General features: G+C 48.8%; 84 protein-coding genes and 1 tRNA gene. 18 read left to right on the forward strand and 67 right to left on the reverse strand.

Annotated elements, in window-relative coordinates; all coding sequences use genetic code 11:
- On the reverse strand, nt 1-891 hold an 891-nt coding region (locus ABD846_RS04920; RefSeq protein ID WP_344823261.1), incomplete at its 3' end, for a hypothetical protein.
- Nucleotides 892-2,430: 1,539 nt separating this feature from the next.
- Here ABD846_RS04920 and ABD846_RS04925 point away from each other — a divergent pair.
- Nucleotides 2,431-3,882, forward strand: coding sequence for an aminoacyl-histidine dipeptidase (locus ABD846_RS04925; RefSeq protein ID WP_344823264.1), 1,452 nt, complete (start codon nt 2,431-2,433; stop codon nt 3,880-3,882).
- 39 nt (nt 3,883-3,921) lie between these two features.
- Here the strand turns inward: ABD846_RS04925 and ABD846_RS04930 are convergent, their stop codons facing one another.
- From ABD846_RS04930 to ABD846_RS05035, 22 genes are all read right to left on the reverse strand, one after another.
- A complete protein-coding gene (locus ABD846_RS04930) occupies nt 3,922-5,382 on the reverse strand; it encodes a sigma 54-interacting transcriptional regulator (RefSeq protein WP_344823267.1) in 1,461 nt (486 codons plus the stop codon).
- A 19-nt stretch (nt 5,383-5,401) separates the two neighbouring features.
- Nucleotides 5,402-6,514, reverse strand: a complete 1,113-nt coding sequence (locus tag ABD846_RS04935; protein WP_344823270.1) for a vWA domain-containing protein — start codon at nt 6,512-6,514, stop codon at nt 5,402-5,404.
- A gap of 72 nt (nt 6,515-6,586) precedes the next feature.
- Nucleotides 6,587-7,432 carry a sulfite exporter TauE/SafE family protein gene (locus ABD846_RS04940; protein WP_344823273.1) on the reverse strand — a complete coding sequence of 282 codons (846 nt, stop codon included), beginning with the start codon at nt 7,430-7,432 and terminating at the stop codon, nt 6,587-6,589.
- Nucleotides 7,433-7,470: 38 nt separating this feature from the next.
- Complete coding sequence (locus tag ABD846_RS04945; RefSeq protein ID WP_344823276.1) at nt 7,471-7,674, reverse strand: hypothetical protein; 204 nt, start codon at nt 7,672-7,674, stop codon at nt 7,471-7,473.
- A gap of 73 nt (nt 7,675-7,747) precedes the next feature.
- Nucleotides 7,748-8,455: a sulfite exporter TauE/SafE family protein gene (locus ABD846_RS04950; protein WP_344823279.1), complete on the reverse strand. Its 708-nt coding sequence runs from the start codon at nt 8,453-8,455 to the stop codon at nt 7,748-7,750.
- Nucleotides 8,456-8,463: 8 nt separating this feature from the next.
- Complete coding sequence (locus tag ABD846_RS04955; protein ID WP_344823282.1) at nt 8,464-8,895, reverse strand: FixH family protein; 432 nt, start codon at nt 8,893-8,895, stop codon at nt 8,464-8,466.
- A 19-nt stretch (nt 8,896-8,914) separates the two neighbouring features.
- Nucleotides 8,915-10,312, reverse strand: coding sequence for a cytochrome c oxidase accessory protein CcoG (gene ccoG, locus ABD846_RS04960; RefSeq protein WP_344823285.1), 1,398 nt, complete (start codon nt 10,310-10,312; stop codon nt 8,915-8,917).
- A 24-nt stretch (nt 10,313-10,336) separates the two neighbouring features.
- Nucleotides 10,337-11,506, reverse strand: coding sequence for a cbb3-type cytochrome c oxidase N-terminal domain-containing protein (locus ABD846_RS04965; protein ID WP_344823288.1), 1,170 nt, complete (start codon nt 11,504-11,506; stop codon nt 10,337-10,339).
- Nucleotides 11,507-11,511: 5 nt separating this feature from the next.
- The gene (locus ABD846_RS04970; protein ID WP_344823291.1) at nt 11,512-11,679 is read right to left on the reverse strand and encodes a CcoQ/FixQ family Cbb3-type cytochrome c oxidase assembly chaperone; all 168 of its coding nucleotides are present in this window, start codon (nt 11,677-11,679) and stop codon (nt 11,512-11,514) included.
- Between the two features lie 6 nt (nt 11,680-11,685).
- Entirely contained in the window at nt 11,686-13,815 is a 2,130-nt protein-coding gene (gene ccoN / locus ABD846_RS04975; protein WP_344823294.1) for a cytochrome-c oxidase, cbb3-type subunit I, read from the reverse strand.
- A gap of 6 nt (nt 13,816-13,821) precedes the next feature.
- On the reverse strand, nt 13,822-13,995 hold the full coding sequence (gene ccoS / locus ABD846_RS04980) for a cbb3-type cytochrome oxidase assembly protein CcoS (RefSeq protein ID WP_344823297.1): 174 nt from the start codon (nt 13,993-13,995) through the stop codon (nt 13,822-13,824).
- Nucleotides 13,996-14,078: 83 nt separating this feature from the next.
- A complete protein-coding gene (locus tag ABD846_RS04985) occupies nt 14,079-16,505 on the reverse strand; it encodes a heavy metal translocating P-type ATPase (RefSeq protein WP_344823299.1) in 2,427 nt (808 codons plus the stop codon).
- 11 nt (nt 16,506-16,516) lie between these two features.
- A complete protein-coding gene (locus ABD846_RS04990) occupies nt 16,517-17,011 on the reverse strand; it encodes a hypothetical protein (protein ID WP_344823301.1) in 495 nt (164 codons plus the stop codon).
- Nucleotides 17,012-17,129: 118 nt separating this feature from the next.
- The gene (locus ABD846_RS04995) at nt 17,130-17,846 is read right to left on the reverse strand and encodes a Crp/Fnr family transcriptional regulator (protein WP_344823303.1); all 717 of its coding nucleotides are present in this window, start codon (nt 17,844-17,846) and stop codon (nt 17,130-17,132) included.
- A 137-nt stretch (nt 17,847-17,983) separates the two neighbouring features.
- Nucleotides 17,984-21,379: a transcription-repair coupling factor gene (gene mfd, locus ABD846_RS05000; protein WP_344823306.1), complete on the reverse strand. Its 3,396-nt coding sequence runs from the start codon at nt 21,377-21,379 to the stop codon at nt 17,984-17,986.
- A 77-nt stretch (nt 21,380-21,456) separates the two neighbouring features.
- Entirely contained in the window at nt 21,457-23,262 is a 1,806-nt protein-coding gene (locus ABD846_RS05005) for an ABC transporter ATP-binding protein (RefSeq protein ID WP_344823309.1), read from the reverse strand.
- 1 nt (nt 23,263) lies between these two features.
- Nucleotides 23,264-24,760, reverse strand: coding sequence for a cysteine--tRNA ligase (cysS, locus tag ABD846_RS05010; protein WP_344823312.1), 1,497 nt, complete (start codon nt 24,758-24,760; stop codon nt 23,264-23,266).
- A 34-nt stretch (nt 24,761-24,794) separates the two neighbouring features.
- Nucleotides 24,795-25,157, reverse strand: a complete 363-nt coding sequence (locus tag ABD846_RS05015; protein WP_344823314.1) for a nuclear transport factor 2 family protein — start codon at nt 25,155-25,157, stop codon at nt 24,795-24,797.
- Entirely contained in the window at nt 25,157-26,530 is a 1,374-nt protein-coding gene (locus ABD846_RS05020) for a M20/M25/M40 family metallo-hydrolase (RefSeq protein WP_344823317.1), read from the reverse strand. The genes ABD846_RS05015 and ABD846_RS05020 overlap by 1 nt, the downstream gene beginning before the upstream one ends.
- A 127-nt stretch (nt 26,531-26,657) precedes the next feature.
- Nucleotides 26,658-27,119 (reverse strand): pantetheine-phosphate adenylyltransferase, encoded by a 462-nt coding sequence (coaD, locus tag ABD846_RS05025; RefSeq protein WP_344823320.1) that lies wholly within the window; start codon nt 27,117-27,119, stop codon nt 26,658-26,660.
- A gap of 5 nt (nt 27,120-27,124) precedes the next feature.
- Nucleotides 27,125-27,670 carry an RsmD family RNA methyltransferase gene (locus ABD846_RS05030; RefSeq protein ID WP_344823322.1) on the reverse strand — a complete coding sequence of 182 codons (546 nt, stop codon included), beginning with the start codon at nt 27,668-27,670 and terminating at the stop codon, nt 27,125-27,127.
- Nucleotides 27,661-28,494, reverse strand: a complete 834-nt coding sequence (locus tag ABD846_RS05035; protein WP_344823325.1) for a DUF3822 family protein — start codon at nt 28,492-28,494, stop codon at nt 27,661-27,663. Before ABD846_RS05035 ends, ABD846_RS05030 begins: the two co-directional genes overlap by 10 nt.
- Nucleotides 28,495-28,686: 192 nt before the next feature.
- Between ABD846_RS05035 and truB the strand changes: the two genes are divergently transcribed.
- The 3 genes from truB to ABD846_RS05050 all read left to right on the forward strand — a co-directional run bounded on the left by truB (nt 28,687) and on the right by ABD846_RS05050 (nt 31,879).
- Complete coding sequence (gene truB, locus ABD846_RS05040; RefSeq protein ID WP_344823327.1) at nt 28,687-29,397, forward strand: tRNA pseudouridine(55) synthase TruB; 711 nt, start codon at nt 28,687-28,689, stop codon at nt 29,395-29,397.
- Between the two features lie 57 nt (nt 29,398-29,454).
- On the forward strand, nt 29,455-30,597 hold the full coding sequence (locus tag ABD846_RS05045) for an acyl-CoA dehydrogenase family protein (protein WP_344823330.1): 1,143 nt from the start codon (nt 29,455-29,457) through the stop codon (nt 30,595-30,597).
- A gap of 109 nt (nt 30,598-30,706) precedes the next feature.
- On the forward strand, nt 30,707-31,879 hold the full coding sequence (locus tag ABD846_RS05050) for a class I SAM-dependent rRNA methyltransferase (RefSeq protein ID WP_344823332.1): 1,173 nt from the start codon (nt 30,707-30,709) through the stop codon (nt 31,877-31,879).
- A gap of 75 nt (nt 31,880-31,954) precedes the next feature.
- On the opposite strand, the gene ABD846_RS05055 is transcribed toward ABD846_RS05050, so the two are convergent.
- Nucleotides 31,955-32,497, reverse strand: coding sequence for a hypothetical protein (locus tag ABD846_RS05055; protein WP_344823335.1), 543 nt, complete (start codon nt 32,495-32,497; stop codon nt 31,955-31,957).
- A gap of 266 nt (nt 32,498-32,763) precedes the next feature.
- Between ABD846_RS05055 and secA the strand changes: the two genes are divergently transcribed.
- Entirely contained in the window at nt 32,764-36,090 is a 3,327-nt protein-coding gene (secA, locus tag ABD846_RS05060) for a preprotein translocase subunit SecA (protein WP_344823337.1), read from the forward strand.
- 392 nt (nt 36,091-36,482) lie between these two features.
- Nucleotides 36,483-37,046, forward strand: coding sequence for a DUF4468 domain-containing protein (locus ABD846_RS05065; RefSeq protein ID WP_344823340.1), 564 nt, complete (start codon nt 36,483-36,485; stop codon nt 37,044-37,046).
- A 97-nt stretch (nt 37,047-37,143) separates the two neighbouring features.
- On the opposite strand, the gene ABD846_RS05070 is transcribed toward ABD846_RS05065, so the two are convergent.
- Nucleotides 37,144-38,910: a T9SS type A sorting domain-containing protein gene (locus tag ABD846_RS05070; RefSeq protein ID WP_344823342.1), complete on the reverse strand. Its 1,767-nt coding sequence runs from the start codon at nt 38,908-38,910 to the stop codon at nt 37,144-37,146.
- Between the two features lie 136 nt (nt 38,911-39,046).
- Nucleotides 39,047-39,805 (reverse strand): DUF72 domain-containing protein, encoded by a 759-nt coding sequence (locus ABD846_RS05075; protein WP_344823344.1) that lies wholly within the window; start codon nt 39,803-39,805, stop codon nt 39,047-39,049.
- A gap of 137 nt (nt 39,806-39,942) precedes the next feature.
- On the opposite strand from ABD846_RS05075, the gene ABD846_RS05080 reads away from it, so the two are divergent.
- A complete protein-coding gene (locus tag ABD846_RS05080; protein ID WP_344823347.1) occupies nt 39,943-41,058 on the forward strand; it encodes an ABC transporter permease in 1,116 nt (371 codons plus the stop codon).
- 4 nt (nt 41,059-41,062) lie between these two features.
- Here ABD846_RS05080 and ABD846_RS05085 read toward each other — a convergent pair whose 3' ends face one another.
- Nucleotides 41,063-41,509 carry an IPExxxVDY family protein gene (locus ABD846_RS05085; protein ID WP_344823349.1) on the reverse strand — a complete coding sequence of 149 codons (447 nt, stop codon included), beginning with the start codon at nt 41,507-41,509 and terminating at the stop codon, nt 41,063-41,065.
- Nucleotides 41,510-41,572: 63 nt separating this feature from the next.
- Here ABD846_RS05085 and ABD846_RS05090 point away from each other — a divergent pair, with 63 nt between their 5' ends.
- Together ABD846_RS05090 and ABD846_RS05095 are read left to right on the forward strand one after the other, a co-directional pair.
- Nucleotides 41,573-42,487, forward strand: a complete 915-nt coding sequence (locus tag ABD846_RS05090) for an SPFH domain-containing protein (protein ID WP_344823352.1) — start codon at nt 41,573-41,575, stop codon at nt 42,485-42,487.
- Nucleotides 42,488-42,556: 69 nt separating this feature from the next.
- Nucleotides 42,557-44,008 (forward strand): ArnT family glycosyltransferase, encoded by a 1,452-nt coding sequence (locus ABD846_RS05095; protein WP_344823355.1) that lies wholly within the window; start codon nt 42,557-42,559, stop codon nt 44,006-44,008.
- Here ABD846_RS05095 and ABD846_RS05100 read toward each other — a convergent pair.
- From ABD846_RS05100 to gap, 3 genes are all read right to left on the reverse strand, one after another.
- Nucleotides 43,989-44,957, reverse strand: coding sequence for a transglutaminase domain-containing protein (locus ABD846_RS05100; protein WP_344823357.1), 969 nt, complete (start codon nt 44,955-44,957; stop codon nt 43,989-43,991). The genes ABD846_RS05095 and ABD846_RS05100 overlap by 20 nt on opposite strands.
- A gap of 9 nt (nt 44,958-44,966) precedes the next feature.
- On the reverse strand, nt 44,967-46,538 hold the full coding sequence (locus ABD846_RS05105; protein ID WP_344823360.1) for a glycosyltransferase family 39 protein: 1,572 nt from the start codon (nt 46,536-46,538) through the stop codon (nt 44,967-44,969).
- Nucleotides 46,539-46,611: 73 nt separating this feature from the next.
- A complete protein-coding gene (gene gap / locus ABD846_RS05110; RefSeq protein WP_344823363.1) occupies nt 46,612-47,625 on the reverse strand; it encodes a type I glyceraldehyde-3-phosphate dehydrogenase in 1,014 nt (337 codons plus the stop codon).
- Nucleotides 47,626-47,790: 165 nt separating this feature from the next.
- Between gap and ABD846_RS05115 the strand changes: the two genes are divergently transcribed.
- From ABD846_RS05115 to ABD846_RS05145, 7 genes are all read left to right on the forward strand, one after another.
- A complete protein-coding gene (locus tag ABD846_RS05115) occupies nt 47,791-51,063 on the forward strand; it encodes a M1 family metallopeptidase (protein ID WP_344823366.1) in 3,273 nt (1,090 codons plus the stop codon).
- 148 nt (nt 51,064-51,211) lie between these two features.
- Complete coding sequence (locus ABD846_RS05120; protein WP_344823368.1) at nt 51,212-52,300, forward strand: DUF4856 domain-containing protein; 1,089 nt, start codon at nt 51,212-51,214, stop codon at nt 52,298-52,300.
- Nucleotides 52,301-52,413: 113 nt separating this feature from the next.
- Nucleotides 52,414-53,538: an imelysin family protein gene (locus ABD846_RS05125; RefSeq protein WP_344823370.1), complete on the forward strand. Its 1,125-nt coding sequence runs from the start codon at nt 52,414-52,416 to the stop codon at nt 53,536-53,538.
- Between the two features lie 10 nt (nt 53,539-53,548).
- A complete protein-coding gene (locus ABD846_RS05130; RefSeq protein WP_344823372.1) occupies nt 53,549-54,883 on the forward strand; it encodes an HTTM domain-containing protein in 1,335 nt (444 codons plus the stop codon).
- 23 nt (nt 54,884-54,906) lie between these two features.
- Nucleotides 54,907-57,309 (forward strand): TonB-dependent receptor domain-containing protein, encoded by a 2,403-nt coding sequence (locus ABD846_RS05135; RefSeq protein WP_344823375.1) that lies wholly within the window; start codon nt 54,907-54,909, stop codon nt 57,307-57,309.
- A 138-nt stretch (nt 57,310-57,447) separates the two neighbouring features.
- A complete protein-coding gene (locus ABD846_RS05140; protein ID WP_344823378.1) occupies nt 57,448-57,801 on the forward strand; it encodes a PadR family transcriptional regulator in 354 nt (117 codons plus the stop codon).
- Nucleotides 57,802-57,823: 22 nt separating this feature from the next.
- Nucleotides 57,824-59,731 carry a PspC domain-containing protein gene (locus tag ABD846_RS05145; protein ID WP_344823381.1) on the forward strand — a complete coding sequence of 636 codons (1,908 nt, stop codon included), beginning with the start codon at nt 57,824-57,826 and terminating at the stop codon, nt 59,729-59,731.
- Between the two features lie 117 nt (nt 59,732-59,848).
- Here the strand turns inward: ABD846_RS05145 and map are convergent, their stop codons facing one another.
- The 23 genes from map to rpsJ all read right to left on the reverse strand — a co-directional run bounded on the left by map (nt 59,849) and on the right by rpsJ (nt 72,262).
- Nucleotides 59,849-60,667, reverse strand: a complete 819-nt coding sequence (gene map / locus ABD846_RS05150) for a type I methionyl aminopeptidase (protein WP_344823384.1) — start codon at nt 60,665-60,667, stop codon at nt 59,849-59,851.
- Nucleotides 60,668-60,681: 14 nt separating this feature from the next.
- Complete coding sequence (gene secY / locus ABD846_RS05155) at nt 60,682-62,049, reverse strand: preprotein translocase subunit SecY (protein WP_344823387.1); 1,368 nt, start codon at nt 62,047-62,049, stop codon at nt 60,682-60,684.
- Between the two features lie 97 nt (nt 62,050-62,146).
- Complete coding sequence (gene rplO, locus ABD846_RS05160; protein ID WP_344823390.1) at nt 62,147-62,593, reverse strand: 50S ribosomal protein L15; 447 nt, start codon at nt 62,591-62,593, stop codon at nt 62,147-62,149.
- A gap of 61 nt (nt 62,594-62,654) precedes the next feature.
- Complete coding sequence (gene rpmD / locus ABD846_RS05165) at nt 62,655-62,837, reverse strand: 50S ribosomal protein L30 (RefSeq protein WP_344823392.1); 183 nt, start codon at nt 62,835-62,837, stop codon at nt 62,655-62,657.
- A gap of 41 nt (nt 62,838-62,878) precedes the next feature.
- The gene (gene rpsE / locus ABD846_RS05170; protein WP_344823394.1) at nt 62,879-63,397 is read right to left on the reverse strand and encodes a 30S ribosomal protein S5; all 519 of its coding nucleotides are present in this window, start codon (nt 63,395-63,397) and stop codon (nt 62,879-62,881) included.
- Between the two features lie 70 nt (nt 63,398-63,467).
- Nucleotides 63,468-63,827 carry a 50S ribosomal protein L18 gene (gene rplR, locus ABD846_RS05175; RefSeq protein WP_344823396.1) on the reverse strand — a complete coding sequence of 120 codons (360 nt, stop codon included), beginning with the start codon at nt 63,825-63,827 and terminating at the stop codon, nt 63,468-63,470.
- Between the two features lie 99 nt (nt 63,828-63,926).
- Nucleotides 63,927-64,478, reverse strand: coding sequence for a 50S ribosomal protein L6 (rplF, locus tag ABD846_RS05180; RefSeq protein WP_344823398.1), 552 nt, complete (start codon nt 64,476-64,478; stop codon nt 63,927-63,929).
- 87 nt (nt 64,479-64,565) lie between these two features.
- Complete coding sequence (gene rpsH, locus ABD846_RS05185) at nt 64,566-64,964, reverse strand: 30S ribosomal protein S8 (protein ID WP_344823400.1); 399 nt, start codon at nt 64,962-64,964, stop codon at nt 64,566-64,568.
- A gap of 88 nt (nt 64,965-65,052) precedes the next feature.
- Nucleotides 65,053-65,322: a 30S ribosomal protein S14 gene (gene rpsN, locus ABD846_RS05190; RefSeq protein WP_344823402.1), complete on the reverse strand. Its 270-nt coding sequence runs from the start codon at nt 65,320-65,322 to the stop codon at nt 65,053-65,055.
- 8 nt (nt 65,323-65,330) lie between these two features.
- Nucleotides 65,331-65,906, reverse strand: a complete 576-nt coding sequence (rplE, locus tag ABD846_RS05195) for a 50S ribosomal protein L5 (RefSeq protein WP_344823404.1) — start codon at nt 65,904-65,906, stop codon at nt 65,331-65,333.
- Nucleotides 65,906-66,244 (reverse strand): 50S ribosomal protein L24, encoded by a 339-nt coding sequence (gene rplX, locus ABD846_RS05200; protein ID WP_344823406.1) that lies wholly within the window; start codon nt 66,242-66,244, stop codon nt 65,906-65,908. The genes rplE and rplX overlap by 1 nt, the downstream gene beginning before the upstream one ends.
- Before the next feature lie 67 nt (nt 66,245-66,311).
- Complete coding sequence (gene rplN, locus ABD846_RS05205) at nt 66,312-66,680, reverse strand: 50S ribosomal protein L14 (RefSeq protein ID WP_344823409.1); 369 nt, start codon at nt 66,678-66,680, stop codon at nt 66,312-66,314.
- 12 nt (nt 66,681-66,692) lie between these two features.
- Entirely contained in the window at nt 66,693-66,959 is a 267-nt protein-coding gene (gene rpsQ, locus ABD846_RS05210) for a 30S ribosomal protein S17 (protein WP_344823412.1), read from the reverse strand.
- 20 nt (nt 66,960-66,979) lie between these two features.
- Nucleotides 66,980-67,186 (reverse strand): 50S ribosomal protein L29, encoded by a 207-nt coding sequence (rpmC, locus tag ABD846_RS05215; RefSeq protein ID WP_344823414.1) that lies wholly within the window; start codon nt 67,184-67,186, stop codon nt 66,980-66,982.
- 88 nt (nt 67,187-67,274) lie between these two features.
- Nucleotides 67,275-67,697 (reverse strand): 50S ribosomal protein L16, encoded by a 423-nt coding sequence (gene rplP / locus ABD846_RS05220; protein WP_344823417.1) that lies wholly within the window; start codon nt 67,695-67,697, stop codon nt 67,275-67,277.
- A 56-nt stretch (nt 67,698-67,753) separates the two neighbouring features.
- Nucleotides 67,754-68,539, reverse strand: coding sequence for a 30S ribosomal protein S3 (gene rpsC / locus ABD846_RS05225; protein WP_344823420.1), 786 nt, complete (start codon nt 68,537-68,539; stop codon nt 67,754-67,756).
- 30 nt (nt 68,540-68,569) lie between these two features.
- Entirely contained in the window at nt 68,570-68,929 is a 360-nt protein-coding gene (gene rplV, locus ABD846_RS05230) for a 50S ribosomal protein L22 (protein WP_344823424.1), read from the reverse strand.
- A gap of 83 nt (nt 68,930-69,012) precedes the next feature.
- Nucleotides 69,013-69,279 (reverse strand): 30S ribosomal protein S19, encoded by a 267-nt coding sequence (gene rpsS / locus ABD846_RS05235; RefSeq protein ID WP_344823427.1) that lies wholly within the window; start codon nt 69,277-69,279, stop codon nt 69,013-69,015.
- A 61-nt stretch (nt 69,280-69,340) separates the two neighbouring features.
- Entirely contained in the window at nt 69,341-70,171 is an 831-nt protein-coding gene (rplB, locus tag ABD846_RS05240) for a 50S ribosomal protein L2 (RefSeq protein ID WP_344823429.1), read from the reverse strand.
- Between the two features lie 51 nt (nt 70,172-70,222).
- Complete coding sequence (gene rplW, locus ABD846_RS05245) at nt 70,223-70,519, reverse strand: 50S ribosomal protein L23 (RefSeq protein ID WP_344823432.1); 297 nt, start codon at nt 70,517-70,519, stop codon at nt 70,223-70,225.
- A gap of 39 nt (nt 70,520-70,558) precedes the next feature.
- Entirely contained in the window at nt 70,559-71,200 is a 642-nt protein-coding gene (rplD, locus tag ABD846_RS05250; RefSeq protein WP_344823435.1) for a 50S ribosomal protein L4, read from the reverse strand.
- 12 nt (nt 71,201-71,212) lie between these two features.
- The gene (gene rplC, locus ABD846_RS05255; RefSeq protein WP_344823437.1) at nt 71,213-71,830 is read right to left on the reverse strand and encodes a 50S ribosomal protein L3; all 618 of its coding nucleotides are present in this window, start codon (nt 71,828-71,830) and stop codon (nt 71,213-71,215) included.
- 126 nt (nt 71,831-71,956) lie between these two features.
- Nucleotides 71,957-72,262 (reverse strand): 30S ribosomal protein S10, encoded by a 306-nt coding sequence (rpsJ, locus tag ABD846_RS05260; RefSeq protein ID WP_105039996.1) that lies wholly within the window; start codon nt 72,260-72,262, stop codon nt 71,957-71,959.
- 402 nt (nt 72,263-72,664) lie between these two features.
- On the opposite strand from rpsJ, the gene ABD846_RS05265 reads away from it, so the two are divergent.
- Both ABD846_RS05265 and ABD846_RS05270 read left to right on the forward strand, forming a co-directional pair.
- Nucleotides 72,665-74,056 carry a hypothetical protein gene (locus ABD846_RS05265; RefSeq protein ID WP_344823443.1) on the forward strand — a complete coding sequence of 464 codons (1,392 nt, stop codon included), beginning with the start codon at nt 72,665-72,667 and terminating at the stop codon, nt 74,054-74,056.
- 107 nt (nt 74,057-74,163) lie between these two features.
- Complete coding sequence (locus tag ABD846_RS05270; RefSeq protein WP_344823446.1) at nt 74,164-74,946, forward strand: DUF3667 domain-containing protein; 783 nt, start codon at nt 74,164-74,166, stop codon at nt 74,944-74,946.
- Here the strand turns inward: ABD846_RS05270 and ABD846_RS05275 are convergent.
- The 14 genes from ABD846_RS05275 to ABD846_RS05340 all read right to left on the reverse strand — a co-directional run.
- A complete protein-coding gene (locus tag ABD846_RS05275) occupies nt 74,941-75,741 on the reverse strand; it encodes a YoaK family protein (RefSeq protein ID WP_344823449.1) in 801 nt (266 codons plus the stop codon). The genes ABD846_RS05270 and ABD846_RS05275 overlap by 6 nt on opposite strands.
- 17 nt (nt 75,742-75,758) lie before the next feature.
- Complete coding sequence (locus tag ABD846_RS05280) at nt 75,759-76,226, reverse strand: lipocalin-like domain-containing protein (protein WP_344823451.1); 468 nt, start codon at nt 76,224-76,226, stop codon at nt 75,759-75,761.
- Nucleotides 76,227-76,237: 11 nt separating this feature from the next.
- The gene (locus tag ABD846_RS05285; protein WP_344823454.1) at nt 76,238-76,708 is read right to left on the reverse strand and encodes a hypothetical protein; all 471 of its coding nucleotides are present in this window, start codon (nt 76,706-76,708) and stop codon (nt 76,238-76,240) included.
- Nucleotides 76,709-76,798: 90 nt separating this feature from the next.
- Complete coding sequence (locus tag ABD846_RS05290; RefSeq protein ID WP_344823457.1) at nt 76,799-78,166, reverse strand: sensor histidine kinase; 1,368 nt, start codon at nt 78,164-78,166, stop codon at nt 76,799-76,801.
- Nucleotides 78,163-78,849 carry a response regulator transcription factor gene (locus ABD846_RS05295; protein ID WP_344823460.1) on the reverse strand — a complete coding sequence of 229 codons (687 nt, stop codon included), beginning with the start codon at nt 78,847-78,849 and terminating at the stop codon, nt 78,163-78,165. Before ABD846_RS05295 ends, ABD846_RS05290 begins: the two co-directional genes overlap by 4 nt.
- Nucleotides 78,850-78,963: 114 nt before the next feature.
- Nucleotides 78,964-79,049 (reverse strand) — tRNA-Leu (locus ABD846_RS05300).
- Nucleotides 79,050-79,115: 66 nt separating this feature from the next.
- Nucleotides 79,116-80,363: an FtsX-like permease family protein gene (locus ABD846_RS05305; RefSeq protein ID WP_344823464.1), complete on the reverse strand. Its 1,248-nt coding sequence runs from the start codon at nt 80,361-80,363 to the stop codon at nt 79,116-79,118.
- Nucleotides 80,364-80,371: 8 nt separating this feature from the next.
- The gene (gene rbfA / locus ABD846_RS05310; protein ID WP_344823466.1) at nt 80,372-80,752 is read right to left on the reverse strand and encodes a 30S ribosome-binding factor RbfA; all 381 of its coding nucleotides are present in this window, start codon (nt 80,750-80,752) and stop codon (nt 80,372-80,374) included.
- A 114-nt stretch (nt 80,753-80,866) separates the two neighbouring features.
- Nucleotides 80,867-81,571: a L,D-transpeptidase family protein gene (locus tag ABD846_RS05315; RefSeq protein ID WP_344823468.1), complete on the reverse strand. Its 705-nt coding sequence runs from the start codon at nt 81,569-81,571 to the stop codon at nt 80,867-80,869.
- A 196-nt stretch (nt 81,572-81,767) separates the two neighbouring features.
- Nucleotides 81,768-82,214 (reverse strand): 50S ribosomal protein L9, encoded by a 447-nt coding sequence (rplI, locus tag ABD846_RS05320; RefSeq protein ID WP_344823471.1) that lies wholly within the window; start codon nt 82,212-82,214, stop codon nt 81,768-81,770.
- A gap of 9 nt (nt 82,215-82,223) precedes the next feature.
- On the reverse strand, nt 82,224-82,490 hold the full coding sequence (rpsR, locus tag ABD846_RS05325; RefSeq protein WP_344823474.1) for a 30S ribosomal protein S18: 267 nt from the start codon (nt 82,488-82,490) through the stop codon (nt 82,224-82,226).
- Between the two features lie 30 nt (nt 82,491-82,520).
- Nucleotides 82,521-82,868 (reverse strand): 30S ribosomal protein S6, encoded by a 348-nt coding sequence (rpsF, locus tag ABD846_RS05330; RefSeq protein WP_344823476.1) that lies wholly within the window; start codon nt 82,866-82,868, stop codon nt 82,521-82,523.
- A 215-nt stretch (nt 82,869-83,083) separates the two neighbouring features.
- Nucleotides 83,084-86,638, reverse strand: coding sequence for a T9SS type A sorting domain-containing protein (locus tag ABD846_RS05335; protein WP_344823479.1), 3,555 nt, complete (start codon nt 86,636-86,638; stop codon nt 83,084-83,086).
- Between the two features lie 141 nt (nt 86,639-86,779).
- Nucleotides 86,780-87,250: T9SS type A sorting domain-containing protein (locus tag ABD846_RS05340; RefSeq protein WP_344823481.1), on the reverse strand; the 471-nt coding region annotated here is incomplete at its 5' end.

Raw genomic sequence — 87,250 nt, forward strand, 5'->3', positions numbered from 1 at the left:
GAACGGTGAAGCGGCTGTGCCGGAGCCTGCACGTGTGAGTCCTTTATTCGTGGTTGCGTTCAGTACCTCGTTGCCTACGGCTGCATCTGCACCTACAGGCTGCCAGGCACTGCCGTCCCAGTACACCGGTCCAACCGGTATGGCGGGCGGGCCTGCTATCGCTGCAGTGTTGAACACCATATCGCCCACATTCGTTCCCGCAGGACTGGTGCTGCTCGTAAGTGCGGTAGTGGTCAGGCCTGCGCTGCCCGGTGCCCATTTGGAGCCATCCCATACCATTGTCTGGTTGGTGGCGGTACCGTCCGTGAGTCCGAGCGTAAAGGGTGAAGCGGCTGTGCCGGAGCCCGCACGTGTGAGTCCTTTATTTGTAGTTGCGTTCAGCACCTCGTTCCCTACGGCTGCATCTGCTCCGACCGGCTGCCAGCTGCTGCCGTCCCAGAATACGGGGCCTGCAGGGATGGCGGGCGGGCCTGCCACTGCTGTAGTATTGAACACCATATCCCCGATACTGTTACCGGCCGGTGTGGTGCTGCTGCTCAATGCTGTATTTGCCAGGCTTACCTCCCCTTTGGAGATCAGGCGGATCCATTTCGTGCCGTCGTTGATATAGTAGCCCGGTATTACGGCGGTGCTGCCGCTGCCTGCCGTGGCGGTGTTGTACACAGCCATTCCCTGTACATGGGCGCTCAGCGGACTCGCGCTGTTCGTGGCGGTGAGCGCGATGCGCGGCAGCAGTAAACCCCTACGGTTGCTCTCCAGGTCCAGGATCGCATTCGCATTCGGAAGCGCTGACGAACTGATCGTTCCGTCTTTCATTTTACTCTGGGCATACACCCCGCTGCTGCAAAGCAGCAGCATACACGCGGATAACGCGTAGACTTGCTTGTTCATATTGTTGGTTTTTGTTTAATTGATTATTCGGAAATCGTTTGGGCCAGGGTCTGTTCGGCTATCGCTAAGCGCTCAGACAGGGGGAGGGCCAGCAGCTCCCGTAATTCATAGGGCATACGCATGTGTTTATGGTTGATGAAGGAATGAGTTGCAGGAAGCAATACAGCAGATCAGCGATCGGGCTGTAACCGCAGGGGGCAGTGCGCCGGAATGAGAGCGAGCAGAGAGACCGGGATATCCGGAAAAGGGGATGGGGCGCCTGCGGGAGATAGGAAAACCGCATGGAGGCGCATGAGGGCGTATTATGCCCGGGCATCGGAAATATACTTGCTTGCTTGATCATCGAACGCAATTGCGTTGGTACTGTATTCCCGGGCTTTAAAAGGTGCTTTCGCACATCTGAAACAATGCAGTTAAGTCAACTGATTTTTTATATGTTTTAAATGTTTAACCCGTCTGCCCGGAAACAGGTCGTGTAGTTCAAACTCCGTTCCGCGTGCCATCGTTTCACACACTCCTTTTGTAGTGTATGTTATTGTTTCAACCCATTTTACACCGGGTTGTACACTACAAAGGTTTGGATTGGGGTGGCTTCAATAACACCAAAACGTGGGCGGATGCTCAGTTCGGTGCGAATCCCTCCGGGGGAGGGGGAATACAGCGTGTGCGAGCAGCGTGAATGAACGATTGCTTCGACGCAGCTATACCGCGGAGCCTGCACGCGTCTCGCAATGACGCGAAAAGGTGGGCAATGCTCAACACGGAGCGAATCCCTCCCGATAGCTACACACAGGCTATATGCTCGTCGCAATGACACCATAACAAAAACAACCCACCCCTATCCCCTCCGGGGGAGGGGAAACCAGCGTGTGCGAGCAGCGTGAATGAAAGATTGCTTCGACGGCTATACCGCGGAGCCTGCGCGTGTCTCGCAATGACGCGAAAAGATGGGCAATGCTCAACACGGAGCGAATCCCTCCCGATAGCTACACACAGGCTATATGCTCGTCGCAATGACACCATAACAAAAACAACCCACCCCTATCCCCTCCGGGGGAGGGGAAACCAGCGTGTGCGAGCAGCGTGAATGAAAGATTGCTTCGACGGCTATACCGCGGAGCCTGCGCGTGTCTCGCAATGACGCGAAAAGATGGGCAATGCTCAACACGGAGCGAATCCCGTCCCGATAGCTATCGGGACGGGGAGGGGCCGGGGGTGGGTCTGTGAAAAATGAGGAGAATGGCGTTGCGAAAAAGATTGCTTCGACGCGCCTCAGTGAAGGGCTATACGCGTCTCGCAATGACGCGAAACGGGAAACCCACCCCTATCCCCTCCGAAGGAGGGGAAATACGCGTGTGCGAGCGGCGTGAATGAAAGATTGCTTCCTCGCTGCCTACACACAGGCTATATGCTCGTCGCAATGACGCGCAACGGGAAACCCACCCCTATCCCCTCCGGGGAGGGGAAACCAGCGTGTGCGAGTGCGGAATCGCATTGACGGGAATACGCTTACTTTTGCGTTTCAAAACATAAAAATCTATGAGCAGGGTTTTATCAGGTTTACAGCCAGTTGCATTATGGCAGCATTTCGAAGAACTGAATGCGGTGCCAAGGGCTTCCAAAAAAGAAGAAAGAGTGATCGCGTTCATCCGCAGCTTTGCAGAAGGACTCGGTCTGGATCATACTGTAGATAAGGTAGGAAATGTCATCGTACGCAAACCGGCAACTGCAGGCATGGAAGACCGGAAAACGGTTGTGCTGCAAAGCCATCTGGACATGGTACATCAGCAAAATGCCGGCACCAATTTCAATTTCGATACACAAGGCATTCAGATGTATGTGGACGGCGACTGGGTAAAAGCGAAGGGCACCACGCTCGGCGCTGATAATGGCATCGGTGTGGCCGCAATCATGAGCATCCTCGCAGCAACCGATATTCCGCACCCTCCCCTCGAAGCGCTGTTTACCATCGACGAGGAAACAGGGATGACCGGTGCACTCGGACTGGAAGGCGGACTGCTGAAAGGATCTATCCTCCTGAACCTCGATACGGAAGAAGATACGGAACTGACCATCGGCTGCGCAGGCGGACTGGACATTACGGCAAAAGCAACGTACACTGCTGTACCGGTATCCGGCTCCGATGCACTGCAGATCAGCGTAAAGGGCCTTACCGGCGGGCATTCCGGAGGTGATATTCATCTCGGTCGTGGTAATGCGAATAAAATCATGAATCGTGTGCTTTACGAAATGGCAAAGAGCAATGAACTTGAAATCGCATCGATTGACGGCGGAAGTCTGCGCAATGCGATTCCGAGAGAATCAGCTGCAGTGATCGTCTGTAAAGATGCAGCGGCATTTACCGAAGCGTTCAATTTAATCGCCGCACAGATCCGCAATGAATACCTGCACACCGATCCCGCTATCAGCATTACGGCAACGATGACAGAAAAGCCGGCATCTGTATTACCCGCAGACTTTGCACGGTTGCTGCTGCAAGGCATCTACGCATGCCCGAATGGCATTTACCGGATGAGCCCGGATATCCCGGGACTGGTGCAGAGCTCCAACAACGTGGCGCGCGTGCTCGTAAAAGACGGACAATGTTCGATCCAATGCCTTACGCGCAGTTCGGTAAACAGTGAGAAGCAGGATCTGGCAAACGCAATCTTTGCGGCTCTGGGCATCAGTGGCGCAAGCATTACCGCAGATAACGGCTATCCGGGATGGGAACCCCGGCCAGGCTCCGAAATCGTAAGCCTTATGAGTTCGTTGTATGAAGAACTGTTTGGCGGGAAAGCCCATGTAAATGCGGTTCACGCGGGACTCGAATGCGGTATCCTCGGCACGAATTATCCTGACATGCAGATGATCTCCTTCGGTCCCAATATTACCGGTGCGCATTCCCCGGACGAACGCGTGCAGATCAGCTCCGTTCAGAAATTCTGGAAATATTTTCTCGAGACACTGAAACGTATCCCGAAACAATAAAATAAAAAAGCGGCGGAATCAATTCCGCCGCTTCTCTTTTTAGAGACGCTTCATGTAATCTCCCAAAAGGTCTTTAAACTGGAAGCCTTCTGCAAAGCGACGCTTCGCTAGCTTCTTGTATTCCGTAAGTGCCCAGAGGATGAGCTCATACACAAAGTATTTATCCGTATCCGACACCTTGGGCTGGTACTTCTTCATCAGTTGCGCGAGCGGCCAAACATTATCCAGCTGCTCATGATAGTGCGCATCATCATCTTCATCCATCAGCTCCAGTTCATTCTCCGCAAACCAGTCGACCAGCTCCTGGTAAGGATTTTTGTCGCTGGCTTTTTCGAGCTTGGATATTTTGGGAAAGTATATTTCAAATATCGTTTTCACCGCGTCGCCAATCAGGTGTTCTGCTACAATAGCTGCGCCTTCCTGCTCTCCTTCATACACCAGTTCCACCTTACCGGTGATAGCCGGGATCACACCCATAAAATCGGACAGGCGAACCGTAGTGCGACCGGAACCGTTGCGCAGGCTCCGACGCTCTGCAGTGCTCACCAGATTCTCAAATGCCGAGATGCTCATACGGGCGCTCACGCCGCTCTTCGCATCAACAAACTCACTTTTGCGGGCTTCAAATCCGATCTGCTCGATCAGGTCTTTGGCGAGTGAAGGCACATAAACAGTTTCCAGTTGCTCATTGTTCAGACGTGCTTCCTGCTCGGTGATCTGGCGTGCCACCTGTACGGTTTCGGGATAGTGCGTGAGTATCTGCGATCCGATACGGTCTTTCAGCGGCGTAACGATACTTCCGCGATTCGTATAGTCTTCCGGGTTAGCAGTAAATACAAATTGGATATCCAGGTTCAGCCGCACCTTAAACCCGCGCATCTGTATATCCCCTTCCTGCAGGATATTGAATAACGCCACCTGTATACGGGCCTGCAGATCGGGTAGTTCATTGATCACAAAGATGCAGCGGTTTGCGCGGGGGATCATACCGAAATGCAGTACGCGGTCATCAGCATAAGACAATTTCAGGTGAGCGGCTTTGATCGGATCGATATCACCGATCAGGTCGGCAACGGTAACATCCGGCGTGGCCAGCTTTTCATAGAATCGTTCTGAGCAGTGCAGCCAGGTGATGGGAGTGTTATCGCCGTGCTCTGCCACAAGCTCCCGTGCATAGCGCGAAAGCGGATGGAACGGGTCGTCGTGGATCTCAGATCCGGACACATAAGGGATCCATTCATCCAGCAGTTGCACCATCATGCGAGCAAGCCTTGTTTTGGCCTGGCCACGCAAACCCAGCAGGTTGATATTATGCCGGGACAGGATGGCGCGCTCCAGTTCGGGAATTACCGTATTTTCAAACCCCCAGATGCCTTCAAAAGCGGAGCCCCCTTCGGCCATTTTCCGGCGCAGGTTGTCGCGCAGTTCTTCTTTGATCGGTTTCGTTTGGTAGCCCGCATTCCTGAGGGCTCCGAGTGTGGTTATATCCTGATAGTTCATTCGTGTAAAAAATATTTTTTTATTTGAGCCGCTTCTTGCGGTTCGTTTCGTAATCTTCAAAAATCATTTCGCCAAGCCCCTTCAGCCCTGTGTAGAACGCCTTGCCCTGGTTGGCTTCCGTAAAGCGTTCCACAAACTGTTGCAGGTAAGGGTCCTGCGCGATCATGAACGTAGTGATGGGAATATGCAGCTTTCTTGCCTGTCGGGCATGCAGGTAACATTGCTCCACGATATATTCATCCAGGCCAAAGCTGTTCTTGTAATAGGTACCGTCTCTTTCGCGCACGCAGCTGGGCTTTCCGTCGGTGATCATAAAGATCTGCTTGTTGGTATTGCGCTTCCGGCGCAGCAGATCCATTGCAAGCTGCAAACCGGCCACCGTATTGGTGTGGTAAGGCCCTACCTGCAGGTAAGGCAATTCTGCAATGGATACCGGCCAGGCATCGTCGCCAAAAACGAGTATGTCCAGCGTGTCCTTAGGGTAACGCGTGGTGATGAGTTCGGCCAATGCCATCGCAACTTTCTTCGCAGGTGTGATCCTGTCTTCACCGTATAGGATCATGCTGTGGCTGATATCGATCATGAGCACGGTGCTCATCTGAGCCTTATACTGCGCGTCTTCCACTACGAGATCGTCTTCAGTCAGACGGAATTCGTCAGATCCGTTATTGATCTGCGCATTCTTCAGGCTTTCTGTAAGCGAGATCCGGTCCAATGCATCGCCGAAACGGTATTCTCTGAGTTCGCCCGTCTGCTCTTCTCCGGAGCCTGTGTACTTCGTTTTATGATTACCGGAACCACTTTTTTTCAGGTTACCGAAAATCTGTTTCAGGGCCTGCTGGCGGATATTCCTTTCTGTCTTGGCGGTAATGCCCATACCATCGCTGCCATCCGGACGGATTTCCTCCCGGATATAGCCTTTGGCTTTCAGGTCTTCAATAAAATCGTCGATGGTATAATCTTCGGTTGTCAGCTGATATTCTTCGTCCAGCTCGCGCAGCCAGCTGATGGCCTCATCAAAATCCCCGGAAGTATGTGTAATGAGTTCCGTGAATATTTCAAACAGTTTGTCGAAGGGGCTGAGATCGGGAGGAAGATACTGCCCGAATACAAATCCTTTCCGGTGTTCCATTACCTAAAATTAGGCATCCCGCACGACCCTGCTTATCAGAAATCCCAATACTAACAATTCCTTTGCTTATGGCTACAAGGCGGCAATTGCTGAAAACAGGATGCGCACACCTACAAGTGCCAGACAAACAGCCAGCGCGCGGATGATTGCAGTGGTGGAAATACGGTGCGACAGGTAAGCGCCCAGCTGTGCCCCGGGCAATACACCGATGATAAAACCAATCACCATACGCAGTACCTCCGGATCATTGTAGTGCCCGTTTACAATATGCACCCCCACACTCACCGAAGACATGATCGCCAGTATAAAGTGAGAAGTGGCTGTGGCTACGTATACGGGAAACTGAAGCCATTGCACCATTGCGGGCACATGGATGATTCCTCCGCCAATACCCAGCAGCGGAGATATGAAGCCGACGAGCACGCTGATAATAATACCATGCAGCTGATTGTAAGTGTACGAATAGGTATGTCCCGATTTGTCGGTAATGGAACTATGCTTCCAGTTGCCGCCTGCTGCATGCTGCGGCAAAGCGTTCTGCGCAACATTTTTTTTGCGGTTTTTGACGAACAGGTACACTGACAATACCAGAAGCAGGGCTCCGAAAATCACCTGAAACCAATGCTTGGGTATATAATTGGTTATATACACGCCGAGAATGCTCCCCGGAATTGTGAACAGAGCAAACATCAGCCCCGCGCGGTAATCGATACGCTTACCCCGTGCATAGGCAAAGGTTCCTGAAACAGCATTTGCGGCGACCACTGCTATGGAGATTGCGGTAACCACTTCAGGATCAAGCGCAGGGAAAAAGATCAGCAGCAAAGGCACCAGCAGGAAACCGCCTCCGGCACCGATGAGGGTACCAATGCTGCCTATCAGAAAACCTATGAGTATCAGGGCGAGGAAATAAAGCATCAGCCAGTATTTGAGGTGCAAAGATGCACAATCCCGGCTTAATGACCCGGTTGTTGCGGAGGTTTTATTTCCGGAGCAGGCTGCGGCTCGGCAGGTACTTCAGGTTTGGATGCAGGCTCCTCTTTACGCGGCGCTTCTCTGATCTGTTCCTGTTCTTTCTGAACTTCTGTATTTTCCTTATGTCCGGGTTGCGGCACATCTTTAGAGGGAAGTGGCGGGAAACCTTTTTTTTCTTCTTGCATATAGGTGGCTTTTAATACAGATGAAGGTCGTATTAAATGATACACACAATAGTGAAAGCTATCTCAAAATGGATCAGCGAAGGCTTATTTTATGACACTCAACGCGGGGCAGCTCATGTGTAGCGGGACGGGCTTCATGTACGGAGTAACCGCGCCAGATGAGTATCACCGCCGTAAAAAACACGAAAACAGGAACGGCCTTACGCATTTTTAAACGCCAATGAACCGGAATGCTTTGCCCGAAAATCAGGAAACCCAGCATCAGCGGGAAGGTACCCAGTCCGAAAAAGAACATAAGCGCCGCGGCAGGCAGCGGAGCTCCGGTTGCGGTGGCCGCAGCAAGTCCGAGATATACCAGGCCGCAGGGGAGGAGTCCGTTCAGCATACCGGTGACGAAAAAAGAATACCAGTGCGGCTGTGCCTGGAAACGCTTCGCCAGTGCGCGCTGCACCAGCTCATAACCCGGGAAACGCACACCCGGAGCGATCTTTTGTGCCAGCCGCGGCAGCAGCAGACAAAGAAGGATCAGTACACCAAGCGCCAGGGAAAGGTATTTCTGGAAACCGAGCAGGAGCGCACCGCCGCCCAATAAGCCGGCAAAGGCTCCCAGTAATGCGTAAGTAGCGGCACGGCCGAGATTATACATAACGATCTGAGCAACCCGTTCGGCAAGTGTATCGCCCCGGAACGGAATCGACAAAGCCAGCGGACCGCACATGCCCACACAGTGGAAGCTGCCCGCAAGGCCGATACCCATTCCCGCTATGATCTGATACCACATATCGGATGCTATTCGCTTACAAAATATTTCTGTTCGAAAAAATAAGGCGTACCATTACTGTACCATTGCACACGTACAAGGTAGAGGCCCTCGTGGAGGCGCGCCTTGGAAAATGCATGGCTGAATGCACCCGAAGCAAGCGCTTCTTCACGATCCATACTTTTATCGGAAGGACGTATAAAAGCTATACTGCCGGAATCGGCAACAGCAGACTGCGGCAATTGCACATACACAGATCCGGTGCTGTCTTTCAGCTGTACCGACCCATTCAGCCGCGACAGGTTTGCAGCGGCATCGATCAGTTGCTGATGCACTAGTTCCTTTTTATAATATTGTTCATCCATCATTTCGTTGCTCTGTCTCATGGCAATGCTTACCATGAAGAATATTCCTCCCAGAAAAGCAAGCAAAACAATCAGAATGCGATATCCCCAATTCATAATACAGTTTGTTTAAAGGTTACATGAACGGCCCCAGGAAGGTCGTTTTTACAGTTTGTATTTTCCGGTCTCCCTGGTATACCCCGATCTTCAGCTTCGTGGTACGGCTGTGGATCTGATTTTTGTGCAGCACAATAAAAAATGTGATCAGGTTCACCTTCTCTTTCGAAGCTACGGTGGCCTTTGAGCTGATCATCTTCACTTCGGCATGCAGGTTCTCCACACGGAAGCTCAGCGGCACATCCTCCCGGGTCTTGTTCAGCACCTCGGCATTGTACAGGTTACTGAGCGAGTCGCCCGGCAACTCCTGGTACAACTGTCCTTTCACACGGGAGATGTGTGTGTCCACACTGTGGCTCTTCAGGATCAGGGTGGTGATGAGCGTGAGCAATAACAACAACACAGCCGAATATGCTTTGATACGCGTAGTGACCTTAAACGGCTTACGATGCCGGATCTGGTTCTCGGACGCATAGCGTATAAGGCCGGTTTCCCGGTTGATTTTCAGCATTACATTGTCGCAGGCATCAATGCATGCGGTACAGCCCGTGCATTCGATCTGGTCTCCGTTGCGGATATCGATACCCATAGGACAAACATGCACGCATTTATTGCAATCGATACAGTCGCCGACGGTTGTTCCGGATTTCGCCTTACCCCGCGGTTCGCCACGTACATAATCGTAGGCGATCTTCATCGTATCCTTATCCAGCAATACCGCCTGAAGACGTCCGTAAGGACACAGCGCAGTGCAGACAATTTCCCGTGCAAATGCAAATACAGAATAGAACAGCAGTGAAAAGAAAACAAGTCCGAACAACAGGATCAGGTGATCGGAAACCGGCTCCCGGATAATCTTCCAGAGATCGTCGACCCCGATGATGTACGCGAGAAAAGTGTGCGATATCCAGAAACTCAGGAACAGGAATACGATATGCTTGATCGTTTTGCGCACAACACGGTCTGTGGTCCAGGGTCCGGCATCGCGCTTCTGCTGCTGCGTGTAGGTTCCCTCGATCAGCCATTCCACTTTCCGGAACAGCATTTCGAGAAAAACGGTCTGCGGGCAAACCCACCCGCAAAAAAGGCGTCCCCAAACAGCCGTGAACAACGCAATAAAAATGATTGCGGAGATCATTGCCACAGCGAAGATGAAGAAATCCTGAGGCCAGAATATTTTCCCCAGCACCACAAATTTTCCTTTGGGGAAATTCAGCATCATCAGTGGTTCTCCGTTCACTTTGATGAAAGGCAACGTAAAGAACACGATGAAATAGAACCAGGAAAAGATATTCCGTAAGCGGTAAAATTTTCCGGACGGCTTTTCCGCAAATATCCAACGCCGCTTGCCGGTTTTGGTTACCGTGCTGATCTTATTCCGGAATTCAGCACTCTGATTATCATCTTCACTTTTCACCTGAAACTATATTAGTAAGTTGTATTATTTACCGGTAGCAGCACTGTCGGCAACAGCCGCTGCATCAGTTTTCGCGGGCGAAGCAGCTGCCTCATCATAAAGCTCACCCTGCGGCTCCTTAGGGTTCGGAGGATTCGTATTGCGCAGCGAATACACGAAACTGGCAAGCTGTGCGATCTGGTTCGGCGAGAAATCATCTTTCCAGGACTTCATACCTTTCTCCTGCCAGCCGTATTTGATTGTCTTAAAGATGTCTTTGACACCGCCGCCGTGCAGCCAGTATTTATCCGACAGATTGGGCCCTACTACTGCTCCCTGGCCTTTATCCCCGTGACAGGCCACACAGTTCGCGGTGAACAGCGCCTGTCCTGCCGCAATACCGTCTGCATCCAATACGGCAACGTTATTTTCGTCTACGTTATTGGCCTGCGTTTTCAGGAATGCTTCATGTTCCGCCTTTGCCTCAGCAACAGCTATAGTGTATTCTTCTATTTGCAGCGGAGCTGTCTCCGATACGTGATAGCGCCACAGGTAAACAATTGCAAATCCGATAGTGAGCACAAAGCCCGCAATAAACCAGGGAGGCGTAACATTATTCAGTTCACGGATACCATCGTAACTGTGCCCCGTATCGAGACCAGCTTCCTCTTCGATAGGTCTGAACCGGTTGATCTTCTCCCAGAAACGACCGAGCGTAAAAGAACGGGAACGGCTTTTTTTCTGAGAACGGCTGAATGCTTCCACCCCTGTGAAGAAACGGATCATACGGGTAAACTGCAATATCACCAGCACTTCCAGTGTTAGTACCGTGTACAATATCCAGCGCAGCATTTCGGAATCTTTGAATTCGGTCACTGCCGGAGCACCCGCATCGGCAACTTCCTGCGCCCAGGCAGAACCGCCGCTCAGCAACAGTAACAACAGCAGCACTGTCGCAGCACCTTTACCCGATTGTCTCGCAGACTCTTCTTTCCTCCGGTTGTGGTAATACAGCACAGAGGAGCGCAACGTATATCCGAGGACAAAGATGATCAGCAGGAGCAGTGCAGCGCAGCCCACCAGCACATCATTGATGCTCATGGTGAACTCACTTGCGGCAGCTGCGGAACCTGCGTCCGGTGCAGCCTGCGCTACGGAAATCATGAAAAGCGCTATGGTCGATAATATAAAACGTTTCGAAATTTGGTACATCATTGTTGCTATTTATTGTCTTCGAAAGGAAGGTTTTCGAGATGTTCGATTGATTTTTTGTCTTTACCCATTACCCAGAAAGTGACGAGCAGGAAGAACACTACAAAAGTGACCAGTGAAAAGATAGGATAGACGCTCACACCGGAGATCTTTTCCAAATAGTATGTGAATTTCATAGCTGTCTAATTTTGTGATACTGGTTTGGAAACGGCACGGGCATCTTTACCCAGTCGCTGCAGATAAGCGATCAGAGCGACGATCTGCTTGTCGGAAGGAATATTGATCTTCTGATCTTTCAATCCTGCCGCAATCTTTTCTGCCTGCTGTTTCAGATCCTGGTCGGCGATTGCTTCATAACCTTCGGGGTAAGGAACCCCGAGCTGACGCATTGCATGGATCTTGGAACGCGTGGATGCAACATCGATATTCTTCTCAAACAACCACGGATACTTCGGCATGATCGATCCGGGAGACATAGACTCCGGTTCGAGCATATGGTTGAAATGCCAGCTGTCGGGATATTTACCGCCGAGGCGCGCGAGGTCCGGACCGGTACGCTTGCTACCCCACTGGAACGGGTGGTCGTACACAAACTCTCCGGCTTTCGAATAGTCGCCGTAACGGGCAACTTCGTAACGGAAGGGGCGGATCATCTGCGAGTGGCAGTTGTAACAACCCTCGGAGATGTAGATATCGCGTCCCTGCAATTCCAGCGGTGTGTAAGGCTTCACACTGCTGATCGTAGGCACGTTGGTTTTCACCAGGAAGGTTGGCACCATTTCCACAAGCCCGCCGATACCTACAACAATCAAACTGAGTACCAGCAACAGGATGGGCTTTCTTTCGAAAAATGAGTGCCAATGAGCTTTGGCCGGAGCAACATATACTTTTTCAAGAGCAGGGGCTTCGGCTGTTTCTGTAGCCACAAAGCGTCCGGCTTTTGCTGTTTTAATAAGGTTGTATGCCATCAGGAACACACCGGCGAGATAGATCGTTCCGCCGATTGCACGCAGCACGTAGAAAGGAACAACAGTTTGCACCACATCGATGAACTGATACTGCAATTGTCCTTCAGGCGTGAAAGCTTTCATCATGAAGTACGAACGGAAAGCCGCCCAATACATAGGGATCGCGTACAGCACAATTCCGAGCGTACCCATCCAGAAGTGTGTGGATGCCAGTTTTTTCGAGTAGAGCTTTGTGTCGAATAATCTCGGGAACAACCAGTACATCATACCGAAAGTCATGAATCCGTTCCAGCCCAGCGCACCGATATGTACGTGTGCCACGGTCCAGTCGCTGTAATGCGAAATAGCATTTACGTTTTTCAGCGAAAGTGTAGGACCTTCAAAAGTGGCCATTCCGTAACAGGTCACTGCCACCACAAAGAATTTCAACACCGGATCTTCACGTACTTTATCCCAGGCGCCACGCAGTGTGAACAACCCGTTGAGCATACCGCCCCAGCTGGGCAGCAGCAGCATAATGGAGAAAGTGGTACCGAGCGACTGTGCCCATTCAGGCAAAGCAGTATAGAGCAGATGGTGCGGTCCGGCCCATATATACAGGAAGATCAGACTCCAGAAGTGCACAATACTGAGTTTGTAAGAGTATACAGGCCGGCCGGCTGCTTTGGGCAGAAAGTAATACATCAGCCCGAGGTAAGGAGTGGTCAGGAAGAAAGCCACCGCATTATGACCGTACCACCATTGCACCAGCGCATCCTGCACACCGGCATACCAGGAATAACTTTTCATAAAGCTTACCGGCAGCTCGAATGAATTGACGATATGCAGCATGGCTACTGTTACCCAGGATGCGATAAAGAACCATATGGCCACATACAGGTGACGTTCGCGGCGGGTAAGGATCGTACCAAACATATTGATCCCGAAAACCACCCATACCAGCGTGATCGCAATATCGATCGGCCATTCAAGTTCCGCATATTCTTTTGCCGTGGTATATCCCATAGCCAGCGTAAGCGCGGCAGCGAGGATGATCAGCTGCCAGCCCCAGAAATGTATTTTACTCAACAGGTTGCTCCACATCGGTGTCTTGAGCAGGCGCGGCATGGAGTAATAGACGGCTGTAAAGATGCCGTTACCCACAAATGCGAAGATCACCGCGTTGGTGTGGATAGGACGGATACGTCCGAAGGAAGTGAATTCAATGCCAAAATTCAGGACCGGGAAGGCCAACTGAAATGCTGCCAGCACCCCGACAAGCATACCCACGGCGCCCCAGAAAATGGTAGCCACCGCGAATAACTTCGGAATCCTGTTGTCGTACTGAAATTGTTGTATCTGCATAGGTAATTATTGTTTCTTATTCGTGCCGGTGGTATCCGGTTTGGAGTCATCGAACAGCATACGGTTGGCCGCTCCGAAATCATCTTCGTACTGACCCGTACGCAGGCCCCAGAGCAGCGCCACCAGAAAGCCTCCGGCGATCAGCATGCTGACGATTGCAATGGGAATGATGATGTACATGAGATTGATTGTTTGACAGTACAAAGATTGCAAATGCCTTATGCCTGTCCTATGTGCTGCATCAGCGCCGCACATGATTTATATCATAAAACTTTTTTGTGCAGTAAACGTGCCGCGAAAAAAGAGCTGCATCCATACGTGAGCAGTATGATGCTCAGCGAACTGGCAGGCATCAGCAGCGCTGCGACCAGCGGCGAAAGATCCCCGCGCAGTGCAAAATACAGGCCGATGATATTGTACAATATCGAAACGATGAAGCTTACATAAATGATCCGGCGACCCGCTCTGGCAAAGCGCAGGAATGCGTATAACAGACCGATGGAACCTGCTTTCATGATACCGTCGGACGCCGGTGTGAAATTGTTCACGTCCTCTGTAAGCGCGATACCCACATCACTTTTCTGTAATGCGCCCGCATCGTTGAGGCCATCGCCCACCATCAGTACTTTACCCGGGTGCTGCTCCTGAAGACGCTGTATATATTCGAGCTTTTGTTCCGGCGACTGGTGAAATAACAACTGATGACCCGGCCCCAGCAACTCCCGCAGAAAGTCAGCTTCGGAATCATTATCACCGCTCAGAACGGTCAGGTGATACCGCTTACTGAGCTGCGGTGCAATCTCCAGAAACCCTTTTCTGTAAGGAGAGCGGATCGTGAAATACCCGAACAACTGTGCTTCTTTGCGTACGTACACACGCGTGTATTCGCTTAACGTACCGAGCGTATCCGCGCCGGTAAACAAAGCCGATCCGACCTGATAATGCGCATCCTCTATCCAGGCTTCGATGCCTGCTCCCGGTACTTCCCGGAAAGAGCCGATAGCGATAGCCTGATCATCCAGTTGCAGATAACGGTGTATCGCTATACTTAAGGGATGATTCGATTGTCCGAGCAGACGGCTCACACATAGCTTCGTATGCTCATCCATCGCCACACCCGAATAACGTATATCCACTCCGTCTTTTCCTGTGAGCGTACCCGTTTTATCAAAAACAATATGCCGGATATCACCCAGGTCCTCTATTACATCCGGGTGACGCAGGTATAGCCCGTGAGCACTGAGTCCGCGCAGGACATTGCCGTTGGTGAATGTGGAGGAAAGTAATAATGCGCAGGGGCAGGCGACAATCAGGATGGTGGTGAGCGCATTCCACATAGTGCTCACACTTCCCGCATACGCCCAGTAAAGCGCGGCACCGAGCCCCAGCAACAATACAATTACCGTAAAATAACGGCTGAGCAGATGAATGAATGAATAACGTTGTTTCGGTTCTTTAAAGATCGCGTTGTTCCAGAGATTGGTAAGGTATCCCTGCGCCACCTCTTTCATTACCACCAGTTCGATCGCTTCACCGCACTGCCTTCCTCCCGCATATACCCAGCTTCCTTTTTCCACCCGTACGGGCAGACTTTCACCACTCACGAAACTATAGTCGATCAATGCATCGCCTTTCGACAGTAACGAATCTACCGGAACCAATTCCCCGTTCCGCACCTGGATCACATCTTCCACGCGCAGCTGTTCGATCTGCCGAGGCTTGAAAAGCCCGTTCTGCAGGACATTGACGGATATCGGAAAGAAGGATTTGAAATCCCTGTCGAACGAAAGGAACTGATATGTCTGATCCTGGAAGTAGCGGCCTACAAGCATGAAGAATACGATGCCGGACATACTGTCCAGGTAACCGCTTCCGTGCAGCCAGAAAATTTCATACAGGCTCCTCAAAAAAGTAATCGCAATTGCGGCGGCAATAGGCAGGTCGATATTCAGGAAACGGTTACGCAGCCCCTTCCATGCCGAAACAAAAAATTCGGTCGCACAATAGAAGAGCACCGGTAATGATAAACCGACAATGAGGTATTGGAACGTACGTCCGATTTCTTTTTCCAGATAGCTGCTGACCGAAAAATATTCCGGCAGGCTCATCATCATGATATTGGCAAAACAGAAACCGGCGATGGCAATTTTATAAAGCGTATGCTTCTTTACTTTTTTCTGCGCAGGATTCATATCCTGAAGACTGAAATGCGGCTCGTAGCCGATAGAAGCGAGCGTTTCCACCACCTGCCTTAAAGTGGTTTGCGAGCAATCGAACACCACAAAGGCCTCCTTTTTGGTAAAGTTTACCCGTACGCTGAGGATATGAGGATTGATCTGACTCGCATGCTCCAGCAGCCAGAGACAGCTGGAACAGTGTATCTGCGGCAGGTAAAAGGTGATGTTGGATTGTTTTCCGTCTGAAAAGGAGATCAGCTTGCGCAATACCTCTTCATCATCCAGGAACGCAAAGCGGTCGGCAACAAACGAATGGACGGCGCCTGCAGCCGGAGTACGGTTCAGGTCGTAATACGTACACAGATCATTCTTCGACAGAATATCATATACCGTTTTACAGCCGTGGCAGCAGAAGCACTTGTCTCCCGAATGCAGTGAGGTATCGCGGCATGCTTCTCCGCAGTGATAACACAATACTTTCTGACCTTCCTTGCTGCCAACGGACTGTTTCACGATATATCGGTTTATTGGTTTCCGGTTTCAAAAGATCTGAAGCAGGCGCATGTCTGCCGCCATTTGTCCATCATGCCGTTCCACTCCTGCCGGATGGGGGGCAGCAGTTGCTCGATACCGGAGCAAAGCCGGAACAGAGGATGGTCTACAGGCAGACTCAATCGTTCTGCTTCCTGCTCTATCTCAGATGCCATAGAGCAGATAAGCACTTCTTTGCGCTTCGTAAGTGTTTGCAGGTCGGCGATACTTATCTGATTACTGTCGGGATTCTTAGCACCGAACATCTTCAGGATCGAAGGGAATACAAGCTTCAGTTCGTAATTGCGTAAGGACTCGTACTCCCACTTCAGGCGCAGGAAGTCGTTGAATATGTCCGTCGCTTCGGTACAGACCGTGTTATTCCGCAGATACGTATCAACATCTGAAAACAGCTGATCTAACGGTTGGTACATCTCCTGCTTCATTCTTTCCGTAATCGCCGCAGCCGAAATGGAGTGCTCACACATAACTTGTATATTTTATACAAAAGTGGCACGATATCCGGACGCAGACTATGACCGCAGGAAAGCCGGAATATGATATTTATCATATTCTCCGGAGAACACAAGGCATAAAAAAACCTGCTTAATAAAGCAGGTTAGCCGTTTTTTCCAGTTTGGCAATATTGACAATCTTTATTTTTTTCCCGACCAGCTCGATGATCTTGTCCCCGTTGAACTCCGAGAGCAAACGGATGGCACTTTCAGTGGAAGTGCCGACAAAATCGGCTATTTCTTCCCGGCTGAGTTGGATGGCAAGTGTCTGTCCGTCTGCGTCAAAGCCGTAGGTAGCCTTAAAGAACAGAATCGCTTCAGCCATGCGCTCGCGGACGTTTTTCTGAGAAAGCGAAACAATATGCTGTTCTGCATGCTTCAGGTCTTCGCTGATCTTCTTGAAAATAGCAACGCAGAGTTCCTTTTGCTCCAGGGCCAGCTTCAGAAAATATTGCTTATCCACAATACAGACAGAGCAGTCTTCCAGTGCAACAGCACTGCAGTGATAACGGTCGCTGGACAGTAAAGCCCGGTACCCGAGTATATCTCCCCCTTTCACCAGGCGTAAAATCTGCTCCTTTCCGTCGGGACCGGTAGTGGACAATTTTATCTTACCGCTGTTTACACAGAAAAGCCCCATAGGCAACCCGTTCTCGGAAAAGATCAGCTGTCCCTTCTTATAGGTCGTGCAGGATTTATGCAGATTCAATTCGCTCAGATGATCACCTTGAATTACAGAGAATACAGAGTGCATCCGAGCATTGCAGGTAACGCAACTGTGTTCGTAATAAGCAGATGCATTTTTCATAAGCCGGGTATTTAAGGCGTGTTCCGCAAGGGCTACACATAGCAAAGTTAATCATTCCAAGCAAAACTACAATCGTCCTTACGTCGTCATTACAGACTAAAAAGCAAGCCGATCGACGATTTGTGCTCGCAATCAACCTATAGCATGCAGGTCAGAAATTCTTCAATCGCGCTCATAGACCGCATCTGGTCCACAATCAGCATAAAGTTCTTACCGACATTCTTCAGGCGGGCTTTATTGGTTCCTTTCTGGATGAAATCCATTATCCTGTTAAACGCCTCACTTTCAAAGTAGGCCGATTCCGGATCACTGATAAAATACAGTCGCATCTGCTCATTTTTCAGGATCAGTTTTTCAAATCCGAGCGCTTTTGCCTTCCTGCGGCAGCGGATCGCCGTCAGCAGCTCTTCGACGGGTGCCGGCAATGGCCCGAAACGATCCACGAGATTCAATGCATATCCGTTCAGCTCTTCGTCGTCCCGTACGTTATCCAGCTGCGCATAAATACTCAGACGTTCGGTGATATTTTCCACATAATTGTCCGGAATAAGGATTTCCAGATCGGTATCTATAGTACAGTCGCTGACAAAATCCTGCTTACGCTCCATTTCCGCAGCAAATACTTCTTTGAAATCCGTGCTTTTCAGTTCACGGATCGCCTCATCCAGTATCTTATGGTACATCTCGAAACCGATATCGGCGATAAATCCGCTCTGTTCTCCGCCCAGCATATTCCCGGCCCCGCGGATATCGAGATCGCGCATGGCAATCTGGAATCCGCTCCCCAGTTCAGAAAACTGCTCCAGCGTCTGAAGGCGTTTACGGCTGTCTCCGGGTAAGGTCGCCAACGGCGGCGCCAGCAGGTAACAGAAAGCTTTACGGTTGCTGCGTCCCACACGCCCCCGCAACTGATGGAGATCACTGAGCCCGAACTGATGTGCATTGTTGATGATAATCGTATTGGCATTGGAAATGTCTACGCCGCTCTCTACGATATTCGTACAGCAAAGCACATCGAATTTATGGCCGATAAAATCCATCAGTGCCTGCTCCAGCTTATCGCCCTCCATTTGTCCGTGTGCGACTACAATTTCCAGATCTGGGCAAAGGTCTTTCAGCCGCTTGGCCATTTCGGGAAGACTCTGAACACGGTTGTGTACGAAATACACCTGGCCACCACGTTCTGTTTCGTAATAGATCGCGTCGCGAATTGCATAGTCGTCAAATACCATGATCTCGGTCTGCACCGGCTGACGATTGGGCGGTGGTGTGTTGATGATGCTCAGGTCGCGTGCATTCATCAGCGAAAACTGCAGCGTACGCGGAATGGGCGTGGCCGTAAGCGTGAGTGTGTCCACATTCGCACGGCGTTCGCGGATCTTTTCCTTTGCGGCTACGCCGAATTTCTGCTCTTCATCAATGATGAGCAGACCCAGGTCTTTGAAATGAACGTCTTTCCCCAGGATCGCATGTGTACCGATCAGGATATCCACCTTGCCTTCCTCCACCTTACGCATGGTTTCCCTTTTTTCCTTTGCGGATTTGAACCGGTTGATAAAATCGACATTGCAGGGAAAGTCTTTCAGGCGCTCTTTAAAGGTCTGGTAGTGCTGAAATGCAAGAATGGTAGTGGGAACCAGTACGGCCACCTGTTTACTGTCGGCCACACTTTTGAATGCGGCCCGCACCGCTACTTCCGTCTTACCGAATCCTACATCCCCGCATACCAGCCGGTCCATCGGAGAAGGCGCTTCCATGTCGCGCTTCACATCTGCCGTCGCTTTTCCCTGGTCCGGTGTGTCCTCGTACATAAACGAAGCCTCGAGTTCCGTCTGCAGGTAACTGTCCGGGGTATGAGCGAAACCCTGCGAAGCCTTGCGGCGCGCGTAAAGCCGTATCAGGTCGGCGGCGATATCTTTTACCTGCCGTTTGGTTTTGTTTTTCAGCTTTTCCCAGGCATCACTGCCCAGCTTATGCACTTTAGGCGTGGTGCCTTCTTTACCGGTGTACTTGCTGATTTTATGCAGCGAGTTGATATTTACATACAGCACATCATTGTCTTTATAAATGATGCGCACGGCTTCCTGCATATTGCCGTTCACTTCTATCTTCTGCAAACCGCTATAGCGCCCCACTCCATGATCGATATGGGTTACATAGTCGCCGGGCTGCAATTCGCGGAGCGCTTTCAGCGTGATGGCTTTCCCTTTCGAGTAGGCCTGCTTCACTTTGTATTTGTGGTAGCGCTGGAATATCTGGTGATCCGTGTAGCAAAGCACTTTTTTCTCGTGGTCGATAAACCCCTTGCTGATGGCCCCGGGTATCGGCACAAACTGAATACCGGCGTCCAGGTCTTCAAAAATACTGTGCAGTCGCTCCAGCTGTTTGGGATTATCCGCGAAAATATAAGGCACATAAGCTGCCGTGGAACGCTTTTTCAGGTCACTGATGAGCATTTCAAATTGCCGGTTGAACGCCGGCTGCTCTTCTGTTGCAAATCCGAGAAACACAGGCTCCGCTCCTTCCGCACACAATATTTTCAGGCTATGGTTCCGCCATTCTATCAGGTGACGGTCAGACAGCTTTGTGATCCATTCATCCACATCTTCAAATTCCTCAATACGCAAAGGCCTGATCCATTCTTCCTCTTCGTCCACTGCCACCTGCACTTTGCTCAGCTTTTCAGGAAGACCTTCCGCCATCTTGCGCATTCTGCCGGCCGTAAACTGCAGGTCTTTGAACCAGAAAGCCGTATTTTCCGGGAGAAAATCCAGGAGCGATACTTTTTCGTTTGCCTCGAATTTGGTCTCTACATTGGGCAGAATGCTTACCTGCAGCAATTTCCGTTCGGACAATTGTGTTTCAGGATTAAAGATCCTGATACTGTCCACCTCATTGCCGAACAACTCTATCCGGTAAGGATGCTCGTTCCCGAAAGAATAAATATCGAGGATACCGCCCCTCATTGCGAAGCGACCAGGCTCATATGCGAAGTCTTCCCGGCGGAAACCCAGCGCCACCAATTGTTCCATCAGCTGATCCACCTTCAGGTTTTCTCCCACCTTGATGTGGATCATATTTCCCGACAGCGCCTTGGGGTTCACAACTTTTTCCAGCAATGCTTCCGGATAGGTGACAAATACACCTCCTTTGCGGGCATTAGAGAAACGGGTGAGTGCCTCTGTGCGCAGCATTACGTGACTGCTGTTGAGTTCGTGGTAGTCGCCTGTTTTCTTGAATGAATCCGGGAAATAACAGATATCGAGCGACTTGGTCAGTTGCTCCATATCATTATGGAAATAGGCGGCTTCTTCACGATCGTTGAGTACAAACACATGGTTTGCTCCGCCCCCGACAGCTTCGCCGGCAGCGGAACTCAGTTTCCATACTGCGGCGCCGATAAAGTTGACGGAAGAGCCATAAAGATGATCTAATTGTACGCGGATTTTGGGACTGGGCAATGAGATTGCGGCCGCTAACTGTTTTAAGCGGATATCATTTTCGTAGAGGCCCAGCAAAGCTTGCAGGTTCATCGCTGCAAAGATAAATGATCGTGCGCTGCGGCATAATACTATTTATCTGACCTGGTATTATAAAAACTTAAAATTGCTTATTTCAGCTCCTGCATTTCCACCAGGCGATGATACTGACCGCCTTTGGCAAGCAGTTCTGCATGTGTACCGCGCTCAATAATACGTCCCTGGTCCAGTACGATAATCTCGTCGGCATTGCGTACTGTGGAAAGGCGATGGGCAATCACCAGGCAGGTGCGGTTTTTCATCAGGGAGTTCAGCGCTTCCTGTACCATGCGTTCGCTTTCGGTATCCAGGGAAGAAGTGGCTTCGTCCAGTATCAGGATCGGCGGATTCTTCAACACTGCGCGTGCAATTGTGATCCGCTGGCGCTCGCCACCGCTGAGGCGGTTGCCGCGGTCGCCGACTTCCGTTTCATACTGCTGCGCTTTGCTTCGTATAAACTGGTCGGCACTGGCCACGCGTGCGGCTTCTTCCACACGTTGCATATCGGCTCCGCCTGTACCTAATGTGATATTGTTGTAGATCGTGTCGTTGAACAGGATCGGATCCTGGCTCACCACACCGATCAGCCGGCGCAGCTGGTCTATTTTATACTCTTTTACATTTACGCCGTCTATCATAATAGCCCCTGACGTCACGTCATGAAAACGGGGCACCAGATCGGCAAGCGTGGATTTACCCGCCCCGGAAGCACCCACCAGCGCGATGGTCTTCCCTTTCGGAATGATCAGGTTGATATCTTTCAGTATCTGACGGTCGCCGTAAGCGAAAGACACATGCTGCAACTCTATCTCATGAGCGAAAGTACTGATCGGACGCGCGTCCGGCAGTTCTTTGACAGTAGTTTCGGTTTGCAGTATTCCTTCTATACGTTCTAATGCGGCGCTGCCTTTTTTGAGATTGGAATACGCAGAGGATAAATTCTTGAACGGGTTGATGATCTGCGTAAACAGACCCAGGTACATGATAAACATCGGTCCTGTAAGCGCGCCTTCATGATTCAGCACCAGGCGGCCTCCCACCCAAAGGATCACGCTGATCACAATAATACCCATTACCTCGCTCAACGGCGAAGCCAGTTCACGGCGTGCCGAAATACGGTTACGCACCCGGAACAGATCATTGTTCATTTTAGTAAAGCGCAGTTGCTGGTGACGTTCGGCATTGAATGCCTTAACCACGCGCATTCCGGAAAGTGTCTCATCGATCACCGCCAGTATCTCGCTCAGGTATTGCTGCGATTCGTTGGATGATTTGCGCAGACTCCTGCTGACAAGCCCTATGATCAATCCCGCAACCGGCAGAAAAATAAAGATAAATAATGACAGGCTCGGAGAGAGTGCGATCATCGTCCCGAGAAACAGCAGGATGGTGAGCGGCTCACGGATGAGCACTTCCAGCACGCTGATCACGGACACCTCCACTTCATTGATATCATTGGTCATCTTCGACATCAGGTCGCCCTTGCGTTCGTCGGTAAAATAGCTGATCGGGAGGGACAGTATTTTAACGAACAGCTCATTGCGCAGCCGACGCAGAATCGCATTCCGTAACGGGGCTAAAATATATACTGAAAGATAGACGAACAGATTTTTGAGCAATACAAACGTAACGATCGCACAACAGATGAATGCCAGTGCACTGATGGCCCCTTTTTGTTCGATGAGGTCGTACACGAAATTGTTGATACGCTCCATTACATCGGGATCGGCAGCAGGGGCAGGACGTTCGCGTCCGAGGAACAGCACCTGCAGCACAGGCCCCAGCGATCCCATGGAAAACAACGAAAACACGACTGCAAGCAGACTGCAAATAAAGTATAATGCAATACTTCCTTTGTAATCGGCGAGGTAATGAAAGAGTCGTTTTACGTTGCGCATTTTATTCTATCGTATAGCTGACACTGCCGTCTTTTTCATCTTTGAGCTGCACACCCGCAGCAAGCAGCTGATTGCGGATCTGATCACTTACTGCAAAATCTTTGCGTTGCTTCGCATCTTTTCGGATATCTATGAGGATGCTCAGCACCTTATCCATTCGATCACCGCTTTGCTCTGCCTGAAGCGGCTGCAGTCCGAGAATGTCTTCCAGGTAATCGCGGAACGTTGTCTGCAGCAATGCGAAGGTATCTGCTGACAAGGCATTGGCTTTCAGCTGACCGCCTTTGATCCCGTTGATAGTAGCCGTCATCTCAAACAATGAAGCCAGCACTTTAGCCGTATTCAGATCGTCATTCATAAATGTGCCGCACTCTTCGCAGAACCTGCGGATCTGCCCATCCAGTTGGGTATCGCCCGCTTCGGCATTCCCCGGATGTTCCAGCTTTTTCAGCACTTCGTAAGATTCCCAGAGACGGCGTAATGCTTTTTCCGAAGCCTGCAGTGCTTCATTACTGAAGTCCAGCGTACTGCGGTAATGTGTCTGAAGGATATAAAAGCGTACCACCATCGGGTGATAGGCCTGCTCCAGCAAAGGATGGTTGCCACTGAACAATTCCGTCATTTTAATAACGTTGTTGTACGACTTACCCATCTTCTTGCCATTAATGGTGATCATATTGTTGTGCATCCAGTAGCGCGCAGGGGCATGACCATGAGCAATCGTGGACTGTGCTATCTCGCTCTCATGGTGCGGGAATTGCAGATCCATACCGCCGCCATGAATATCGAATTCCGAACCCAGGTATTTACTGCTCATAGCGGAGCACTCGATGTGCCATCCGGGAAAACCTTCTCCCCATGGACTTTTCCAGCGCATCAGATGCTCGGGGGGCGCATTTTTCCAAAGCGCGAAATCAACTCTATTGTTCTTTTCGTCCTGGCCATCCAGCTCCCGTGTCGTCTCCAGCAACTCATCGATCTTACGACCCGACAACTGACCATACGGATAGCCCTCCGCATATTTCTTTACATCGAAATACACCGATCCGTTCCGTTCATAAGCATATCCTTTCGCGATGATATCCTCGATCATACTGATCTGCTCGATCACATGGCCGGTGGCCGTGGGTTCGATACTGGGCGAAAGGTTGTTGAATAAACGCATGCCCCAGTGGAACAATTCGGTGTATTTGTGCACCAGTTCCATCGGCTCAAGCTTTTCCAGCACTGCTTTCCCGGAGATTTTGTCTTCCGCATCGCGACCTTCTTCCTCGAAGTGACCAGCATCGGTAATATTACGCACATAGCGAACCTTGTACCCGAGATGACGGAGATAGCGGTTCACCACGTCGAACGTAACGTATGGGCGTGCATGTCCGAGATGAGATTCGCCCGATACTGTTGGTCCGCAGACATATAATCCTACGTGACCGGGGGTGATCGGTGAGAACTCTTCTTTCTTCCTTGTAAGTGAATTGTAAATGTGCAAAGTGGACATGCGGGCAAAGATAAAATAATATTGTCACTGCAGCTTATCCGTGATAAACACGGGAAGCGACAATGCGACCGTTTTGTATTTCCAGCACCTCGGCCACCTTCATATCGGGCTCGCCGGGTACACTTCTGATATATTCCATAAAAATCCGATCCGTATCAGACGTAAAGGCTACCGGCTCGTAATGCAATTCCGGCAGGCGTTCGAACGCATCGGCCCACCAGCGGCGCAACGCGTCTTTGCCGGAGATAAGTCCCAGTGTTTCCGGCTGCCTTATTTTAAGCTTCGGACTGAAATGTTCCGCGGCATCGTCGTATAAAGCCAGCAGCCCTTCCAGATCCTGCCGGTTGAATGCTGCAAACCATTCGCGTGCAATACGTTCGTTTTGCGTTGTTTCCATTAATCGAGTATTTCGTACTGATCGGCGAGGTAAATAAATTGCGCCATCGCAGCTGCCCCCATCTTCAGTTCGCGGTGGTTCACGGTCTCAAAAACATCGTTATCGGTGTGGTGCACGTCAAAATAGCGTTGAGAATCCGGTATGAGTTCTCCGATAATGCTCCCGTTATTTTTAAGGAAACCGACATCCACTCCACCGCCTTCTTTTTCAAAATCGTAGATACCGTAGCGCTGCAGCAAAGGCGCAAAAGCCATGAAAGCCTGCTTTTGCTTTGCATTCCAGCTCAGTTCAAAACCACGCGGCGCAAAACCGCCGGCGTCGCTCTCCAGTGCCACAATATGATGTTCTTTGCGCACCCGGGCAGAATCGGCATAAGCCCTGCCGCCCTTGGCACCGTTCTCCTCATTCATGAACAACACCGCACGTATACTGTGTTTTGGCTTAATAGCCAGCGACTTGAACGTACGCAGCACTTCTATCGCCTGTACACAACCGGCGCCATCGTCGTGTGCGCCTTCGCCCACATCCCACGAATCCAGGTGACCGCCCACCACCATATAATCCTGCGGATGCACCGATCCGGTTATTTCGCCGATCACATTGTAAGACATGGCTGTTCCTTTCAAACCGCAATTGCTGCGCAGCATAGCAGCTGTGGTTCCTTTGCGGCATGCAGCTTCCAGCCTGTCGGCCGTTTTATTGCCGATGGCCACAAGCGGAAATACATTTTCTTTATCCGGATACATGGTACCTCCGGTATGCGGGAAATCGTCTGCTCCCGAGGATACGGAACGGATGATCACCCCCGCAATCTTCGTTTTGCCGATGACCTCCGGAGTTTGCCAGCGGTATTTAACGGCGTCGCCGTATGCATTGAACGTCTGGGGAAAGTCGTGCCGGAAATGATAATTGAAGAAAATAAATTTGCCTTCCAGTTCGGTCGGATTCAGCTTTTTGTACGCATCGAAGCTTTCTACCATTACTATTTCCGCCTTTTTTATTTTATCGTTTGTACCCTCACTGTTTCCGAGAGAAAGAACGGGAACATCCACATAAGGTTGATCCGGTGAAAAACGCAATGCAAGATGCTCTTCGCCGCGCACCCATTTAGGTACCTGCACGGGTTGCAGCCATACACGATCGCAGCCCGCCGCACGCAAAGCAGCTTCTCCCCAGGCCACCGCCTTCTCGGCTTCAGGGGATGCACTTATCCTGTGCCCGATCTGCTTGCACAGCGTGCGCAGGTCTTCATAACATTTACCCTGAGACAAAATATGAGCCGAGATCCGGCTCAGTACAGCAGAGTCGCCGGGAGCCGCGAAAACAACCGTGCTGAGCCAGATGGCACAGCAGGTCAGGACCATTCTTTTCATTCGCTAAAAGTAATAAAGAATCGAGAGAAAGTATATGTCAATAAACTCAGACAGGCACAGGCAATAACCAATACGTCTTGAAAAACCACAGCGGATGGCACGAACGCCTGCAGGAAAACTGCGGGTACTAATATTGCACTGCCTCGGGCAGGAACTGACGCGCATTACCGCCATTGCGGATCACATCGCGCACCAGCGTCGAAGAAATGGTTGCGTGCTGCGCAGAGGAGGTCAGGAAAATGGTCTCCAGCTCCGGAGCAAGACTGCGGTTCATATCGGCAATCGCACGCTCATACTCAAAATCGCTCACGTAGCGGATGCCACGCAGGATATACCGCGCATCGATCTCCTTACAAAAATCGACCGTAAGCCCTTTATACACCTGCACCGATACTTTAGGCTCTTTGATAAACACCTGCCGGATCCATTCCGCGCGCTGCTCCACAGAAAACATAGCCTGCTTGGAAGAATTGGAGCCAATACCGATCACCAGGCGATCGAACAGGTGCATGGCTCGCTCAATAATATCCACATGGCCAAGCGTGAGCGGATCAAAGGAACCCGGGAAAAGGCAGATGCGCTGGTTCATAGCAGCTATTCACTTAATGGTTTGAAAAAGGAAAATACGGTTGTACCATAGTTTTTCATCCGGAAAAAATTGGGATGCGTCTGGTAATCGTTCCGTGGTGTGTGCTCGAGCACAAAGATGCCACCGGGGCGAAGCAGACCGAACCGGAATACGTACAGCGGAAGGTCGTCTATCTGCTGCAATGCATAAGGTGGTCCCGCAAAAATAAAATCATATTGTGCACCGCAGCTCTCCATGAATCTGAACACATCGGATTTCACGGGGTGGATCTGATCAAGGCCCAGTTGTTTTACCGTGTTCCTGATGAACGCGAACATATTGGTATCTTTCTCGATAATCGTAAGATCCGATGCACCGCGTGATGCCAGTTCGTAGCTGATAGCACCGGTTCCGCCAAACAGATCCAGGGTCTTCAGAGATTCGAAATCGAGCATATGCTGAAGCATATTGAACAGGCCCTCTTTAGCAATATCTGTTGTAGGGCGTGTATAGGGCATTTTCGAGGGCGGACTGATACGGCGGCCACCCAGCTCACCTCCGATTATTCGCATGAATAGAGCTGTTGAAACAGGTGAACGGTGGAAGACCATTCGGGGGAAATAATATCTGATATACTCGCTTTGCGCATCGCCGTCGCCGGGAAGTACTGCTGTAGCTTTTTCAGCACCGGATGCTGATCAATGCTGGTGGCAGAAATAGCCACGGGATAATCTTCCAGTTCAATTCCATAAAAACGGCAGGCCGAGCCCAGCCGGTGTGCAATATCTTCCGGTGTCTGGTATTCAAAAGTCTGATGCCAGTGTAACGTATGTTTGTGGTGCAGCGTTGCAAACGCGCAGGTATCTGCAACCGTGCATTGCAACAGGTCTTCGGTGGACTGTCCGTTCCGCAGATGCGCCAGATTAAGCGGTAATACTCTGGGATCCTGCGTGTATTTACCGAAAACGGACAGAATGGCCTCCGGAAAACTGAAACAATTGAACCAGGATCCTTTTGCAATACTGCATACATTGATCTGCTCGTCGGCGCCTACATGGAAAGATGCCTGCAGCCAATGCTTTGCAGTATCGTCATCCCGGAATAAAGCACCGGGTATTACCATATTGTTCTGTGCGGCAACAAAAATTGTTTTGATCAGCGAAGGATCGGCCAGCAACAGGTCGTTCTTCAGTTCATGCTCAATAAATGCGGGATTCCAGGCTGCGCCGGACAGCTGACTGCTGTTGATCGCAAGCACTTCCCCTGAAGGATGATATCCGGCAGTAATAAAACTGTTGGGTGAAACCACAATCACTACCCTGAAAACCTGACTCAGCAGGTCTTCCCCTTTGTGGGCAACATATTGACGGCGTAAAATCTGATTACTGATATCCATATCCGTTTCTTCTAAAGTATTAACGCAGGGGCGCTTGCCTTACCGGGTGATCCGGTTTCACTTCCTGTACCGCAGCACAAAGATACGAACAGATAGCAGAAGCAACAATCTTCCCGCACATCATATTCCTGCCATTTACGGAAGCCGACTCAACTTATTGTCTTTTCTTTGCAGGATACTTACAGCATATTCATGAATACAATAATACCCGATCAACTGAAAGAAGGTGGTGTGATCCTGATTGATAAACCTTACCGCTGGACTTCGTTCGATGTGGTGCACAAGCTGCGCAAACCGGTTGGTGCAAAAAAAATAGGGCACGCCGGCACGCTGGATCCCCTCGCAACAGGATTGCTTATTTGCTGCAGCGGCGCCTACACAAAAAAGATCAACGAATACCAATCCTTACCGAAAGAATACACGGGAATCATCCACCTGGGCGCGGTAACTCCCACCTACGACCTGGAAAGTGAACCGGAACAGCAGCAGCCTTTCGCACATATTACCGGAGAACAACTGACCGAAGCCACGAAAAAATTCACGGGGCCGATCCTGCAGACTCCTCCGGCCCATTCGGCCATTAAAAAAGATGGTAAGCGCGCTTATGAGCTTGCGCGGGCGGGAAAAGAAGTAGACCTGAAGGCAAGACCTGTCACGATCAGCACGTTCGAGCTCACGAAAATTGAACTGCCGGAAGTGCATTTCCGCGTTACCTGCAGCACGGGAACCTACATCCGTTCGCTCGCGCACGATTTCGGACAGGAGCTGGGATGCGGGGCCTACCTGCAGGAACTGCGCCGTACCAAAATCGGGGATTATAAAGTGGAAGACGCATGGAGTATTACCGAATTCCTTGAATTACTCAGTAAAGCAAAAGAAGCTGAAGCGAAAAACGCAGACTAGTTTCAAAATATCTATATAAAACGTAATTTCGCAGCCACAAAAAGTCATTATCTCTTTATGAATTTTCAACTTACCGAAGAGCAATTAGCCGTGCAGGCAGCTGCCCGCGAATTTGCCAAAACAGAATTGCTGCCCGGCGTTATCGAGCGCGATGAGCATCAGAAATTCCCGGCCGAACAAATCAAGAAACTGGGTGAATTAGGCTTCTTAGGTATGATGGTTGATCCTAAATACGGCGGATCAGGCATGGATACTATTTCTTACGTACTTGCTATGGAAGAGATCTCCAAGATCGACGCTTCGGCTTCCGTATGTATGAGCGTAAACAATTCGCTTGTATGCTGGGGCCTGGAGACTTATGGCTCTGAAGAACAAAAACAAAAATACCTTACGGAACTCGCTTCCGGAAAAGCGATCGGCGCATTCTTGCTGAGCGAACCGGAAGCCGGATCTGACGCTACTTCTCAGCGCACTACAGCTGAAGATAAAGGAGATCATTACCTCGTGAACGGTACCAAAAACTGGATCACCAACGGTAACTCCGCGTCTTATTACCTCGTAATTGCACAAACAGATATTGAAAAAGGTCACCGCGGTATCAATGCGCTGATCATCCCTAAAGACACTCCCGGTGTAACCGTGGGTGCCAAGGAAAACAAAATGGGTATCCGCGGAAGCGATACGCATTCTATCATGTTCCAGGACGTAAAAGTTCCTAAAGAGAACCGCATCGGTGAAGACGGTTTCGGGTTCAAATTTGCAATGAAAACACTGGCCGGCGGCCGTATCGGTATCGCATCCCAGGCCTTGGGTATCGCCAGCGGTGCATATGAGCTTGCGCTGAAATATTCCAAAGAGCGTAAGGCTTTTGGTAAAGAGATCATGAACCACCAGGCTATTGCATTCAAGCTTGCGGATATGGCTACGGCTATCGAAGGCGCACGCCTGATGTGCCTGAAAGCTGCATGGCAGAAAGATATGCATGAAGATTTTGAGCAGGCAGCGGCAATGGCCAAACTGTACGCTTCAGAAATCGCACAATGGGTAACCAACGAGGCCGTGCAGATCCACGGTGGTTACGGATACGTGAAAGAATTCCACGTAGAGCGCCTGATGCGCGATGCGAAGATCACGCAGATCTATGAAGGCACTTCCGAAGTACAAAAAATCGTTATCAGCCGGAATGTGCTGAGAGCATAATCTGGTTTCTTTTTTTAAAAAGCCCGCTGCCATTCAGGCAGCGGGCTTTTTACTGTATGCAGGTGTTTGTTCCGGGTATGTCGGTGCATACCGTTACCTTTGCATCCTTATGGCAAAATTTTTTCTGCGAAAAAAGATCGGAGACCGCGTAATGAATGGTCATCCCTGGATTTTCGCCACCGAGCTTGGTGACAGCGAGGGCAGCTACGAACCCGGTGATATCGTGGAAGTATATTCTTCCAATGGCTCCTTTGTGGGAAAGGGTTACATCAATCCCGCATCCCAGATCCGCATCCGACTGCTTACCCGCGACAAACAGGAAGCAATCGACGAGCAGTTTTTTCATCGCCGTATAGCCGAAGCATGGGCTTACCGTCAGCAGATAGGCTACGTTGAAAATTGCCGACTGATATTTGGCGAAGCCGACAGCCTGCCTGCATTGGTCATTGACAAGTTCAACGATTATGTGGTCATCCAGACGCTGGCTCTGGGCATCGAACGCTGGAAAGGTGCTATTGTCAATGCCCTGAACAGTATCCTGAAACCCAAAGGCATTTATGAACGTAATGATGTACCGGTACGGGAACTGGAAGGCATGCAACAGATCAAGGGCTTTCTGAGCGAGCCTTTCGACACGGAGATCATCCTGAATGAAAACGGACTGAAATTCCATGTGGATATCGAAAACGGCCAGAAGACCGGCTATTTCCTGGACCAGCAGGACAACCGCCGCGCGATACAGCATATCTGCAAGGGAGCCGATGTGCTGGAAGCATTCTGTTATACGGGAACCTTCTCCTTACATGCCGCGCACTACGGTGCAAAAAGCGTGCTGGGACTTGATATCTCCGACTTTGCGATCGATACGGCACGCCGGAATGCTGTCCTGAACGGATATGAAGACATCTGCAAATTTGAATCGGTAAATGCTTTTGACGTCCTGAAAAGCTGGGGGAAAGAAGGCCGCAAATATGATGTGGTAATGCTGGACCCTCCTGCGTTTACGAAAAGCCGTGCAAATATCGATAAAGCGGTGACCGGCTATAAAGAAATCAACCTGAGGGGTATGAAGCTGACTAAGCCGGGAGGATTTCTCGTAACGGCTTCCTGCACCAACCTGGTTTCACCCGATATGTTCCTGAAAACCATTGATGCTGCGGCAAAAGATGCAAAGCGGAAAATTCGTCAGGTTACCTGGCAGACACAGGCATCAGACCATCCTATTTTATGGCATGTGCCGAATACACAGTACCTGAAATTCCTGATCGTCCAGGTATTATAAATACCGAAACGGCAGAAAAGAAAAAGGAGATTGGTCAACCAATCTCCTTTTATTATGAATACGAAAAAAACTTTCTTACAGTTGATTGTAGATCATAACGTCGCTACCACGGCTGATTCCGTAGTATTGGAATGTTTTATGACGGTATCCTTTCTTGAAGTATGCGTCGGTATCACCCTCTTCCGGGATAGTAACCCAGTCTTTGCGCTTAGAATTGAACCAACGGTAAACTGATACCTGGTTTGCACCACGACGTGTAGAAGCATAGTACTGCAGGTGTTTATCAGAGTAACCCATTTTCAGCATCTGATCATCGGTAAACTCGTCTTCACCGATAGAAGCGAAATCCTTTGTATTGGGATTGTACCAGCTATTTACAGCAATACGGTCAGCCGCTGGATTGCGGTACGCAAAAAACATCAGCGTTTTATCTTTATAATGCCAGTTCAGCAATTGGCCGTCCTGGTATTCGCCTTCGGCAACAGTTATATAGTTGGCATCAGTAGGATTGTACCAGCGGTAAACTTTTACAATTTCTTTAGACGCGTCTTGTGCTTTCACTTCTTGCGCAAATACCGAAGCCAAAACAGTAGAAAGGAGAATGAAAGTTTTTTTCATAATTGTTGTACGTTTTTCTAAAATCGGACTCAAAGTACATAAAAAATTTTTTGTCCCGCAATAGTTTGGCAATATTTTTTTTCCCTGCACCACAAGGGGTTGCATTTTTTGCAGGTAATAGGGCAATTTTTATTAGCTTTGGCATCTTTTTGCGCCTTCTTGGCAGACATTAACGTTTAGCACAATTTTTGACGCAAGGCAATATCTGGTGAAAGCCCTCAACACGATCGGAATAGCCACGTTTGCCCACAATAAATTATAACAGAATGATCGGATTTATCTCAAAACTATTTGGCGGAAGCAAGTCAGATAAAGATGTAAAAAAAGTACAACCCGTTGTAGAGGCCACCAATAAGGCTTTTGAAGAATTTAAAGGCCTGAGCAACGACCAGCTCAGAAATAAAACGAAGGAATTCCGGGCGGCCATACAGGAGCACCTGACTGATATAGATCGCCAGATAACCGAAAAAAAGCAGGAAGCGGAAGCTATTTCTCTCGAAGAAGTGCATGCCCGTGAAGCTGCCTATAACGAGATAGACAAACTGATCAAAAAACGCGATGAGCAGATCGAAGAGATACTGGAGCAGATCATGCCACAGGCTTTCGCTGTTATCAAAGAAACAGCCCGTCGCTTCAAAGAAAACCCGGAAGTAGCTGCTACGGCTACCGAACAGGATATACGTCTGGCCGAATCCCGTGACTATGTGCGCGTTGAAAACGGACAATCTTATTTCAAAAATAACTGGACTGCCGCCGGTGTTCCTGTCACCTGGAACATGGTACACTACGATGTACAGCTGATCGGTGGCGCGGTACTGCACCAGGGGAAGATAGCGGAGATGGCTACCGGTGAGGGTAAAACACTCGTATCCACACTACCCTCTTACCTCAATGCGCTGGCCGGCGAAGGTGTACATGTGGTTACCGTGAATGATTACCTGGCCCGTCGTGACCAGGAATGGAACGGCCCCGTATTCGAATGGCTGGGACTTACCGTCGATTGTATCGATAAACACCAGCCGAACTCCCCCGAGCGCCGCAATGCCTATCTCGCAGACATCACTTACGGAACCAATAACGAATTTGGCTTCGACTACCTGCGCGACAACATGGTGCATCATCCTGAAGAGAAAGTACAGCGCAAACACCATTTTGCAATGGTGGATGAGGTGGATAGCGTATTGATCGACGATGCGCGTACGCCATTGATCATATCCGGTCCGGTACCGCGCGGAGACGAACAGCAATTCCACCTGCTGAAACCACGTATCGAATACCTCGTGGAAATGCAGAAGCGTATTGTAAACCAGGCTATCACCGAGGCAAAAAAACTTATTGCAGAAGGCAAAACAGATAAAGAGACCGGCGGACTGCAGCTGATGCGTGCGTATCGTGGTCTGCCTAAGAGCAGCGCCCTGATCAAGTTTCTGAGTGAAGAAGGCAACAAACAGATCCTTCAGAAAGCGGAAAACCACTATATCTCCGAGCACAACAAAAACATGCCGAAGGTGGATGAAGAACTCTACTTTGCCATCGACGAAAAAAACAACAGTGTGGAGCTGACCAATAAAGGTCTGGCTACCATCACGCAAGGCGGGGAAGATCCCAACTTCTTCCTGCTGCCGGAAATATCAACCGAAATCGCTGCCATCGAAAACAGCGGTGCAAGTCCCGAGGAAAAACTGCAACGCAAAGATGCGTTGCTCCAGGATTACGCAATTAAAGCGGATCGCATCCACTCCCTGCAGCAACTGCTGAAAGCATATACCCTGTTCGATAAAGATGTGGAGTATGTGGTAATGGATGGCAAGGTGAAGATCGTGGATGAACAGACTGGACGTATCCTCGACGGACGCCGCTACAGCGACGGATTGCATCAGGCGATTGAGGCAAAAGAAAACGTAACCGTGGAAGCAGCGACACAAACATTCGCTACCATCACGCTGCAAAACTTCTTCCGTATGTACCACAAACTGTGTGGTATGACCGGTACCGCAGAAACGGAAGCTGGTGAATTCTGGAGCATCTATAAGCTGGATGTTGTTGCGATCCCTACCAATATCCCGATTGCACGTAAAGACCAGCAGGACCTGGTATACAAAACCAAACGCGAGAAATACAAGGCAGTTATCGATGAGGTGGAAAAACTTACCGCCGAAGGACGCCCCGTACTTGTGGGTACTACTTCAGTAGAGGTTTCCGAGTTACTGAGCCGTATGCTGCAGCAGAAGAAAATCAAACATAATGTACTGAATGCGAAGCAGCATGCGTCGGAAGCGCGCGTGGTCGCAGAAGCAGGTCTGCCCGGAGCGGTAACGATCGCCACCAACATGGCCGGTCGCGGTACCGATATCAAACTCGGTCCCGGCGTGAAGGATGCAGGCGGTCTCTCGATTATCGGCACAGAACGTCACGAAAGCCGCCGTGTGGACCGCCAGCTGCGTGGTCGTGCGGGTCGCCAGGGAGATCCGGGAACTTCACAGTTCTTCGTATCGCTGGAAGACGATCTGATGCGCCTGTTCGGCTCTGAGCGTATTGCCGCAATGATGGACAAAATGGGCCATAAAGACGGCGAGGTGTTGCAACACAGCATGATCTCCAAGTCTATCGAGCGTGCGCAGAAAAAAGTGGAAGAAAATAACTTCGGTATCCGCAAGCGTTTGCTGGAATATGATGATGTGATGAATGCGCAGCGGAATATGATCTACAAATTCCGTAACCATGCGCTGTACGGGGATCGCCTGGCGATCGACCTGGACAATGCCATGTATAACGTATGCCACGATATCACAAGTCAGGCATTGCAGCACAAAGACGCTGACATGTTTAAGCTTGAGTTTGCAAAACACCTGGCATTCGAACCAGAAATTGACGCACAGTTGCTGGCAAAAGGAAATGCTGAAGCAATCGGAGACGAAGTGTATATGCAGGCTAAAGATTTCTACAGCCGTAAAATGCAGAGCATCCGCGAACATATGACGCCGCAATTGCGCATGGTGATGGAGCAGAGCAACGGCCAGGTGGAGAACATCGTGGTGCCGTTTACGGACGGTATGCGTGGCATCCAGATCTACGCCAACATGAAAGAAACGATCGAGAAAGAATCACGCCCGGTGATCCAGGAGCTTGAGAAGAATATCACGCTGGCAATGATCGACGATTCCTGGAAAGATCATCTGCGCCGCATGGACGAACTGCGCAGCTCCGTTCAGATGGCTTCTTACGAGCAGAAAGATCCGCTGCTGATCTACAAGTTTGAAGCTGCGAATCTGTTCAAACAGATGAACCTGGAAACCAACCGCACGATCATATCGTTCCTGTTCCGCGCAGGCATTCCGGTTCAGGAAGCCCCACAGGAAGCACAGCAGATACCTACCCAGGTGACAGACATGAGCGATTATTATGAGAATCGCAATGAGATTGACGAAGCGGGCCAGGATTACGCCGCAAACGAAAATGACTATTACAACGAGTCGCAGCAGTCGGCTCCGCGCCAGCAGCCGGTTACAGCTGCGCCGAAAATCGGTCGCAATGACGAATGCCCCTGCGGTAGCGGCAAAAAATATAAAAACTGCCATGGCAGAGGATTGTAAAATCCTTCGGAAGCAATAAAAAACGGCTGACCTAACAGGTCGGCCGTTTTCGTTACAGCCTGTTTCAAAAGGTGCAATGCTGCCTGTGGCTACTCCAAAAAGAAACCCCCTGTATTTTGCCGCGCCACCTTTCGGCAACATCAGTGGTTGTCCTCACACCACAGGCAAATACAGGAGGCTATCCTAACAGTAAAACAAGAATTCATGATGTCTCTTCCGAAACCCAATAAGCAAAAGTAACAGGGAAAACCTGCTGCACCCTGTTTCTGACCATAAACACTACATAAGTAGTGTAGTAGCGGAAGCAATGATTAACACGCTGATAGCACCTTATTAACCGCAACAAATTTCCATTTGCCTTCCAACAGACTTATATTCGTCCCAAAAAAACCATGAACCTCAAAATCCTTTTCTTAAGTTCTGCGATAGCATGCTCCGGACTTTCTGCTTACGCTTTTGACAAAAAAGACAAAAACAGCGAAGGCATTATTATGGTCAAAGATGAAACATCGCAAACCTACGTCTGCGATACGGTGATTGATGCCCCGAATATCACAAAAGACGTTTTGTTCAGCAGGGTAAAATCCTGGACTGTAGCGAATATTAAGTCTGCAGACAACAATAACGTCTATGATGATAAAGAATACAAGATCATTAATACTGCCGCTATTAAAATTGAGCCGAAAAACGGATTCGGCTGGACTCTGACAGATGGCTTTTTCGACTTCAAGCTTTCCATATTTTTTAAAGATGGTCGTTTGAAAATTCATATCGACAATGTCGTCTTCCATGCAGAGTTCATGAACGCCAATCCCGAAACCTACACTTATGAGCAACTGAAGAATGACGGCCTGTCCAAACATTTGCGCAGCCAGTCGAACAGCAGGCTGGGAGCCGTGATCGCAGCCATTGCAAAAGCCGCAAACAGCGATACGAAATCGAATGACAACTGGTAACTGATCCGTTGCTTATCAATCATTATAAAAGAATCCCCCGCCGGTAACGACAGGGGATTCTTTCATTTAAGCAGGTAGTAGTGTAGTAGCAGTTCGTCTATTGTTTTTCTATTCTTCTTACCTCGCGTACCTCATCTCCGGTAAGTTGTACCATATACAAACCGGCAGGCAGTTCGCTTACAGAAATACTTTTGCCAGTGTAAGCGGCTGTTTTAACCAGTTTGCCTTCCATATTGAAGATAGCAACCTCGTTGATGGGTTTGGAAGATCTGATATTGATCGCGTCGTTTGCCGGAGCAGGGAATATGGTGATGTCGGCAACAGACTGAGCCATTTCTTTAACTGAGGTGGTAATGGCATCTTTATCTGTTACCATAAACGGACTCAGTGAAGTGATTCCGGTTCTCGTCATCGCGTACATACCGCCGCTTACGGAAGTTGCTGCAGCAGGAGACGCTACGTCCCACATACCGCCGGTATAATGAGAAATATAAGCCTGTGTTCTGTTGAATGCATTTACTTCAAGTGTGCTATTCCACATTGCAGTCAGGTCGAAGTTGATACCGCTTGCAGCGCTGCTGGTGATATACCAGGTATTTTTCACCATTGGTTGAGTAGCAGACAATACAGAACCGGAAGTTCCGTTCGCCATTACAGATCCGTTTACGCTCACACCCACATCGCTCGTTACTGATGAAGTGTTGGCAGCAACCATGATTGGCGTATAGTCAGTCGCCGTACCTACCATGAAGGTTGCATTGCTTCCGGCCGCCAGATTTGCCATCAGTCTGCCGGAACCATCTGCCTGTACATAGCTGTTGGCAGAACCACCGGTAACACTTGAACCTGCATTCAGGTACAGGTCGTTGGAACCGAGCATAATTTTTCCGGAAAGCAGGCTCAGCGTACCATTCACATTCAGGTTAGAACCCAGCATAATACCGGTTGTTCCGCTACCTGTATTGATGGTGAGGTTATTAAGCACATTGCTTCCTGAAGTAAAACGTAAAGAGCCTGAAGGCGTAACCATTGTTTTTACAGTCAGATTGGAAAATGCGCTTCCGCTGATCGTTCCGCTGCCGCCTGTTGCGATATCCGCATCGGCGCCCAGGGTGAGCGACTTGTTGTTGAGTGACAACATGCCGGATTGAAGAGAAAGTACGCTGTTAAGTTCCACATCATCCGAAAGGTTCAGGGTACCGCTTACTTTCACGGTAACGCTGTCCAGACCATCGCCATACAGTTCGAGTCCGGTGGAAGATGCACCGGAAAGATATACCACATTATAAGTACTGTCGAGATTCAGCATTCCCGGGCTGCTGTAAGTAAGCATACCGCCGCTGACTTCGATAGTGGATTTTTCGGCCATAGACAGTTTACCGGATGCAACGCTCAATGAACCTGCCGTGAGGCGGAGCGTGTTGCGCACGTAAACATTCGCAGCAGAAGAAATATTCACACCGGTAGACGTAAGGTTACGTGCCATGATATTACCTGCGAAATACATACCGGAACTAAGGCCCAGAGAAAGACTGTCTACATCAATAGAACCCGCTCCGGACAAATCGCCGGATGTCATGATCAGATCGCCTCCGGAAACAGAACTCAGAGAGCCCAGCACCGTCAAGGAAGAAGATCCCGAGAATGTAACCATATCGGTAAGGGTTACCGTTAAGCCCGCAGGGATAATGATAACATCAGAGGTAAGTGAAGACGCGGGAGCTACTCCACCCCATGTGGAGGCCGCATTAAAGTTACCGGATGCCACAGCAGTGAAAGTTGCTGCCCGGCTGTTCATGCCACTTGCCGACACCAGCATCAGAAGTGCTGCGCCGCTTGCTTTTTTGAGTAATGATTGAAGCATCGTCTTGGATTTTTAGTTAAACAATAATTTGAAACAAAGGTATCCGGCCCTCCCGGCGCGGCTTTTACACGATCTTCTATAAATTCTTACATAGTCTTTACCCGCGGTGGTCGCCTCGTCCGTGGCAAAAAATGATTTAACGGCACAGACGCTGCAGTGTCATCGCATTATGTACTGCATCTCCTATTGTATTATTGAAATAAGCAAACACAACTTTTCCAGCATTTGTAGCTTCATTTAAAAATTCAGCATATTCTTCGAGCACCGGATCGGGATAAGAGCCCCGGTAATCGCCCTTTTCTCCATGAAATCTCAGAAACAGGAAAGAGCCGGCCGTTTCCACTAAAGAGATGCCGGATGCGGGCATATCGTGCTGTACCAGCGTAGTCCGGGGCAATTGCCGGAGCCATTCAAATGCATCGTCGTTATACCAGGATCTATCCCGGAATTCGACAGCAATACGCCATGGCTGCATTTCGGTCGCTTCAATGAGATGATCCATCAGCGCCCGAACCTGCCGGAACAAAGAGTAGCGAATACTTCCCGGAAACTGTATGAGAAGGCAACCCTTTTTTGTACCGGCTTCATTTACCGATTGCAGAAAGCTCTTTATATCTTCCCTATCATACCGCAGTTCTTTCGCATGCGTGATGCCGCGCCACAACTTAAAGGTGAACAGAAAATCTTCCGGCACTTCCGTTGTCCACCGCGCTACTGTTGCGGGTTTTGGAATTTTATAAAAGGAACTGTTTACCTCAAGGCTGTTGAACAAAGAAGCATAATAACACAGCCTGCTTTTTTCCCTGTAGGCTTCCGGGAAAAATGCTTTGTTCGGAACCGGCAGAACGATGTTGCTTGTGCCGATATAGCAATGCGTCTTAATTATATGCTTCATTTATTCTGGTTTACGATTCCCACAAATTGGCATGTATCGGAAAACGTTTTGTTACACACTTCTGTTCTTCATTTACATGCTTGCAATAGCTACGGGTTAAACAACAGGATGAGAATTGATTACATTTGTACCGAAGCATGCAGGCAACGAAACATTCACGTATATCTCAGCTATGGCGCAGCCCTTCGTCGGTCTTCGCGATCGGATTCATCGTATTGACGCTGCTTACGGCATTGTTCGCTTACCGGCTGGCACCCGATGCCTCTGCCAATGGCAACCGCATGATCGTGGAGCTTGGCGCAAAAAGCCCAGGATTTTCCAAACACTTACTGTTGGTACCGACCAAAAACGTCCAGGCCCCGGAAAGTGGCAGCTGGTGGAATGGCACTCCTGATACGTTTCAATATATCCCCATCAACAGCTATTCGCTGAGCGGAGGTACAGTACGGGTGGTTCATTTTATTGATGAAGGCCTTTCGGACACACTGACATTTTCACTGCAACAATTGGTACCCGCTGCTATTGCGGCTCAACCGGTGCAGGAACAACAGCAGTTCTTTGTAAGGCACCGCCTGCGGAAGCAAACATTTTATCTCGGCACAGACCGGTATGGGCGTGATATCCTCTCCCGCCTGCTGATAGGCTCTCGCGTAAGCATCGCAGTGGGTCTGATCGCCGTATTGCTTTCTTTATCCATCGGCATACTTTTCGGATCTCTGGCGGGATATTTCGGGGGCTGGGTAGACCGATCAGTTATGTTTCTCGTGAATATCCTCTGGTCGGTACCGACACTGCTGCTGGTATTTGCATTAACGCTTACACTCGGGAAAGGATTCTGGGAGATTTTTATAGCTATCGGACTCACCATGTGGCTCGGAGCGGCACGTCTCATACGCGGGCAAACGCTTGCTTTACGGGAAGCCGATTATGTACAGGCTGCAAAAGCAATAGGCGCGTCGCATGCACGCATCATTATGCGCCATATACTGCCCCATCTCGGTGGTGTGGTAATGGTGATCGCCGCATCGAATTTTGCCACGGCAATACTGGTGGAAGCGGGGCTCAGTTTTCTGGGCATCGGCATACAGCCGCCTCAGCCTTCATGGGGTTTAATGATCAAGGAGCACTACAATTTCCTTATCACCAATCAGCCGCTTTCCGCGATCATTCCGGGTCTGGCGATCATGATGCTGGTATATTCCTTCAATATCCTGGGTAACAAGCTCAGGGACATACTGGATGTCCGCTCCTGACGGGTCAGAGTATCAGGTAATCGATATTTTTGATCTTATCTTTTTCAAGCAGTCCGGCAAACTGCACTTCAGGCAGCTGGCGCAGATATTTCAGGTAGTGCATTGCACGTTCCTCCGGATCGTCGTCCGTGATCAGCCAGATGTAATCGATATTTTTCAGGCTCGGAAGCAACAATACATCTTCCACTTTCAGCTTATACAGTGTGTACACAAACGCGGATCCGCATACAGGAGACTGGTAAACCGCGAACGAATAAGTGACGTTTTTCTTACCGATCTGCACATCAAGATGGGTGGTGCGTTCAAAATCGAGCGAGAACGCCTGGTTCAGAAAATGACAGAGACTGTATATAGGCTTATCGCTGGAAATGCCGATCAATGCAGCATTTTCAAAAAATACATCTTCGATCTCAAACTGATCCAGTTTTAATATTTTTTTTGCGGCAGCCAAATTAGTTCTACTTTTATTTTCTCAAATTTCCACCAAAATTAGTTCATTACAAATTTCATTTTTATGGTTATCGGCATTATCGCAGGACTTGTCCTGATTATTCTTTTTTCCGGAATGGTTACGGTAAATCAGGGCTCCGTTGCAGTGATTACCGTTTTCGGGAAATATAAGCGCGTGATGCGTCCCGGATTGAATCTGCGCATTCCGCTCATTGAAAAAATATACAAACGTATCTCTATACAGAACCGCTCTATGGAATTGCAGTTCCAGGCGATCACCCAGGACCAGGCAAATGTAAATTTCTCTGCGATGATGCTGTACGCTGTGCTCAATCAGGATGACAATACGATTCAGAATGTTGCCTTCAAATTCCTCGACGAACGCAACTTCCTGCAGGCGCTGGTGCGTTCGGTGGAAGGTTCGGTACGTGCGTTCGTGGCTACCAAACGACAATCAGAAATCCTGCAGCTGCGCATGGAGATCATTCACCACGTTAAAGAGCAACTGGACAATCAGTTGGAAGAATGGGGATTTCACCTGCTCGACCTGCAGATCAACGACATTACATTTGACGAGGCAATTATGCGCTCAATGGCACAGGTGGTGGCATCCAACAACCTGAAGGCCGCGGCCGAAAACGAAGGACAGGCATTGCTGATCACCAAAACCAAAGCGGCGGAAGCAGAAGGAAATGCGATTAAAATTTCCGCAGAAGCAGAAAAAATGGCTTCTCAGTTACGCGGGGAAGGTGTGGCGTTATTCCGGGAGGAAGTAGCGAAGGGTATGGCGCTTGCCGCAAAAGAAATGGAGCAGGCCAACCTGGACGCTTCTTTCATTTTGTTCTCCATGTGGACCGACGCGATCAAACACTTCGCTGAAAACGGGAAAGGCAATACGATCTTCCTTGATGGCAGCACAGACGCACTGCAACGTACGATGCGCCAGTTGCAAACCACACTGGATGGCTCTTCCAAATAACCTGTTGTACCCGGAGTGCGCAATCACCATTTTCCAGAAAGAGCAGTCAGTTTATTGCGCGAGCACGCATTGCTGATAGTCATTGTGCTTATTGCACTGGGACTGCGTTTGTACATGATACAGGCAGATCCTTTCCTGCACGACTGGGATGAGCGATTCCACGCGCTGGTGGCCCGGAATATGATGGATCGCCCCTTCTACCCGGTACTTTATAAAAATCCGGTTATCCCGTTCGACCCGTCGGCATGGTGCTGCAACCAGGTCTGGCTGCATAAGCAACCGCTGTTCCTGTGGCAAATGGCTTTATCCATGCGTATTTTCTGTGTATCGGAATGGGCACTGCGATTGCCTTCCGCCATCATGGGCACCCTATCTGTGCTGCTTGTGTACAGATTGTCCTGGCTGCTCACGCGTGAAAAAAGAGCGGCGGTGATTGCTGCATTGATTATTTGCTGCTCCTGCTATCAGCTGGGGCAGATATCCGGCAGGGAAGGAATGGATCACAATGATGTGGCATTTTGCTTTTACGTACTGGCCAGCTTCTGGGCCGCCGCAGAGTACCGTGAAAAGCCGGTATTGTCACGTGCTTTGATGATCGGAGTATTTGCCGGCGCGGCTGTATTGAACAAGTGGCTCACAGGCTTGCTGGTTTTTTTGCCGCTGGGCATATGCTGGCTTACCGATCTGTGCAGGCGTAAAAGCATGAAGCGGATACATACAGGTCATTTTTTTGCTGCGCTTATAACGGGCATCCTGGTATTTCTTCCCTGGCAACTTTATATATGGCATCGCTTTCCTACAGAAGCGCGGATCGAATTCGATTTGAACACACGTCACCTGTTCTCCGTAGTGGAAGGACATGAAGGCGATCCGGGCTATTACCTGAGCCACTTCAATCAATATTTCGGGGACATTATCGAAATTCTTGTCGTTCCCGCGCTGCTGTTATTTTCCATCTCCCGCCGTGTCCCCTCTTTTGCGAAAGTATTGCTTGTGGCACCCGTCTTGTTCGCTTTCTGCTTCTTCTCTTTTGTAGTGCAAACCAAAGTGACCGGCTTCTTTTTTGTAGCATATCCATTCGTGATCGTCATGATCGGGTTGCTGCTGCACGAACTGCTGCGTCTGGTACCGGGCATATCTCAGCCTCTGCTCTATGGCCTACTCTGTATCGCGCTTGCATACTGGAGCCTGAACCCGCAGCGCATCTGCGACCAGGGACACACCCGGGACCGCGAACAGAAAATAAGGAACGCAGCTTTGTACAAATCGTTGCACCGGTTGTTGCCCCGCGACATAAACGTGCTCTGTAATGTGGATCTTATCGACCATGCAAATGTGATGTTTTACAATCCCCGCTTAAGCGCGTATAATTTTTGCTTTAATGAAGAGGAGATGAAATCGCTCGTCCGCAAAAAGGTCGGAGTTGCGATATTGCCGGATCGCCCCGGTTATAACATTCCGGACTACGTAAGGCGCTATCCTTATGTATACATGGTCCCTGTCAGCGCTTATACTCCCTGACCTTCCTGCCCCGGGCCACCTTTGCCTTATAAATAAACGCGAGCGAGCTGTTAGCGTAAATGTAGCACACATGATCTCCCGGCTTACTAAAGGGGATGCCGATATAATATCCGTTTTCGTCTATATCTGCCCCTACAAGAATTTGCGGATGATTGTCCCAGGATATAGTCATCTGAGGTACCCGCACTGGTCCTGCAAACAGGAATTGTAGCTCCATAGAACTGTCAGCATATCCTTTCAGCATCCCTGATTTCGACATCGGGGCCAGGCCAATGGCAATTGCTGTTGCCGTGGGTATCGGCGCGTTCTTGAATTCGATCTGCTTCAGCGGCACTTCCAGCAACTGGTCTTCCGGCTTATCCGGGAAATGCGTGAAAGCGAACAGGCGACGATTGGTAAGCCACCACGCATCTGTCCACTGCCGGTCTATAAAGCGCATTTTATTATTCCATATCCCGCCACAGAGGGAAGGATCCACAACGTAGTCTGTATGATCTACGCGGATGACGCTCCAGTAATGGATAGCTTCTTTATCCAGTTCTCCGATATCCTCCTCATGCAAACGGATAAGCCCGCGCACAGTCCTGCACGAAATGTGCTTCAGTTCGCACATCGCTTTGAATAAATCGGCAAAGCCCTTTGGACTTGCCTTCCGCTCCATCAATGCGGAAGAAGCGTTATCCGGTTTGTTTTTTGGATGTTTCATCCGATGCAGATCCAGTTCAAGGTACAGAAAGCACCAGCGGTAAAAGGCGCGCGTCATCTGTAACTCGTCTTTACAGGATGCCGTGATGGAATCGACTATAAACCTCAGGGAATAACCTTTCATCGGCCCGGCTTTGGTTACCAGACTATCAAGAAACTGGAATTCTTCCTTCCGCAATTTACCGGCATGCGCCCGGCTGCAGGTAAACAGGACCAGGAACATAACAAAGCATATTCGTTTCATTACAAGGGGCTATCTCAGCTTAAAGATAGTACAAACGCGGCTATTGGCTACGCGGAATGAATAGATTTCGTTGCCCTTACACTGCTCAAAATCATTTGGAAAAAGCCGGTAATTCGTAATGAAATAGTCGCCGGATTCCCGTTCTATCCACTGTTCCGTCTCCTCAACATGTTGCAGCTCCAGGCGCCGGTCCTGACCGAAAAAGATCCTGTAGGTGGCCGCACAGGGACTTTCCCGGTATCGCACTATAATATGTGAAGAAGTACCGTGGTCCAGAATGTAATTCAAACCCTGCCGGAATGAAAGTCCCCAGTAGTCCATTTCCCAGCGATGTCTTATTTCGTCAGGTCTGGTACCTGCCAGCACATTAAAGTATACATTGGACAAAGGAAAAGAACTGATCGTAAATGCCAGCGGGCTGAGTACCGCAAAAACTATTGCGGACTTTAGGATCCGGTTATTCCGGGTAAACAAGATCAATTCAGAAAGCGCCCATACCGATAGCAGCACAAATGCAGGATAAATAAAGAAAACCTGGCGCCAGGCATCATATACAACGGAATGAAGCACAATGACGGCAAGCACCGGACCCAGACAGGTGATCAGCGCGAGCAGGCGCAGCCGGTAATCAGCATCGTAAAAACAGGCAAACGGCTTTCTCAATAAAGAAATACCTACGAGGATAATACCTCCGATACCAGTTGCCAGATAAAACACAGGTGTGGTAATGCCTATCCATACGGGCAAATAGTACCATGGGATTTGGGAAGCATGAATAAAGGTTCCGTTGAAAAAAACGGATGCATCCCAGCGGGAAAATACCGACATACTCTTCCATACGTGCAGCAATCCATCCAACGGATGCATCCACAAGAAAGGCCAGAAAAGATACACTGTGAGGCAGGAACTGAATACGTAGACTGTCAGTTGCAACAGCTTCTGTCTTACACTTTTGCGCCGCGCTATGTTAAAGCAAACTTGTCCGAACAGGAAGAAGAGCACACTTACAAAAAATAAAATGCCCAGAATGCGGATGTCTGTCAGCAACCCTGTAGCAACTCCGATCATCCAGAAAACAATCAGTCGCTCAGAATCGAAAGCTCGCGAAAAAACATAGAGGCAGATGGCGTACATAGACAGAAAAGGCAGATCCTTGGAATTGTAAAACGAATCTGCGTATATGCGCGGATGCAGCAGCAACAGCAATAAGCCGGTGACAGCGAGGAAATTACTCTGAAAAATACGCCGCAGCAACAGGTAGAAACACCAGGCGCCGCCGAGGAAAAATAAATGCGTAACCAGATGCCGCATCAGGTATATATCTGACAATTGCCTGAGATGCAGCAATTTCTCGAGTCCCAGCAACAGCAACTCAAACACCACACCGTAATCACGGTTATCCCATTGCAGCAGAAAGTTATCACGGCCTCTGATATAATCATACGATATCTGCGCGGCATACCGCTGGGCTTCCTCATCCCAACTGATGCCGTAATTCTGAAAAGAGCATAAGCCTGCCACAAGGAACAGAGCCCAGACTATGAATCCTGAGCGGCGGCTTAAAACAGAGCGTAATTGCATGGTATCGGAAGGACAAGATAACAAAAAGCCCGCTACCGTAAGGGCAGCGGGCTTTATTTAAAACAGTATCTGATTATTTAGAGATCAGACCTGCGAAGTATTTCACAGTACGAACGAGCTGAGAAACATAGCTCATTTCGTTATCATACCAGCTTACGGTTTTCACGAGTTGATGATCGCCCACGGTAACCACTTTGGTTTGTGTAGCATCAAACAGAGAACCGAAAGAGATACCGATGATATCGCTGGAAACGATTTCGTCTTCTGTATATCCGAAAGATTCATTTGAAGCGGCTTTCATAGCAGCGTTGATTTCTTCTGCGCTTGTCTTTTTACCCAGAACAACGGTCAGTTCAGTCAGAGAACCGGTAACGGTAGGAACACGCTGTGCGCCGCCGTCCAGTTTTCCTTTCAGATCAGGCAGAACGAGTCCGATTGCTTTTGCAGCACCTGTGGAGTTAGGAACGATATTTTCTGCAGCTGCACGTGCACGGCGCAGATCACCTTTCGCATGCGGAGCATCGAGTGTGTTCTGGTCGTTGGTGTAAGCGTGTACAGTGGTCATCTGACCTACTTTGATTTCGTAGTTCTCGTGCAGTACTTTTGCCATAGGAGCCAGGCAGTTGGTAGTACAGGAAGCACAGCTGATCACGGTCTCAGAACCATCGAGAATATCATGGTTCACGTTGAAAACCACAGTTTTCAGATCACCGGTAGCAGGAGCGGAGATAACAACGCGTTTAGCGCCGGCAGTGATGTGTGCTTTAGCTTTTTCAGCATCGGTAAAGAAACCGGTGCACTCCAGCACTACATCCACTTCATGCGCGCCCCATGGAATCTGGGCCGGATCTTTCTGAGCGTAGATTTTAATTGTGTTGCCATTTACGGAGATGGAATCTTCACCATGGCTTACAGCAGCATCAAAACGTCCCTGAGCAGTGTCGTACTTTAACAGGTGAGCCAACACTTTCGGTTGGGTCAGATCGTTGATGGCTACAACATCAATACCGTCCATGTTGAAAATCTGACGGAATGCCAGGCGACCAATACGGCCAAATCCGTTGATGGCAACTTTTACTTTACTCATGATTTTTTATGGTTATAATTGAATGACAAAATATAAATTGGCTGCAAAGGTAGGTCAATTTCAAATGCCAAATACCACAAAACGCTCCCTCCGGCCGGCTGCGGCGCTAAACTCCTGAGAGTCTGCCCAAATTAGTATCTTCACCCCCTATTTTAAGAAAAAATTATGTCCAGATTTTTACTTTGGGCCTGCATCGCATTGACCGCACTGCCGGCTGCAGCCCAGCATGCTGCAGGAACTGCTTCTGCTGCTCCTTTTCAGAATGATCCGCTTTACTGGAAAAACCGGCAGCCGGTAGCAGGCTACTGGCAACAGGATGTACATTATTCGATCAACGCACGTATAGACGAATCGGACAACCGCATAGATGCCACGCAGCAACTGGAATACTGGAACAATTCACCGGACACCCTAAAATATGTCTACTTCCATTTATATCAGAATGCATTTATCAAAGGGTCCCACCTGCACGAACTGGAAAAAGCCAATAAAGGCATACTCCGGCTGGGGAAAAAGGAAGCTGAAGGCAAGGGCATTGTGATCGAACGGATAGCGGGATTGTCTGGCCAGGCACTCCGTACAGAACTGGATAATACTATTATGAAGGTATACCTGGAAGTGCCGCTTTTACCCGGGCAGAAAACCAGCTTCGCGATACAATTCTCCACCTATTATGATAAAGGAGCCACAAGACGCCGCATGCAGATGTATGACGCCTGGGGCTTTATGCATTATAATGGCGTGCAATGGTATCCGAAAATCTGCGTTTACGACCGCAAATTCGGCTGGGATACTTACCAGCACCTGAACAAAGAGTTTTACGGCGATTTCGGTTCGTTCGATGTTTCACTCGATTTCCCATCCAACTATGTAGTGGAAGCCACCGGCGCCATACAGAACCGCGACGAAGTGCTGCCGAAAGAACTACGTGAAAAACTCGATGTAAAGAATTTCGCTAAAAAGCCCTGGAATGAAGCGCCTTCAGAGATTACCCCGTATGTAAAAGGTGAACGCAAAACATGGAAATTCCATGCCGACAATGTGCATGACTTTGCATTCACCGCTGATCCGTCTTACCGGATCAATACCACCTACTGGAACGGCATCGAATGTGTGGGACTCGTTCAGGAGCCGCATGCTTCCGGATGGCAGACCAGTGCCGAATATGTGGCAAAAATCATTAAGACATTTTCAGAAGATTTCGGGCCATATGCCTATCCGAAAATGATTGCAGCAGATGCCAATGACGGGATGGAATACCCGATGCTGACGATGGACGGAGGCAGCGCGCCCGGCTACAACGGTCTGCTGATACATGAAATAGGTCACAACTGGTTCTATGGCATGGTAGGCAGTAACGAGACTTACAGGGCGGCCATGGATGAGGGCTTCACGCAGTTCCTGACGGCCTGGGGCATCAATCGCATCGACGGACGTATGACTCCCGCCTCAAAGAAAGGCTGGCGCGGACATTTTTCCGAACCAACGGATATGATCGACCGTTCTGTTTTCAATGCATATCACTATGATGCGCTGAACCAGGAAGAGACTCCGCTGAATACACATTCCGACGACTTCAACAGCGCGCTCGGTCATGGCGGCGGGTATCGCCTCGTGTATTACAAAACTGCGTCGATGCTGTACAATCTGCAATATGTACTCGGAGACTCCCTGTTCTCCGAAACGATGAAGCATTATTTCGCCCAATGGAAAATTGCTCATCCTTATTTCGAAGATTTCAAGGCATCGGTAATCGGCTTCACACATGTAGATCTGAACTGGTTCTTTGACGAATGGTTTGAAACCACAAAGACCGCAGACTATGCGATCGGTCGCATCAGACATACGGACGGCAAAGACAATTATGACATCACCTTCAAAAGGAAAGGGGAAATGCAGATGCCGGTCGACTTTACCGTTACGGCCAAAGACGGACAGCAGTATTCGTACACAATTCCCAATACCTGGTTCACAAAAGAAACCAGCGCAACACCTTTACCCAAATGGTACGGATGGGCAAAGCTGCATCCGGATTACACCGCTTCCGTGAACATTCCCGGAGGTATCCGCCACGTGCAGATCGACACCAGCAACCGTCTTGTGGACATCAATATGCTCAACAATTACAAGACCCGCGGAATATTGCCTTTCAGCACCCGGGCCGTTCGCGTAAAACTGGACGGCGGCATCAATACACCTACAGACCGTAAACACTACAGGATGTTCGTGCGCCCCGATGTGTGGTGGAATGCGGTAGACGGCGTTAAAGCCGGGCTGCATTTTGAAGGCGACTATTTTGCCACACTGCATCAGGTGGATGCGTCCGTATGGGTAAACACGCATGCAGGACAACTGGATAAATACCTCGTGTACACGAACCAAGGTTGGTATGATCATTATGCACCGGTAAATTACACATTCAACTACAGCACACCTTTCTGCATCAGTCACCCCAAAGTATTGCTCAACATCAATTCCCGTTTCCTGGACGGGCTCTGGCTGCATCGCATAGGCGGTTCAATATCTTCGGGTGCAAACCTGTTTGAATTGTACGGACAAACCATGTGGCGCCCACTGAGCTACGATCGGGACTATCTGCTGTACACACACGAATGGAGCAGCAGAAGAGCATTGCCCAACAGCTCCGTGAATGCTGCAGTTACGCATCAGTATAATGGCAGGTATGGCGGCGGCTCCGTGAAGCTTTCAGCACGCGCGCCGTTCCTCACCGGAAATAACAGCCAGTCCTTTAACTATGCATATGCGCAACTTGAAATAAAAGACACCAAACGCATCGGCAAACTGGAGTTGCGCACCCGGATTTTCGGTCGCTACGGAACCGGAACCAATATTCCTTACGAGTCGGCATTGTTTGCAGCCGGGGCGAATCCGGAAGAGATGATGGAGAATAAGTATACACGCAGTGTAGGATTATCTCCCACCGAGTGGACCGGCGATATGTCCGGCTATAACACCAATCATTTCCAATATGGAGGCGGATTGAACCTTCGCGGATACGCGGGCTACCTCATGGCCGACGAACGAAACGGCAATGTATTGCTTGCTTATAAAGGCCGTTCGGGAGCAGCGGTAAATGCGGAACTTAAATTCAGTGACTACCTGAACCTGCGTCCGAAATTTACGCGCAAATGGTTGTCGGCAGCCATGTACCTTTTTGCAGATGCCGGCGTAATGGAATTGAGTCGTTACGATAGCCTGTCTTCGTATTGGAACATCCGCCCTTCCGGCATGGTCAGCGATATACGCGTTGATGCAGGAATAGGAGCAGCATTCACGATTCGCCGCTGGTTCGGACTGGATAAGCCCAAACCGCTCACACTGCGTTTTGATATGCCATTGTTCCTGAACCGTCCTCCTTACGCAAATCCGCAATATTTTACCGCCCGGTACGTGGTAGGCATCAACCGTGCATTTTAAGCATATTTAATAATTTAATAGACAGGCGCTTCCAAAACCGGAAGCGCCTGTTTTTATTTTCGGGAAAATACCCGGGTTAAGGTTTTCCCGATTTTGAAAACCGCCCTCCTCATAGCTCGGTAGCTTTGCAACTTCTCAACAATACCTAATGAAACAATACTTATTTTCCACGCTGGCAATATGCGCCGTGCTATCCTCAGTATCCTGTAAAAAAGATGATGATAAGTCTTCCGACCCGTCAGTAAAACCTTATACAGTTCCTGCCACTTACAATTTCAATAACGCGCAGTTCAGCCGCTCCAATCAACTGGTAAAAATGACAGTTGAGGCAGATGCTTATCTGAAGACCGCCAATACGGGCAGCAGTGTTGTGACACTGGATCAGGGCAAGCTCGACAATATGTTCGTGAACAGTGGCAATCCCTTTTCCAGCACCGCTTTAAATGCTTCCGGCATCAATCTTAACAGCTTCAGCGCCGATGCTGCATTGTACAAATCATATGCGGACAGCGTGCTGATCTATAACAACGGAACCACAGCAAGTGCCGGTACAGGCGGATTCGTAACGCGCGGATCGAATAAAATCATCGTCGGACCACGTGGATTGGAGTATGGACAGGCATTTGTAAAAGGCATGATGGGTGCGCTCTATTTTAAAGAAGCAGTACGCCTTCTGACAGAAGTTAAATCCGTAAAAGCTGCAGATACGGCAACGGCTCAATCCAAATGGGACGAAGCATTTGGCCACCTCGGAGTTCCTGTGAATTACGATTCGGCTACTGTATACGCCAGCAGCGACACCAATCGTCCGTTGCTCTGGGGCGGATACCTTGCCGAAAGAGGTAAAGCTATTCAGGCCGGCGGAACGATATTCCAGGCTTTCCTTACCGGACGCGCGGCAATCGGTGGATACGATGCTACGGTTCGTAATCAGCAGGCAGACATTATCCTCGCAAAATGGGAACAACTCGCCGCAGCAGCTGCATTGAACTATGTAACGGCCCCAACAGCTTCTTCCGCCGTTGGAAACTATGGCACCCAGTTGCATGCTTTGTCCGAGGGTTTTGGCTTTGTTGCCGCATTGAAATACCGCCCTGCCGGCAGCAAATTGTCTGCAGCCGACTTCCAGACGCTTAACACAATCATGCACAAAGACTTTTATGACCTGTTGTCGCAGCCGGGCTTTACAGACCTGGTAACCGCTCAGAATATCCTGAAAAACACATATGGTCTGTAATCACCGAAACAATAACTAATGCTGATATAAACAGCGCCGGTATATCAAAATACCTGCGCTGTTTTTCTGCTTAAAGCGATAGCCGTACTTTTGCAGTCCCAAAACAATCGATCATGAGATCATTCTTCCTCCTCCTTTCTTTTGCAATACTGTCTGTCAGTTGTTTATTCCTGTCCTGCAACAAAGACAAGAAAACAGGTGACAACAATAATAATACCAACGGATTTGATAAAACGGCTATGCTTACACAGTATGCCGATCAGCTCATCATACCTGGTTACCAGAAAATGCAGGAGCAGGTATCAGCGTTGCAAACTGCATCGGAGGCATTTATCAGCACGCCTTCGGCCACAACCCAGAATGAGCTCAAAACTGCATTCACAGCGGCTTACCTGCAATATCAGCGGGTAGCGGCTTTCCAGTTTGGTCCCGCAGAAACAGCGTTGCTGGATGCCTACGTGAATTATTCGGGCGGACTCGATTATAATTTCAACACTGATGGCGAGCTTACCGGATTTTCTGTGGACACTGCCACCATTGAAGCCAACATCAGTTCTGGCTCATACACGCTTACCGAACCTACAAGAAAAACCTTTTACGCACAGGGCTTTCCTGCACTGGGCTATCTGTACTTCGGAGACAATGCTGTTACCCGGCTCGACAGTAAACGTGCCGCCTATATCCGCAGCCTTACCGACCGCCTGAAAGCACTCACGGATAAAGTGAGCGGCGACTGGAACGCTTACAGAAGTACGTTTATCAGCAATACACAGACCAATGTCGGAAGCCCTATAGGCAACCTGGTGAATCAACTTGCCTACCAGATGGACATTCTGAAAGGGCCCCGCATCGGCTGGCCTTTCGGGAAACAATCAAATGGGGTTGTTTTTGCTACAAAATGTGAAGGTTATTATGCCGGCATTTCGGTGGCACTCGCAGTGGAAAACCTCAGCAGCCTCCGCAAATTGTACACTGCCGGGAATAGCGGTAAAGGTCTTTCGGATTACCTCGTGGCGCTGAATCAGGGCACGCTCAACTCGGACGTATTATCCCAATTTGATGCTGCCATTGGCAAACTGAGTGCTATACCGGACCCTTTGTCCCAATCACTGACCACGCAGACCGCCGCTGTGGATGCTGCGTACAAAGAAATCCAGAAATTACTCACGCTGCTGAAAACGGATGTTGCTTCCGCCACCGCGGTGCAGATAACGTTTATGGATAACGACGGCGATTAAGACTCTGCCTATGTTTTCTTCCGGCAGCATTTCCCGACCGGCTCTTTTCAAACCGGTTCCCATAGCTCCTCTTGTCAGTTTCCGGATCGCTTTTGGATTGCTGATGTTCCTCAGCATCCTGCGTTTCTGGTACCGGGGATGGGTAAGTGCTGTGTACATTTTACCCAGGTTTCATTTCACGTATTTCGGCTTTAGCTGGATCAGGCCGCTGCCCGGAATCGGCATGCACCTGGTTTTCTGCTGTATGGCAATAGCGGCATTATGTCTTACACTGGGCTGGATGTACCGCAGCGCCGCAGTATTGTTTTTCCTGACGTTCACTTACGTGGAACTCATCGATGTCACCACCTACCTGAACCATTATTACTTTATCAGTCTGGTCGCATTCTGGATGATCTGGCTGCCTGCAAACCGCTCTTACTCGCTGGATGTATGGTTCCGACCGGGCTTAAAAAAAACAATGGTACCGGCATGGACGATCGGTATTATCCGCTTTCAGATGGGCGTGGTCTACTTCTTTGCCGGAATTGCCAAGTTAAATCCGGACTGGATGCTACATGCTATCCCCATGAAGATCTGGCTGCCGGCCAAGACGCATCTGCCGCTCGTAGGGCGCTTTATGTATGAAACCTGGGTGGCGTACCTGTTTTCATGGTTCGGAGCGATCTACGATCTGTTCATCGTGTTTTTTCTCTGGAACAAACGGACAACACCTTACGCGTATTGCTTCGTGGTGCTATTCCACGCCGCCACCGCTCTCTTCTTCCCGGGCATCGGGATGTTTCCCTACATTATGATCGTGTGCAGCACTATTTTCTTCCCGGCCACAGCGCACGAACGCTTCCTCTCAAAACTTCCCTTCTATAAAAAAGAAGAACAACCAACTATTTTCCGGTATCAGAAAGAAAAACTGATTCATAAAATCCTGCTCATTTACGTGCTGCTACAGTTGCTGATCCCCATGCGGTACCTGCTCTATCCGGGACATCTGTTCTGGCATGAAGAAGGCTACCGGTTTTCCTGGCGCGTGATGCTGATGGAAAAATCAGGTGCCACATTCTTTTATGTGCAGGACCGGAACGGGCACCGCCAGGAAGTGAATAACGCCGCATTTCTCACGCCTTTACAGGAAAAAATGATGAGCACGCAACCTGACCTGATTTTGCAGTATGCCCATTTCCTCGCTGAAACGTACAGGCAACGCGGTGTGGAACATCCGGAAGTGTATGCCCAGATATATGTGGCTTTAAATGGTGCGCGCTCGCGGTTATTTATCGATTCAGCGGTAAACCTGGCCGCACAACCCGTAAGCCTGCAACACTACAAATGGGTTCTGCCCTATTAATGATAAAAGACGCTCCCCCTCTGATGAAATTTTTTACGCTACTTATTCTCTGCTTCTGTACCGCAATACAATTACACGCGCAGAAGTCCTTTTCCCTGAGCGGAACCGTTCGCTTCGGCGACGATCCGGTTGCGGAAGCGCTTATATACCTGTATCCCGACTCATCAAAACAGGTGACCAGCGATAACGGATTTTTTCATTTCGGTTCCCTGCCGGCCGGCAATTACCAGCTGAAAATCATCACGGCGGATTATGGTGAATTATTCAGAAAAGTAAGCGTTGAAAATAAGAACGTAAAGCTTGATATAGACCTGGAAGAAGGAAAATCCATCCGGCTTAAAGGTATAGAAGTACGATCCGGCAACGAACTGGTATCGGGTAAGCTGAACGATGTCTCGGGCACCTCAATTTACGCGGGAAAGAAAACCCAGGTGATACACCTTAAAAACCTGAACGCAAACCTTGCCACCAACAATACGCGTCAGATTTACGCACGCGTTCCGGGTCTGAACATATGGGAATACGACAGGGGCGGTTTGCAACTGGGCATCGGCGGACGCGGCTTAAGCCCCAACCGGTCTTCCAATTTCAATATCCGTCAGAACGGGTATGATATCAGCGCAGACGCACTGGGATATCCGGAAAGCTACTACACGCCTTCTTCCGAGGCGGTAGACCGCATTGAGATCATCCGCGGCGCGGCGAGCCTGCAATACGGTCCGCAATTCGGCGGACTCACCAATTTTGTAATGCGCGAGGGACCGAAAGAAAAGAAATTTGAATTCACTACGCGCCAGACTGCCGGCTCCTTCGGATTTTTCAATTCATTCAACAGCATCGGAGGTACTATCGCCAAGAAAAAACTGAATTACTACGCGTTTTATCAATACAAAAAAGGCGACGACTGGCGCCCCAACAGCCATTACGACCAGCACAATGCCTACATTCATCTTGCTTACGAACTGACGCCTAAACTGAAGATCACCGGCGAATATACTTTCATGCACTACCTGGCCCAGCAACCGGGAGGACTTACGGATGCGCAGTTTGAGCAGGATGCATCCCAGTCGGTCCGCAAAAGGAACTGGTTTACGGTAGACTGGAACCTGATCAGCGTGAGCGCAGATTATACGATCAACCAGCACACCCGCATCAACCTGCGCAATTATACGCTTCAGGGAGGCCGGGACGCCCTGGGGATACTCTCCTACATCAACCGGCCTGATCCCGGGGGAAACAGAGACTTGCTTTCCGATCGCTATCACAACTTCGGCTCGGAACTCCGCTTTATCCACCAATACCGGCTGTTTGGAAAAGAATACAGCACCATCCTGCTGGGCACGCGGGCTTACAGTGGCCTTACCATCCGCAAACAAGGAGATGGCGATGCCGGCAGCGGCCCCGCTTTCAGCTTTACCGGAACGGAACCGAGTGAATCCGATTACCGCTTTCCGGGACTGAACCTTGCCGGATTTGCCGAAAATATTTTTCAGATCAACAAACACTGGAACATTACTCCGGGTATCCGTATTGAGCATATCAACACCAAAGCGGAAGGCTACTATTACAAAACCAACATCTTCGTAGCGAGCCAGAAAATCACCGAGTCGAAGGAAAACCCGCGCTCGTTCGCCTTATTGGGTATCGGAAGCTCCTGGAAATTTGATAACGGGACCGAGATCTACGGAAATATTTCCCAGAACTACCGGTCGATTAATTTCAACGATATACGCGTGGTGAATGCAAATGCGCGTGTGGATCCCAATCTGAAGGACGAAACCGGATATAATGCAGACCTGGGTTACAGGGGTACTTACTGGGGATGGCTGTATGTGGACGCAAGTGTATTCTACCTGAAATACAATGACCGTATCGGCTCGATATTCACCCGCGACACAAACTTCATGACATACCGCTTACGCACAAACGTGTCTGACAGCCGAAACCGGGGACTCGAATTACTCGCAGAGGGCAATATCCTGAAAGCGCTGACGCATGGTAAATCCAAATATAAGCTGAATGTGTATGTCAACTATTCGCTGATCAGCGCACGGTATATCAACACAAAAAATACCGCAATAGCCAACAAACTCGTAGAGAACGTTCCTCCGTCTTTATTGAGGACGGGTATTTCTTTCGGATCGCCCCGCTTCAACATCACCTGGCAATACTCCTACCAGGCAAAACAATATTCAGATGCCACCAACACCGAGATTACGCCGACCGCTGTAGACGGCGCGATTCCCGCATTCAGTGTAATGGACCTGAGCCTCAGTTACAACTGGCGGCACTTCACCATCTTTACCGGTGTGAACAACCTGCTGAACGCGAAATATTTTACCAGGCGTGCAGATGGGTATCCGGGTCCGGGCATTATCCCCGCAGACAGGAGAAATATTTATTGCACATTACAATTCAAGTTGTAACCCCCTCCGTTTTACCGATATTTCCCCGACATCCGGCTATTGAAACACAATAGCTTACGCTTTCTTGGGTGCATTTCTGCCGAAAAAGTGATTTTACTTTAGTACTATGTAATGCATAGTACTAAAACTCTTGTAGCTTTGCATCAAGAAGATGGCGTTATGAACGTAGACAACACACAGAGCCAGATGCGTAAGGGAATCCTCGAATTCTGCATCCTTTCGGTTATCCGGCGCAAAGAAGCATATCCCTCGGATATAGTGGAAGAAATGCACCAGGCAAATTTCCAGATACTGGAGGGGACCTTGTACCCATTGCTCACACGACTGAAAAATGCCGGGATGCTGAGCTATCGCTGGGTCGAAAGCAGCTCCGGACCGCCGAGAAAGTATTTCTCGCTTACAGAGCAGGGACTGCAGTTCTACGATGAATTGCAGCACACTTGGCAGGAACTTCAGCAGGCAGTAAGCATTATCACCCAAAAACAATCCTAACACCACTCTTAAAAAAACTTTTATGAACCGAGTAATACATATCAATTTCCAGGGCAGCGTGATTCCTATCGAAGAGTCTGCTGCAGATCTGCTGCGCCAATATATTGCAGACCTCCGCGCTTATTTTGCTCCGGAAGAAGGCTGCGACGAGATCATCGGTGATATCGAAAGCCGCATTGCGGAACTCTTTCTGCAGAAATTAAAAAAAGGTGCGGCATGCATCACCGATGCGGATATGAGGGAAATCATGGCGGGCATCGGCATGCCGGCCGATCTGGAAGCTGCTGCAGCGGATCCTTCCGAAAAGCAGTCTGCTCATTCCGGCGGGCAATCCAAGAATCAGCGGCAATCCGGACCTTCTGCAGCAAACGAACGGCTTTTCCGGGCTGCAAATGATAAGATCTGCGGTGGTGTTGCCGCGGGTATTGCTTATCATTTCAATATTGATCCGGCCATTGTACGCGTTCTTTTCGTATTCAGCATGTTCGCCGGTTTCGGGATTGCAGTTTACCTCGTCCTCTGGATCGTATTACCGAAGCGGGATATATGGCCCAATGAAGACAACCGCCGCCGTTTGTTCCGGAATATGGAGGATAAAAAGATTGGTGGCGTTGCAAGCGGCATAGCGGCGTATTTTGATATTGCAGTGTGGATCCCGCGCGTATTGTTCCTCGCACCACTCATCCTGGCACTCATAGACAGCCGTCTGGATTTCTTTGACGGATTTACGGACTTTATATTCCCGGGATTCGGCGGCTCTTTATTCGTACTGTACTTTGTATTGTGGGCAGTGGTACCGGCCGCGAATACCGCCGCACAAAAGCTGCAGATGCGTGGAGAAAAGGTAGATCTTAATTCTATACAGAAGACAGTCAATGAAGAGCTTGAACAACTGAAGACAAGGGCTGAGCGCTGGGGAAAAGACGCCGGCAGACGTTTCCAGGACAAAGCACGTGAAATGCAGCAGGATCTGTCCGGCACTACCCGCAATTTCTACCAAAATGCCCAGGAAACGGGACGTCGTGGTGCGAAGGGTGTCGGTTACGGTCTGGGTGTATTTGCCAAAGTAATTGCTTATGGTTTGGTTTTGCTGATAACGGTGGCGTTGCTGTTATCATTCGGCGGATTATTCACCGGTATGGCGGCGGGCCACCAGCTGATCGACTATCTTCTGATAGACGAAACCGAAAAGAACCTGCTCTGGGGAGTGATCGTGTTGCTGATCGGTGTACCGGCACTGGGATTACTGATATGGCTGGTGAAAGCGCTGCGTGGAGTTCCCGGCAATAAATACACCAGCTACGCCTTTACCGCTTTACACGTGATTGGCTGGGGTTGCCTGATCTATCTCGTAATTCTTTTCAGTAAACATTTCCAGTCGCATGCCCGCGAAACAGAAGACATAGCCATTACACAACCGAGCAAAGCGAGACTGTATCTGCGCGTGGATAATGCCGACGCAACTGAAGATATTATCGACGGGAAACACGATTCCCGCTGGCCAAAGCTCAATAATTCTGAAGACACGGTACTGGCACGCAATCTGCGGATCAAAATCATAGAGAGTAAAGATTCGCTTTTTCACCTGAGGCTTGTACGGTTAGCCAATGGAGCCAACATGAACGAAGCAAGAGCGCATGCCGCGGCTATCCGCTTCCCGATACATCAGAATGACACCATATTGTATCTGCCGAAGTACCTGCGCTACCCGAAAAAAGATAAGTTTTATGTACAGCAGGCTTTGTTGCTGGTAGAACTGCCTGCGGGTGCAAAAATGATCCCCGACTCAAAAATCCAGGATTACGACTGGAACGAGATCCGTGTCAATACAGGTGCCGGCTTTTCCTTCGAAGATCATGAAAGTGACGAAGACCATGACTGGAAATGGGATGAAGAAAATGAGGTAAGGGAAAACAATAAAGAAGAATAGCTGACTGAGCTATTCCCGTATAAGCAGAAAGGCACTGATACCGGTATCAGTGCCTTTTTACTTTCACAAAAAAAGCGCGACAATGATGCCGCGCTTTTACTATTATAGCAGAACTATTTATTCGTAATGACCCGAGTTTAATTCGCCGTTAGCTTTCTCTGCGGCTTCAATGCCTTCAAAAGAAGATAAAGGCTCACCTTTACCCTTACGCACCCAGGTAGTATGCTCGAAATGTGCAGAAGGCTTGCCGTCAGCAGTGGTAATGGTCCACCCGTCATCGCCCTGGTTAACATTACGCGTTCCGAGGTTGATCATAGGTTCGATTGCCAACACCATATTTTCTTTTAATCGTTTACCATCTCCGCGGCGACCATAATTCGGCACCTGAGGATCTTCATGCAGGTGCTTACCCACGCCGTGACCTACCAGTTCGCGAACCACGCCGTAGCCATATTGCCCGTTTGTATAATTTTCCACTGCAAAGGAAATATCGCCCACGCGATTACCATCTGCGGCCTGTGCAACTCCGCGGTATAAAGATTCTTTAGTGACACGCAGCAGTTTCAGCGTTTCGGCTGCTACATTACCAATCGCAAATGTATAGGCAGAATCCCCGTGGTAACCATTCATGTACACACCGCAATCCACCGAGATGATATCTCCATCCTGCAGCACGTAGTCGCTTGGGAATCCATGCACAACATGTTCGTTTACACTGATGCAAAGAGAGAAAGGGAAAGCGTTGTTCCTGGGTCCGTAACCTTTAAAAGAAGGAACGCCACCGTTGTCGCGGATGAATTGCTCCGCCATCTGATCGATAGACAAAGTGGTGATACCTGGCCTTAAAAAAGTTGCCACCTGTGTTAAGGTGGCACTTACCATTAAGGCGCTCTTTCTGATTATTTCAATTTCTTCTTTAGACTTGATATGTATCATTATTCTTTTATGCTTTATACAGTTGACGGAGCAGCAGTACGACCCATAATACGGCCGGACTTCATCATACCGTCATAATGACGCATCAGCAAATGACTTTCGATCTGTTGCAGGGTATCAAGGATTACCCCTACACCGATCAGCATGGAAGTACCGCCGAAGAAGCTGGCAAAACCTGCGGTTACACCGAGCAGGCTTGCGATACCAGGCAATACACCGGCCAGAGCAAGGAATACGGCTCCTGGCAGTGTGATACGATCCATGATCGTTGCAATGAAGTTAGCAGTAGGCTCTCCAGGTTTAATACCCGGGATAAAGCTGTTATTACGTTTCAGGTTGTCCGCCATTTCAGTCGGGTTGAAGATCAACGCGGTGTAGAAATACGTGAATGCAATAACCAATACGGCAAAAATGAAATTATGCCAGAAAGACGTCGGCTCAGCCAAGGCTCTCATGAAACCGCCTGTCGCGCCTTCTTTGCTCATATTGGCAAAACCAACAATCGTACCAGGAATAAACAGGATCGCCTGGGCAAAGATGATCGGCATTACACCGGCAGAGTTTACTTTCAGAGGAATAAAGTCGCGGGAATTTCCGGTGATATCACGTGCAGCGTCTGTGCTGCCGATGATACGGCGGGCATAGTTCAGCTGGATCTTACGTACACCCTGTGTGAGCAGGATCAGACCAACAATCACACCGATGAACGCTACGATCTCCGCCAGGAAGATCAGCAGACCACCACCACCGCTACCGCTTTGGGCGGTAAACTCCTGGATCAGGGATTCAGGCAGACGGGCAAGGATACCCACCATGATGATAATAGATGTACCGTTACCGATTCCTTTATCAGTGATCTTCTCACCCAGCCACATAACGAACAGGGTTCCGGCTGTAAGCACCACAACTGTAGTAAACCAGAACAGGAAACTGCTGTACTGAGGCACCAGCGCCTGAGCGAACTCAGGACCACGCAGATAAGCGACGTAAGCACTTGCCTGGAAAACAGTAACCACTACGGTGAGATAACGGGTATATTGATTGATCGTACGACGACCGCTTTCTTCCTTCTGCAGTTTTGCGATCTGGGGGATAACGATACCCGCCAGTTGCATGAAGATAGAAGCCGAGATATACGGCATTACACCTAACGCGAAAATGGAGGCACGACTGAACGCACCACCTGCAAAGGCGTTGAATAATCCGAGAAGACCTTCGGGACCGCTACCAGTCTTTTGATCAAGGATAATAGGGTTGATACCCGGAAGTGTGATATAACATCCGATACGGTATACGAGAATCAGGCCAAGGGTATACAGAATACGCTTACGAAGCTCTTCGATGCTCCAGATATTCTTGAGCGTGTCAATAAATTTCTTCACTGTATTTAAATAATAAGGTGATGCAGCTAAAAACTAAAATGCGAATAAACGACAAAAGACGCACTTTTACAAATGCGTCTTTTTGAAAGTTTATTTATTAAATAATTTCAACAGTACCGCCTGCCGCTTCGATTGCTGCCTTAGCTTTTTCGCTGATAGCATTCACTGCGAATTTCAGGTTGGTTTTGCTGATCTCACCATGACCAAGAACTTTAATCATAGCTGTCTTGTTTACCAGACCGCTGATATAAAGATTTTCAGGAGAGAATTCTTCGAAACTGTATTTTGCGATGATACCGTCCAGTTGACCCAGGTTGAACACCACATACTCAACACGGTTGTTGTTTTTAAATCCGCGTTTTGGCATACGGCGCTGGATAGGCATCTGACCACCTTCGTGACCTTTTTTGGATTGATAACCGGTACGTGCTTGCTGACCTTTGTTACCTTTTCCGGAAGTAGAACCTCCGCCACCTTCACCGCGTCCTACGCGTTTGCCTGATTGAACGGAACCCTGAGCAGGTTGTAAATTGTGTAATTGCATTGTTATTGATTTTTAAACTTGCGCGGAATCGTAAACCGCTCGCAAATTGATGAAAAAACGATTACTTAACTTCTTCCACTTTAACCAGGTGGCTTACAGTACGCACCATACCCAGAATTGCAGGTGTAGCTTCAACTTCCACGGATTTGTGCAATTTTCTGAGACCTAAAGCGATCAGCGTACGCTTCTGAAATTCAGGGCGATCAATTCCGCTTTTGATTTGAGTAACTTTAATTTTTGACATAATTTTATTTTTTGGGGAAACAGAAAGAACGGGGCTTTCAATTATCCGTTAAATACTTTTTTCAGGCTGACGTTACGTTGTTTTGCTACGGCAACAGGCTCGCGCAATTTGCTCAGTGCCACGATCGTAGCTTTAACCACGTTCTGAGGATTAGCAGAACCCAGAGATTTGGAAAGAATATCGGTTACACCAACTGCTTCCAGTACCGCACGCATGCTACCTCCGGCAATTACACCGGTACCGTGTGCTGCAGGGCGGATCAATACTTTCGCTGCGCCTTCTTTAGCAAACTGGTCGTGAGGAATCGTTCCGTTCATGATCGGAACTTTGATCAGGTTTTTCTTAGCGTCGTCGATACCTTTGGTAATTGCTTCCTGTACCTCTTTCGCTTTACCCATTCCCTGTCCAACGATTCCGTTACCGTTACCTACCACAACAAGTGCAGAAAAGCTGAAAGCACGGCCACCTTTGGTTGTTTTTACCACGCGATTGATCGCAACCACTTTCTCGTGCAGTTCCAGATCTCCCGCTTTTACTCTAGTTAATTTTGTCTTAGACATTTCTTTGTGGATTATTTTAACTGAAGTGAGGGGCTTAACCTCATTCCTTCATTTGTATTAAAGATGAAAATTAGAACACCAGACCTCCTTCGCGTGCACCATCAGCCAGCGACTTAACGCGACCATGATACAGATAACCACCACGATCAAATACACAGGTTTCAACACCTGCAGCTTTTGCCTGCTGTGCCAGAGATTTACCTACCAGTGCAGCTTTCTCAGATTTAGTACCGCTTGCCGCAGCAATATCCTTCTGACGGGAGTTTGCAGAAGCCAGAGTAGTACCGGTTGTATCATCAATCAGCTGAGCGTAGATATCGCTGTTGCTGCGGAATACTGACAAACGGGGCTTTTGAGTTGTGCCGGAAATTTTGGCACGGATACGCCAGCGGAGTTTTTGGCGGCGAACTACTTTTTTATCTAATGACATTTTATTTCGTTTTTGTACGGGCTTCGCAATGCGAGCTACCGATTTTTTAATTTTATGAAGAGGACAGTCGCTTATGCAGCGACTGCCCGTTTATACAAACTATTTACCAGCAGATTTACCAGCTTTACGGCGCACCACTTCATTCATGTAGCGAACACCTTTTCCTTTGTACGGCTCAGGTTTACGCAGGCTACGCAATTTTGCAGCTACCTGACCCAGCAATTGCTTGTCGATAGACTCCAGAGAGATAGTTGGGTTTTTACCTTTTTCAGCTGTTGCAGAAGCTTTGATCTCTTTAGGCAACTGGAAAATGATGTTGTGAGAGTAACCCAGCGCCAGGTCGATTTCCTGACCGGTTACTGTAGCACGGTAACCTACACCGACCAGTTCCAGATCTCTTTTAAATCCTTCAGTAACACCGGTAACCATGTTGGCGATCAGAGAACGGTACAGACCGTGCAAAGCACGATGACGGATCTGATCTGTAGGGCGGGTGATAGCGATGTTGCCATCCTGCTCTTCAATCTTGATATCGCGGTCAATAGCGAGTTTCAGTTCGCCTTTAGGACCTTTTACAGTTACTTCGTTTGCAGGAGAAACGCTCAGCGTAACACCTTTCAACGGGATTAATTTTTTGCCTATACGTGACATGTTTGTTGTTTTATATTTTTATAAAATGTTGCCTGACCGGTCAGCCTGTATAGGGGTGAGCTTAATGTATCAGGACTTTGATTTATCTTAGAATACGTTACACAGAACTTCACCACCAACGTTCATAGCACGGGCTTCTTTATCGGTCATCACACCTTTGGAAGTAGAGATGATCGCGATACCGAGACCATTGTGTACACGGCGGATATCAGCAGGTTTTGCATACTGACGCAAACCGGGACGGCTTACTCTTTCCAGAGCACGGATAGCCGGCTCTTTAGTAGCAGCATCATATTTCAAAGCGATTTTGATAACGCCTTGTTTGTTGTCATCCTCAAATTTGTACTTAAGGATATAACCTTTATCGTAAAGGATCTCAGTGATACGTTTTTTTACGTTTGAAGCAGGAATCTCTACGATACGGTGTTGAGCCATCTGCGCGTTACGGATACGCGTCAAGAAGTCTGCAATAGGATCTGTAACCATTTTTGTTTGTTCTTGTTTTTAAATGAATTGTTACTGGTTTCGGCAGCAATTAAAACTGCGACCTTGAAACTAATTGAAAGCGCTGTTATTACCAGCTTGCTTTCTTAACGCCCGGAATTTTACCATCCAGTGCCATGTCGCGGAATATGTTACGGCAAATACCGAAGTGACGCATAAATCCTTTAGGGCGACCTGTCAGCTGACAACGGTTTTTCAGGCGAACCGGAGATGCATTTTTGGGCAGTTTGTCCAAAGCAGCATAATCTCCTGCAGCTTTAAGCGCAGCGCGTTTTTCGGCGTACTGAGCCACCATTTTCTCGCGTTTGCGTTGGCGTGCTTTTACTGATTCTCTAGCCATAGAATATATTAGTTGTTGTCTTTTTTAATGTTTTTGAACGGCATTCCCAGTTCTTTCAACAGTTCGTAAGCTTCTTCGTTGGTACGGGCAGTGGTCACGAAAGTGATGTCCATACCGCTGATACGGTTTACTTTATCGATGTTGATCTCAGGGAAGATGATCTGCTCGGTAACACCCATGGTATAGTTACCACGACCGTCGAAAGATTTTTCGTTGATACCTTTGAAATCACGTACACGTGGCAGGGATACTGCTACGAAGCGATCCAGGAAATCAAACATATTCTCACGGCGCAATGTAACGCGGCAGCCGATCGGCATTGCTTTACGGAGCTTAAAGTTGGAGATGTCTTTTGTAGACAGTGTGGGAACTGCTTTCTGACCGGAAATGTTTGTCATTTCGTTCAATGCGTCATCGATGAGCTTTTTGTCAGAAGTAGCGCCTTTAACACCCTGGTTCAAACAGATTTTCACCAGGCGGGGACACTCCATAACGGTTTTGTATCCAAACTTTTTCATCAAAGCCGGAACAACCTCGCTTTTATATTTAGCTTGTAATCTTGGGGTATATTTTGTCGTTGCCATTATTTAATTACCTCCCCTGTTTTTTTGGAAATACGAACGAATGAACCTTCTTTTCTTTCACGTTTAATGCGAACGGGTGCTTTGGATTTAGCATCCCACAGCATCACGTTAGAGATGTTGACAGGAGCCTCTTGCTTCACAATACCACCCTGAGGGTTTTGTGCGTTCGGCTTCAGGTGTTTCGTAATGATGTTTACACCCTCAACCAGCACCAGGCCTTTGCGAGGATACACAGCCTGAACCACGCGGGGCTGGCTGCGGTCTCTATCATCACCGGCGATCACAACTACGCTGTCGCCTTTTTTGATATTGAATTTAGGTTGAAATCTCTTTTTCACTGCTTATAATATTAAGGTTGCTGCACCTTCGATTTTCCAAACGGGCTGCAAAGGTACAACATAAAATTTACAATACCTCAGGGGCGAGGGAAACAATTTTCATATATCCCTTATCGCGCAATTCACGTGCCACAGGGCCGAAGATACGGGTACCGCGTGGGTCGTCGGAATTGTTCAGCAGTACCACCGCATTGTCGTCGAAATTGATGTATGAACCATCTTTACGACGCAATTTGTTTTTAGTACGTACGATTACTGCTTTCGATACGGTTCCTTTTTTCATGTTACCGCCCGGGATGGCATCTTTTACGGTAACAACGATTTTATCGCCAATACCGGCATAAGCTTGCCCTGAATTTCCCAACACACGGATGCAAAGCACTTCTTTTGCACCACTGTTGTCGGCTACACTGAGCCTGGATTCTTGTTGTATCATCTTTAAATAAGATTACTTAGCTTTTTCAATAATTTCTACTAAACGCCAGCATTTATTTTTGCTCAAAGGGCGTGTTTCCATAATGCGCACCACATCACCGATACCGGCTTTGTTTTCTTCGTCATGCGCCATGAACTTAGTCGTTTTTTTAACGAACTTACCGTATATCGGGTGCTTTACTTTACGCTCAACAGTAACTGTGATGCTTTTGGTCATCTTGTCGCTGCTAACGATTCCGATACGCGATTTTCTACTTTTTCTTACTACCGTAGTTGACATCTCTTTAAAAGATTATGTTTTTAAATACCTGCTTTTCTTTTAGTTTGCTCAGTTTTCAGTCGAGCGATTTCGCGACGGAGTGAACGGATAGTCAGCGGGTTTTCTATCGGATTCACGGCATGGCTGAATGACAACCTGCTCAGTTGTAATTCTGTCTCTGCTATCTTATCGGCCAAGCCCTGATTATCGAGTGAGCGATAATCTTCTTGTTTTGCTTTTTTTGCCATTGTTATGCGTTTATTAAGAACGGGATCTGATCCCACTTAGTTTAAATTGATATGGTAAGCTTCCTGTGAGGGAGTACTGTTTATGCGATTACGCTTCAACGAAGTCTCTGCGAACTACAAATTTCGTAGCGATAGGCAGTTTCTGAGCTGCGAGCGCCATAGCTTCCTGAGCAACTTTCAGCGGTACGCCTTCGATTTCAAACAAGATACGTCCTGGTTTTACTACAGCTGCCCAGTATTCAAGGCTACCTTTACCTTTACCCATCCTTACCTCTGCAGGCTTTTTGGTGATCGGCTTATCAGGGAAAATACGGATCCAAACGTTACCCTCACGTTTCATATGACGGGTCATTGTCTGACGAGCCGCTTCGATCTGACGGTTAGTGATCCACTTAGGCTCCAGGGCTTTCAGTCCGAAAGAACCAAATGAGATAGTGGCTCCACGCTCTGCGTTTCCTCTGATCCGGCCTTTGTGGGCTTTCCTGTGTTTTGCTTTTTTTGGTTGTAACATGGTTACAATATTTTATTAAAGTGTAGTCTACAATGTTTCTGATTCAGAGCAATATTTTAGTTGCGCGGTGCTCTTCCTCCGCGACGGTCTCCAGAAGGCTTTCTGTCACCGCGTCCGCCACCTCTGCGGTCATCGCCGCTGAAAGCACCCGGACGGTTGTTGCTGCCTTTGGATTCTGCACCGGCTGCAAAGTTCGGATTCAACTCACGTTTACCCAGAACCTCACCTTTACAGATCCATACTTTGATACCGATTTTACCATAAACGGTCAATGCGAATACAGAAGCATAGTCGATATCCATACGGAATGTATGCAGTGGCGTACGACCTTGTTTGAATTCTTCGGTACGAGCGATCTCAGCACCACCCAAACGGCCACCAACTTTAATTTTGATTCCTTCAGCACCCATTCTCATAGCAGTGGTAATTGCCATTTTGATAGCGCGTTTGAAGCTGACACGGCCTTCCAGCTGACGGGCAATCGTTTCACCAACGATCATCGCATCGAGCTCAGGACGACGGATCTCCATGATGTTGATCTGAACGTCATCCTTATGTGTCAATTTTTTCAGTTCTTCTTTGATACGGTCTACTTCCGTACCTCCTTTACCGATGATGATACCGGGTTTGGAAGTATGGATGGTAACAATCAATTTTGCTAGGGTGCGCTCGATAACAATACGGCTGATGCCGCCTTTGTTGATGCGTGCTGCCAGGTAAGTACGGATTTTATGATCCTCTACCAGTTTCTGGCCGAAGTCCTTTTTCTCGCCATACCACATAGAGTCCCATCCGCGGATGATACCTAACCTGTTACCAATAGGATTTGCTTTTTGACCCATTCTACTTTATATTAATGAATGTTGAATTAATTAGTTTTGATTTGTTTGGTTACGTCCATCCACAACAAGAGTGACATGGTTGCTGCGTTTACGCAGGCGATAAGCACGGCCCTGAGGAGCAGGGTTCATGCGTTTCAGCGTACGGCCACCATCCACGTAAATGGTCTTTACATACAAATTCGCTTCGATCACATCGGCACCTTCATTTTTCATTCTCCAGTTTGCGATGGCACTCAACAAGAGTTTTTCCAACGGCACGGAGGGATGCTTCGGGCTGAATTTCAATGTGTTCAAAGCTTGTTCTACATTCATTCCACGGATCAAATCGGCCAACAGGCGCATCTTACGCGGAGACGTAGGTTGATTTCTTAAGCGAGCTACAGCTTCCATTTTCTATAGAAATTGTTCTTTATTAATGAGGCATTCCCAGAAGGCAAATGCCGATGTTATTTGAATATATTTAGGTATTGTGCTTATTTGCTGCCACTATGACCTTTAAAGTTACGTGTAGGAGCAAATTCGCCTAATTTGTGACCCACCATGTATTCGGTCACATAAACGGGGATGAATTTGTTCCCGTTGTGTACGGCAAATGTCTGTCCTACAAAGTCCGGTGTGATAGTAGAACGGCGACTCCAGGTTTTGATTACTCCTTTTTTGGATTTGCCTTCTGCCATTGCCAGAACTTTATTTTCCAGCTTCACATCTACGTAAGGTCCTTTACTGATTGAACGAGCCATTGTGTAAATTTTGTATTTTAATGCAGGGCCGCGTAAACGGCCACTGCGTTATGCTTTGTTATTAAAGTTTTTTACCGTTTTTGCGTTGGATGATCAGTTTATCTGAACCCTTTTGTTTACGGGTTTTTTCACCTTTAGCATATTTACCGTTACGGCTGCGTGGATGTCCTCCGGAAGAACGTCCTTCACCACCACCCATCGGGTGATCTACAGGGTTCATCGCAACACCACGAACGCGTGGGCGGATTCCTTTCCAGCGGTTACGTCCGGCTTTACCCATAGACTGCAGACCGTGGTCACTGTTAGAAACAGTTCCTACAGTTGCCATACAGTTGATCAGCACTTTGCGCAGTTCGCCTGAAGGCATTTTCAATACAGCATATTTCTCTTCCTTGTTCGCCAGTTGTGCATAAGTACCGGCAGAGCGCGCGATAGAACCACCACGACCTGGTTGCAGCTCAATGTTGTGAACGGTAGTACCCAGCGGCATGTTTTTCAGCAACAGTGCATTACCCACTTCAGGAGCAACAGCATCACCGCTTAATACGGTAGTACCTACTTCCAGACCCTGAGGTGCGATGATATAACGTTTCTCACCATCCGCATAAGCCAGCAGCGCGATGAACGCTGTACGGTTCGGATCGTACTCGATTGTTTTTACTGTTGCAGGGATATTCTTTTTATCGCGTTTGAAATCTACGATACGGTATTTTGTTTTGTTACCGCCGCCGATATAACGCATTGCGCGACGACCTTGAGCGTTGCGACCTCCCGTTCCAGGAAGTGCTTCCAGCAAGCTTTTCTCAGGTACGTTTGTAGTGATTTCAGCATAAGCATTGCCTACTCTCCAACGGGTTCCGGCTGTAACCGGTTTATATTTACGTAATGCCATTGTTTTTCTTTTTTTTGTTCAGTCGCCTTGAGAGCTTCTTTACTTTTTTAATTACATGGAGAAAAGATCGATCGATTCACCTTCTGCCACAGTAACAGTTGCTTTCTTGTAGGCAGATTTCATACCACTGAGCAGACCGGTTTTGGTCATGCGGTTCTTTTGTTTACCAGGAACCACGGAAGTATTTACGTCGGTAACTTTCACGTTATAAAAAGCTTCTACCGCTTTTTTCACTTCCAGTTTATTAGCCTTTCTGTCTACCATGAAGGAGTAGCGGCGTGCGCTTTCCATCTGGGAGTTTGCCTTTTCGGTCAGAAGCGGCTTGATTAATACGTTAGCAGGTTTCATATTCCTTTTTATTTCGTATGCTCTCGAAAATTATTTTTACTATCCTTCAACTACTTCCATTGCTTCTTCTGTGAAGAATTTAGCAGCGCTTTCAGTGAAGATTACCACGTTTGCATTTACCAGGTCGTAAGTGTTCATATCGCTCAGAACAGTTGTTTTGTTGCCAGCGATGTTACGGCCGCTCAGGTATACATTGGAATCGTATTCAGGCAATACCAGCAATGTCTTGCGGGCGCTTTTTGATACAGATCCGATTGCCCCTGCAAATGCTTTTGTTTTAGGAGCATCCATGTTCAGGTCTTCCATGATCACGAGCTGATTAGCGCGGGCTTTGTGAGACAAAGCAGAGATCTTGGCGAGATCCTTCACTTTACGGTTCAGTTTGAACTCATAAGTGTGCGGTTTAGGACCATTGATGGTACCACCACCTTTATACAATGGGTTACGGATGTTACCTTTACGGGAACCGCCGGTACCTTTTTGTTTGTGCAGTTTGCGGCTGGCACCTTTTACTTCTGCACGGGTTTTAGTGCTGTGCAGACCCAGGCGTTGTGCAGCGCGATATTGTTTAACAGCCAGGTAGATAACATGGTCGTTAGGTTCGATATTGAAGATGTCTTCCGGCAGATCTACTTTGCGGCCGGTTACTTCGCCTTTGCTATTTAATACGTCGAATTGCATTTTGATCTTTTATTAATTCTGGATTAACACAATAGAACCGTTGTGACCAGGTACGGAACCGCTGATCAGAATGTAGTTCTGTTCCGGAAATACTTTCACTACGCGCAGTGCTTTCACTTTCACGCGATCGCCACCCATACGGCCGGCCATACGCATGCCTTTGAACACGCGGCTTGGATAAGAGGATCCACCCACGGAACCCGGAGCGCGCTGACGGTCGTGCTGACCATGCGTAGCCTCACCTACCCCGCTAAAGCCATGACGTTTTACAACACCCTGGAAACCTTTACCTTTGGTAGTTCCTATAACACTTACTTTTTCACCTTCTGCGAAGATTTCGCAGGTGATTGATTCACCGAGTTGTTTTGAGATAGAACTGTTACGCAGTTCTTTCACTACAGATTTAGGCGCAGTACTGGCCTTAGAGAAGTGATTGATTAATGCTTTTGGTGTGTTTTTTTCTTTTGCTTCACCATAAGCGATCTGTAGCGCATTGTAGCCGTCTGTTTCAACGGTCTTTACTTGCGTTACCACACATGGACCAGCTTCGATAATGGTGCAGGCAGTCTGCTTTCCATTAGGCTCGAATATGCTGGTCATACCGATTTTTTTACCTATAATACCTTTCATTTTCTTGTATTTTGAACCAAGCGCCCGGATTCTATTTTGTGTGGACCGGGATTGGTGTTTTTCAAAAACCTAAAGAACTTTTCTATTTTGCTTTTATGCCTTTATTAGATGGATCATCCGATCTAATTACGCTTTAATTTCAACTTCAACACCACTGGGCAGATCCAATTTGGAAAGAGCATCTACCGTGCGGGAAGAAGAAGTGTAGATATCCAACAAACGCTTGTGTGTACACAGCTGGAATTGTTCGCGGGATTTTTTATTTACGTGCGGTGAACGCAGAACGGTAAATATTTTTTTCTCTGTGGGCAATGGAATGGGACCTGTTACAACGGCTCCCGTGTTGCGCACTGTTTTTACGATTTTATCTGCTGATTTGTCAACGAGATTATGATCGTAAGACTTCAGTTTGATTCTGATGCGTTGAGACATAACTTTCAAATAGCTTTATCCGTCAAAAAATTTTCGGACTGCAAAGGTAACTCCTATTTTTAATCCACCAAAAATTTTTTAAAGTTTTTTATATAAGAGCGCCCTTCCGTAAGCCGGTCTGCTATAGCCGGGATAAGACCAAATTCACATATCGCTTTCATTGCTAGCGATCCACGAAAAAAGCTGTCAGCACCGCAACCTCAGTCCGTTTTTTCCTCTCCGCCTGATAATACCGGTCGACATTGGATTTTTTAAAAAAAAGTTTTCCAATTTCCGCCACCTACCTAACACATTTACACTAAGCGCGTGAGGTATTTGCATATGTTTCGTTTTTTATCCTCAGCTTGATTGTTGAACCTATGCAGCCCCGGTTCAGGCACAGAATTTGATAAGCATACGATTATGAGAACCACTACCAAATCTATACGATGCCTCTGTGCTATCCTCGCTTTAGCAGGATTTGCCGCCTGCAAAAAAGAGCAGAAAAAAACGGAAACCCCCAATCCGCCGAATACGGTAACGGACAAACCACTTGATTCGTCCTACGTACTGTCGTTCGATGTGCCGGTTTCGCCGCAACCTAAACTGCTGAGCGCCATCGCTAAAATGGCTTATAAGAAGCCAAACTCATCCTACGGCACCTACTCTTACATCGATTTCCGTGTGAATGCCGACAATACGCTGGATGTGTACTGGCTGGATACCGATGAGCAACCGCACATCTCGCGGGTATCGGTAAGCGGCAAATCGCTGATCGAAGACATCAAAATCCCCAAGTTTATTACCGATACCGCCCAACGCTACATCGGCTTCGAAAAGCTGGGCCAGGACAAATTCATTATCGGGTACGCATGCAAAAACAGCTTTGGCCAGAATGTCGCAGAAGCCTGGTACACAGCCTTCAACAAAGACGGCAGTGTTATTTTTTCCACGCTGCTGTTTGGTGATAAAGACCTCACTACCGAAGACTCTCCCGGAGAGCCTGCACAGGCCGGCTCATCACTTATTCGCTACAATACCGTTACCAACACCGTTGCCCTTTACTTATCCCATCAGAAAATGACGGGCGGGAAGCGCCACCAGGCAGGTTTTTGTTGCTTCCTGGACGGCACAACCGGCAAGTTAAAACTGAATAGCGCAGGAGAAATGACCGGCGAGGGCTGGCATTCGTCGCACAATTTCGACCAGCGGGGCTTTTTCAATGCAGACAATGGCTTCTACACGCTCGCTCATGGAGACGGCTTCCCGCGTGCACTCATGGCTGCAACCTGGGACCCCAACCAGAGAAAAGCACTGTCCAAACTTGAATACTTTAAGTACAGCGGTGCCACCGGCGACCCCGTCACCAACACCACAACAGGTGATTTCACAGAATTATCCAACCGCGACGTAGCCGTATTGTATTCCACCTCCGAAGGCCGGACCCAACGTGACCTGCGCCTGGTATTACTCAGCGGCATGAATATAAATGCACCTGCAGTGAAGAAAGAAGTATGGATCACAGAACTGGCAAATGAGTATGTAGGCTGGGGTGCAAAAATCATCCAGTACAGCAGCACTACCGCACTGCTCGCCTGGAATACTTTCAGCACCACCAATGCCGGAACCGGTACGCATTTCCGCCTCGTGGACCTGGCAGGGGAAAAATTATATCCTGCTTACGACATGACGGAAACAGCACTGTATCCGCAGCAATCTTTCCGCTACAGCAATGATAAGAAATCAATATTCTTTGTTTCGTCCGGCACGGGTACATTAAAGGTGTATCAGGTGAAAGTAAACGACGCGTACTGATCGTAAAACACCGGAGTGATCGTGTTGTCACTCCGGAATTAAATACATCTCCTCAAGGAGTAGTCTTTTCTGAAGATTACTCCTATTTTTATGCCATATATCCACCTATGCACAGCTCAGACCATTGCCTCAATTGTCAGTCGCCTGCAGACCAGGCCTACTGCCCCGTCTGCGGACAAAAAACAGACACGCACCGCATTACCGTAAAGCATTTTGTGCTGCACGACCTGCTGCATGGCGTGTGGCACCTGGAAAAAGGGATATGGTTCACCCTGAAAGAAACGCTGTTCCGGCCGGGATATGCAGCGGTTAATTATATCGAGGGCAGACGGGTGCGCTACTACAATATATTTTACCTCACATTGCTTGTACTCGGATTTATACTGCTGCTGAGCCACTGGCAACACAAACTGTACCCGGCAGAGGGCGATATCATTCAATTTGAAGGGGACGGAACCGTGTTAAAACATTTTTTTGAAACATGGTCCAAACCGCTGATCTTCTCGTTCGTACCATTTACGGCAGCCTGTGCATGGATCGTCTTCAGGCGTCTGCGTTATAATTTCGCCGAGCATAATATCATCGGTGGCTTCTGCCTGCTGGCCATCACGCTTTACATCGCCCTCGAAACTATCGTGAGTTTATTACCCCCGGACGGAAAAATATCCGGGCCCGTTATTGATTGGTCCTCTCAGATCATCACGATTCTGATACTGCTGCAGCCACTGATCTGCTACCGGCAGGTGGCAAAGAAGAAATATACTACAGGCGGATTCATCTGGCGCATCGTGCTGTTGTACCTGCTGATGATCCTTGCCTTCATCCTGCTTGTGTTTGTGTGCATGGCCATTGTAAGCAAGGGAAATTTCGACGGGCGGTTTTCGCTATAAACCGGTCGGTTTTTTCAGCACGAGCTTATTGGTATGCAGTACAGGCTGATCGAACAGCTCGCGGTTGCGCACGCGCCTGCGCCGGTAAGTTTCCCTCAGCAATCTGGTTCTCACCAGGCTGTAAGCAAGGATCAGAACCATCGCCAGCGCGATATAGATAAATACCCAGAAGTGGAAGTAATGGATGATACATCCTGCCAGCGTACCGCCGGCAATATACCCTGCTGCGATCGCAAACATCTGTTTAAGTCTTGCAGATGCGGCAACACGCTGTGCAGGCTCCTGGAACCACTGGGCCGTATTGAGTGCGAGATCTGTTGTAAGACCGGTGAGATGGGTGGTTTTGAGCCCGAAGCCTTTCAGGGAAGCGGTCATACCGTTCTGCAGCCCCATTGCAAATAACAGCAGCGCAACCAGCAATTCGGTTTCCACCAGTGTTTCGGCATAGAAATAGTGTCCGTAAAAACCGGCTGCAAGCAGACAGGATATTTCCAGCAGCATCGGCACCACAGCCGGAGCGAACGAGAAAGAGGATGCCGCAGGACGCTTACGCATCAGGCTTCCGGAAAAGAAACTGCCCGCGAAATACATCGCAATCCACCCCAGGGCAGTCAATATCCGTACGAGATTACCCTTCGCTATCTCTGAAGCCAGTATGGCGTAGTGCCCGGTCACGTTGGATGAAAATGAAAAAAATAACACCAACGACGACACGTTTACCATACCTGCGGCAAAAGAGGTCATCATCGCAAATACGATGCGCCCCTTCAGTCTCCTGTTCTCTCTGTTCGTCATATTTATCGATCCTTCTTTTAAATCCTTGCAAATGTGATCCGCACAATACCGCGGGTCAGTTGCTCACTTTCAAAATGCAATACCATGCGCTTATCGTTCAACTCCACCAACTGATAGGTCTCCTCATAATCGTTGTTGTAACGGATACGCAGCACATTGCCGTTTCCGAGGATAGACCAGTCGAGGTGCACATCCTTATCCGCGGTGTGCAGGTCCAGCAGCGCTCCCGGGCGGAAATCCCACTGTTCGGCTTTATGGATGATCTTTGATTGAGAAATCAGATGCTTCACCGACTCTGACAATGGCTCTTTGCCGAACTGTACCGCACCTTTATTATCCGCCTTGGCGTAGGTCCAGGAAACTTCATCCCAGCGGCCCACAATGCGCTCTTCCGGACGCAGTTCCCGATCGCGGAACAATACCGCCGCTGCCAGCAACGAAAAGGGAATCAGCAGTGAACAAAATAATGTGATGTAGTATTTCATATTTTTTTCCTTTAACCGTTTGCTCCCGAAAAGCCAATCGCATCAAAGCGTTTCACCGACCAGGATATTTTGATCTTCTCCCGGAGCGACCTTTCGAGAAACGGCACCAGATCTTTACTGAGCCGGTGTGCCCGGGCAAACCGGAACGTTCCCGGCATGAATATCTGTGCTACTTCCTGTGCTTCTAGGAAATCGGAAAAAGATTGCTGCGTGTCTCCCAGAAACAATTCCACTTTCACAGAAGCCAGCTGGCGACCGTAAACCGTCTGGAGATCTTCGATTGCGTGCCGGAATTCAGCATTCATCAGCTTCATCAGCACGTTGGCTTTAGAGAAAAACAACATACCGGTAATCGACTCCCCGATAGCAATTCCATGTACCAGCAGTATATGCAGGGGTTCATGGGCACTGTTGAGCGCACTACGCACCAAAGCCAGCGAAGCAGGAGTAAAATCTGTGGGAATAAGAATCGTATGTGCCATTCTCGGGAATTTGACACAAACGTAGCCCCCTGATATTAGAGGGTATTTAGAGGCGCATTAGAAAACGATAAGAAAAGCGTTAGCGATTTGCTAATCCGTGAAAAACCGCGGCAGCTTCACCTCCACCGTTGTTCCGGCATTTACTTCGGAGGTGACGATCATTTCTCCCTCATGCATTTTCACGATGTTGCGGGTAAGCGGTAGCCCTATCCCGTATCCTTCGAACGGCGTGGTGTTGGAAGCCCTGAAAAACGGATCGTAGATATGATCGATCTCGGCTACCGGGATACCGATCCCCCGATCCTTTACCACAACCGCAACATAACGCTCGCTGCAGGCGATACTGACGTTCACCAGATCGTTGTGCGAGTATTTACAGGCGTTCAGAATGATATTGGAAAATGCCAGATGCAGCAATTGCTCGTTGCCGCGTGCTTTCAGCTTGCGCGGATTATCGGGCAATGATTCATAATCGAAGCGCACTTTACTCTGCGGATAGATACGTTTCACAGTGTCCTGAACATCGAACAGAAGCTGATCAATGCGCACCTTTTCAAAAATCAGCTGCTTACCGCGTAACCCTGTTTGTGCCAGATGCAGAAGCGCTTTTGTTTTGCGGTCCAGCTTCTCCGCTTCAGCAAGGATGTGCTGCAAAGCAAGCACATATTCTTCCTGACTGCGCGGACGTGCAAGTGCGATATCCGCTTCACCGATAATGGTGGTCAGCGGTGTGTTCAATTCATGCGAAGCGTTGCTGATGAAATTATTCTGTGTTTCAAAACTTGTCTCCAGCCGGTCCAGCATGCCGTTCATCGTACGCGTAAGCGATCCCAGTTCGTCATCGGTGCCAGGATCAGAAAGGCGGATGTTCAGATTTTCCGTTCCGATGCGCAACACATCTTCGGTGATCATTTTGATCGGCCTGAAGATCTTTTTAAACAGCCAGGAGGAAAGGAAAAAGATAATGATCGTCGAAGCAATGATCATTACAAACAGGAGTCTTGAGAGGTAAGACATCAGGTCGTCGAAATAATCATTTTCGGCCGAGGTGATCACAATATACGTGGCGCCGTTGTACGCCTTATGACGTATGCCGCAGAACAGCTGTTTCCCTTTGCGGAAAGTACCTTTTCCCTTTTCCCATACCGTCTCCAGGAAATGCTGATCGAAACCATCTTTTTCCGCCCAATAGCGCAGGGAATGGGCTGCATCTATCTGCAGGAAGTCGTCCTTTTCCCGCGGAAGCTTTACAAGATAATTAGTTTTAAACCGCGTGAGATGCAGGTTGTCGGGATCCAGCCTGATACGCGCCGCATAGTTGGCACGCGTTTCGAGGCGTTCATAGAAATCGGTAAAGGCAAAGTTAGAAATGAACACATACATGAACCCGCTGAACAGCAGGATGATTCCCACGATAATAGAGCTTAACAGCAATATGATGCGGTTGCGTGTTTTCATAGCTCGCTTTTCATGATGTATCCCATACCCGTAATGGTATGAATAAGGCGCGGCGCGCCCGCTGCCTCCAGCTTTTTACGCAGGTAATTTACATACACGTCCACAACGTTTGTGCTCATGTCTGCCTGTACCCCCCACACCTCATCAATGATATCCATGCGCGAGAGTGCACGCCGGGCATTCTTCATGAACATAAACAGCAGCCGGTATTCGGTAGCCGTCAGTGAAACAGGGGCATTCTCATAGTGAACGGATTTCGTCTGATCGTTCAGGGAAAGACCGGCAAAGGTCAGAACGGCGCCCTGATCCGGTTCGGCAATACGTTCCGCGCGGCGCAGCAGCGATCTTACACGCGCGGTGAGCTCGATAAATTTAAACGGCTTCACGAGATAATCGTCGGCGCCGGTATTCAGTCCCAGCGCCACGTTTTCGGCAGTGCCCAGCGCGGTAAGCAGCAGCAAGGGTAAATGCGACTGACGTCGTACCTGTGTACACACCTCCAGACCGCTGATACCCGGCAGCATGATATCCACTATGAGCAGATCAAAAGATCCCCGTTCAAATGCCGATAATCCTTCTTCACCGCTGGGTGCCGAGATCACGGAAAAAGACTCTTCCTCCAGCCCCTTTTTCACAAAGGCAGCCACGTGGGGATCATCTTCTATTAGCAGGATCTTTTTCAAGCCGGATTGGTTTACACAGGAATCAAAAATAAACAAATCCGCGTGCGGGCAAAATAAAAACGCAAGCCCTGAAAAGCAGAAAGGTCATCTTAAAGATGACCTTTCTGAAATAAGTGCGGCAGAGGAGATTCGAACTCCCATGCCCTTTAACAGGCGCTACCACCTCAAAGTAGTGCGTCTACCAGTTTCGCCACCGCCGCATTGGTGATTAAAAAACTCTTTCTGAGGTGCGCAAAAGTAATGTGTTCCTTTCAAAAAAACAAACCCTATTTACCTCCGAATATTCCGTTCAGTTCCAGTCGCCGTGCACGCCGTGCCGGAAAGACGGCTGCGAGCGCTCCCACAGAGCAAACAGTCAGTAAAACAACCAGTATGTCCGGCAGGCGGATCTCTACGGGGTAAGATTCAATAATGAATGCTCCCTGAATTTTCACCAGTCCCCAGCGGGTCTGAGCCCAGCAGAGCAACAGCCCGGTCAGCAACCCTACAGAAGCTCCTACAAGCGCCCAGAGTACACCTTCGGCCATAACGATGCGCCCCAGGTAAGCAGGCACAAAGCCCATCGCACGGAGGATACCCATATCTTTCTGCTTTTCGAGCACGAGCAGCGACAGTGCGCTGATCATATTGAACGAAGCGATCAGCAATACAAACAACAGAATCGCATACCCGGCCCACTTTTCCGATTTCAGCACCATATACACCGCCTTATTCTGTTCGTAGCGGGTACTGACCACATAAGCAGGTCCTAATTTATCCTGTATCTCTTTTTTAACGGCATCCAGATCCGCGCCGGCTTGCAGCTTCAGCTCCAGTGAAGACACTTTTCCATCCTGCAGGAACAGCTTTCTCACGGTGTTCAGCGGTGCGATAATATACTTTGAGTCCAGTTCTTCCTGCACACTGAAACTGCCGTCAGGCTTCAGTATCGCAGACTGAAAAGCTTCGGAAGGGGAAAGACTGGCCACGGGGGCGTCTGGATTCGGATAGTAAACAGATATGCGGGAAAATACGTTATCCACGTCCACGCCCAGGCTGGCGGCGACATACTGCCCCACAATGGCTGTGGCGAGCAGACTGCTTTCCATCAGTGTATCCACTCCTTTAACGATGCTGGGCTTCAGGTTATTCACCTGGAAGAAGGCACGGTCGACCCCTTTGAGCACTACAGGAATGGTTTCACCCGATTCTGTATTAACGAGCACATTGTCTTCAATCACGGCCGAAATGTAAGCCACTCGGCTGTTTGATTTCAATGCCTGCTCTGCCTGTTGCCGGGGATCGAAAAATTTACCTTTTGCAGCACTGATACGGATGTCCGGGTAGAAAGTACTGTACAAACTATTGATCAGCGATTCGAAGCCGTTAAAAACGGAAAACAGGATGATCATGGCAGCGCTGCTCACGGCAATGGCAGCCATACTGATACGGGAAAGTACCGGCACGGCATTAGCTGAACCTTTTCCCCGCAGATAGCGCAGGGCAATACGCATTACCAGAGAGACTCCTGCCATGAAGATCTTTACTCAGCAGCCTGATCGTTGTCTTTCTTTTCGTTATTGATCTGTTTGAATATTTCTTCCATGCGGAACACATAATCCAGTGTGTCATCCAGGAAAAATTCCAGATGCGGCACCCGGCGCAACTGGTTGCGCACGCGTTCACCCAACGATCTGCGGTATTCCCAGGCATGCTCTTTTATTTCGTGCAGCGCCTTCTGAGGCTCGGGAATCTGAAAAAGAGACAGGTACACACGTGCTTCGAGCAGGTCGGGTGTCATCACCACCTTTGCGATGGATAACATACCTCCATGAAATATGTTGACGCCTGAGCGCTGAAATATTTCGTTTAATTCCGCCTGCACTAATTTCGCAACCTGCTTCTGCCGTTTCGTTTCTTCCATATATAATATATTTATCGGATCTGTACAGATCCCAGGGCCCAAAGGTAAGCCTTTGATGTGCTTTTACAGGGCATTACGCCCGGAAATGTGGGAATGTTATGATGGAGCAATGCATCAGCGGCGTATGGTCACTTTTGTACCCACACCCACCAGCGAGAACAGCTCTTCAATATCTTTATTTTTGATCGCTACGCAGCCGTCTGTCCACCCTACACCCATTTCAATCATATCGTCTCCTCCTTTCCAGATACCGTGGATGCCGATATCTCCGCCGATGCGTGCATCTGCGGGTATTTTTCCCTGCTTTTTCAGCATATTGAACCGTGCGTAAGCCGAATCGTTCGGGTAGCTCAGCAACATAAATTTGTTGTACTTGGAGGCCGGATTTTTATTGGTGATCGTAAACTTCCCTTCCGGTGTGTTACGGTCACCTTCCATAAGCTTATTGAATTTGGGGTTAGGACCAAACACTGCCTTATAGGAGCGGATCAGCCTGTTGCGGTAATATAAGCCCACCCTGTAGCTGGATTTACTGACAACTATTTCCAACAGGTTTTTGACGAGCGTATCTGGGCGTATCGGCACGTGCAATTCAGTCACGGCAGGGCCTTTGGTGATGAAAATGGTCTCCGTTACACGGACATTACCCTTAGAGTATTGAACGGTACGGATAATATGCCCTTTCCCGTCGTCTTCTTCGCGCACGAGCTTAAGGTTTTTCACAGGCGCGTCCTTATCCACTTCAAGACCCTGTGCCTTTACTACCGGATAAGCGAACAATACCAGGTATAATAAGAAACAAAGCTTTTTACTCCACATATTTTAAACTCCGGCTGTTGATTGTTTTAGATAGATTTCATTCAGAAATCATCTTATAAATATACGAATTAGCCGGAAAATAAACAAGTGACCCGTCAAAACAGGCATGCAAATGCCTCAGCAAGAGGGGACAAAGACAAAAAAAAAGAGACCGCCACTGCAACAGGGCGGTCTCCGTAATTATGAGATTCAATGCTTATTCAGCTACTACTTCGAATTCGAGTTCTACGATATTCTCTTTACCGAAATCGATTTGTGCTTTGTAAGTACCGGCTTCTTTCACCTCATCGATGATGCTGATACGGCGACGGTCGATTTCATATCCTTTTTGTTCGCGGATAGCGCGAGCCAGTTGGATAGCGGTAACGGAACCGAAGATTTTACCGCTGGTACCGATTTTAGCGCCCAGTTTCACCGGAGCTGATTTCAGTGCAGCAGATACGTTAGCGATTTCAGCCAGCAGTTTTGCTTCTTTTTTCTCAGCTTGCTTACGGCGTTCCTGCATTACTTTAACGTTGCTGGAGCTCGCCTCGATAGCAAATTTCTGAGGGATCAGGAAGTTGCGGGCATATCCCGGGCGTACTTCTACCAGTTCGTTGGCACCGCCCAAATTATCTACATCTTTTATCAATATAACTTGCATGATAATTTCTTATTTTAAAAGGTCAGTTACATAAGGCAGAAGCGCCATTTGGCGGGCCTTTTTAATAGCGTGCGCAACTTTGCGCTGGAATTTCAGGGAGTTTCCGGTGATGCGGCGAGGCAGCATTTTACCTTGCTCGTTCACAAATTTTTTCAGGAACTCTGCGTCCTTATAATCTACGTATCTGATACCGAGTTTTTTGAAACGGCAGTATTTCTTAGCGCGCTTCTCTACCCGGGTAGAAGTAAGATATTTAATATCGTTTTGCTTAGCCATTTTGAAAATGATTTTGAGAGAAAAGTAATCTTAAGCGGTAGCTTCAGCGTTTTTGTTGCGCTTTTTCAGGTTGTACGCTACAGCATGCTTGTCGAGTTTGTTCACCATGTGACGCATTACGTTTTCGTCACGGTTCATTTGCAATTCAAGTTTTGCAATCAGCTCGGTAGGAGCGTTGAACTCACAAACCCAGTACAAACCGGTAGTTTTTTTCTCAATCGGATACGCCAGTGAGCGCAATCCCCACGGATTCAGGTGTGCAATTTCGCCACCATTTTCTTTGATAAAGTCCGCGAACTTTTTCTGAGCTCCTTTGAAGTCATCTTCAGCCAATACCGGTGTGAAGATTACCATCAGCTCATAGTTTTGTGTTGCCATAAAAAAATTTAGCTGTTAAAAAATACCCCTCACTATCCGGCAGCAACTGCGGTTATCTCCTTTTACGGAAACAGCCGGATACGTTTTTGGGACTGCAAAAGTACGATTTTCCCGATTTAAAACGCACTTTTTTGAAATATTTCTCCCGATCCTTCATTAAAAAAGAAAGGGGTTGAAAACCAATATTTTCAACCCCTGTTCTGCTATGATTCTTTTTAGCGGACCTTATTAATCTTCTGTACCTGCAGCAGCCTACCCTCTTTATCTGCCACATGCAACAGGTATAATCCATCCGAAAGTCCGGAAACATCCAGTTTGTCTGCCGTCACCGCAGGCATTACCAAACGGCCTGTCAGATCGGTCAGCGACAACACTGCTGCTCCGCCGGCTTCCACATATACCATATCCTTAACCGGATTAGGGTAAACCCGTACTGCACCCGGTGTGTTCAGGTTGCTGACACCCAGACTGTACAGAAATACCTCGGATTTAGCGGTACAGCCATTGCTGTCGGTAACCGCAACCGAGTATGCAGCATCATCCAGTACATAATACAGCGCGTTGGTAGCGTCGGAGCCGGGTATCAGCACATTATTACGGTACCACTGATAGGTATAGAATTTCTGTGTTACGCCCAGTACGCGCGGGCGCACATAGTACACAACAGGATCCGGCAGCGGGTAGACCCTAACCACGATCGGTGCGGAGAGACTGGGACAACCAAGCACGGTATTTGTTTCTACCTGGTAAGTGCCTGACGTGCTGATCACCAGATGATCATCTGTTTCGCCCGGGATAAAGGAGCCGTTCTTTTTCCATTGATAGGTATAACCGCGACCTTTATTTGCCTGTACTACCACAGCGCTTGATTCGCAGAAATTCAGTGAATCGTAATAAGTGATCACTGCCGGCGGCGGCGGCACAACCGTCATGCGGAAGGGTTTGGAGTAATAAAAACAACCTGTAACGGTATCGTACACCCTTAAAATATAAGTTGCCGTACTCGATGTTACGCCGATTGATTTAGTGGTCGCTCCCGGAACAACCGTAGAATCCCGGAGCCACTGTACCGAGGTGCGGGAATAATAGGAGGGGTAAGAGCCGGTGAGGAAGGGCAGGTTTGCAGAGCATGCCGTATCAAAGCCGGAACCGGAAACAACGAGTATATCGTGTGCAGGTGGTTGTGAACCGGCGAACTCAACAGCACCTATATCCGAAGAACCGAAACCACGTGCAGCATCCTTTATATCAAGGGATACGGTATTATCGGTTGCGGTTGCTTCAGCAAGACTCAGTCCTGATGGTGCATAGATTCCGGCCGATCCCGACAAATTGTTTTCTATAACCGTTGCGGATTCGCGGGTTTTGGATGTACCCTGCATAAAAGTATGGTAGACACTTTTGTCGCAGGTGCTATTGAAAAACGGATCGTTTACAATGTTTTTAGTGGTGTTTGCAGTAAGTCCCGACTGATGAAAACCATTCACCAGGCCGCTGTTGGCAGTACCTTCCACATAGAGATAGTTATTACTTCCTGAAGGCGTGTAATACACATTCGAAGACGCAGTGAACGCAGACAGCGAAGGCGCGGCCCCCGGAGCTCCTGCTGTACCGCGCAAAGCCGTGGCGTTGTTTGCTGCACCCGCCACCACGTTTACACGAAGTATATTATTCTGGATTTTGTTGCTTCCGGCTGAATTGTAGAGCATACCCGTTGCACCATAACCTGTTGCGGTGGAGCTTCCGCTCTTCAGATTAACAGTATTGTAATACAGGTTGTTCGTTCCGGTAGCGTAGCTGGCGATTCCGAAAGACGATGAAAACAGGGAAGTATTACCGGCTGCGGTCACATCAGAAACGATATTGTTATTCACATTGTAGGTAGCCGTTCCTCCAAGCATCGAAATACCCACAGCGGTATCTCCACTTCCGGAAGCAGTAATATTGTAGATCAGGTTGGCGGATATGGTTGCCGTGCCGGTCACATTTGTTGTTCCGGGAGCGATAGAGATCCCTTGTGCACTACCGGTGGTTGCGCTCGTGGACAGATCATGAACGGAACTCTTTGTGATATTGAGCGTACCGACACCATAACCGGTGTACCCGGCCTGAATACCGTATACCGAAGCTCCGGAACTCAGGGAAAAAATTGTGTCTTTATCCAGTAGCGCAGTAGCGCCGTATGAAGCTTCAATACCGATCAGAGAGCCGGTTCCGAATTTCAGATTTTTAATAATGTTGGCGGTAGCTTTTGCAGTAACAAGCGAAGAGGATCCGGTACGGATTCCGATACCCGGAGTACTCACGGCGGATGCGTCTATATTGGAAATAATATTCCCGAGAATGGTTGCCGTATTAGCCGTATTCACAAATTGCTGGCCGATGCTGATCCCGCGGAATGCGCTGGCGTTGCCGCTCAACACAATATTATCGATCGTGTTGTATTCCAGATCCGGATTAGCGCTCGTGGAACTGATGTCCTGGATGCCATAAATATAGCTGCTGGTATTCAGCGTCGAATTGATGAACTGGTTATTCTTAACAATCGAAGTGGCGGCATAACCGTAAGGGCTTGCGATTTGTCCGTTGCGGATTCCGATCAGCGGCATATTGGTCGCTACACTGTTAGACCAGCTCTGAAGTACATTGTCGTGAATATTCAGTGTGCCCAGATTATTTTCCACACGGATACCTTCCAACCCGCAGGAGCTTCCCGCTGTGGCCAGTTGAATTTTATTGCGGGAGATCTCTGTGGTGCCATTACCATACAGGGAGCTGTAAACACCTATTGCATAGTTGCCGGCAGTTCCGCCCACGGTAAGGTTGATGTCATTCTGATCGCACAGCAATGCATCATGCAATGCCGTCGTTTTTACACCGTCCTGGAAAATACCTACGATTGTGTTCGTAGTCGGGGCCACACCTCCTGCTTCAAGATTATACAGATGACAATCATAGACCATATCGTTGCCGACATTGATCATATACATACCGTTATGTGTAAAATTCTGAACGCACACTCCACGGAATGTAAAATTCCCGTCATTGAACGCGCTTCCGTCGGCAGGTAATTGCTTGGACTTACACCATACACCGTGATTCACATTCACGACTGTATCATACAACATGTAAAAACCCTCGTGCGAACCTTCGTAAACTGTCGGCGCCGGCAGATCTGCAGTAGACAGATAGGTGCAGTTCCCTACGAAAAAACCTGCAGTTCCGTAGTGAGACATCCCGGTTGCAGCGGTATTGTTCGCGTTATTCAGCGTTACGTTACAGTCTTCAAAGCTGACCGTTTTACAGCCGTCATTGGAATTGAATTTCACGACGGAAAAACCGTGTTCCATCTGGGTGGTGGCTGTTGTATTCGATGATGCTTCAAACAGATTCAGCGTTTTGACCGTAATGAAATCGGATCCCTGTATCGTAAAAATGGCATCGTGTGCTCCTGAACCGGATGCGGCGGTGATATTATTGTTATTGCCGACAATCGTAACGGTACGGGTGGCAGATGTGGCATTAGGTCCTGAATTCAGAACTGCACTACCCAGCAGATATCCGCCGGAGGGAGCCGTTTCCGTGACCAGACCGGGCAGAAGTGTAATCACAACAGGACCGGCGCCGGTCATTCCATACAGGTTAAGACTGTCTATAGCAACTCTGAGGGTGGGAAGCTTACCCGAAGGAACCGTGTAGGGTCCGGACATGGCTATTGCATTTACCGTAAAAATGCAACATGTCGCTGCAAGTGCAAGTAACTTTCTCATAAAAAGGCAGATGATTTGACTTGGAAAATAGTCAGGCAAGATAATTTGTTTTTTGCAGCAATGAAAGCATTTTGCCTCATTTCTGTAATGAAAATGGACGCTCTTCCGAGCGTCCATTTTCTATATTCGGCAGTAAGCAGATTACTTACCGGAGACTTTCGTCACACGTTGTTGTGCGATCTGTTGTACCCCGTCTTTATCCAGGATCACAAACATATACACGCCGTCTGCAAGCTTGCCAAGATCCACTTCCTTCGTATCGCGACTGCGGATAATCACACGACCACTCAGATCCTTAACCTGTACCTGCACAGCCATCGGACTTTCGATCGTTACTTTTCCACTTGTCGGATTCGGGAACACACGGATCTCTGATGAAGCAACACTGCTGTTGTCGATGCTCAGCCAGCTGTCCATCGCTTCTACCGGAGTAGACTCTCCGTCACAGTTGTTCGTACCCGTTACACGTACTTTGTACATCCCTTTCAGAGACATTACATAAGTACGGGAGGTTGCTCCCGGGATATCCACACCGTTGCGGATCCATTGGTAGAACGGATAAGACAGTGTTGTCGAAAGCGTGTCACCAATACGGGAGATTACCGGTACCGG

The sequence above is a fragment of the Rurimicrobium arvi genome (assembly GCF_039540495.1).
Classification (GTDB): Bacteria; Bacteroidota; Bacteroidia; order Chitinophagales; family Chitinophagaceae; genus Rurimicrobium; species Rurimicrobium arvi.

What these genes read in the sequence shown, in the direction of transcription:
- ABD846_RS04925 (WP_344823264.1), top strand. Translation starts at nt 2,431, where the DNA reads ATGAGCAGGGTTTTATCAGGTTTACAGCCAGTTGCATTATGGCAGCAT.
- ABD846_RS04930 (WP_344823267.1), bottom strand. Translation starts at nt 5,382, where the DNA reads ATGAACTATCAGGATATAACCACACTCGGAGCCCTCAGGAATGCGGGC.
- ABD846_RS04935 (WP_344823270.1), bottom strand. Translation starts at nt 6,514, where the DNA reads ATGGAACACCGGAAAGGATTTGTATTCGGGCAGTATCTTCCTCCCGAT.
- ABD846_RS04940 (WP_344823273.1), bottom strand. Translation starts at nt 7,432, where the DNA reads ATGCTTTATTTCCTCGCCCTGATACTCATAGGTTTTCTGATAGGCAGC.
- ABD846_RS04945 (WP_344823276.1), bottom strand. Translation starts at nt 7,674, where the DNA reads ATGCAAGAAGAAAAAAAAGGTTTCCCGCCACTTCCCTCTAAAGATGTG.
- ABD846_RS04950 (WP_344823279.1), bottom strand. Translation starts at nt 8,455, where the DNA reads ATGTGGTATCAGATCATAGCGGGAATGGGTATCGGCCTTGCGGGCAGC.
- ABD846_RS04955 (WP_344823282.1), bottom strand. Translation starts at nt 8,895, where the DNA reads ATGAATTGGGGATATCGCATTCTGATTGTTTTGCTTGCTTTTCTGGGA.
- ABD846_RS04965 (WP_344823288.1), bottom strand. Translation starts at nt 11,506, where the DNA reads ATGATGTACCAAATTTCGAAACGTTTTATATTATCGACCATAGCGCTT.
- ABD846_RS04970 (WP_344823291.1), bottom strand. Translation starts at nt 11,679, where the DNA reads ATGAAATTCACATACTATTTGGAAAAGATCTCCGGTGTGAGCGTCTAT.
- ccoN (WP_344823294.1), bottom strand. Translation starts at nt 13,815, where the DNA reads ATGCAGATACAACAATTTCAGTACGACAACAGGATTCCGAAGTTATTC.
- ccoS (WP_344823297.1), bottom strand. Translation starts at nt 13,995, where the DNA reads ATGTACATCATCATTCCCATTGCAATCGTCAGCATGCTGATCGCCGGA.
- ABD846_RS04990 (WP_344823301.1), bottom strand. Translation starts at nt 17,011, where the DNA reads ATGTGTGAGCACTCCATTTCGGCTGCGGCGATTACGGAAAGAATGAAG.
- ABD846_RS04995 (WP_344823303.1), bottom strand. Translation starts at nt 17,846, where the DNA reads ATGAAAAATGCATCTGCTTATTACGAACACAGTTGCGTTACCTGCAAT.
- mfd (WP_344823306.1), bottom strand. Translation starts at nt 21,379, where the DNA reads ATGAACCTGCAAGCTTTGCTGGGCCTCTACGAAAATGATATCCGCTTA.
- ABD846_RS05005 (WP_344823309.1), bottom strand. Translation starts at nt 23,262, where the DNA reads ATGCGCAACGTAAAACGACTCTTTCATTACCTCGCCGATTACAAAGGA.
- cysS (WP_344823312.1), bottom strand. Translation starts at nt 24,760, where the DNA reads ATGTCCACTTTGCACATTTACAATTCACTTACAAGGAAGAAAGAAGAG.
- ABD846_RS05015 (WP_344823314.1), bottom strand. Translation starts at nt 25,157, where the DNA reads ATGGAAACAACGCAAAACGAACGTATTGCACGCGAATGGTTTGCAGCA.
- ABD846_RS05020 (WP_344823317.1), bottom strand. Translation starts at nt 26,530, where the DNA reads ATGAAAAGAATGGTCCTGACCTGCTGTGCCATCTGGCTCAGCACGGTT.
- coaD (WP_344823320.1), bottom strand. Translation starts at nt 27,119, where the DNA reads ATGAACCAGCGCATCTGCCTTTTCCCGGGTTCCTTTGATCCGCTCACG.
- ABD846_RS05030 (WP_344823322.1), bottom strand. Translation starts at nt 27,670, where the DNA reads ATGCGAATAATCGGAGGTGAGCTGGGTGGCCGCCGTATCAGTCCGCCC.
- ABD846_RS05035 (WP_344823325.1), bottom strand. Translation starts at nt 28,494, where the DNA reads ATGGATATCAGTAATCAGATTTTACGCCGTCAATATGTTGCCCACAAA.
- truB (WP_344823327.1), top strand. Translation starts at nt 28,687, where the DNA reads ATGAATACAATAATACCCGATCAACTGAAAGAAGGTGGTGTGATCCTG.
- ABD846_RS05045 (WP_344823330.1), top strand. Translation starts at nt 29,455, where the DNA reads ATGAATTTTCAACTTACCGAAGAGCAATTAGCCGTGCAGGCAGCTGCC.
- ABD846_RS05050 (WP_344823332.1), top strand. Translation starts at nt 30,707, where the DNA reads ATGGCAAAATTTTTTCTGCGAAAAAAGATCGGAGACCGCGTAATGAAT.
- ABD846_RS05055 (WP_344823335.1), bottom strand. Translation starts at nt 32,497, where the DNA reads ATGAAAAAAACTTTCATTCTCCTTTCTACTGTTTTGGCTTCGGTATTT.
- secA (WP_344823337.1), top strand. Translation starts at nt 32,764, where the DNA reads ATGATCGGATTTATCTCAAAACTATTTGGCGGAAGCAAGTCAGATAAA.
- ABD846_RS05065 (WP_344823340.1), top strand. Translation starts at nt 36,483, where the DNA reads ATGAACCTCAAAATCCTTTTCTTAAGTTCTGCGATAGCATGCTCCGGA.
- ABD846_RS05070 (WP_344823342.1), bottom strand. Translation starts at nt 38,910, where the DNA reads ATGCTTCAATCATTACTCAAAAAAGCAAGCGGCGCAGCACTTCTGATG.
- ABD846_RS05075 (WP_344823344.1), bottom strand. Translation starts at nt 39,805, where the DNA reads ATGAAGCATATAATTAAGACGCATTGCTATATCGGCACAAGCAACATC.
- ABD846_RS05080 (WP_344823347.1), top strand. Translation starts at nt 39,943, where the DNA reads ATGCAGGCAACGAAACATTCACGTATATCTCAGCTATGGCGCAGCCCT.
- ABD846_RS05090 (WP_344823352.1), top strand. Translation starts at nt 41,573, where the DNA reads ATGGTTATCGGCATTATCGCAGGACTTGTCCTGATTATTCTTTTTTCC.
- ABD846_RS05100 (WP_344823357.1), bottom strand. Translation starts at nt 44,957, where the DNA reads ATGAAACGAATATGCTTTGTTATGTTCCTGGTCCTGTTTACCTGCAGC.
- ABD846_RS05105 (WP_344823360.1), bottom strand. Translation starts at nt 46,538, where the DNA reads ATGCAATTACGCTCTGTTTTAAGCCGCCGCTCAGGATTCATAGTCTGG.
- gap (WP_344823363.1), bottom strand. Translation starts at nt 47,625, where the DNA reads ATGAGTAAAGTAAAAGTTGCCATCAACGGATTTGGCCGTATTGGTCGC.
- ABD846_RS05115 (WP_344823366.1), top strand. Translation starts at nt 47,791, where the DNA reads ATGTCCAGATTTTTACTTTGGGCCTGCATCGCATTGACCGCACTGCCG.
- ABD846_RS05120 (WP_344823368.1), top strand. Translation starts at nt 51,212, where the DNA reads ATGAAACAATACTTATTTTCCACGCTGGCAATATGCGCCGTGCTATCC.
- ABD846_RS05125 (WP_344823370.1), top strand. Translation starts at nt 52,414, where the DNA reads ATGAGATCATTCTTCCTCCTCCTTTCTTTTGCAATACTGTCTGTCAGT.
- ABD846_RS05130 (WP_344823372.1), top strand. Translation starts at nt 53,549, where the DNA reads ATGTTTTCTTCCGGCAGCATTTCCCGACCGGCTCTTTTCAAACCGGTT.
- ABD846_RS05135 (WP_344823375.1), top strand. Translation starts at nt 54,907, where the DNA reads ATGAAATTTTTTACGCTACTTATTCTCTGCTTCTGTACCGCAATACAA.
- ABD846_RS05145 (WP_344823381.1), top strand. Translation starts at nt 57,824, where the DNA reads ATGAACCGAGTAATACATATCAATTTCCAGGGCAGCGTGATTCCTATC.
- map (WP_344823384.1), bottom strand. Translation starts at nt 60,667, where the DNA reads ATGATACATATCAAGTCTAAAGAAGAAATTGAAATAATCAGAAAGAGC.
- rplO (WP_344823390.1), bottom strand. Translation starts at nt 62,593, where the DNA reads ATGCAATTACACAATTTACAACCTGCTCAGGGTTCCGTTCAATCAGGC.
- rpmD (WP_344823392.1), bottom strand. Translation starts at nt 62,837, where the DNA reads ATGTCAAAAATTAAAGTTACTCAAATCAAAAGCGGAATTGATCGCCCT.
- rpsE (WP_344823394.1), bottom strand. Translation starts at nt 63,397, where the DNA reads ATGTCTAAGACAAAATTAACTAGAGTAAAAGCGGGAGATCTGGAACTG.
- rplR (WP_344823396.1), bottom strand. Translation starts at nt 63,827, where the DNA reads ATGTCATTAGATAAAAAAGTAGTTCGCCGCCAAAAACTCCGCTGGCGT.
- rplF (WP_344823398.1), bottom strand. Translation starts at nt 64,478, where the DNA reads ATGTCACGTATAGGCAAAAAATTAATCCCGTTGAAAGGTGTTACGCTG.
- rpsH (WP_344823400.1), bottom strand. Translation starts at nt 64,964, where the DNA reads ATGGTTACAGATCCTATTGCAGACTTCTTGACGCGTATCCGTAACGCG.
- rpsN (WP_344823402.1), bottom strand. Translation starts at nt 65,322, where the DNA reads ATGGCTAGAGAATCAGTAAAAGCACGCCAACGCAAACGCGAGAAAATG.
- rplE (WP_344823404.1), bottom strand. Translation starts at nt 65,906, where the DNA reads ATGGCAACGACAAAATATACCCCAAGATTACAAGCTAAATATAAAAGC.
- rplN (WP_344823409.1), bottom strand. Translation starts at nt 66,680, where the DNA reads ATGATACAACAAGAATCCAGGCTCAGTGTAGCCGACAACAGTGGTGCA.
- rpsQ (WP_344823412.1), bottom strand. Translation starts at nt 66,959, where the DNA reads ATGTCAACTACGGTAGTAAGAAAAAGTAGAAAATCGCGTATCGGAATC.
- rpmC (WP_344823414.1), bottom strand. Translation starts at nt 67,186, where the DNA reads ATGGCAAAAAAAGCAAAACAAGAAGATTATCGCTCACTCGATAATCAG.
- rplP (WP_344823417.1), bottom strand. Translation starts at nt 67,697, where the DNA reads ATGTTACAACCAAAAAAAGCAAAACACAGGAAAGCCCACAAAGGCCGG.
- rpsC (WP_344823420.1), bottom strand. Translation starts at nt 68,539, where the DNA reads ATGGGTCAAAAAGCAAATCCTATTGGTAACAGGTTAGGTATCATCCGC.
- rplV (WP_344823424.1), bottom strand. Translation starts at nt 68,929, where the DNA reads ATGGAAGCTGTAGCTCGCTTAAGAAATCAACCTACGTCTCCGCGTAAG.
- rpsS (WP_344823427.1), bottom strand. Translation starts at nt 69,279, where the DNA reads ATGGCTCGTTCAATCAGTAAAGGACCTTACGTAGATGTGAAGCTGGAA.
- rplB (WP_344823429.1), bottom strand. Translation starts at nt 70,171, where the DNA reads ATGGCATTACGTAAATATAAACCGGTTACAGCCGGAACCCGTTGGAGA.
- rplW (WP_344823432.1), bottom strand. Translation starts at nt 70,519, where the DNA reads ATGAAACCTGCTAACGTATTAATCAAGCCGCTTCTGACCGAAAAGGCA.
- rplD (WP_344823435.1), bottom strand. Translation starts at nt 71,200, where the DNA reads ATGCAATTCGACGTATTAAATAGCAAAGGCGAAGTAACCGGCCGCAAA.
- rplC (WP_344823437.1), bottom strand. Translation starts at nt 71,830, where the DNA reads ATGAAAGGTATTATAGGTAAAAAAATCGGTATGACCAGCATATTCGAG.
- rpsJ (WP_105039996.1), bottom strand. Translation starts at nt 72,262, where the DNA reads ATGTCTCAACGCATCAGAATCAAACTGAAGTCTTACGATCATAATCTC.
- ABD846_RS05265 (WP_344823443.1), top strand. Translation starts at nt 72,665, where the DNA reads ATGAGAACCACTACCAAATCTATACGATGCCTCTGTGCTATCCTCGCT.
- ABD846_RS05270 (WP_344823446.1), top strand. Translation starts at nt 74,164, where the DNA reads ATGCACAGCTCAGACCATTGCCTCAATTGTCAGTCGCCTGCAGACCAG.
- ABD846_RS05275 (WP_344823449.1), bottom strand. Translation starts at nt 75,741, where the DNA reads ATGACGAACAGAGAGAACAGGAGACTGAAGGGGCGCATCGTATTTGCG.
- ABD846_RS05280 (WP_344823451.1), bottom strand. Translation starts at nt 76,226, where the DNA reads ATGAAATACTACATCACATTATTTTGTTCACTGCTGATTCCCTTTTCG.
- ABD846_RS05285 (WP_344823454.1), bottom strand. Translation starts at nt 76,708, where the DNA reads ATGGCACATACGATTCTTATTCCCACAGATTTTACTCCTGCTTCGCTG.
- ABD846_RS05290 (WP_344823457.1), bottom strand. Translation starts at nt 78,166, where the DNA reads ATGAAAACACGCAACCGCATCATATTGCTGTTAAGCTCTATTATCGTG.
- ABD846_RS05305 (WP_344823464.1), bottom strand. Translation starts at nt 80,363, where the DNA reads ATGGCAGGAGTCTCTCTGGTAATGCGTATTGCCCTGCGCTATCTGCGG.
- rbfA (WP_344823466.1), bottom strand. Translation starts at nt 80,752, where the DNA reads ATGGAAGAAACGAAACGGCAGAAGCAGGTTGCGAAATTAGTGCAGGCG.
- ABD846_RS05315 (WP_344823468.1), bottom strand. Translation starts at nt 81,571, where the DNA reads ATGTGGAGTAAAAAGCTTTGTTTCTTATTATACCTGGTATTGTTCGCT.
- rplI (WP_344823471.1), bottom strand. Translation starts at nt 82,214, where the DNA reads ATGCAAGTTATATTGATAAAAGATGTAGATAATTTGGGCGGTGCCAAC.
- rpsR (WP_344823474.1), bottom strand. Translation starts at nt 82,490, where the DNA reads ATGGCTAAGCAAAACGATATTAAATATCTTACTTCTACCCGGGTAGAG.
- rpsF (WP_344823476.1), bottom strand. Translation starts at nt 82,868, where the DNA reads ATGGCAACACAAAACTATGAGCTGATGGTAATCTTCACACCGGTATTG.
- ABD846_RS05335 (WP_344823479.1), bottom strand. Translation starts at nt 86,638, where the DNA reads ATGAGAAAGTTACTTGCACTTGCAGCGACATGTTGCATTTTTACGGTA.